We start from the raw sequence: 93988 nt of genomic DNA on the forward strand, positions 1-93988 counted from the left end.
GGTACTACGTCATCTTCAACGAGGAGCTGGCGAAGGCCGGCATCCACGGGCCGGGCTTCGCCGTCCACAACGACATCAACGGCGGCTACCTGCGCCAGCTCTGCACGGACGAGCAGCGGCAGCGGTGGTTCCCCGGCTACTGCTCCGGTGAGATCATCACCGCGATCGCGATGACCGAGCCCGCCGCCGGGTCCGACCTGCAGGGCATCAAGACCACCGCCGTCAAGGACGGCGACGACTACGTCCTCAACGGGTCGAAGACGTTCATCTCCAACGGCATCCTCGCCGACCTCGTCATCGTCGTCGCGAAGACCGACCCGGCCGCCGGGGCGAAGGGCGTCAGCCTCCTCGTCGTCGAGCGCGGCATGGCGGGCTTCGAGCGCGGCCGCAACCTCGACAAGGTCGGCATGCACGCGCAGGACACCGCCGAGCTGTTCTTCGACAACGTCCGCGTCCCGAAGGCGAACCTCCTCGGCGAGGAGGGCATGGGCTTCATCTACCTGATGACCAACCTCGCCCGGGAGCGGCTGTCCATCGGCGCGACCGCGATGGCCGCCGCCGAGGACGCCTTCGAGCAGACCCTCGAGTACTGCAAGACCCGCGAGGCGTTCGGCCGCCCGATCGGCAAGTTCCAGCACAACCGCTTCACGCTCGCCGAGATGAAGACGGAGCTGACGATCGCCCGCTCCTTCACCGACGAGTGCATCCTCAAGGAGAGCAAGGGCGAGCTGACCGCCGACGAGGCCGCCATGCTCAAGTGGTGGAACACCGAGCTGCTCAAGCGGGTCGTCGACCGCTGCGTCCAGCTCCACGGCGGGTACGGGTACATGACCGAGTACCCGATCGCGAAGGCGTACCAGGACGTCCGCATCCAGACGATCTTCGGCGGCACCACCGAGATCATGAAGGAGATCATCGGGCGCGGCCTCGGCGTCTGACCGGCGGCCGGCCCGGCTCAGCCCAGCGGGGGCACCACCGCTTCGATGAGGTGCGGGCCCGGTTCGGCGAGCGCCTTGCCGAACTGGGCCGCGAACTCCTCGGCCGTGTGCGCGCGCGACGCCGGGACGCCCATCCCGGACGCCAGCGCGACGAAGTCGAGCGCGGGCCGCGACAGGTCGACCATGTCGCGGGTGATGGTGCCCTCCTCCGGCGGGGCCGGGACGGCGCCGACCCGCGTCGTCTCCATCGACAGGATCGCGTAGGCGCCGTTGTTGAACACGACGGTCGTGACGTCGAGGCCCTCCCTGGCCTGCGTCCACAGCGCCGACAGCGTGTACATGGCGCTTCCGTCGGCCTCCAGGCAGACGACCGGGCGGTCCGGGCAGGCGATCGCGGCGCCGGTCGCGACCGGCAGGCCCTGCCCGATCGCGCCGCCGGTCAGCGACAGCCAGTCGTGCGGCGGCGCGCCCGCCGTCGCGCCGGGCAGCCACAGCCCGGACGTGTTCGCCTCGTCCGACACGATCGCGCCCTCGGGCAGCAGCGCGCCGATGACGGCGGCGGCGGTCTCCCCGGTCAGCGCCCCCGACGGCAGCTCCGGCCGCGCCGCGACCTGCACGGCCGGGCGCGCCTCCTTCGCGATCGCGTCGGCGAGCCCGGTGAGCGCCCCGGTCGCGTCGGCGCCGAGGTCGTGCACCTGGCAGCCGTCCGGCACCAGGTCGCCGGGAAGGTCGGGGTAGGCGAAGAACGTCACGGGACGGCGCGCGCCCGCGAGCACGATGTGCCGGACGCCCGCCAGCTGCGCCGCCGCCATCTCGCCCAGGTAGGCCAGCCGCTCCACCGCCGTGACGCCGGCGCCGCGCTCCAGCCGCGCCGGGAACGTCTCGCACATCACCCGCGCCCCGGTCGCCGCCGCGATGCGCCCGGCGGCCTCCAGCCCGTCGCGCCGGGCCGCGTCCCCGCCGATCAGCAGGACGCACGGCTCGCCGCCGGTCAGCGCGGCCGCCGCCCGGTCCACCGTGCCGCCCGGCACCGGCTCCGGGGGAGGGGCGGGGGACGCCGCCGCCGTGGCGCCGCCGTCCGACCAGGCGACGTCGGACGGCACGATCAGCGTGGCGACGCCGCCCGCCCGCGCCGCCGTGACCGCCTCGGCCGCGGCCTTCCCGGCCTCCGCCGCGCTCACCGGCCGCCCCAGCCAGGCCGACACCGACCCGGCCACGGCCGCGATGTCGGACTGGAGCGGCGCGTCGTACTGCTGGTGGCCGGTGGCGTGGTCGCCGATGATGTTGACGATCGGCGTTCCGGCGCGCCGCGCGTTGTGCAGGTTGGCGAGCCCGTTGCCGAGCCCCGGCCCGAGGTGCAGCAGCACGGCGGCCGGGTCGGCGGCCATCCGCCCGTACCCGTCGGCGGCGCCCGTCGCGACGCCCTCGAACAGGCACAGCACGCCCCGGGCGCGCGGCTCGGCGTCCAGCGCCGCGACGAGGTGCAGCTCGGACGTTCCCGGATTCGCGAACCAGACGCCGACACCGGCGTCCGCCAGTGTGCCCACCATGGCCTGCGCGCCGTTCATACGCCCCTCCTAAGAGTCAGCCGAACAGGACACCCGGATTGAGTATCCCGTCCGGATCGAAGGATCTCTTGATCCGCCGCATCAGGTCCACCTTCGCCGGATCCTCCAGGGCGCGGAAGTGGCGGATCTTCTCGCGGCCGATGCCGTGCTCCCCGCTGATCGTCCCACCGAGGTCGGCGGCTGCCGCGAGCAACTCGTCCATGACCTGCGTCAGCGCCTCCTCGTCCGGCTGGAACACCGACAGGTGGACGTTGCCGTCGCCCGCGTGCCCGCAGCCGCCGATCAGCGCGCCGTGGCGCCCGGCGATGGCGGGGACGGCCTCGAAGAACCGGGCGAGCGCGGCGCGCGGCACGACGGCGTCCACGATCGCGTTGGCGCCGGCGTTCCGCGCCGCCCAGAACGCCTTCTCGCGAGCCGTGACCAGCTTCTTGAGGGGCTCGCCGCGCAGGACGTAGGCGTCGGCGGCGCCCAGCGCGGCCAGCTCCTCCCCGAGCGTCTGGACGTCCTCGTCCAGCCGCTCCGCCGACCGGTTCTCCAGCACGACCAGCAGGTAGGCGCCGGCGGCGGCGCGGACGCTCTCCGGCACCCCGAGGTCCAGCCCGGCGTTCTGCGTGATCGCCGCCATCGCGATGAGGTCCACGTACTCCAGCACGAGCGGGTCGAGGCCGCCGCCGGTCAGCCGGGGCACGGCCGCGGTGACCGACTCGGTGCCGGGGAACGGCGCGAGCACCCCGGCACGGTGCGGCAGCCGGGGCCGCAGCCGCAGCGTCACCTCCGTGACGAGGGCCAGGGTGCCCTCCGACCCCACGATGAGCTGCGTCAGGTCGTAGCCGGTGGACGTCTTCACGTACCGGCCGCCCGTCCGGATCACCTCGCCGGTGGGGAGCACCGCCTCCAGGCCGAGGACGTGGTGCCGGGTCACGCCCTCCTTCACCGCGTGCATGCCGCCCGCGTTCGTCGCGACCGTCCCGCCGATGCTGGCGCCGCCCTCGCCGGGGAAGATCGGGTAGACGAGGCCCTCGGCGGCGGTCGCCTCGTCGAGTTCGGCGAGGGTGACGCCGGGCTGAACCACCGCGACCTGCCCGCCGGTGTCGATCTCCAGGATGCGGTTCATCCGCTCGAACGACACGACCAGCCCGCCGGGACGCGGCACGGCGGCGCCCGACAGGCCCGTCCCGGAGCCGCGCGCCGTGACCGGGAGCCGGTGCGCGGTGGCGACCCGCAGCACCGCCGCGACCTGCGCGGCGTCCGCCGGCCGCACCAGCCAGTCGGGCGGCACCGGGGCGACGCCCAGCGACTCGTCCCGCCCGTAGTCCAGGGGCACCGCCTCGCCCGACAGGACATGCTCGTCGCCGACCGCCTCGCTCAGCGCCGTCCGGACATCCGCCATGCTTCCCTCCCACCGGGAAAGGTTCCGGCGCTCACCTCGCGGAAACCTCGCGGCTGCCAGGTTTGCCGCGTGAACGCACTTGACGAAACGGTCGTACGGCTCGGCTCCGTGCGCAAGGCATTCGGTGGGGTCGCCGCGCTGGACGGGGTGGACCTGGAGATCGGCGCGGGCGAGTCCGTCGCGGTGATGGGGCCGTCCGGCAGCGGCAAGTCGACGCTGCTCAACATGGTCGCGGGCCTGGACCGCCCGACGTCCGGGACGGTGGAGGTGAACGGCGAGGACCTCACCGGGATGGGCGAGGCCGCGCTGGCGCGGTACCGGCGCCGCCGGATCGGGATGGTCTTCCAGTTCTTCAACCTGCTCGACGACCTGCCCGTGCTGGAGAACGTCGCGCTGGCCGGGCGGCTCGCGGGCGTCCCCGGCCGCAAGGCGCGGGCGCGGGCGGTGGAACTGCTGGACGAACTCGGCATCGCCGCCCGCCGGGACGCCTACCCGGCGGTGCTGAGCGGCGGGGAGCGGCAGCGCGTCGGCGTGGCGCGCGCGCTGATGAACCGTCCCGCGCTTCTGCTCGCGGACGAGCCGACCGGCGCCCTCGACAGCGGCACCGGCGAGCAGGTCGCGGGCCTGCTCCTCGACCTCAACCGGCGCGGCCAGACGCTGCTGCTGGTCACCCACGACGAGGCGCTCGCGACCCGCTGCGCGACCCGGCTGGTGGAGTTCCGGGACGGCCGGATCGTCCGCGAGGCCGCGCTGGAGAGGAGCGAGCCGTGGGCCGCCCGCTGAGCGCCGTGTGGGCGGCGTCGCGCGCGGGGGTGCGGCGCCGCCGGGTGCAGGCGGTCAGCATCGCGGTCGTCGTCGCGCTGTCCACGGCGACGCTCGTGTTCGGGCTCGGCCTGCTCAGTGCGTCGAACTCGCTGTTCGCCGACGCGTTCGCGCAGGCGCGCGGCGCGCACGCGGCCGTGACCTATGACGCCGGAGCGGTGACCGCCGACCGGGTCGCGGCGACCGCGCGGGCGTCCGGGGTCGCCGCTGCGGCCGGCCCGTTCCGGACGGCCGTGCTGCCGCCGGGGCCGGGGACGGGCCCGCGGCGCGTCGGCGGCGACGGCCTCCTCGTCGCGGGCCGCGCCGACCCCGGCGGCCCGGTGGACAAGCTGACGATCACCTCGGGACGGTGGGTCCGCGCCCCCGGCGAGATCGTGCTGCGGGGTGGGCCGGGAGGCCCCGTGAGGCTCGGCGGCACCGTCGCGTCGCCGGGGCTGCCGCCGCTCAAGATCGTGGGCTTCGCCAGGTCGGTGACGGGCGGGGCGGACGGCTGGGTGACGCCCGCCCAGATCAGCGCCCTCCGCCCGGACGGCCTGCAGATGCTCTACCGGTTCGACCGCGCGGGCGACGCGTCCGAGCTCCGGCAGAGCCTGGCCACGGCGACGGCCGGGCTGACGATGCGGGACCATGCGTCCTACCTGGAGACCGAGAAGGCGTTCGAGGAGGACTTCAACGAGCTGATCCCGTTCATCACGGTCTTCGGGGCGCTCGCCATGGCCGTCGCGGTGTTCATCATCGGCAACGTGGTCAGCGGCGCGGTCGTCGCGGGCTTCCGGCGCATCGGCGTGCTGAAGGCGATCGGCTTCACCCCGGCGCAGGTGGTCGGCGTGTACCTCGGGATGATCGCGCCGCCCGCGCTGCTCGGCTGCGCGGCGGGCCTGGCGGCCGGGCACCTGCTCGCCGCGCGGGTCGCGGGCGACCTGGCCGCCGGGTTCGAGCTGCCGTCCGCGGGCGGCACCGGCCTCCTGCTGGACGTCCTGGCGGGCGGTTGCGTCCTCGCGCTCGTCGCCCTGGCCGCGCTCGTCCCCGCGCTGCGGGCCGGTCGGCTCCCGGCGGCTCAGGCGATCAGCGCCGGGACCGTGTCGCGCGGCGGACGGGGCCGGCGGGCGCAGCGGTGGCTGGCCCGCACCCGGCTGCCCGTCCCGGTCGGCCTCGGGCTGAGCCTGCCCGTCGCCCGGCCCGCCAGGTCGGCGCTCACCCTCGCGGGCCTCTGCCTCGGCGTGACGGCGGTGACCATGGGGTTCGGCCTCCACCAGACGGTCTCGATGATCCTCACGGCGGACACCGAGGGGCACACGTCCGTCAACGTGGGCGTCGACCCGCACCACCAGGGATCGGCGAACCTGTCCCAGGTGCAGGTGACGGCGCTGCTGAAGGCGCAGCCGGGCACCGCCCACGTGATGTCGTTCCGTCCGCAGCCCGTGAGGGTCGCCGGGCTCCCGTCGGGGCTGGTCGCCGAGACCTACAGCGGCGACTACCGCCCGTTCCTCGGCGACAGTCTCGTCCGCGGGCGCTGGTTCACGGGACGCGGCGAGCTGGTGGTGACGGAGGCGTTCCTGCGGCTCCACGACCTGGACGTGGGCGACACCCTCACCCTCCAGGCGGACGGTACGAAGGCCGCCGTGCGCATCGTCGGCTCCTTCGCGCACTCCGACACCACCCGGCTGATGCTCGACGCCGCGAGCCTCCCGAACGTCCGGGAGGGGCCCGAACCGCGCCCGTACGCGGTGATCGTGACGCCGGGGACGGACCCGGCCGCCTACGCCGAGCGCATCAACACGGCCGGGGCCTCCAGCGGCCTGTTCGCCGAGCCCACCGAGCCCGACCTCGGCGGCCGCGCGGTCTTCGACGGCCTGTTCGTGCTGTTCTCGCTGATCATCTGCACGGCGGCGGCGCTGGGCGTCCTCAACAGCGTGCTGCTGAACGCCCGGGAACGGAGCCGGGATCTGGGCGTCCTGAAGGCCGTGGGGATGGCGCCGCGGCAGGTCGTCCTCATGATGGTGACGTCCATGGCCGCGCTGGGGGTCGTCGCGGGCGCGCTCGGGGCCCCGCTGGGCGTCCTGGCCCACCACGGTGTCGTCATGCTCACCGGAGAGATGCTCAGCAGCGGGATGGCGGCGGCGTGGATCCACGTCTACGGCTGGACGCTGCTGCTGCCGCCGGCCTGCGCCGGGGTGCTCGCCGCCGTCCTCGGCGCGTGGGCGCCCGCCGGGCGGGCCGCCGCGACCCGCACCGCCACCGTGCTCCGCAGCGAGTGATCAGGAGGCGGTCAGGAGGGGCTCAGGAGGGGAAGGCGACGGCCACGGTCAGCCCGCCGTCCGGGTTGGCCGTGGCCGTCACCGTCCCGCCGTGGGCCTGGACGATGGCGGCGACGATCGACAGCCCGAGCCCTGCGCCGCCGTCCGAGCCCGTCCGCTCGCCGACCAGCCGCCGGAACGGCTCGAACAGCCCGTCCACCTCGTCCGGCGGGACGTGCGGCCCGGTGTTCGCGACGGTCAGCTCCCCGTCGCGCAGCTCCACCCGGACGGTCCCGCCGCGATGGTTGTGGCGGATCGCGTTCTGCACCAGGTTGGCGACCATGCGGGCGAGCAGCACCTCGTCCCCGGCGACGGTGACGGGCAGCGTGTCGGCGGTGACGGTGACCCCGGCGCGCTCGGCGGACGCGAGGTTCTCCCCGGCGACCTGCCCGGCGACCGCCGCCAGATCGACCGGGTCGCGCCGGTCGAGCCCGCGCTCGCCCTGCGCCAGGACGAGCAGCCCCTCGATCAGCCGCTCCGACCGCCGCGTGTTGCGCAGCATCTCCGCCCGCACCACGGCGAGCCGCTCCGGCGACGGGTCGGCCAGCCCCACCTCGATCGCGGTCCGCTGGACGGCGAGCGGCGTGCGCAGCTCGTGCGAGACGTTGGCGACGAACCGGCGCTGGCTGTCGGCCGCCCGCTCCAGCCGGTCGAGCATCGCGTCGAAGGTGTCGGCGAGCTGCCTCAGCTCGTCGCGCGGACCGTCCAGCGCGATCCGCTCGTGCAGGGTGGACAGCGACAGCCGGCGCGCGGTGCCGGTGATGCGGTGCAGCGGCCGCAGCAGCCGCCCGGTGAGCCACCACGACACCGCGAACGCCAGCACCACGATCACCGCGATGGCGGTCAGGATGACGAGCTGCTGCGACCCGACCAGGCTCTCCTGGAACTGCTCCTGCCCGATGACCCGCTTCCGGCCGTCGACCGGACCGCGCACCTCTCCGGACGCGATCGGATCGGCCGGGAACGGGACGTCCTGCACCCGGTCGTTCACGATCCGCGTCTGGATCCACAGCACCGCGCCCAGCACGCCCAGCGTGATGACGGTGAAGAGCCCGCCGTACAGGAGCGTCATCCGCGCCCGGACGGTCATCGGCCGCACAGCCGGTACCCGCTTCCCGGCACGGTCACGATGACGGGCGGCCCGCCGAGCTTGGCGCGCAGCTTGCTCATCGTCACCTTCACCACCGTCGTGAACGGGTCGGTGTGCTCGTCCCAGGCCCGCTCCAGCAGAGCCTCCGTGCTGACGACCGTGCCGCGCGCCTGCATCAGCACCTCCAGCACCGCGTACTCCTTGCGGGACAGCGGCACCGGGCGCCCGTCCCGGAACACCTCCCGGCGCGCCGTGTCCAGGGTGATCCCGGCGTGCTCCAGCACCGGCGGCAGCGGCGGGGCGTTCCGCCGCGCGAGCGCCTTGACCCGCGCCGCCAGCTCGTCGAACGCGAACGGCTTGGCGAGGTAGTCGTCGGCCCCGAGGTTCAGCCCGTCGACCCGCTCGTGCACCGCGCCCGACGCCGTCAGCATCAGGATGCGGACGGCCGCGCCCCGCTGCGCCAGCTCACGGCAGATCTCGTCGCCGTGGACGCGCGGCAGGTCGCGGTCGAGGACGAGCACGTCGTAGTCGTTGACCGCGAGCCGCTCCAGGGCCCCGTCCCCGTCGTAGGCGACGTCGACGGCCATCGCCCGCTTCCGCAGCCCCTCGGCGACCAGATCGGCCAGGAACCGCTCGTCCTCGGCCACGAGAATCCGCATCGTCCCATTCCCGCAGACCCCCGATAAGGCCGCGGTTAACGTCCGGACGGCTCGGGCGGTTCGGACGGCTAGGTCGTCTCGGGCGCCTCCGTCGTCAGGGACACGAGGAGGTCGTTGAGGCGGCCGACGAACGCGCCCGGCTCGTCGATGCGGGCGCCGCAGGTGAGGACGGCCTGGTCGAACAGGAGGTGCGCCCAGTCGGCCAGGCGCGGGTCGTCCTGCCCGCCGTTGAGCCGCTCGACCAGCGGATGCCGCGGGTTGATCTCCAGGACCGGCCGGCTCGGCAGGCCCGACCCGCGCATCCGCTGCGCGAGGGTGAAGTCGTTCTCCGGCCCGTCCCCGACGATGCAGGCGGGGGAGGTGGTGAGGCGGCTGGTCACGCGCACGTCCACGGCCCTGCCGTCCAGGTGCTCCTTGAGCTTGCCGAGGAGGTCGGCGTAGTCGGCTCCGGCCTGCTCGGCGGCCTCCTTGTCGGCCTCGTCCTCCAGGCCGCCGAAGTCGGGCGCGCCCTGCGCGACCGACTGCAGCCGCTTCCCGTCGAACTCCGGCAGGGCGGTGACCACGAAGGTGTCCACGGCGTCGTCCAGCAGCAGCACCTCGATGCCCTTCTCCCGGAACGCCTCCAGGTGCGGGCTGGACGCGGCGTCCGACATGCCGGGGGCCAGCAGGTAGTAGATCTTGTCCTGGCCGTCCTTCATGCGGGACGTGTAGTCGGCGAGCGAGACGCCGTCGCCGCCGGTGGTGGTGGTGAACCGCAGGAGCGCCGCGATGTCGTCCCGGTGGGCGGGGTCCTCGGGGATCCCCTCCTTCAGGGTGGCGCCGAACTCCTTCCAGAAGGCCGCGTACTTCTCGGGCTCGCCGTCGGCCATGTCCTTGAGCAGCCGGAGCACCCGCTTGACCGCGCTCGACCGGATGTGGTCCATGGCCTGGCCGCCCTGGAGGATCTCCCGGGAGACGTTCAGCGGCAGGTCGGCGGAGTCGATGACGCCGCGCACGAACCGCAGGTACCGCGGCATCAGCCGGTCGGTGTCCTCCAGGATGAAGACGCGCTGCACGTGGAGCCGCACGCCCTGGATCGCCTGCGCGAGCCACAGGTCGTACGGGGCCTGCGACGGGACGAACAGCAGCAGCGTGTACTCGAACCGCCCCTCGACCTTCGCGTGGACGTACGCGAGCGGGTCGGCGAAATCGTTCGTGAGCTGGCGGTAGAAGTCGTTGTAGTCCTGCTGCTTCAGCTCGCTTTTCGGACGCGCCCACAGGGCCGTGGCCTGGTTGACCGGGGTGTCGTCGTCGCCCAGCAGGATCGGGCGGCCGATGTGGTCGGAGTACCGCTTGATGATGGAACGCAGCCGGTACTCGCTGAGCAGCTCGTCCTCGCCCTCGCGCAGGTGCAGGACGATCGTCGTGCCGCGCTCGGCGCGCTCCACGGGCTCCAGCGTGTACCCGCCCTTGCCCTCCGACGACCAGCGCACGCCCTCCGCCGCCGGCAGCCCGGCGCGGCGGGTCGTCAGCGTCACCCGGTCCGCGACGATGAACGCGGCGTAGAAGCCGACGCCGAACTGCCCGATCAGCGCCGTGTCGCCGCGCCCGTCGCCGCTGCGCGCGCGGAGGAACTCCGCGGTGCCGGACCGGGCGATCGTGCCGATGTTGTCGATGACCTCCTGCCGGCTCATCCCGATGCCGTCGTCGGCGACGGTGATCGTGCGGGCGTCCTTGTCGAAGGAGACCCGGATCCGCGGCTCGCCGTCCGCTTCCGGCCCGTCCGGTTCCGTCTCGGCGGTCTCCGGGTGTGCGTACCGCTCGATCCGGAACCGGTCGATCGCGTCGGACGCATTGGAGATCAGCTCGCGGAGGAATATCTCCTTGTCGCTGTAGAGCGAATTGGCCATCAGATCGAGGATCTGGGCCGCCTCGGCCTGGAAGCCGAACGTCTCCTCCGCCGGCAGAGTCACCGTTTCCCTCCTGGTCAACGCCTTTCGGACAACCCATCAGAATAGGAATGCCGCCCGACCCGGTCAACCATTCCGCCGGAGCGTCACCCGAAGATCGCGGCGGGGTCGCCGCGGTACCAGGTGTTGTCGATGCGCATCCGCCGCACGACCCAGCGCCGCCCGTCCCGGACCAGTTCGACGTCGTAGGGGTTCTTCAGGAGGGCGAACGTGGAGTGGTCCGCGCTGAGCAGGTGCTGCGCCTCCACCAGGGCGGTGAGCCGCGCGGTGTCGCCGTCTACGGCGATGCGCGGGTTGGTGACCTGGTGGGTGGTGTCCACCCGGCCGGTGAACGAGTCGAGGATGGTGGTGACGATCGTGTCCCGTCCCACCATCAGCGGCGGGTTCCCGCCCCAGCGGGCCGCCGCCGGACGGAAGTCGAGTTCGGCGTCGGCGGCGAAGGCGGAGGCGAACAGCGCGGCGTCCTTGAGGTCCTGGCCGAGGGCGAACCGGTAGAGCGCGTCCACGATCTCGGTCCGGTCCCGCAGCTCCCGCACCACGGCGTCGGTGTCGCCGTCCGCGGCCGCCATCGCCTGCTGGTCGATCACGTACATGTCTGCTCCCGTGCACGTCAGAGGAAGGAACCTCTCCACTCTTCGCGGGGCCGGACGGCCGATCAACGCGGCCCTGTGCAACGATCGTGAAGCGTGAATTAACGATGAGGAGGGGCCGCATGCTGGAGCGGCACGAGATCGAGTCCTTCCTCACCCTCGCCGAGGAACTGCACTTCGGCCGGACGGCCGGACGGCTGCGCGTCTCCACCTCCCGGATCAGCCAGACGATCGCCAAGCTGGAGCGCCGCGCCGGGGTGGCGCTGTTCGACCGCACGAGCCGCCGCGTCGAGCTGACCCCGGCGGGACGGCGGCTGTACGACGACCTGCGCCCCGCCTGGGAGCGGGTCACCGCCGCGTTCGAGGAGGTCATGGAGACCGGGCGCGGGCTGACCGGTCTGCTCCACGCGGCCTTCACCGACGCCGCGGGCGGGCAACTGCTGGCCGGGGCCGCCGAGCTCTTCCGCCGCCGCCTGCCCGGCACCGACGTCCGGCTCCGCGAAGCGCGGCCCGGCGACCTCGTGCCCTGGCTGCGCGACGGTGAGATCGACATCGGCCTCGGGTGCCTCCCCGTCGACGAGCCCGGCATCGCCGCCGGTCCCGTGCTGGTGTCGGAGGCGCGGATGCTCGCCGTCCCCGCCGGGCACCCCTTCGCGCGCCGGACGTCGGTCTCCGTGGAGGATCTGGCCCGGGTCGCCGTCCTGCGGTACCCCGACACCGTGTCCGCGTCCCTCCGCCATGACCGCAGCCCGGCCGCCACGCCGTCCGGGCGTCCGATCGTGCCCGGCCCGGCGGTCGCGACGTTCGGCGAGATGCTCGCCCTCATCGGCGCGGGCGCGGGCGTCTTCCCGGTCGGCGCGCACGTCAGGCGCTACCACGCCCGCCCCGACATCGCCTACGTCCCCTTCGACGACGCCCCGCCCATCGACTGGGGCCTGCTGTGGCGGACCGGCGGCGAGACCGCCCGCGTCCGCGCCTTCGCCGAGGCCGCCCAAGACCTCCTTGACTGACGCACGCAAGAATGGCCCGGTACGACATCTCCGGCGGCGAGGAGAACGCGAGATGAGAATCGTCGTTGACGACCTGACCGGGCCGCGGGTCGCGGAGTTCCTGGCCGAGCACCTCCGCGAGATGCGGGCCGTCACGCCGCCGGAGAGCGTCCACGCCCTCGACCTCGAAGCGCTGCGCAAGCCCGACGTCACCTTCTGGACGGCGCTGGACGGCGACGCCGTCGTGGGCTGCGGCGCGCTCAAGAGCCTGGACGTCTCCCACGCCGAACTGAAGTCGATGCGCACGTCGGCGGCGCGCAAGCGGAGCGGCATCGCGTCCGGGCTGCTCGCGCACATCATCGCCGAGGCCGAGCGGAGGGGCTTCACCCGGCTGAGCCTGGAGACCGGCGCGGACGAGTTCTTCCTCCCCGCGCGCAGGCTCTACGAGAAGTTCGGCTTCGCCTACTGCGAGCCCTTCGCCGACTACCGCCCCGACCCGAACAGCGTCTTCATGACCAAAGCGCTCGGCTACTGATCCAGCTCAAGGGAGATGTGCGGGGCGAGCGCGCGGAGGAAGTCGGCGGCGTCGAACATCTCCCCGGCGGAGGCGACGCCGGTGGTCCGGGTCCGCCCGGTGAGGACTCGCGCGACCGCCTCCACCGCCAGCGGCGCGGTGACGGCGTAGATGTCGCGGCCCGTCGCCACGGCGCGCCGCTCACGGCCGCCGGAGCGCACGACCACGTCGACGAGGAACGTCTGCGCCGACCGCCCGTTCTCGTCGGCCGCGACGGGCGCCGGGGTGTCGGGGTTCGCCATGTCCCGCGCCGCCTCGACCGTCATGTAGGTGGTCACCTCGGGGATCGCCAGGTGGCTGGGGACGGTCACGACGTCGGCCATCGTGAACTCCCCGATGACGTCCCGGGGCCCCATCGGCGCGGGGAACGCCCACTCCAGCGCGGGCGGGTCGTCGCGGCGGTACTCCAGCCGCCCGTTCGCGTAGCGGACGCGCCGGCCGTCCCGCCGCGCGTGCGAGACCGCGCCCGCCGCGCGCGTCCCGGCGGTCGGGTGCCAGCCGCTCAGCCCGTAGGCGACGTGCGCCTCGTCGGCCGCCGTCCAGTCGCCCATGGCGGCGGTGGCGAGCAGGTCGCCGAGGCCGCCGTAGAAGGCCATCGCGGGGACGACCACGGCTCCGGCCACGCGGGCGCGGTCGGCGAACCGGGCGAACGTGTCGGCGTTGGCCTCGATCTCGGCCGCGACGTCCACGTACGGGATCCCGGCGCGCAGGGCCGCCTCGATCACCGGGGCGGCCGTCACGGCGAACGGGCCGGCGCAGTTGACCACGGCCGCCACGCCGGCGAGCGCGCGGTCGAGCGCGCCCGGGTCGTCCACCGACGCGGGACGCGCCTCCAGGCCGGTCTCGGCCGCCGCCTTCTCCAGCTTGCCCGCGTCGCGGCCGGACAGGACCGGGACGAACCCGCGCTCCCGCAGCTCCGCCACCACGAACCGCCCGGTGTGCCCGTAAGCGCCGTACACCGCCACCAGCTGCCCCGATCCCATGGGGTCTCCTTCGTCCTCGTCCCGGTCTGTCGGAACCATCCTGGCGAGGACGGTCATCCGACTGTGAGTGTCTGGAACGCCATGACCCGTACAATTCCGGACATGAGATCGGTCGCGCTGGCCGTCACCGACGGCATGCTGCACTTCGAGCTGTCGCTGGCGCACGAGGTGTTCGCCGCCGCCCCCGCCGGCGTCACCGTCCCCTGGTACGACCTGACCGTCTGCGGCTCCGGCGCCGTCCGGGTCGGACGGTTCCGGCTGGAGCCCGACCACGGCCTCGACCGGCTCCGGCACGCCGACACCGTGATCGTCCCGGGCTGGGCGGACACCGACGTCGAGCCGCCCGCCGACCTCGTCGACGCGGTGCGCGCGGCCCACGAGGCGGGCGCGCGCGTCGCCTCGCTGTGCACGGGCGCGTTCGTGCTGGCCGCCGCCGGACTGCTGGACGGCAGGCGCGCGACCACCCACTGGGCGCACACCGCCGACCTCGCCGCCCGCCACCCCCGGGTGGACGTGGACCCGGACGTCCTCTACGTCGACAACGGCACCGTGCTCACCTCGGCGGGCAAGGCCGCCGCGATGGACCTGTGCCTGCACCTCGTCCGCCTCGACCACGGCTCCGCGATCGCGAACACGGTCGCCCGCCGCCTGGTCGTCCCGCCGCACCGCGACGGCGGCCAGGCCCAGTTCGTCACCACCCCTGTGCCCGCCCCGGACGACCACCCGCTCGCCGCCCTGTTCCCCTGGGCGCTCGAACGCCTCGACCAGCCGCTCACCGTCGAGGACCTGGCCCGCCAGGCGCGGATGAGCGCCCGCCACCTGACCCGCCACTTCCGCGCCGTCACCGGTACCACGCCGCTGCAATGGCTGCTCACCCAGCGGATCCGGCACGCCCAGGAGTTGCTGGAGACCACCGACGACGGCATCGACGCCATCGCCGCGTCCACCGGCATGGGCACCGCAACCACCCTGCGCCGCAACTTCAACCGCACCGTGGGCGTCCCGCCGGACACCTACCGCCGCACCTTCCGCGCACGGACCGGGGGTCTCACGCCCGCGACGTGAGACCCCGCCGCCCGTCGATCAGGCGAAGCCGCGCTCCGCGTACGGGGTCTCGCCGCTGAGGCTCTCGCCGTCGAACGTCACCGTCGGCATGGCCAGCTCCATCGGCAGGGAGGCGTTCAGGTCGAACGCGTCGGGCGCGTGCAGGTCCGCCACGAACGCGTCGATCTTCGCCTCCGTCACCGACGACATCAGGAAGATGTGCGCGAGATGGCGCGGGTCCCGATCGGTGGGCCGCATCCGCATGGTGACGGTCGACAGCGACCACTTGGCCACCAGCGCCGGGTTCGGGCGGCGGAACCGCACCGTGATCGCCAGCGGCGTGCGGGCGATCCAGAGGGCGCCGGGCCCGAACTCGGGCTCCAGCCGGTGCTCCAGCCGCCTGAGCTTCTCGACCAGGTAGGACGCCAACCGCTGCGCGTGCATGCTGAGCGCGATCTGCCGGTCGTCGGGGTGCTGGGCGATGTGGTCCCACAGCACGATGGGGGACAGGCCGTTGCGGGACCCGGCGAACGTGGTGTCCAGCGAGCCGATGTACTCCGGGTCGTCCGGCGGCTGCATCTGGTACTTGATCTTGGTCATCAGCGCCCCGCACGGCCACGGCGCGCCCATCCACTTGTGCCCGCTGACCACGATGGACGACACCATGTCCACCGCCTCGTTCGAGCCCGGGGCCGTGGACGTCAGCCCGAAGTCGAACTCGGGGACGGGCACCTCCGGCACGTACTCGTAGCGCGGATCGTGCGCGGCCTTGGCCAGGAACGGCACGTACGCGGCGCCCAGGGCACCGTCCACATGGATCCAGAACCCGCGCCGGACGTCATGGTCGTCCTCCCCGTAGGGCACCCGGCGCTTCAGCAGCCCGTACTCGGCGAAGATCGGCAGCAGCTTGTCGCAGACGGCCCGCACGTCGTCGTAGGCGCCCTTGAACGTGCTGCCGAAGTTCAGGCTGACGATGCACGGATGCCCCTTGGACGCGAAGAACCGGACGAGTTGCGCCAGCTTGTCGACGTCCACCGACCCGGGCCCGAACGACGGGAACTGCTCGTCGGGCTTCCCGTCGGACGGCAGCGCGGACGGCACCTCGTCCGGCCAGGGGCCGCCGAGCGGGCAGTCGTCGGGATACTTCGCGCGCCCCATCTCGCTGAACGTCGGCAGGTCCAGCACCCGGACGGCCTTGGCGAACGAGTAGTGCGTGTCCTCCGAATAGAAGATCACCGGCGAGTACGCGTTCGGGTTCTCCGGCGCCTCGGACGGCGTGGTGTACCGCACCGCGGTCTGCTTGCCGGCGCCCTCGCCCTCACCGAGCAGCCGCTTGCCGGAGAGGTAGTCGCGGGCGTTCCACAGGGCGTACATGTTGCCCTCGGTGGAGCCCATGCTCAGGACGTATCCCCAGCACGAGTCCTTGTCCCGCGGGTCGTAGGGCTTGCCGTGCCACAGCCGCGCGAGGTACGACAGCACCGCCTGCTCGACGACCTTGGAGTTGACCTTGTAGCCGCTCTCCTGGAACGGGTCGCCGATGTTGTTGATGTGGCTGGTGAGGAACTGCCCGATGTCCCGCTGGTAGGCGTCCATGTCCTCGGTGACCTGGTAGCCGAGCATCCGGTCGCGGCGGTCCGCGAGGTAGGCGGCGAGGCGGCGCAGCACGGTGTCCCGCCGGTCCGGCGGCACCCCGCGCCCGTCCAGGACGAAGTCACTCGGATCGGGCGCGAACGGCGGCGGCGCCCCCCACACCTGCTGGCCGGGCCTGGCCCCGTCCTGCCAGGCGCGCTCGGTGTACTCGACGGCCTGGCGGCCCATGGTCTGCGTCATGCGGGTCCCTCCCGGACGTTCGGTGACGGAGCGTGACCGCCCGGGAGTCAGGCTTTCCCGCCACCGCGCCGCCCGGCCAGCCCCGGACAACGATCATTGGCTCTGCCGAATCGCAGAATCTCCACCGCATTGACCCTGCTCAGAGGGCGTTTGCCCGAAGGAAGCGCACCACTTGCCCCCGCCTCAGACGAGCGCGCCGACGCCCTCGTACTCGGCCCGCAGCGCCCGCCCGGCCGTCTCGTATTCGAGCAGCAGCAGCCCCTTGGCCGTCGCCTCATGCCGGACGAGCCGCAGCCCGGCCGGATCCCCGGAACCACTCAGCAGCCGCCGCCCGGCCCGCAACACCGTGGGCGCCACAACGAGCCGCAACGTGTCGACCAGGCCGGCCTCCAGGAGAGCGTCCGCGAGACGTCCGCTCCCGTGGACCTGCAGCTCCCGCCCCGGCCGCGCCTTGAGCTCCGCGACCGCCTCACCGGCGTCACCCTTCAGCACCGTCGCAGGGCCCCAGCTCCCCTCGGTCAGCGTGTTCGACACGACATACTTCGGCAGCGCGTTCATCCGCTCGGCGAACGGGTCGTCCGGGTCGGTGATCCGCGGCCAGTCCCGCGCGAACGCCTCGTAGGTGCGCCGCCCGAGGAGCAGCCCGTCCGCGAGGTCGAGCCAATCGGACGCGCGCCGGACGAACGTCCCGTCCATGTGCGGGACGAGCCACCCGCCACGGGCGAACCCGCCGCTGGTGTCCTCGTCCGGCGACCCGGGCCCCTGGTAGACCCCGTCGAGCGTGACGAACTCGGTGACAGTGACCTTCACGACCCCTCCACCAGTGCGGCGAGCTGCCCGGCGACCGTCCCCCACCCGTCGGCGAAGCCGAGCTTGTCGTGCCGGGCTCGGGCGTCGGGGTCCCCGTGGCGGACGAGCATCCGGTAATCCGTCCCGTCCGGATGGTCGTCCAGCGTGATCGTCGCCGTCATCGCGACCGGCGCCGGCCGCGCGGGCCGCCACGTGCTGTCGATCGCGTTCGTGAACACGATCCGCCGCTGCTCCTCGACGTCGAGGAAGCAGGCATCGAGGTGCGGCCCGAACTCGCCCCCGTCGCTCAACCGGGTGACGAACGCCCCGCCGGCCCGCAGCTCGAGCCGCTCCACCCGGCACCGGCTGGGAGCAGGAACCCACCACTGCTCAAGCCGCGCCGGATCCGTCCATGCGCTCCACACGACCGCGCGCGGCGCCCGGATGACCCGCTCCAACGCAAGATCAAGGTCAGGGTTCATTGCTCCTCCACATCAGTGACGAACTGTTCGAGGCGGTCGGTGCGCTCCTCCCAGATCCGGCGCTGCTCCGCGAGCCACTCGTCCAGCAGGACGAGCCGCTCCCGGTTGAGCGTGCACGTGCGCACCCGCCCGGCCTTGGCCGTCCGGATGAGCCCGCTCGCTTCGAGCGTCCGCACGTGCTTCATGAACGACGGCAGCGTCATCGGAAACTCGCGCGCGAGATCCCCGACGCTCACCGGCCCACCCCCGAGCCGCCGCACCACGGCCCGCCGCGTCGGATCGGCGAGCGCCACGAACACCCCGTCCAACTCCGCCGAATACTGTGCCATACGGCTAAGTATTACCAGCGGCCAACAGTTAGCGCAAGGGCTAACTATCGAGGCGCATCAGGGTGGCTGCCAGGGGCGATCATCCACCGCTCCGGCGGCTCGAACGCCCTGCGCCGTCCGAGTCAGGCGGAGGCGCAGGTGATGCAGGTGCGGGCGGCGGGGCGCGCGGCCAGGCGGTCCGCTCCGATCGGGCCGCCGCAGCGCTCGCAGGCGCCGTAAGTACCGTCGCGGAGCCGGTCAAGCGCGCTCTCAATGTCGGCCAGCTGTGCCTCTGCCCTGCTCAGGGACGACTCGATCCGGGAGCGTTCGAAGGCGATGGTGGCGCCCTCGGGGTCGTGCTCGTCGTCCACCCCGGTCTGCGCCGACGCCTCGACGACGCCGTCCCAGTCGACGCGCAGCGACGCCATGAGCTTCAGGAGTGCGTCGCGATCCGCGATCAGCCGTTCTTCCGCCGTGGTCATCCCTCCTCAACGCCCGCCGCGCCGCGCCCCATTCCGGGACGGCGGCGGACCGGCCCGGCGGCCGGGAGGGATGAAACGGGTGCTCGTCTACATAGAGGCGGACATATGGGGTAGGCGCGGAGCGAAGCGCTATTGGGGGAGGAAACATGGCTGCTCAAGAGACAGGCCACGTCACCGGGACCAAGGACAAGGACTACAACATCACTTGGTTCGTGGAGCAGTGCCTGAGCAACGCCCTCAGGCTGGACACCTACATCGAGGACGCCGAGCGCGACGGCGACGTCGAGCTGGCGGACTTCTTCCGGCGGGCGCAGGGCGAGAGCCGCAAGGGCGCCGAGCAGGGCAAGGAGATGCTCAAGCAGCGGCTCTGACGCGGCACCGCACCCCGCCCGGGCGATCACCGCCCGGGCGGGCTGCCGCATGCCGACCGCCTGGTCCCCAGAGCGATCAGGAGTAACAGCGCATCCGGCCGAGTTGACCGGTCATACGCCCGGTGGCCGGGCGCACTCGAAAACGATGGTGGCGCCGGCCGGACCGTGCCCGCCCTCCGGCGCCGTCTCGGCAGGAGCCGTCACCGTGGAATGTGCGCTGCAGCGGGCCGGCATGACGTGGCGGTGGTTAAATGCCTGGGCACTATTACCCTATTTCGGTTGACTGATATGCCGGAAACGAACCCGGCTTAGTGGACACATCAAATGGTGAGTGCTAGTTTGACCAATCAATTCACAGGGGGTGGTCTCACCTTGACTGAAATGGGGGCTCTGTGGCGGGGGAGAGGAATCGCCTCGACGAGTTGCTCAATCGCGATGTGCCACACGCGCCGACCTCTGCGGAGGACTTGAGCGCGCGTCTCAAGAGGAGCCCTTCCGGGACGAATACCGCGCTGCCCGCCGAGCAGGGGGACGACTCCGGTGATGATGATCGCCCAGGTGGAGAGGCCGGGACCGCGGCGGTGCGAGAAGCCGAACCGGTGACCGCACCTGAACCTGTCCGGCCGACGGTCATGGCTGCGGGTGAGTCCAAGGACGACGACGTCTTCGCCGGCCTGGAGCAGGTCATCGGCGAACTCGGAGAGGCGGCGGCCGGGCTGGCGCCCGCGATGGACGATTCGCTGGAAGCCACGGGTACCGACCACACCGGCACCATCGAAGTCACGATGGCCGGTCATGGGCGGGTGACCGGCTTCCGTCTCACCAGGAAGTGGCAGGCCGCCTTGGCCGCCGAGATGTTCGATTCGGCGGTTCTGGAGGCGGTTTCGGACGCGATGCTGGCTAGGATGGCGCGCGGTCTGGACGATGCGGAAAAGGCGGAGCCCGCCGCCGGGCGTCGGCCTCCCGGCCTCGAGACGCCGTTCGGCTCGTGGGTACCTCCGTCCGGCATCGACCCCGATTCCGCGCTGCGACAGATCAACGGCCTCCTTGAGGAATCCAGCAGAAGACTGGTGGAGTTGGAAGAGGCCCTGGCCCGCCCGCGAGAGGACGTGACCGTCCAGAGTGCGAATCACCGCGTGACCCTGAGTGTCAGGGACGGGATGGTCACGGGGGTCGCGACCCAGAAGAGCTGGCTGCTGAAAGCCGACCCCGGTCGGCTCTGTACGGAATTCACCACGGCCTTCCAGGCGGTCAACGACCTCGCCGATTCCGAGCGCCGGGACCGGGGCGCGCCGTCGGCGGGCGGAGAGGACGGCGCGGGGTCCGTCCTCCGCGAACTCGAGGACCTCCTCCGGAGCTTCGGCCTTCCTGGACTTCGGGAGATGACATGAGCGAACTGGAAGTGGCCCTCAAGCATCTGCACAAGGATGCCGATAACTGGCGCAACGCCGCCAAGGTGATGGAGAAGGCCGCGCGGGACGTCGCCGCGATGAAGGACCTGGCCTCGGGATTCGGGTACCTGGGCAAGAAAGCGGAATGTGACACCACATATGCGACGCTGAACCAGACCCTCGTGAACGTCGGCGGGCAGGCCGGCAAGGTCTTCCAGGAGATCGCTCACAAACTCGACACGGTGGGCCGAGCGTACGAGCACGCCGAGGAGATGAACGTGGCGGACGTCAAGAAGATCCGGCAGGGGTGGCATATCTGACATGACCGAGTTCGCAGCGACGATGTCGCACATCAACCAGCAGACCCAGAAAGTGACCGAGAAGCTGAACGAGCTGGTCGCCAATGTCAACCGGGTCCTCGCCAAGCTTCCGTCCTTCATCTCCGATCGTGTCGTTCCGCTGATGGACAAATTGCGGGACGCTGTCGTCAAGATGTGGAACGAGTTCGCGAAGTTCGTGGCGGAGCCGGGGGACTGGGGAAAGCTGGCCGACGCGGCGAAGAAGTTCAGTGACAATGTCCAGGGGCCGGTGAGCTCACAGGCGGGCTACTTCCAAGAGAGCTATTCGAAGGTGGACGACTACTGGGAGGGCGACGCCGCGAAGGCGTACAAGAAGGTGCTCAAGCCGGACGCGCCGCAGAGCGGCGCGACGGAGCAGTACGCGGACACGGCGAAGGCCGTCAGCGATGCCCTCAATCTGTGCAGGTGGACGCTCGTGGGGTTCTGGGGCGCCGTCGGCCTCGCCTACGCGGCGCTGATCTACAAGCTGATCGAGTCCTGTGTCGCCGCCGCCACCGGGGCGGGCATACTCCCGGCACTCGGTAATGCGGCGCTCTCGATCGGGGTGTTCGCCGGTGCGGTCGCCGCGGCCGGCTGGGGCGCCGTGCAGGTGATGGGAGGCGCGTCGAGCACCTTCCGCACGGAGAACAACGGGAACAACAAGTGGCCGGGCGGGCAGTGGCCTCCGTCCGGTGTCGTGACCGGTTAGGCGCCGTGTTCTCTCTTTCGCGGGGTGCGGTTCAGCGGGATCCGAGGAATCGCCGCAGGTTCATGTGGATCCAGTTCTTCCGGTACGTGACGTTCGCCGGTATTTCGGCGGCGGTCGGGCTGGTCGGTGCGCTGGACGGCGACGTTCCGGTGGTCTTCGCGCCGTTTTTTGTCGCGGTCGGTACGGCTTTCGTCAATTCGGCCATTCTTGCGCTGGCGACGGCAGCGGCGCTCAGCGGACGGTGGCCCAGCGGGGCGCGGCGCGCCGCGTTCGGGGTGTGGGCCGCCGGGATCATCGGAACACTCGCCGCCGTGATCCTCGTCCTAGGGGACGAGCACGGGCCCTCAGTTCCGCTGATCGCGCTGCTCGCGGTCCCGTTCCTGCTCGTCGCGAAGCCGTCGCGGCACATGCTGCTCGACCCGGCTCCGCGCGGAGGGGCGCCGGCGGACGGCCGTCGCCCGGCCGGAACGCCGTGATCTGCCCCTGAACCGGCCGTCAGGCCACTCGGGTTCGCCGGGCTCGCCATGAAACGGCTGGTGGTTCCACATAGAGGACGGATGCCGGGGGAGTAGTAGCCCTGTGACAGGGGGAGTTACGGGCGCACTCCGTGGTCGCGCAGGGGGCCGACGGTCAGGGCGGTGGCGCGGCATCTGGTCACGACCTCGGGCAGGGCGGCCAGGGTCGCCTTCCAGGCGCCGGGGGCCGAGGTGACGTCGCTGTCGTGCAGGAGGAGGGTCGCTCCGCCTTCGAGGCCCGGTGCCAGGGTGCGCAAGACGGACTCGGGGGTCGCGGACGCCGTCCAGTCCTTGCCCCAGGCCGTCCACAGGACGGGACGCAGGCCGTTGCGGCGGGCCGCGAAGAGGGCCTCCGTGCTCAGGGCGCCGTACGGCGGCCGGTACCAGGACGGGGTGACGCCGCAGACGTCCTCGACCAGGTGGACGGTGTCGCGGATGCCCGCGGACGTGCGGCCGGGGCGGGCCGTGAGGGTGTTGTCGTGGTGCCAGCCGTGGACGGCGATCTCGTGCCCGTCCGCGACGATGCGGCGGCCGAGGGACGGGGCGCGCCGCAGCATCGCGCCGAGGACGAAGAACGTCGCGTGGCAGCCGAGGCGGGCCAGCTCGTCCAGGAAGAGGGGCGTGGAGCCGGGGTCGGGGCCGTCGTCGAGGGTGAGGGCGACGTGGCGGGGGCCGCCGCGGCCGGCGACGCGGGGCGTGAGCCGCCGCACCGGGGGGAGCCAGGTCGCCGCGGGCAGGGCGTGACCCAGCAGGGCGGCGGTCAGGACGGCGGGCACGCGGCGGGACATGAGATCAGTTTCACCGGGGGGAGTTCAATTAATGGGCAAACGACTCTTAATTCTGACAGCGGGCATGGGGGCCGGGCATGACGCGGTCGCCGCGGAGCTGGCCCGGCGGATGGCGGCGCAGGGGGTGGAGGCGTCCGTCCTGGACGTCCTCGACCTGGTCCCGCTGCGGCTCGGGAAGGGCCTCCGGCACATGTACGAGGGCATGGTCCGGTCGGCGCCGTGGCTGTACGAGGGCATCTACCGGGCGTTCTTCGTGTCCCGGCGCCCGCCGCCCGCGTCCCCGCTGACGGCGCTGATCGCGCGGCGGCTGGACGCGCGGCTCCGGGAGCTGCCGCCGGACGCGGTCGTGTCGACGTTCCACGTCGCGGCGCAGGCGGCCGGGCGGCTGCGGGAGACCGGGCGGCTGGAGGTGCCGTCGCTGGTGCTGGTCACCGACTTCGCCGTCCACCGGATGTGGCTGCATCCGGGCAACGACCGGTACCTGTGCCCGGACGAGGGGTCCGCGCAGGCGGTGGCGGAGCGGACGGGCCGCCCGGCGACCCGGTGCGCGCCCGTGGTGCGGCCCGCGTTCCGCCGCAGGCGAGCGGCGTCGGGCCTGCTGCGGGACGAGGTCGGGGCCCGGCCGGACGACCGGATCGTGCTGATCTCGGCGGGCGCCTGGGGCGTCGGGCGGGTGGTGGAGACGGCGCAGCACCTCGCCGCGTCCGGCCGGTACGTGCCGGTGGTGCTGTGCGGCCGGAACGAGCGGCTGCGCGAGCGCGTCTACGGGCCCGCGCTCGGCTGGCGGGACGACCTGCCGGAGCTGATGGCGGGCGCCTACGCGCTGATCGACAACGCGGCGGGGCTGACCTGCCGGGAGGCGTTCGCGTGCGGGCTGCCGGTGATCTCCTACCGGCCGATCCCCGGGCACGGCCGGGACGGCGCGGCGGCGATGGCGCGCGCCGGGCTGAGCCGCTATGCGCGCACGCCCGGCGAGCTGGTCGGGGAGCTCGACCGGCTCAAGGACGACGCGGAGCGCCGGGCCCGGGCGCGGACGGCGGCCGGCCTGCTGCGGGCCGCCCCCGCGGAGCGGGTCATCCAGACGGCGCTCGGCTGACGTCGTGCTCCTCGTGCAGCAGCGGGGATCGGGCGATGCCGATGCTGCCGAGGAGGAGCAGCGCCATGCCGGCCGCCTCCAGCAGGACCCACGGCCCGCCGCGGACGTCCTCGCCGAACAGGTAGACCCCGAGGATGATGCTGGCGACGGGGTCGGAGATGGTCAGGGCGGGCTGGACCGCGACGAGGCTGCCGCTCTGCAGCGCGTTCTGGAGCAGGAAGAGGCTGGCGAGGCCGGCGAGGGCCATGGCGTAGAGCTGCCAGGACGTGACGACGGCGCGGAGCCCGCGCTCGAAGTCGCGCGTGGCGGTGTTCATGAACGCGGCCGTCAGCGCGAAGCCGATCGAGGTCGTGACGCCGAGCAGCACGGCGCGGACCGGCCCCCGGATGAGCCGGGACAGCGTGACGAGCGCGGCGACGCAGCCGACCGTGCCGGTCGTCGCGATGATCCAGGCGGAGCCGCTCGGCAGGTGGTAGTCCTCGTCGGGGGAGAGCGCGAACAGCAGCACGGCCAGCCCGACGCTGAGCAGGACGACGGCCGTCCACGGCACGCGGGTCAGCCCGCGCGGCGGCAGCAACGCGATGAGGATCATGGTGAACGGCAGTTCGACGGCCAGCAGCGGCTGGACGAGCGACAGCCCCGCGATGGACAGCGCCGCCGCCTGCAGCACGAACGCGGCGATGAGGGCGCCGATGCCGCCGAGCCACATCGGGCTGCGCAGCAGGTCGAGGATGAGCGCGAACTTGAAGGCGTCCGCCTCGGGCGCCGCCTTGGCCACCCGGCGCTGGAGGACGGACGCGAGGGCGTTGGAGGCTCCGGCGAGCAGCGCGAGGACGACGGGGATCACTGGCACTCCACCCCGTCAGGCGGCGCCGCGGCGCGTTCGCCGGGTTTGCCGAGGTACGGGGACTGGCCGAGGACGACGATGCCCGCGACCATCGCCGCGAGCCCGAGCGACTCCAGGGCGAGGTCGGAGACCTCCAGCCGGACCCGCTCCCCGAAGATCACGATGCTCAGCGCGATGCCGGTGAGCGGCTCCGCCGCCGTCGTCGCGGGCAGCGAGATCCGCAGCGGCGCCGCGTCGAACGCGCTCTGCGCGAACAGCAGCCCGAGCGCCCCGATGAACACCAGCCCGTACGGCTGCCAGGTCACGAAGATGCGGCCGAAGCCCTCGTCGGAGACCAGCAGGACGCTGCGGGTCAGGGTGTCCTGGAGGCCGTAGAGTAGCCCGGCGCCGCAGGCCAGCAGCATCGCGCGGACGCGCAGGTCCCGGTGCAGGCCGCCGAACGCGCACAGGGCGACGAGGGCGAGCACGGCCCCGCCCGCGAGCCAGCGCGGCGAGTGCACGCCCGGCAGGGCCCCGCCGTGCGGCACGCCGATGCCGAGGAACAGTGCGACGCCGCCGGTCAGCAGCAGCGACCCCAGCCACTCGTTGCGGCCGAGCCGCTCCCGGTAGATGACGTGCGCGGCGAACAGCGCGAAGATCAGGTTGACGGTGAGCACCGGGGTGACCTCGGCGACGTCGGCGATGTTCAGCGCGAACGCGAAGATGATCTGGCCGACGATCATCGAGGCGATGCCGGTCAGCCACAGCCGGCTGCGCACGAGGTCCAGCAGCAGCCGCGGATGCAGGATCTCCTCCAGCGGTTCCCGGAACGCCGCGTGCTGCTGCGCCACGAACCCGAGCCCGATGAAGGCCGCCGCCACGACGGCGATGGCCATGCCGAGAATGCTCATCCGCGTCCACGATCTCCCCCGAGCGACCCGTCCGGATCCGGCCTCTCACCTTCCACGAACCGACTGGACGGTACGTAAGACGGGGGTCCGCCGGCGGAGCACCCTGCGCATCCGAGCCCTCACCGCCCTCGTCGCGACCGTCTCGCCTCGGTGGTCCCGCTGAGCCCGGCCCAGGTCGGCCGCACCCCCGATGATCAGCCGTTACCCGGTTACGCGATCGACAATCCGACGCCGCCGCCGGTCCAAGTGCACGGGAAGCCGACGCGGGTGCTGCAGGGCGGCGCGTGCCGGTTCGGCGCCTGCGCGGCCGGGGCCGGGGCGCGGGGGCTGACCCCGTCTGCTCCTGAGCGGCCCTGGAGATGACTGTCCGGCCACACGCGCCCGTGGCCGGATCTCGCTAGCGCGTCGTCACAGGTCGGTGGCGATGATCTTCTCGATGTTGCGCTCGGCGAGCGCGGTGATGGTCACGAACGGGTTGACGCTGGTGTTGCCGGGGATCAGCGACCCGTCGATGGCGTAGAGGCCGGAGTAGCCGCGCAGCCGGCCGTAGTTGTCGGTGGCCTTGTTCAGCACGGCGCCGCCGAGCGGGTGGTAGGTGAGGTGGTCGCCCCAGATCTTGTAGGCGCCGAAGAGGTCGGTCCGGTAGATCGTCCCCTCCTTCTTGTTGATCTTGTCGAAGATCGACTTGGCCATGTCGATGCTGGTCTGCTTCCAGCCGGTCTGCCAGTTCAGGTCCACCCGGCCCGCCGCCGCGTTCCAGGAGAACTCGGCCCGGTGCGGGGTGTTGGTGATCGACAGGTAGAACGAGGCCCAGGTCTCGATGCCGGTGGGCAGCGGCGCGACCTCGGCGAACGCGCCGCCGGCGTCCCAGTTGTCGATCCCGCCGGTCGGGATGGACGACTGGAGGCTGCCGGTCGGGTCCCAGAGGTGGTTGGCGCGGCCGCACATGACGTTGCCGTTGTCGCCCCAGCCCTTGCCGACCTCGCCGTTCAGCGCCGGCAGCGCGCCGGTCGCCTTCAGCTTGACCAGCAGCTTGCTGGTGCCGACGCTGCCGGCCGCGAAGAACACCCGGTCGGCCTTCACCGTCTTGGTGCCCGTGACGGCGCCGGTCGTGTCGATCTGCTCGATGGCGACGGTGTAGCCGCCGCCGGACGCGGGCGACACCGACGTCACCCGGTGCTGCGGTGAGATGGAGACGCGGCCGGTGGCCTTGGCCTGCGCCAGGTAGGTCTGCTGCAGGGACTTCTTGCCGGCGTTGTTGCCGTAGAGGATCTCCGCCGCCAGCGCCGACTTCGGCACCGCGCCCGCGGCCTCCTGCTTCATGTAGTTGAAGTCGTACACGTTCGGGACGTAGACGAACTCGAACCCCGAGCGCTCGGCGTGCTTCCGCCCGACCCGCGCGTACTGGTAGCAGTCGGTGCTGTCGAACCAGGCGCGGTCGATGTTGTTGACGCCGAGCCCGGCGTTGGCGCGCGGGTAGTACACCTCGTACATCTCGTCGGCGTTCACGGAGGGGAGGACGCCGCTGAACCGCGAGCGCCTCGGCGTCACCGCCATCCCGCCGTTGACGAGCGAGCCGCCGCCGACGCCCCGTCCCTGGTAGACGGTGATGCCGGCGAACTCCTCGGCGTCCAGGATCCCGGTGTAGCGGGGGACGTCCTTGTCGATCGGGAAGCCGAGGAAGTTGCTGAGCGGCTGCTTGGTGCGCGTCCGCAGCCAGAACGACCGGTAGTCGGGGGACCGGGTGTTGGCGAAGATCTTGCCGTCCGAGCCGGGGGTGTCCCAGGCCATCCCCATCTCGACCATGTGCACGTCGACGCCCGCCTGGGCGAGCCGCAGCGCGGCGACGGAGCCGCCGTAGCCGGTGCCGATGATCAGGACCGGGACGTGCGCGCCGTCGCCGATCGGGCCGGCCGCCGAGGCGGTGGACGCAGCGGTGCCGCCCATCAGCCCCAGCCCCAGAATGGAACCGGTTCCAACAAGGAACCCGCGGCGGGAAACGCCGCAGAGACTCCCGTTGGGCATGATGGAATCGGTCATGTGACCTCCCTCACTGTCGCTGAGATTGGAACAGGTTCTATATCGACCGGCGAGGGAAGTCACTAGCTACGCAAAAGTAACTTACGAACCATCACGCACACGTGTTGCCAGGTCACAGCCAGTTAACCAAGTGCTTGCTTGGCAACGGACCCGGGCTTTGTTACATTCCGCCCATGATCTCCGCGATCGTCTGGGGCACCGGCAACGTGGGGCGGCTCGCCCTGCGCGCCGTCGACGCCCATCCGGCGCTGACACTCACCGGCGTGATCGTCCACGACCAGGGCAAGGCCGGACGGGACGCGGGCGACCTCGCCGGCCTCGGCCGCGAGCTCGGCGTCGCGGCGACCACCGACATCGACGCCGTCCTCGCCGCCCGGCCGCAGGCCGTCGTCTACGCGGCGTCCGGCGACATCCGCCCGGACGACGCGCTCGCCGACATCCTGCGGGCGATCCGCGCCGGCGCCGTCGTCGTCACCCCCGCGCTGTACGCCCTCTACGACCAGAGCAACGCGCCCGCCGAAATGCGCGAAGCGGTGCTCGACGCCATCGCCGAGGGCGGCGGCTCGCTGTTCGTCTCCGGCGTCGACCCGGGCTGGGGCAACGACGTCCTGCCGCTGATGATCAGCGGCCTGGGCGGCGTCATCGACGTCGTCCGCTGCCAGGAGATCTTCGACTACTCCACCTACGACCAGCCCGACTCCGTCCGGTACCTGGTCGGCATGGGCCAGCCCATGGACTACGAGCCGCCCATGCTGGCGGCGACCGTCCCGACCATGGTGTGGGGCGGGCAGGTCAGGTTGATGGCGCGCGCGCTCGGCGTCGAGTTGGACGAGGTCCGCGAGACCCTGGACCGGCGTCCGCTGGACGAGACCATCACCACCGCGTCCATGGGCGACTTCGAGAAGGGCACGCAGGGCGCGGTCCGGTTCGAGGTGCAGGGCATCGTGGGGGGCGAGCCCCGCATCATCGTGGAGCACGTCACCCGCATCCACCCGTCGTGCGCGCCCGACTGGCCCATGCCGCCGGACGGCGACGGCGCCCACCGCGTCATCATCGAGGGCAACCCGCGCATCGAGGTCACGGTCGAGGCCACCGACGAGCACGGCAACCGCGCCGCCGGCGGCAACGCGACCGCGGTCGGGCGGCTCGTCAGCGCGATCGACTGGCTGGTGGACGCCGAACCCGGACTCTACGACGCGCTCGACGTCCCGCTGCGCCCCGCGGCGGGCAGGCTCGGAGGCACCCGCGCATGAACCTCGACGTCCCCGACGGCAAGGACCCGATCCAGTACGCGTGGGGCGAGCTGGTGCCCGGCATCGGCCCCGCCGCGTCCCGGCTGTCGCTCGCGGTGTACGAGCACACCACCCTCGGGCTCCGCGAGTTCGAGGCGGCCCGGCTGCGCGTCGCGCAGCTCAACGGGTGCCTGTTCTGCCTCGACTGGCGGACCGAGCGGGACGGCCAGAAGGTCGAGGAGGAGTTCGCGGACGCGGTCACCGACTGGCGCACCACCGACGCCTTCGACGACCGGACGCGCCTCGCCGCCGAGTACGCCGAGCGCTACGTCCTCGACCACCACGGCCTGGACGAGGAGTTCTGGGAGCGCATGACCGCGCACTACGACCAGCGCGAGATCGTCGAGCTGAGCATGTGCATCGGCTCGTGGCTCGCGTTCGGCCGCCTCAACCACGTGCTCGGCCTGGACGCCATGTGCGTCCTGCCCAAGCCCTGAGACCCGGGCGGGCCCGGGGTCACCCCTACCCCGGGCCCTGGTCCGCGGACGGTCCGGCTCAAGCGGCGGCGGACGGCGTGTAGTGCGCGGCCTCGTCGCCTTCGACGCGGTAGCTCTCCCGCCCGTCCACGCCGACCGGGACGTCGCCGGCGGCGGTGACGCGGTGCAGCAGCCGCGGCAGGTCGCCGTAGTCGTCGGACGCGTAGTGCTGCGTGATCCGGTTGTCGAACACGATGAGGTCGCCGGGGGCCCACGCCCAGCGCAGGATGTTCTCCGGCCGGGTCACGTACCGCTGGAAGAGGTCGAGGAGCGTGCGGCCCTCGCGCGGCGGCAGCCCGACGACGCTCTGCGCGAACCCGCCGATGAACAGGTTCCGCTCGCCCGATTCGGGGTGGACGCGGACGACGGGGTGCGCGGTCTTCCACGTCCGTGACACGAACGCCTTCCGGTGCTCGGCCGACTTCTCCGGGTCGGCGCCGCTGTTCGGCGGCTTCACGTAGTCGTAGTCGTTGGTGTGCACGGCCCAGAGCCGGTCGGCCAGCAGGCGCAGCTCCTCCGGCAGGTCCCGGTACGCGGCGCCGGTGTTGGCGATCAGCGTGTTCCCGCCGAAGGGCGGGATGACGAGGCTGCGCAGGGTGCTGATCTTCGGCGGCGTCTGGACGAACGTGACGTCGGTGTGCCAGTGGTTCGCCCGCCCCGACTCGCTGTCCACCGGCAGGATCTCGCGGTGCCCGTCGGCCGCCGGGACGGTCGGGTGCGCGCCGGTGAGCGGCCCGAAGCGGGCGGCGAAGGCGATCTGGTCGTCGTCGGTCAGGTCCTGGCCGCGAAAGCCCAGCACCTTGTGCTCCAGCAGGGCCTCCTGGATCTCGCGGAACAGCGCGCCGGTCAGCTCGCGGACGTCGACGCCGACGACCTCGGCGCCGATGCGGCCGCCGATCTTGCGGATGTCGAACTCGGACATTGCCCACCTCCTGGGGGACGGACGGTCAACGGAGCGGCGGTCCGGGGGTCGCTCCGGGGGTGCTCCGGAGCGGTGCCGTGCGGACCCGCCGATCGGTAGCGAAACACGGCCCCGCGCAAAAAGCAACTATTCCGATTGACTTAGTAGGAAATCGAGGTCATAGTCACGGTGTGTCCTCCATCGCCTCCCCACGCCCGTACCCCGACCCCACGAGAAGACGGCTCCTGTCCGCGCTCGCGGTCGCGGCGGCCGCCGTGCCGCTCACCGCGTCCTGCGGCCGCGCGCTCGGCGGCGGTGCCGAACGCACCGGCATCCTGCGCTACCAGGGCTGGACCGGACAGGTGATCCTCCCCGAACTCGCCGCCGACCTCGGCTACCTCGGCGAGGTGAAGCTGGAGTGGATCGGCAACACCATCAGCGGCCCGCAGGACGTGCAGAGCGCCGCCACCGGCCAGGTCGCGTTCGGCGGCGCCTTCAACGGCGCCTCGGTCAAGCTGCAGGAGTCCGGCGCGCCGCTCACGTCCGTCATCGGCTACTACGGCACCGACCGCAAGACCTACAACGGCTTCTTCGTCCTGGACGGCAGCCCGATCCGCGGGCCGCGCGACCTCATCGGCACGAAGGTCGGCATGAACACCCTCGGCGGCCACGCCCAGGCCGTCCTCGACCTCTACCTGCGGCGCAACGGGGTCGCCCCCGCCGACGTCCGGAAGGTCGAGGCGCTGGCGGTCCCGCCGGTCTCCCTGGAGCAGGCGCTGCGCCAGGGGCAGATCGACGTCGCCGCGCTCAGCGGCATCTTCCAGGACAAGGCCCTCGCCGCCGGCGGCGTCCGCGCGGTGTTCAGCGACTACGACTTCCTCGGCCCGTTCACCGCCGGGTCCTACGTGTTCCGCGACGACTTCATCGAGCGCAACCCCGACACCGTCCGGGCCTTCACCGCCGGGGTCGCCCGCGCGATCGAGTGGACCCGGACGGCGCCGCGCGCGGAGGTCATCGCCCGGCAGACGCGCATCCTCACCGCGCGCGGCCGCAACGAGAACGCCGACGCCCTCAAGTACTGGAAGTCGCTCGGCGTCGCCGGGCGGGGCGGCCTGATGAGCGACCGGGAGTTCTCGGTCTGGAGCCGCTGGCTGAAGGACGTCGGCCAGATCCGCGAGGTCGGTGTCCCGCCCCGCGACCTCTACACCAACGAGTTCAACCCGTACGCGAACGGAGGCGTCCCCCGATGACCGGGCCCGCGACCAAGATCAGCCTCTCCGGGGTCGGGAAGACCTTCCCGGTCCGCGGCGGCGGCGCGTTCACCGCGCTCGACGGCGTCGACCTCGACGTCGCCGAGGGCGAGTTCCTCGTCGTGGTCGGGCCGTCCGGCTGCGGCAAGTCCACCCTCCTCGACCTGATCGGCGGCCTGGCCCGGCCCACCGCCGGGCGCGTCGCGATCGACGGCGCCGAGGTGACCGGGCCCGCCCTGGACCGGGCCGTCGTCTTCCAGCAGTACGCCCTGTTCCCGTGGCGGACGGCGCTGCGCAACGTCGAGTTCGGGCTGGAGGCCAAGGGGCTGCGCCGCCGCGAGCGCGCCGACATCGCCCGCCGCCACCTCGACCTCGTCGGCCTGTCCGGCTTCGAGGACCGCTACCCGCACGAGCTGTCCGGCGGCATGAAGCAGCGCGTCGCGATCGCCCGCAGCCTCGCCTACGACCCGGAGGTGCTGCTCATGGACGAGCCGTTCGCCGCGCTCGACGCCCAGACCCGCGACTCCCTCCAGGACGAGCTGCTGCGCATCTGGAAGGCCACCGGCAAGACCGTCGTGTTCATCACCCACGGCATCGACGAGGCCGTCTACCTCGGCGGGCGCGTCGCGGTGCTGACCTCGCGGCCCGGCCGGGTGAAGGAGGTCGTCGACATCGACCTCGGCCCCCGCGACGCCCACGAGGACCTGCGCTCCAGCCCCGAGTTCGCCGCGCACCGGCACCGCGTCTGGTCGCTGCTGAAGGACGAGGTGCGGGCGGCGCAGGCCCCGGCCGTCCCGGCGCCGCGTGAGGAGGCCCGCCGTGGCTAGCACCGTCGAGGCCCCCGTCCTCACCGCCGGGCCCGAGGCGCCGGCGCCCCCGCCGCGCCGCACCGGCCGCCGCGCCACCGCGCTCGCGGGCACCGCCCTGCGCCGCTCGGTCGCCGTCATCGCGTTCTTCGCCGTCTGGGAGCTGGCGCCCCGCGCCCAGCTCGTCGACCCGGTCTTCCTGCCGCCGGTGTCGGACGTCCTCCCGGCGCTGTGGGACCTCGCCCGCAGCGGCCAGCTGTGGAGCAACACCGAGGCCAGCCTCGTCCGCGCCCTCGCGGGCTTCGGGCTGTCGATCGCCGTCGGAGTGCCGCTCGGGCTGCTGATCGGCTGGTACCGGCCGGTCGCGGAGCTGCTGAACCCGCTGCTGGAGCTGTTCCGCAACACCGCCGCGATCGCGCTGCTGCCGGTCTTCATCCTCGTCCTCGGCATCGGCGAGACCTCGAAGATCGCGATCGTGCTGTACGCGTGCACGTGGCCGATCCTGCTCAACACGATCAGCGCGGTCCGCACGGTCGACGCGACGCTCGTCAAGTCGGCGCGGTCGCTCGGGCTGCCCGCCGCCCGGATCTTCCAGAAGGTCGTGCTGCCCGCCGCGGTGCCGTCGGTGTTCACCGGCATCCGGCTGGCCGGCGGGATCTCGGTGCTCGTGATGATCGTCGCGGAGATGGTCGGCGCCAAGGAGGGCCTCGGCTTCCTGATCGGCTCCGCCCAGCAGAACTTCGCGATCCCCGACATGTACGCCGGGATCCTCACCATCTCGGCGCTCGGGCTGGTGTTCAACTACCTGCTCGTGCTGATCGAGCGCCGGTTCACCCGGTGGCGCACCGACGCGCGCTGACCTCACGGCCCCCGTCAGGTGAGCGGCATCCGGCCGGCGTCGGGCGCGCGGATCAGGAAGGTGCCCGCCAGCACCACCAGCCCCGACGCCGTCAGCACGAACTGGCCCGGCGCCAGGCCGAGCGGTGTCGCGCCGGCCTCCTTCAGGAGGTCGGCCGCGACGCCCGACACCAGCGCCGCCAGCGCCAGCCCGAACCGCAGCACGGCGTGGAACGCGGTCAGCGCCAGGTTGCGCTCCACGCCGCTCAGCTGCTCCTGGAGGAACGTGATGCCGCCGACCAGGGCGCTCGTCGCGGCGGCGCCGAACACCACCGCCCCGATGTAGGACCACCAGATCGACCCCAGCGCGCCCATCGACGCGATCACCAGGCCCTGCGCGGCCGTCCCCAGCTTGATCTGCGTCATCAGGCTGCCCGCCTTGCGGTGGACCAGCAGCAGGCCCGTGATCGCGCCCACCCCGAACAGCACCACCAGCGCCCCGAACCCCACCGGGCCCGCGTCCAGCACGTTCTTGACGAACACCACGCCCAGCGAGAACAGCGCGCCCAGCCCGAGCGCCACCACCGCCACCCCCGGCATGACGCCGCGCACCACCGGCAGCCGCAGCGACCGGAAGAAACCGCCCTGCGCCTCCCGCTCGGTGTGCTCCATCCGCCGCCGCTCCGCCGGGCCCGGACCGAGATCGGGGATCGAGCGGATCGCGAAGTACGACACCACGTACGTCGCCGCGTTCAGCCAGAACACCACCACGTACCGCCAGTGGCCCTCCCAGCCCGCCAGGTTCGACAGCCACAGCAGCAGCCCGAACGCGCCCGCGCCCACCGGGATCATCCCGTAGGACGTCGCCATCGTGATGCCGTTGGCCATCTCCAGCGTGCCGGTGTCGTGCTCGTCCTCCTCGTCCCCGATCAGGAAGGGGATCGCCGCGTCCCGGGCCGGCAGGAACACCAGCCCCACCACCTCGATCACGAACGCCCAGAAGTACACCCACACCAGCCACGGCACGATCGGCAGCGCCAGCGCCATGCCCGTCCGGATCATGTCCGACCACAGCATCACGCTGCGCCGCCGCCACCGCGTCACCACCCGCGCCGCCACCGGCGCGCCCACCGCGGACGGCAGCAGCCGCAGCACCAGCACCCCGCCCACCGCCGTCGTGGAGCCGCTCAGCTCCAGGACGAAGTACATCAGCGCCAGCGTGCCCATCCAGTCGCCGAAGGAGGAGACCGTCTGCCCGACGATGAGCCGCCGGAAGTCCCGGCGGCTCAGCTGCTCCTTGAGTCCCATGCGGGCTCCATCCCCGGTACCTCCGGCCGCGACGGCGCATCCAGGCGGGACGGGCCCGACAGCAGGCCGGCGAGCCGGGCGGCGGCGGTGTCCCAGCTCCAGGTGTCGCACGTCCACCGGCGCCCCGCCGCGCCCATCGCGGCGGCCCGCTCCGGCGACGCCAGCAGCCGGTGCAGGGCCAGGGCCAGCTCGTCCGGGCCGGTGGCGTCGATCAGCACCCCCGTCCGGCCGTCGATCAGCGACGCGCAACTGCCACCCGACCGGCCCACCACCACCGGCAGCCCCGCCGCGGACGCCTCCAGCACCGACAGCCCCAGCCCCTCCGTCTGCAACCCCCGCCGGTCATCGCGGCACGGCAGCGTGAACACGTCGGCGGCGGCGTAGTAGCGCGGCAGGTCCGCCGCCGAGACGAGACCCGCCAGCGTGATCGTCCCCGGCGCGTGCCGGTCCGCCATCTCGGCGAGCCTGCGGCGCATCGGGCCGTCCCCGACGATGACGAGCCGCGCGTCCGGGCGCCGCCGCACCACGTCCGGCCACGCGCGGATCAGCATGTCGTGGCCCTTGCGCCGGACGAGCCGCCCCACACTGAGCACCACCGGGCCGTCGCCGAGCCCGTGCCGCCGCCGGACCGCCGCCCCGTCCAGACCCGGCCGGAACCGCACCGTGTCGACCGCCCCCGCGAGCCGGACCAGCCGCGTCCGGTCACCGACCGCGTCCGCCAGCTCCGGCAGGGTCTCCTCGCACAGGTGGGTCAGCACGTCGAACGACCGCGCCGCCGCCCGCAGCGCCGCCCGCGTCGGCGGCGCCCGGAACCAGCCGAGCTCCTGCCCGTGCGCCGAGCCGACCAGCCACCGCACCCCCGCCGCCCGCACCAGCGGCGCGTACATCCCGAACGGCGCCGCCGCCGTGATCCACCCCGCCCGCACCCGGTGCCGCGCGACGATCCGGCGCAGCCCCCGGAACAGCAGGTACCCGTGCCGCCGCACCACCGGGAACCCCAGCCCCGCGTCGAACTCCGCCGCCCCCGCCCGCGCCGGCGCCACCACGACCAGCCGCTCCGCGGGCAGCCGCCGCACCAGCTCCCACGTGAACGTCTGCACCCCACCCGGTTCCGGGGGGAAATGCCCGGTCAGCACGAGGATCCGCGGTATCTCCATGCGCACACGGATTCCCGCACAGCCGCGCCCCAACCAACCGGCGACCCACCGGTCACTGGACGATGACGGCGTCCTTCGGAGCGTCCTTGTCCTCCGTCCAGCCGTCGTGGCCGGCGTCGGACCGCCATTGCTTGCCCGCGTAGCGGACCTCCGTGAGGCCGTACGCCTGCGCGTGGGCGACGGCCCAGCTCGCGACCGCCCAGCCCTCGCGCGGCGTCGCCGCCTTCACCGCGTTCCACGAGTCGGGGTCGGACTTCGCGCCCTGCGTCAGCGGGCTCGGGCCCGCGACCTTGAGGCGGCTGCCGAACGCGCGGCGCATCTCCCGGATCGCCGCCGGGCGCCGCGACTCCGTCTTCTTGTCGGGCGGGAACCAGCACCGCGCCGTGGCGGGCTCCCGGCCGGTGAACGCCGCCGCGAGCAGCTTGCCGTCCGGCTCGTGCTGGGCGTAGGCGGTGCCGTCCGCGCTGCGCTGCACCAGCTGCGCGGCGTCGTGCAGGTCGCGGTCGAGGTAGTCCTTGACCTTCACCAGGGCGTCGAAGAACTTGCTCGTGGACTGGACGGGGTCGCGGAGCTTGTCCGGGGTGCCCCAGCCCTGCGAGGGGCGCTGCTGGAACATGCCCACCGAGTCGCGGTCGCCGCCCGGCAGGTTCCGGATGTGCGACTCCTGGATCGCCGTCGCGTACGCGATCACCACGGCGCGCTCGGGCAGCCGCTTGCGGAAGGCCACCGCCGAGATCGTCGCCGCGTTGGCCGCCTGCTCGAGATCGAGCGGCATCGAGCCCTGCGTCGTCCGGACCTCGCAGCCCGTCCCGTGCAGGTACGGGCGCGCGCGGTCGAACAGCACGAACCCGCCGACGGCCAGCAGCATGACCCCGATGGCCAGGCCCACGGCCCAGCGCAGGCCGCGGCGGCCCCCGCCACCGTCCGCGCCCTCCTCGGGACGCTCCTTCAACCTCGCCCAAACAGCCACGCGAAGAAGGTACCGGGAGTTGGGTCCCAGTAAGCTCATGAGGCATGACCGAAACGTTCACCAGCCCGATCTCCGGCGGCATCGACGAGCTGTGGGAGCGGCGCGCCGACCTCACCCCGGACGACGCCGACGCGCGCGCCGCCATCGTGGCCGCCGTCGACCAGATCGACACGGGCGAGGCCCGCGTCGCCCGCATCGACCCCGCGACCGACGAGGTGCTCGTCGACGAGCGGGCCAAGCGGGCGATCCTGCTGAGCTTCAAGGTGCTCGGCATGGCGCGGGCCCAGGTGGGCGACTTCCGCTACCACGACCGCATCCCGCTGAAGAGCCGGCTCGACGGCGTCCGCGTCGTTCCCGGCGCCATCGCCCGCTGGGGCGCCTACCTCGCGCCCGGCGTGGTGCTGATGCCGTCGTTCACCAACATCGGCGCCTACGTCGACTCCGGCACCATGGTCGACACCTGGGCCACCGTGGGCTCCTGCGCGCAGATCGGCAAGAACGTCCACCTGTCGGGCGGCGTCGGCATCGGCGGCGTCCTGGAGCCCCCGAACGCCAAGCCCGTGATCATCGAGGACGAGGCCATGATCGGCAGCCGCTCGATGATCGTCGAGGGTGCCCGGGTCGGGAAGGGCGCCGTGGTCGGCTCCGGCACGAACCTGTCCGCGTCCATGCCGGTGATCGACGTCGAGACCGGCGAGGAGATCAGCCGCGGCCGCATCCCCGACTGGTGTGTGGCCGTGGGCGGCACCCGCTACAAGGAGTTCAAGGGCGGCACCTTCGGCCTCCCGGCCGTGCTCATCCTCAAGCGCCTAGAGGAAGGCCAGCGCCACGACAAGGCGTCCCTCAACGACATCCTCCGCGACCACGGAATCAACACCTGACACGGCCGTCCCTCAGCCGATCGGAGTCTCGGTGATTTTCAGGGGCCGGTGGGTGAGGACGGCGGTGGAGGCGGCGTAGCCGGGGCCTGGGGTCAGGTCGGCCATGCGGACGGGAGAGACCGCCGCGTCGCCCTGCCAGGCCAGGACCTCCGGGGGATCGTCGGGGGCGGAGAGGTGGATGTCGGTCATGGGGGCGGCCAGGCCGTGGCCCGTGGCCTTCAGGAGGGCCTCCTTGCGGGACCAGTAGGCGTGGAAGCCGCGCTTGCGGTCGGCCATCGCCGCCAGGACGGCGCGCTCGGGGGCCGCGAGGACCATCTCGGCGAGGCGGTCGACGTCGCGGTCGCTCTCGCGCTCCACGTCCACGCCCACCTCGGCGCCCTCCGCGAGGACGAGGACGACGCGGTCGCCGGAGTGGGAGAGGGAGAAGTCGAGGCCGCTGCCGGGCAGGCGGGGCTTGCCGTGCCCGGCGCCGCAGTGCGGGCAGTCGGTGGTGAAGCGGATGGTCTCCGGGGCCAGGCCGGTCGCCTCGGCGAGGGCCGTGCGGGCGAGGAAGCGGCCGGTGACGAAACGGGCCTTGTCCTCCGGGCGCAGGAAGCGGTCGTAGCGGTCGCGTTCGCCGTCGTCGAGCAGGGCGCGCATGGGGGGCTCGTCGACGGGGGCCGCCCAGCGGACGGCGCACTCCAGCATCTCCACAAACGTGATGATAGGACTTGAACATGGGGCTGGATCTCTTCTCGGACGTGGCCGAGCTGACGGCGGCGCTCGTCGACATCGAGTCGGTGAGCGGCGGGGAAGGGCCGCTCGCCGACGCCGTCGAGGAGGCGCTGCGGGCGCTCCCGCACCTGGCGGTGGAGCGGGCGGGCCACAACGTCGTCGCCCGCACCGAGCTGGGGCGCGGTGAGCGGGTCGTGCTGGCCGGGCACCTCGACACCGTCCCGCTGAACGGCAACCTGCCGTCGCGGGTGGAGGGCGACCGGCTCTACGGGTGCGGCACCACGGACATGAAGAGCGGCGTCGCGGTCGCGCTGCGGCTCGCCGCGACCGTTCCCGAGCCGAACCGCGACATCACCTACGTCTTCTACGAGTGCGAGGAGATCGAGGCCGAGCGCAACGGGCTGCGGAAGCTCGCGGCGTCGCGTCCGGAGCTGCTCGCGGGCGACTTCGCGGTGCTGATGGAGCCGACGGGCGGCCAGATCGAGGGCGGCTGCCAGGGCACGATGCGGGTCGAGGTCGCGGCGCAGGGGGAGCGGGCGCACAGCGCCAGGGCCTGGATGGGGTCGAACGCCATTCACTCCGCCGGGCGGATCCTCGACGTGCTCCGCGCCTATGAGCCGACGCGTCCGGTTGTGGACGGCCTCGAATACCGCGAGGGCCTGAACGCCGTGTTCATTTCCGGCGGCGTCGCCGGAAACGTTATTCCGGACGAATGCGTCGTCACCGTGAATTATCGCTTCGCCCCTGACAAGTCTGTGGCCGACGCGGAGGCGTACCTTCGGGAAATCTTCGCGGGCTTCGAGGTGACGGTCACCGACGCCGCGTCCGCCGCCCGGCCTGGGCTGACGCACCCGGCCGCGGCCGCGTTCGTCGCCGCCGCCGGGGCGGAAGTCCGCGCGAAACTGGGCTGGACGGACGTCGCCCGATTCGCCGAACTGGGCATCCCCGCCGTCAACTACGGGCCCGGCGAGCCGACCCTCGCCCACACCAAGGACGAGTACGTCGAGATGCCCCTCATCGCCGAGTGCGAGCAACGTATGCGCATGTGGTTGGCCGGTCGCACTAACGTGGCTTCATGACTTTGAATGCGGAATCCCCCTCGCGGCGACAGGGGCCGGCCATGCTGCGCGGGCGGGCGGTCCCGAAGACGACCACCGACCAGCGGCTGCTCGACGGCCGCGGCCCGGCCGACTGGGTGCACGCCGACCCGTGGCGCGTGCTGCGCATCCAGGCGGAGTTCGTCGAGGGCTTCGGGCTGCTCGCCGAGCTGCCGAAGGCGGTCAGCGTGTTCGGCAGCGCCCGCACCAAGCCCGGCTCGGCGGAGTACGAGCTCGCCGTCGACATCGGCGCCCGGCTGCACGCGGCCGGCTACGCCGTCGTCACCGGGGGCGGCCCGGGGATCATGGAGGCGGCCAACAAGGGCTGCGACGAGAGCGGCGGCCTGTCGGTCGGCCTCGGCATCGAGCTGCCGTTCGAGCAGCGGCTCAACGACCACGTCGACATCGGCATCGAGTTCCGCTACTTCTTCGTCCGCAAGACGATGTTCGTGAAGTACTCGCAGGCGTTCGTGGTGCTGCCGGGCGGCTTCGGCACCCTGGACGAGCTGTTCGAGGCGATCACCCTCGTCCAGACCAGGAAGATCACCCGCTTCCCGATCGTGCTCGTGGGGACGCAGTTCTGGGGCGGGCTGCTCGACTGGGTGAAGCAGTCCATGCTGCCCAGCGGCAAGATCTCCCCGCAGGACATCGACCTGATCCACCTCACCGACGACCCGGAGGAGGTCGTCCGGATCATCGTCGAGGGGCACACGCGCGCCGAGCAGGAGATCATCGAGGCCCGCGCACAGGCGGAGGCCGGGCAGACCGCCGCCGAGTGACCCCGGGGGCCGGGGGAATCGACGCGCCCGTACGGGGAAGGGCGCCCTCATGGCGCTGGACGTGATCACGACGCTGGAGCAGCTGGCCGCGCTGCTGGAGGACCGTCCGTCCCTGTACGTGCGCTGGTCGGCGGACCCGGAGGCCGACGAGTCCCGCCCGCACAGCGCGGACGGGCTGACCGGCGCGGAGCTGCCGGGCCTGTCCGCCAACCCGCTGGCCGTCGAGGAGTGGTGGGGGGACCGGTCCACGGTCCTGTGGGTGGCGCGGCGCCTGCACGACTACTCCCATCTGGAGCGGGCCCGCGCCCGCGGCGCCCGGCCGTGGGTGCTGGAGGGCGAGGAGGCGGGCCGCGGCCCCGACAACGAGCCCGTCGTGGCCCGTCCCGCCGCCGTCGCGCTGATCGACAAGCGCGTCCTCGACGAGGCCGAGAGCCTCCTGAAACGCGACGCGAACACCGACTGGGGCCCCCTCGACCGCGAGGGCGGCTGACCGGCTCTGGGCCGGACGTGCGGACCCGGACCGGCGCGGCCGGTGTGAGGGGCCGCGGGGCGGGTAGGGCGGCGCTGACATCACGGAAGGGGGACCGGTGATGAGCGAGCGGACGCCGAACGGAGGGGCCGGCGACGCGGCCCGGGGGCCCGAGGCGCAGGCGGGCGGTGCCCAGGAGGCGCCGGTGGGCCGGGAAGTGCATCCGGAGGAGTTCCGGCCCGATTCCACCGAGGGCCGCGGCGGGCGGCCGGAGGATCTCAGCCCGGACGACTTCGAATAAGCGCGGCGGTGTACCGAGGGTGTCCGCCCCGCGCGGAAACAGGCGCATCGAAAGAAGCGAGCACCCTCGAACGCACTTTTCGTCAGTACGTCGAATCCAGGTCGTGCGGCGGAAGGGGAGCGGGGAGCCACTGGGGCGGCCGGTCGAGCGGACTGCTGTGCGCAGGCGGCCGGTTCCGTGCCGTTACCGGGTGCAGGTCGAGGTTCGGGGATAAGGCGGACACGACCGCCGCCGGCAGCATGGTGGTGGCGGCCGGCGCCGCCCCGGAGAATCCGGTCGTGCTCTTGGCCGCATGGCCGTACAGCAGTGTGCAGATGCTCAGCAGCGGAATGGCGGATAGTTCCATGAGCCGGGTCGCCGGGCGGCGTCTTTTGGCGCCCTCCCGGAGCATTCGGGCCGCGCGCGACACCTGTCCGCGGCGCAGATCGCGGTTGATGACGATGACGGTCCGGCCGCTCTGCTCGCGCAGGTAGCCCAGCAGCCGGCTCGGCATCCAGGCCCGCGCGAACGGCCCGATCCGGCCACGCGGCAGGGCCGCGGTCTGCAGGTGCCGCCACACTTCGCCGGCCGCGTCGAGTTCCTCGTCCTTTCCGGCTTTGCCGCCGCTGATCAGAATGAGCGTCGGTTTTTCCGGCAGCAGCGATACGGTGAGGCACTCCCACCCCCGGGCGGACCGGAACGCCCGTTCGAGATCGAGCGGCGGGTTCCACTGCTGCGCCACGGCAAGCTGAGTACGCAGTTTCTCATTCTCGCGGGTCAGACGTTCGATGGTCTCTTTGAGGCGGCGTTCATCAGGGGAATCCATGACGTCTCCCGATCGCGTATCCGCGTCGTTCCGCGCCTCCGGGGCAGCACGATCGCGCAGACAGAAAAACTGGGTAGCAGATGCGCCTGCTACCCAGTTACCGACACTATATGTTGTCGGCTTTCCGCTGACGACCCTGCTGTTCGTCGAGAGGTCGGGGCACCGGTCGTCGCCGCTTGAGCAGGACGCCGGTCACGGCGGCCCATTTGTCCTCGTCGTCGGCGAGGGATTCCGGGGCGTCCCAGATGAACCGCAGGAAGGGGTCCCCCACCACTTCCTCGGGATAGTTTCCGTCATGGGAATGCTCGGCGGCCGGCGCGGCGGCCGCGGTCGCGGTGTCCAGGCGGACGGGCTCGCCGCCGTCCAGGATCGCGCGGAAGCTGCCGCGGCGCCAGCCGAGGCGGTCCTCCAGGGGGATGATGACGCGGTCGGTGTAGTCCCGGCCGCGGCCGGTCTCGATCTTGTTCACCACGGACAGCGAGGGGCCGCCCTCGGCGGCGAGGCTCGCCTGGGAGCCGAAGCCGAGTTCGATCCGCCGCTGCCGGACGATCTGCCCCAGCCGCCGCCAGGCCGCCGGCGGGTGGCCGGGCACGTCCTCGTCGCGTCCGTCCGACTCGTTCAAGGGAACAGGCTCCTTCTCGTGTCGCGGGGTGACGGCCTGACACGGTGCGTAAGTGTAGCGGAGCAAAACGGACTTTGACGAGTCGTAACGCGTTTTGGCCGGTCGCCATCGGATCCATGCACAACCCAAGGCATCGAGCACCACATGAGATGGTTAAAACGCGTCTTGATGCTGCACGACGCACTGAGATGCGTTACGCTTCCGGGCATGTCAAGATCTCCAGGCAGCGAGATTCCCGTGGAGCGCCTTCTGTACACGCCGCAGGAGGCCGCAGAGATCACGTCGTTCACCCGTGACTGGCTCGTCCGGGCGGCGAGCCGGGGAGAGATTCCGCATCGCCGCTACGGCAAGCGCCTGTTCCGGTTCGCGCACGAGGACCTCGAAGCGATCAAGGACATGGGCGCCTGCCCGGTCGAGCCCGCCGAACAGTGGGACCGGGCGAACTGAGCCCCTCGGGCGCCGCGAGCCCGGACACCGTGCCGCGGGCCCTGAACACCGCCCCGCAAGAAGGAACGTCACCATGAGCACCGCACCACCGCCCTCTCCTCGTGCCCGCACCGGCCCGGCCGGGGGTACCCGATGAACTGGCTCAGCCAGGGCACCATCGACGACCTGGCCGCGTCCGTCGCCGAGCACGAGGCCGCCGTAGAACGGGCCCACGACCAACTCGAGAACCACCGCAAGGCCGCCTTCCAGGTCATGGAGGTCCTGCACCGCCACCAGGGCCTGGCCGCCGAGGCGAAGTTCCTCCTGACGATCGCCCACGGCGCCGCGCCCATCCCGTCCCCCGGTGAGATCCGCGAGGTCGCCGGGGCGGACGAGGGGCTCGGCCTGGCGATCGGCAGCATCCGCATGGCGCTGCCGCCGGACGCGTCCCCCGTGCAGTACGGCCACCTGGCCGAGTCGATGCGCGCGCTGTACGCCGCCGCGCACGTCGTCGCCCTGCACGCGGACGAGCGCGCGCGCACCTCCGGGCCCCCGCCGCCCCGCCTCGCGCCGGAAGGGGAGGCGCCGGCCGCCGTGCCCCGCGCCCTGGCGCCCCTGCTGGGCCGCCAGGTCCGCGTGGACAACGCCGACGGCACCCGCGACATCGGCCTGCTCGGCTCCGTCGAAGGGGGGCAGCTCACCCTCCTGGACGAGGACGGCGTCCCCGTCGCGTGGCCGCTGCTGGACGAGGTCCTCGCGGTCCGGGCCTGGCCGCCCCTCGACGCGGCCGCCGGCCACGAGCCCAACGAGCGGGAGCACGGCGAGCCGGAGCGCGACCCGGACGAGGAGCCCGCCGACGCCCTCGGCGCGTCCGCCGGTCCGCCGTCCTGATCCCGGCGCTGACGCCGGACAGGACCGCTCTTCGAATCTCATCCGAACACCGCTCGCTGGCCGAAGCCTGCTACGACCTGGCCGAACGCTGGGATGCGCTGCCGCGCGACAGCTCCGGCGCGCACGCCGAGCAGCTCCGCCGCGTCGTCCGGCTGTACGGCCGGGCCCCGCGCTGAGGCGCCACTGACCACGTCGTCCCCCGGTTCTGGGGGGAGGGGGACGACCTTCGAGGGCGGGTCTCGAATGGGGGAGGAGATCCGCCGCCGCCGGCGGCCGCGCCCATCGCCCAGGCGTGGCCGCCGGCCTTTCCAGGGCCCGTCGCGGGGGCGGGGCCCCGGCCCTCCCGAGGCCGCCCTCCGGCGAGCCCGCAGAACCGGGCGCAACCCTCTGACCGTGCCTTCCCCCCCCCGGCACGGTCGATCCGACCTCCATGGAGTGAGCCATGACCCTGCACGAGCCCGAGATCGCCTCCCTGCTCCGGCTGGAGGCGCCCGACGCGTCCCGCGGGGCGGACGCCGCGCCGCCGCCGTTCCCGGGCCGCCCGCGGGTGTGGACGGACCTGGCGCTGATCGTGTGCGTCATCGCGCTGGCGCTGCTCGGCGCGATCGTGATCGGCGTCGAGATGTCCCGGCTGGCCGCGGCGCCGGCGCCCTGCCTCGCGCCGCGCTGACCTCCGCAGTGAGTTCGCAGTGAGAAAGACGAACGGTGGGTTTCCGATGAATCAGGACGTGATGGGGACGACCGCGGCGGCGTCGGAGTACGCCGCGCCGGCCCAGGGGGCGCCGTGGCCGCAGCGGGGGTTCGGCGGCAGGCACCGCCGGCCGCGGCGCACCATCGTCCAGCTGGTCAAGGGCATGCCGCCGTTCCCGCGCCGGACGCTGAAGTACGCCGGCCCGGGGACGCCGATCATGCACGGCATGGACGTCGAGCAGTGGCAGCGGCAGGCGTGCAAGAGGGGGTACACGCTGCGCGTCGACGGCTGGTACGGGCCGCGGTCGAGCAAGGTCGCCACGTCCCTGCAGCGCCGCGCCGGGCTGGCCGGCGACGGGGAGGTCGACGCCTGGACGTGGGCGGCGACCTGGGACTGAACCGGGGCCGACGCGTCCGCCCGTTTTGGCCCTCCCTTCCGCGGTAGTAGACGCTCGTGGACACAGAGGGGCGCGCGGCCGACGCGGTGGTGGAGGACGTCGCCGTCCACGCGTTCGAGGTGCCGGTGGACGGCCCGGACGGGCTGGAGGAGGACGGCACCCTCCGCTGGGACTCGACGACCCTCGTCCTGGTCGAGGCGCGGTCCGGCGGGCGCACCGGGATCGGCTACACCTACGGGGACGTCTCGGTCGCCGCGTTCGTCCGGTCGAAGCTGGCGCCCGCCGTGCGGGACGCGAGCGCGCTCGACCCGCCCGCCGCCTGGGAGCGCATGTTCGCCGGGATCCGCAACGCCGGACGCCCCGGCGTGGGCGCCATGGCGGTGTCCGCCGTCGACATCGCGCTGTGGGACCTGAAGGCGCGGCTGCTCGGCGTCCCGCTGGTCACGGCGCTGCCCGCGTTCCACGACCGGGTGCCCGTCTACGGCAGTGGAGGGTTCACGAACTACTCCCTGGACCGCCTCACCACCCAGCTCGGGGGCTGGGTGGAGCAGGGCATCCCCAGGGTGAAGCTGAAGACCTCCCGGCGCCCGGCGGACGACCCGCGCCGGCTCACCGCCGTCCGCGAGGCGATCGGCACCGGCGCGGAGCTGTTCGCCGACGCCAACGGCGCGCTGACCCGCAAGGAGGCGCTGTACTGGGCGCACCGGCTCGCCGCGGAGTGGGACGTCCGCTGGTTCGAGGAGCCGGTGCCGTCCGACGACACCGCCGGGCTGCGGCTGGTGCGCGAGCGGGGCCCCGGCCGGACCGAGATCGCCGCCGGCGAGTACGGGTTCGTGCTGAAGGACTTCGCCGACCTGCTCGCGGGCCCCGCGGTGGACTGCCTGCAGGCCGACGTCACCCGCTGCGGCGGCGTCACCGGCGTCCTCCAGGTCGCCGGGCTCGCGGCGGCGCACCAGATCGACCTGTCCGCGCACTGCGCGCCCGCGGTGTCCGCGCACGCGTTCTGCGCGGTGCGGCGGCTCCGCCACCTGGAGTACTTCCACGACCACGTCCGCGTAGAGCACCTGCTCTTCGACGGGAACCTCGGCCCGGTGGACGGCGCGCTCCGCCCGGACACCGGCCGTCCCGGACTGGGCTTGGAGGTCAGGTGGGACGACGCGGAACCGTACCGCGTGTACGGCTCCCGCCCGGCCTGATGGCAACCGACGATTGGGGACGAGGGACATGGCGAGGACGCACGTGGCCGAGACGCGCGAGGTGCCGGCGAGGACGGCCCCGACGGTGCCCGGTCCGCCGCGCGGGCGGCAGGTGGTCGAGGTCGGGCGGCTGGCCCGCGCGCTGCGGAAGGCGGTCGAGGGGGAGGTCCGCTTCGACGCCGGGTCGCGGGCCATGTACGCCAACGACGCGTCGAACTTCCGGCAGGTGCCGATCGGCGTGGTCGTTCCGCGGACGGCGGCGGACGTGGTCGCCGTGCACCGCGTCTGCAAGGAGTACGGCGCGCCGGTGCTGAACCGGGGCGGCGGGACGAGCCTGTCCGGCGAGACCGTCAACTACGCGGTCGTCATCGACCATTCCAAGTACCTGACGCGCATCGGCGAGCTCGATGTGGAGAACCGGCGGGTCACCTGCGAGCCCGGGGTCATCAACGAGGAGCTGAACCGGCACACCGGCAAGGAGAACCTGGTGTTCGGGCCGGACCCGTCGTCGCACTCGCGGTGCGTGATCGGCGGCAACATCGGCAACAACTCGTGCGGGATCCACTCCGTCCAGTCGCAGCTGTACGGGCCGGGGCCGCGCACGTCCGACAACGTCCACGCCCTGGAGGTCGTCACCTACGGCGGGGACCGGTTCTGGGTCGGCGTGGACGAGGAGAAGGACCTCGACCGCATCATCGCGGCGGGCGGCCGCAAGGGCGAGATCTACGCGGCGCTGCGCGACCTGCGGGACCGGTACGCCGACGCGATCCAGGCGGGGTTCCCGTCCGTGGCGGAGATGCCGCGCCGCGTGTCGGGGTTCAACCTGGACGAGCTGCTCCCGGAGAAGGGGTTCAACGTCGCCCGCGCCCTGTGCGGCACCGAGGGCACCTGCGCGACCGCGCTCCAGGCGGTGCTGCTGCTCACCCCGGCCCTGCTCAAGCGGACGCTCGTCGTGGTCGAGTACGGCGACATCGCCGACGCCGCCGAGCACACCCAGGAGATCGTCGAGAGGTTCCGGCCGATCGGGCTGGAGGCGCTCGACGACCAGCTCATCGAGGACCAGCGGCTCCAGGGCAAGAACCTCGCCGACATCGACGAGCTGCCCCTCAAGGACGGCGGCGCGTGGCTGCTGGTCCAGCTCGGCGCCGACACCGAGGAGGAGTCGGTCGCGCAGGCGCGGCGGCTCACCGACTGGCTGACCGGTGAGAAGGGCTGCGACCCGCGGCGGATCGTCACGTCCAAGAGCAGGCAGGAGGGCGGGACGAGCGGGAAGCTGTGGGCGATCCGCGAGGCCGGGCTCGGCTCGACCGCGTTCCCGCCGGGCAAGGACCACTGGCCCGGCTGGGAGGACTCGGCCGTCCCGCCGCCCCGGACGGGGGAGTACGTGCGCGCGCTGCGCCGGGTGATGGCCAAGCACGGCATAGACGGCGCGATGTACGGGCACTTCGCGCAGGGCTGCATCCACTCCCGGATGAGCTTCGACCTGCGCAGCGCCGAGGGCATCGCCCGCTACCGCCGGTTCATGGAGGACGCCGCCGACCTCGTCGTGTCGTTCGGCGGGTCGCTGTCCGGCGAGCACGGGGACGGCCAGCAGCGCGGCGAGCTGCTCGAACGCCAGTACGGCCCGGAGTTGATGCGCGCGATGCGGGAGTTCAAGCGCATCTGGGACCCGGCCGGCAAGATGAACCCCGGCAAGGTCGTCGACGCCTACCGGCTCGACGAGGACCTGCGGCTCGGCACCGGCTACAACCCGCCGCGCCCCGAGGTGAAGTTCGCCTACGAGCAGGACGGCGGCGACTTCGCGCACGCCGCGCTGCGCTGCATCGGGGTCGGCGAGTGCCGCGTCCCGCGCGCCGAGAACACGATGTGCCCGAGCTACCAGGTGACCCGCGAGGAGAAGCACACCACGCGCGGCCGGGCCCGGCTGCTGTTCGAGATGCTGCAGGGCGAGGTCATCACGGACGGCTGGCAGTCCAAGGAGGTCGCCGAGTCGCTCGACCTGTGCCTGGCCTGCAAGGGCTGCACCAACGACTGCCCGGTCAACGTCGACATCCCGACCTACAAGTCCGAGTTCCTGTACCACCACTACAAGTCGGCGCGGCGGTGGCGCCCGCGGTACGCGTACGCGTTCGGGTTCATCGACCAGGCGGCGCGGCTCGCGTCCCGTATGCCTGAGGCGGTGAACGCCGTCACGCACACCCCCGGCCTGGCCCGGCTCGCGAAACTCGTCGCGGGCATCGACCGCAGGAGGCCGCTGCCGACGTTCGCGCCGATGACGCTCCAGCGGTGGTTCCGCGAGCGCGGCGGCACGGCCAACCCGCACGGGCGCCCGGTCGTGCTGTTCCCCGACACGTTCAACAACCACTTCCACACCGATGTCGGCGTCGCCTGCGTCGAGGCGATCGAGGCCGCGGGCTGGAAGGTCGTCATGCCGGAGACGCACGTGTGCTGCGGCCGGCCGCTCTACGACTACGGCTTCCTCGACATGGCCGAGCGCTACCTGCACAACGTGCTGGACGTCCTGCGCCCGTACGTCCGGGCGGGGACGCCCGTCGTCGGCATGGAGCCGAGCTGCCTCGCCGTCTTCAAGGACGAGCTGACCAAGCTCCTCCCGCACGACGACGACGCGGCGCGGCTGGCGGCGAACGCGCACCACTTCGCGGAGTTCTTCCAGGCGTACGAGATCCGCCCGCCGCGGCTGCGCGGCGGCGGCAAGGCGCTGCTGTGGGGGCACTGCCACCACCGCGCCACAGGCGGCGTCGAGCCGGAGCAGGCGCTGCTCGAACAGATGGGGCTGGAGACCGAGAGCCTCAAGGGCGGCTGCTGCGGCCTCGCCGGCTCGTGGGGGTTCGAGAAGGGCAAGTACGACATCTCGATGGACTGCGGAGAGCAGGCGCTCCTGCCCGCCGTCCGTGACGCGGACGACACCACCTGCATCGTCGCCGACGGCTTCTCCTGCAAGACCCAGATCGAGCATGCCAAGACCGGGCGGCGCGCGCTGCACGTCGCTCAGCTCATGCAGCTCGCCAGGGAGAGCGACGCCCCGCTCAGCGGCAAGCCGGAGAAGGCGCGGCGCGCGCGCAGACCGGCTCCGCCCGCGTCCCGTCGCCTCGCCCGCACCGCTGCCGTCGTCGCGGCGGGAGCGGTGACGGCCGCCGGGATCGGCCTGGCACTGCGGACGGGATGCGAACGCCCGGCGAAAACGTGACCTTGCCCGGCGGCTGATTTCCGGAGCGCGGGAAGTGTCCCCTCTGGAGGTGGAGCGTGGACAGGAACGTGAAGGCCGGGGCCTGCGCGCTGGCCATGGCGGGGACGCTGGCGCTCGGCGGCTGCAGCGGAGGGGACGGCGGCGGCGACGGCAACGCCGCCACGCCGGCGGCGCAGACGTCGGCGCCGGTCGCCGATTCGGCGACGGGGCTGGAGCAGCAGTACGAGCGGGTCGTGGACGCGGTGCTGCCGTCCGTGGTGAAGATCCAGACCGATCAGGGGGAGGGCTCCGGCGTCGTCTACGACGGGCAGGGCCACATCGTCACGAACGCGCACGTGGTCGCCGGGGCGAAGAAGATCCAGGTGACGGCCGCCAGCGGCGGCGCGACGCTGGACGCCGACCTCGTCGGCGCGTTCGCGGCGGACGACCTGGCCGTCGTCAGGGCCAAGGGCGGGAACCTCAAGCCGGCGTCGTGGGGCGAGTCGGGCAAGGCGCGGGTCGGGCAGATCGTCCTCGCCATGGGGAACCCGCTCGGCCTCGCCGGGAGCGTGACGAACGGGATCGTGTCCGCGCTGCACCGGACGGTGTCCACCAAGGGGGAGGGCGCCTTCCAGGGGTCGACGATCGCCGACGCGATCCAGACCAGCGCGGCGATCAACCCGGGCAACAGCGGCGGCGCGCTGGTCACGCTGAGCGGGCAGGTCATCGGCGTGCCCACGGCCGCCGCGACGGACCCGTCGGTGGGCGCGGCGGCGGCCGGGATCGGCTTCGCGACGCCGAGCGACACCGTGAAGCGGATCGTCCCGCAGCTGATCCAGAGCGGGAAGGTGTCGAACTCGGGGCGGGCCGCGCTCGGCGTGACCGTCCGCACGATCGTCGACCCGCAGAGCGGCGAGCGGACGGCGGTCGCCGTGGTGGACGTCCAGCGCGGCGGCGGCGCGGCGAAGGCGGGCATCAAGCCGGGCGATCTGATCCTGTCGGTGAACGGCACCGCGACGCCCGACCAGACGGCGCTGTCGTCGGTGCTCGCGAACCTCAAGCCGGGCGACACGGCCAAGGTCGAGGTGCAGCAGGCGGACGGGTCGAAGAGGACCGTCCAGGTGACGCTCGGGGAGCTGCCCGGCGGCGGGTGATCCCCGGCGGCCGTCCCCTTGACGGTGGCCTGTACGGGAGTACAGTGTACATCCGTACAGGCCACTGAACATTTGTACAGGGGGTGGGGATGACGGCCGAGCGAGCCGACGACCTGACCGGACGCGCCCGCATCCGGGACGCCGCGCTGCTGGAGTTCGCCGAGCACGGCACGAAGGGCGCGACGATCCGCGGCATCGCCAAGGCCGCCGGCGTCTCGCCGGCCCTGGTGCAGCACCACTTCGGGACGAAGGAGGCGCTGCGCCGGGAGTGCGACGAGTACGCGCTCGCGGCCGTCCGCGAGATCAAGGAGGAGGCGCTGCGCGGGGGGATCGGCGACCCCGGCTTCCTGATGCTCGCCATGCGCACGGCCCTGCCCATCCAGCGCTACTTCGCCCGGGCCCTGACCGACGGATCGCCGGCCGCGGTCGCGCTGTACGACGACACCGTCGCCTACACCGAGGAGGTCCTCGCGCAGGGCAGGCCGGGGCTGGCCGTGCCCAAGACCGACGACCTGCACGCCTACGCCGCCGTCATGACGACGATGACGTTCGGCCTGATGGTCCTGCACGAACACATCTCCCGGAGCCTCGGCGGCAACACGCTCACGGCCGAGGGCTACCCCCGGATGGCGCTCGCCATGATGGACCTCTTCGACGACCGGCTCCTGGAGCCGGAGCTGGTCGAGCAGGCGCGCGTCTCCCTGAAATCCATGCTCGCCGCCGGCGGGCAGCCTCCCGACAAGGAGAACCGGTGACCGCGAACACGCCCCCGATTGCCGTATCCGGCCTGGTCAAGAGCTTCGGCCGGACGCGCGCGCTGGACGGTCTCGACCTGACCGTCCGCCCCGGCGAGGTGCACGGCTTCCTCGGTCCGAACGGCGCGGGGAAGTCGACCACCATCAGGGTCCTGCTCGGCCTGCTGCGCGCCGACGCCGGCACCGTCCGGCTGCTCGGCGGCGACCCGTGGCGGGACGCGACGCAGCTGCACCGCCGTCTCGCCTACGTGCCCGGCGACGTGACGCTGTGGCCGAACCTGTCCGGCGGCGAGGTCATCGACCTGCTCGGCCGGATGCGCGGCGGCACCGACCCGCGCCGCAAGGCCGAACTGCTCGACCGGTTCGAGCTGGACCCGCGCAAGAAGGGCCGCGCCTACTCCAAGGGCAACCGGCAGAAGGTCGGCCTCGTCGCGGCGCTCGCGTCCGACGCCGAGCTGCTGCTGCTGGACGAGCCGACCTCCGGCCTCGACCCCCTCATGGAGGAGGTCTTCCAGGAGTGCGTCCGCGAGGAGCGGCGCGCGGGCCGGACCGTCCTGCTGTCCAGCCACATCCTGTCCGAGGTCGAGGCGCTCTGCGACCGCGTGACGATCATCCGGAACGGCACCGCGGTGGAGACCGGCACCCTGGACGAGCTGCGGCACCTGACCCGCACCTCGATCCACGCGGAGCTGGCCGCGCCGCTGGACGGCCAGCCGCTGCCCGGCGCCCACGACCTCCAGGCCGACGGCACCACGATCAAGTTCGAGGTGGACACCCCGCAGCTCGACGCCGCGCTCCGCGCGCTCACCGAGATCGGCGTCCGCAGCCTGGTCAGCCGTCCGCCGACGCTGGAGGAGCTGTTCCTGCGGCACTACAAGGACGAGTTGCAGGAGGCGGGGCTGTGACCGCGCTGACCGGGACCTGGGGGCTGATGCGGCTCATCCTGCGCCGCGACCGGTTCCTGCTGCCCGCCTGGGTGCTCTGGATCGCCGTCATCCCGCTCGGCTTCGTCGGGGCCACCGACGCCCTCTACCCCGAGGCCGCCGACCGGCTCCAGTACGCGCACACCACCGGGACCAACCCGACGTTCCTCGCCCTCTACGGGCCGATGTACGGCACCGACCTCGGCAGCATCATCGCGCAGCGGTCCGGGTTCGTCCCGGTGGTGATCGGGCTGATCAGCGCGCTCACCGTCGTCCGGCACACCCGCACCGAGGAGGAGGCGGGCCGCCGCGAACTGCTCGGCGCCACCGTCACCGGGCGCGGCGCCGGGCTGGCCGCCGCGCTGCTGGTGACGATGGCGGCGAACCTCGTCCTCGGCGCCCTTCTCGCCGCCGGGCTCACCGCGCAGGGCCTGCCCGCCGCCGGGTCGCTGGCCTTCGGCCTGCAGATGGCCGCCGCCGGCTGCGTCTTCGCGGCCGTCGCGGGCGTCACCGCGCAGCTCAGCGAGAGCGCGGGCGCCGCCCGCGGGACGGCGCTCGCCGCGCTCGGCGGCGCGTTCGCGGTCCGGATGGCCGCCGACGTCGGCGGCGCGGGCAACTCGCTGACCTGGCTCGGCTGGCTGTCCCCGCTCGGCTGGATCAACCGCGTCCGCGCCTACGGCGAGGAGCGCTGGTGGACGCTCGCGCTCGCCGTCGTGCTCGCCGCGCTGCTGGTCGCCGCCGCCGGGGCGCTGTCGGCGCGCCGGGACGTCGGCGCGGGCGTGCTGCCGCCGCGGCTCGGCAGGCCCGACGCCACGGCGCGGCTGTCGGGGCCGGTCGGCCTCGCCTGGCGGCTGCAGAGCCGCGCCCTGTACGGCTGGCTCGCCGGCTTCCTCGCGCTCGGCATCGTCTACGGCGCCGTCGCGGGCGGGGTGCGGGAGATGGTGGACGACAACCCCGACCTCGCGGAGATCTTCACCCGGCTCGGCGGCAAGAGCGGGATCACCGACGCCTACTTCGCGTCCGTCATGGGCATGCTCGGCCTGTTCGCCGCCGCCTACGCGGTGTCGGCCACGCTGCGGCTGCGCACCGAGGAGAGCGGGCAGCGCGCCGAACCGCTGCTCGCCACCGGGACGGGACGGCTGCGCTGGGCGGCGAGCCACCTGCTGTTCACGCTGCTCGGCCCGGTCGCCGCGATGGTCGTCGCCGGGCTGGCCGCCGGGGTGGCGCACGGCCTGGACAGCGGCGACCTGGGCCGGGAGGTGCCGCGGGTGCTCGGCGCCGCGCTGGCGCAGCTGCCCGCCGTCTGGCTGATCGCCGCGATCGCGCTCGCGCTGTTCGGGCTGGTCCCCGGCCTGACGGCGGGCGGCGCCTGGACCGCCGTCGCCGTGTGCGCGATGGTGACGCTCTTCGGCGCCGCGCTCGACCTCGACCAGTGGGCCCTGGACGTCTCGCCGTTCACCCACATCCCGAAGCTCCCCGGAGCGTCGTTCGAGGCCGCGCCGATGCTCTGGCTCCTCGCGCTCACCGCCGTGCTGGCGGCGGCGGGCCTGGCCGGGTTCCGCCGCCGGGACCTCGCCACGCGCTGAGCCGTCACCGCGCCGGCGTGGTCGCCGGGCCTTACCATGGCCCGGTGACTACGCCGAAACCCCTCGCCGTCTGCGTGTTCTGCTCGTCCAGCGGGAAGATCGACCGCCGCTACACCGACCTCGCCGCCGAGGCCGGCGCCGAGCTGGCCCGGCGCGGCCACAGCCTGGTCAGCGGCGGCGCCCAGGTGTCGTGCATGGGAGCCGTCGCCCGCGCCGCGCGGGCCGGCGGCGCCCGGACCGTCGGGGTGATCCCCGAGGGCCTGGTCAGCGTCGAGATCTCCGACGAGGACAACGACGAGCTGATCGTCACGCCGGACATGCGTACCCGCAAGGGCGAGATGGACCGGCGCAGCGACGCGTTCCTCATCCTGCCCGGCGGCATCGGCACGCTGGAGGAGCTGTTCGAGGTGTGGACGGCCCGGGTCCTCGCGATGCACGAGAAGCCCGTCGTCATCCTCGACCCGACCGGCGTGTACGAGCCGCTGCGCGAGCTGATGAAGGGCCTCACCGAGCAGGGCTTCGCCCGCCCCAAGATCTGGGACGCCATCGGCTGGACGGCCACCGTCCCCGAGGCGTTCGACCTCCTGGAGCGGACGCAGCCCCGCATCGGCTTCTCGCCGGAGGACTACGCCGAGACCCAGCTCTAGTCATCGCGGGGGCACGCCCCCGCACCCCCGGGTAAGGGCTCTCAGTCGTGCTTGCGGCCCGGCATGTTCTCGTACATCTCGGTGAGCTTCTGCCGGAAGCCGCGGGCGGCCATCCCGATCTTCTGCGGGTCCTTGAGGCCGGCCTTGAAGGTCTTCTTCGCCTGGTCCTTCATGATGTGCGGCGGGATCGGGGCGATCTCGTCGTCCACCACGAACTCCAGCACCACGGGCCGGTCGCTGGCGAGCGCCTCCTTCCAGGCGTCGGTGACCTTCTTGGGCTTGTCGCAGTAGACGCCCTTGAGCCCGCACAGCTCGGCGTACTTGGCGTACGGGAAGTCCGGGATGCTCTGCGAGCCCTCGTACTTGGGGTCGCCGCCCATCGCGCGCTGCTCCCAGGTGACCTGGTTGAGGTCCTGGTTGTTGAACACGGCGAAGACGAGCGGCGGGGAGCCGCCGAGGCGTTCGGCGTACCGCTTGACGGTGAGCATCTCGTTCATGCCGTTCATCTGGAACGCGCCGTCCCCGACGAAGCAGATCACCGGGCGGTCCGGGTAGGCGAACTTGGCCGCGATCGCGTACGGGACGCCGGGCCCCATCGTGGCGAGCGTGCCCGACAGCGACGCCTGCATCCCGTCGCGGAGCTTGATGTGCCGCGCCCACCAGTTGGTCGCCGACCCCGAGTCGGCGGTGAGGATCGCGCCGTCCGGCAGCAGCGGCGACACCTCGTGCGCCACCGCCTGCGGATTGACCTTGCCCTCGAAGCTCTGCCCGGCGCGCTTGGCCATCACCTTGTCCCAGGCGCGGACGTTCTCCTCGATCTGGTCGCGCCAGGACCGGTCCTTCTTGCGCTCCAGCAGCGGGATCAGCTCGCGCAGGGTCTCCTTGGCGTCCCCGACGACGTGCGCGTCCATCGGGTAGCGGATGCCGATCATGCGGCCGTCGATGTCGATCTCGACGCCCTTGCAGCTGCCCTCGTCCGGCAGCCACTCCGCGTACGGGAAGCTCGTGCCGATCATGAACAGGGTGTCGCAGTTCATGATCATTTCATCGCTGGCCTTGGAGCCGAGCAGGCCGATCGGCCCGGTGACGAACGGCAGGTCGTCCGGCACCACCTCGCGGCCGAGCAGCGCCTTGGCGATGCCGGCGCCGAGCAGTTCGGCCGTCTCGACCAGCTCCGCCCGCGCGCCCGCCGCGCCCTGCCCGACGAGCATCGCGACCTTCTCGCCCTCGTTGAGGATCTGCGCCGCCTTGTGCAGCTCCTCCTTGTTCGGCAGGATCCGCGGCTTGCTCCACCCCACGCTGGAGTACACCGAGCCGTGCTCCTTCGGCGGCGACGGCACCGCCTCCGACTCCTGGACGTCCTCCGGGACGATGATCGTGGCGACGCTCCGCGTCGTCAGCGCCGTCTTGAACGCGCGGTCGATGACGTGGCGCATCTGGCCCGGCGCCATGACGATCTGGCAGAACTCCGACACGTCGGAGAACAGGTTCTCCAGGTTCACCTCCTGCTGGTAGTGGGTGCCCTGGGAGAGCCGCTTCTGCTGCCCGACGATCGCGACGACCGGCTGGTGGTCCAGCTTGGCGTCGTACAGCCCGTTCAGCAGGTGGATCGCGCCCGGACCGGACGTCGCCGCGCAGACGCCGACCTCGCCGGTGAACTTGGCGTGCGCGCACGCCATGAACGCGGCCATCTCCTCGTGCCGCGTCTGGATGAACTCGGGATGCCCCTCGGCGCGGTCGAACGCGCCGAGCAGCCCGTTGATGCCGTCGCCCGGGTACCCGTAGACCCGCTCCACGCCCCACTCGGTCAGCCGGTGGAGGACGTAGTCGGCCACTTGCTCCGCCATGCCTGTCTCCTCTCGCTCGTCGTGCCCCGTCGGCGCCGCCGCGCGCCGGTCAGCGCCGCAGCAGCCGCGCCGCGCCGACGGCCGCGCCCGCGGCGGCTCCCGCCGTCGCGGCCCCCACCAGGTACTTGTGCTGCCCCGCCCACAGCTGCGGGCTCGTCCCGTGCGCCCGCTCGTCGAAGCGGCCGTGGGCGCCGCGGTCCGTGCCGGGCGCGTCGTCGGCGGGCTCCCACAGGTTCGCGGGGCGGTCCGGCCGGACGTCCTGCTCCGTCTGCTGGGAGGCGAAGCCGGTCCGCGCGAGGTAGCGGTCCACCAGGCCGGCCGCGACGCGGTTGGCGAGGATCGTGGCGACCGCGCTCGCGCCGACCCAGTACTCGCGGCGCGCGGGATGCTCGGCGGCGTACAGCAGCGCCTTCGCCGGGATCTCCGGCTGGTAGACCGGCGGGACCGGCTGCGGGCGCTTCGGCAGCCGGGACAGCACCCAGTCGAACTGCGGGGTGTTCACCCCCGGCAGCTGCACCATCGTCACCTTCACGCCGCTGCCCTCGTGCATCAGCTCCGTCCGCAGCGACTCGTGGAACCCCTTGATGGCGTGCTTGGCGCCGCAGTAGGCGCTCTGCAGCGGGATCCCCCGGTAGGCCATCGCCGACCCGCACTGGACGATCACCCCGCGGTCGCGCGGCATCATCCGCTCCAGCGCCGCCCGGGTGCCGTTGACGTAGCCGAGGTAGGTGACCTCGGTGGTGCGCTCGAACTCCGCCGGCGCGATCTCCCAGAACGGCGCGAGCACCGAGGAGAACGCGACGTTCACCCACACGTCGATCGGGCCGAGCTCCTTCTCGGTCCGCGCCGCGGCCTCCGCGACGCGGTCGCGGTCGGCCATGTCCACGGCGATCGGGAGCGGGTGCCCGCCGGCCGCCGCCACATCGGCGGCGGCACCGTCCAGCCCCTGCTCGCCGCGCGCCAGCAGGGCGATCCGCGCGCCGCGCCGGGCGAACTCCCGTGCGGTGGCGCGGCCGATCCCGCCGGTGGCGCCGGTGAGCACGACGACGCTGTCCTTGCCGATCTTCTGCTTCATCTCATCCCCATGCGGGCGCTTTGTCCGGGCACAGAGACCCACTGCCCGTGACATGGGGTCTGTAACGCGGGGCCGCTGACGCGGGCCCGTGGCGCAGGCCGATTGGCGCGGACCCGGGGCGCGGGCGGCCGGGCGGCGGGGCCGCACTCGGATACCGTCGAGGTGTGCGCGCCCGCGAACTCGCCCTCGAGTACCCGACCGTGACCCCGGACGACTCCGCGATGGACGCCGCCCGGCTCCTGGCGGCCCGGGGGCTGCCGGGCCTGGTCGTGGTGGACGGGCGGCGCCGCGCGGTCGCGGTGCTCCCCGGCTCCCGGCTGGTGCGCCAGATCGTCCCGCCGCACGTCCGGGACGACCCCGCCCTCGCCCGCGTCTACGACGAGCCGCACGCCGACCGGCTCTGCGCCAGGCTCGCCGGCCGCACGGTCGCCGACCTCCTGGAGGGCGGCCGGGCGCCGCTGCCCGTCGTCGATCCCGGCGCCACCGTGATGGAGATCGCGAGCGTCATGGCGGACGCCCGCAGCCCGGTGGTGGCGGTCGCGGACGACGAGCGGCACCCCGAGCGGGGCGCCGTGATCGGCGTCATCACCGCCGCCCACCTGCTGGAACGCATCCTCCCCGCGGCCGGGGACGGCTGACCCGCCCGCCGCCCGGCCCCTCCCGCACCCGTCCCGCCGCGCGGTCCCGCCGCGCCGCCGGCCGGACTGTCAGGTAGCGATGACTTCAGGTCAGAACGTCTAGATGTAAGAACAAAGTATTGACTGACGTTCCGGCGCGGGCTACAAATGTGCCTCAAGCCACACGAAGATGACGAGCGGATGAACGGACGGTGTCCACCACCGGTCGCTCCGGTGAACTCGCCATCAGACCGAACGGGCCAGTGGGAGGCACCATGCGGGTCGGACTGTTGGGCGCGGGGCGGATCGGGGCGTGGCACGCCCGGTTCCTGGGCGGGCACCCCCAGGTGGGCGCCCTGCTGATCGGCGACGCCGACGTCCGCCGGGCCGAGGCGCTCGCGGGCCCGATCGGCGCCCGCGCCGGCGACCCGGACGCGGTGCTCGGCGCCGGGCTCGACGCCGTCGTCATCGCCACCCCCACGGCCACCCACGCCGAGCTGCTCGGCCGCGCCTGCGACGCGGGCGTCCCCGCGTTCTGCGAGAAGCCCGTCGCGCCCGACCTGCGCACCACGCTGCAGGTCCGCGACCGCGCCGCCAAGGCCGGCGTCCCGGTGCACATCGGCTTCCAGCGCCGCTTCGACGCCGGCTACGCGGCGGCGCGGCGGGCCGTCCTCGACGGCCGGCTCGGCGCGCTGCACCGCGTCCACCTCGTCACCGCGGACCCGGCGCCGCCGCCCGCCGAGTACGTCCGCTCGTCCGGCGGGATCTTCCGCGACTGCCACATCCACGACTTCGACATCCTGCGCTGGGTCACCGGCCGCGAGGTCGAGTCCGTGACCGCCGCCGGCGCCAACCGCGGCGACTCCTACTTCGCGGCGGCCGGCGACGTCGACACCAGCGCCGCCGTCCTCGCCCTGGACGACGGGACGATCGCCACCCTCCAGGGCTCCCGCTACAACGGCGCCGGCTACGACGTCCGGATGGAGCTGGCCGGCACCGCCGCCACCTGGGTGGTCGGGCTGGACGAGCGCGCCCCGCTCCGGTCGGCCGAACCCGGCGTCGACTGGCCCTCCGGGGACCCGTGGACCGACTTCCAGGAGCGCTTCGACCCCGCCTACGCGAACGAGATTGGAACGTTCCTAGAAGTGGCCAAGGGCAACGTGCCGAGCCCCTGCACGGTGGACGAGGCACTGGAGGCGTTCCTCGTCGCCGAGGCCGCCACGCTGTCGCTGCGGGAGGGCCGCCGGGTCGCGCTGGCGGAGCTGCGATGATCTGGGCGATGGCGTTCGCCGCGGTGGCGCTGGCCTTCGTCTGGGTCACCGGCGTCAACGACGGCGCGGCCCTGCTCGGGCTGAGCGGGCGCTACCCCCGCTCGTCCGGGCCGCTGCTGATGGCGCTGGTGCTGCTGCCGCTCGTGCTCGTCCCGCAGCTGACCGTCGCCGTCGCGCGGACGTTCACCGAGGGGCTGACCGACCTCGGCGACCGGCGCGGCGCGCTCGCCTTCCTGCTCGGCGTGACCGTCGCGCTCGCCGTCGTCACCGCGCTGACCCGGCGCGGCCTGCCGACCAGCCTGACCCTCGCGATCGTCGGCGGCATCGGCGGCGCCGGCCTCGGCATGGGCCTGGACGTCTCCTGGGGCGGCCTCGGCCTGGTGTTACTCGTCGGCGCCGCCGCGCCGCTCGTCGGGACGACCGTCGGCTACGGCCTCGGGCTCGCCTCCCGCCGCATCCCGTCCTTCGCCGGCATGCCCGGCGCCGTGCGGACCGCCCACGTGCTCGCCTACAGCGCCCAGTGCGCCGCCTACGCCGCCAACGACGGGCAGAAGATGCTCGCCGTCGTCAGCGTGGCGCGGCACGTGGTATCCACCCGGCGGCTCGGCGCGATCGGGCCCGTCCAGCCCACCCCGTTCGTGCTCCTCGCGATCGGCGTGGTGTTCTGCGCCGGCGCGCTCAGCGCCGTCCACCGGGTGGGGGACCGGCTCGGCCGCGGGCTCGTGCTGGCCCGGCCGCTGCACGTCGTGTCCACCGAGGCGGCCGCGGCCGCGTCCGTCGCGGCCAGCTCGCTCGCGGGCGCCCCGGTCAGCATGACGCAGTCGGTCACCGCCGGGGTCGTCGGCGTCGCCGCCAGCGAGGGCGCCGCGCGGGTGCGCTGGCAGAACGTCCTCGGCATCGGCGCCGCCTGGCTGCTCACCCTCCCGCTCGCGTTCGCCGGCGGCGCGCTCTGCGGCCTCGCGGTGAGGGCGCTGTGAGCGCCGCCGTCCGGCCCGTCCGCCGGTTCCGGCTCGTCTGGGACGACCTGCGCGGCCGCTCCGGCGACCGGGTGATCGGGCAGGTCGCCCGGCAGGTCCGCGCCGCCCGCGACGGCGCCGAGCTGGCCCGCGAGATGGCCGCCGGCCGGGTGCCCTCGGCGGACGCCCGCGCCCGGATGGCCGAGATCGAGCACGCCGGCGACGCCGAGCGGGCCGCGCTCGCCGCGATGCTGCGCGGCGTCCTCGCCACCCCCATCGACCGGGAGGACCTCTACCGGCTCTCCCGCTCCGCCGACGACGTCCTGGACAACCTCCGCGACTTCGTCCGCGAGGCCGACCTGTTCGGGCCGCCCGGACTCGGCTTCGCCGTCCCGCCGCTGGACGCGGTGCTGGAGGGGCTGACCGCCCTCGACGCCGCCGTCCGGAAGGTCCTCGCCGAGCCCGCCGCGGTCACCATCGCGGCGCTGGGCGCGCGCAAGGCCGGCAACCGCGTCCGCGAGTACCGGCAGGCCGCGCTCGCGCGGCTGTTCGCCGGGCCGCTCGACATCGACGTGCTGCGCAGCCGGGAGCTGCTCGACCGGCTCGACGCGGTCGGGCGGCGGCTCGGCGAGGCGGCCGACGCCCTGTCGGACGCGATGCTCAAACGCAGTCACTGACCCTCTCATCCACCCCCATCGAGCCGCAGGTCCGGGGCCCGCCGGCGAAGCGCAAGGAGAGAACCGACCATGATCCGCACCATCCCGAGAGGGCGCCGGGGCCGTACCGGCGCCGCCGTGCTGGCCGCGCTCGCCACCGCGGCGCTCAGCGCGTGCGCCCCGTCCAGCGGCGGCGAGGCGGGGGCGGGCGACCCGCTGCCGACCGTCACCGTCGAGGACGCCGCGTCGTTCGACCTGAACGCGCTCGTCGAGGCGGCGAAGAAGGAGGGCGGCCTCCTCGCCTACGACGGCAGCGGCGACGTGAAGGACATGGCGGCGGCGTTCGAGAAGAAGTACGGGATCAAGGCCGAGGGCGTGAAGTCCAAGGCCGCCGCCACCGCCGAGAAGATGACCCGCGAGGCGCAGGCCAAGAACGTCACCATCGACGTCAGCCTGTTCGAGGACGGCCCCATGCTGGTCGGGCAGCTCCTCCCGCAGAAGATCGTCAAGACCTGGATCCCGCCGGACCTTGCCGGGAGCATCGCGGAGAAGAACCGCAACCCGCTGATGATGATCTCCAAGGCGTACGTGTTCGCCTACAACCCCAAGCTCAACCCGAACGGCTGCCCGGTCAAGAACATGTGGCAGCTCACCGAGCCGGAGTGGAAGGGCAAGGTGATGCTGCAGGACCCGCTGGGCAAGGAGGTCTTCACCCAGTGGTTCACGCAGATGTCGGAGCAGGGCTCGGACAAGCTCGCCGCCGCCTACGAGCAGCTCGGCAAGGGCAAGCTCAAGCTCGATGAGAAGGACCCCGCGTACGAGTGGGTGAAGCGGTTCGCCAAGAACGACCCCGTCCTCACCACCGAGGACGAGGACGTCGCAACCGCCGTCGGCGCCCCCAACCAGACCCGCACCACGATCGGGCTGTTCTCCATCGCCAAGTTCCGCGACCTGGAGGACAAGAAGTTCAACATGAAGGTCTGCGAGGGCCTGGCCCCGTGGACCGGCTTCGCCTACCCGAAGTTCGCCACGATCGCGACCGGCTCCAAGCACCCGAACGCCGCCAAGCTCTTCGTCCACTTCGCGATGGAGAAGGAGGGCTTCGACCTCGAAGCCCACTCCGGCGGCGTGTCCGGCAACGACAAGGTCGGCGTGAGCCCGCACAACCCGCCCGGCCTCACCGACTGGAACACGCAGCTGTACTGGTTCTCCTCGGACCAGCTGCTCGCCGACTTCCGCGCCCGCCAGGACATCAAGGACTTCTGGCGCGTCAACCACTCCTGAGCCGAGCCTGAGCGGAGCGAAGGCTCGGCTCAGGACCGTGCTCGGGGCCTGGGGGTCGTCCCCCAGATGAACACACCCGTCCGGCGGGCCGCTCGGCGCGGCCCGCCGGGGCCCTCACCCCCCGGAGGAACTGCCCATGGCGGTCGCCGCCCCCGCACGGCCGGCGTCTCGCGGCCGGCGCGTGCTGTACCGGTCGCGCGTGCTCCTGCGTGACCCCACCGTGCTGCTCGGCCTCGCGCTGAGCGCCGTCCTGCTCTACCTCGTCATCGCCCCGCTCGTCTCCGTCATCTCGGACGCGGCCCGCGTCCAGTACGGCGACGAGGCCCGCTCCGGCCAGGAGTCCGGCTCGTGGACGGGCTACTACCTGTGGCGGGTGTTCCGCTCGCCCGTCAGTCGGCTGCTGTTCTGGGAGCCGCTCCTCCACACCGTGACGGTCGCGCTCGGCGTCATCGCGTTCGCCCTCGTCGTCGGCGGATCGATGGCGTGGCTGGTGACCCGCACCAACGTCCCGGGGCGCAAGTTCCTGGCCGGCGCGCTCGTCGTCCCGTACATGCTGCCGTCCTGGACGTTCGCGCTGGCCTGGCTGTCGCTGTTCAAGAACGAGCGGTCCGGCGGGCAGGTCGGCTACCTGCAGGGCGCCGGCATCAGCACCCCCGACTGGCTCGCCTACGGGCCGCTGCCGATCATCGTCACGCTCGGGCTGCACTACTACCCGTTCGTGCTGCTGCTGTTCGGCAACGCGCTGCGCCGCATCGACTCGCAGCTGGAGGACTCGGCCCGCATCCTCGGCGCCGGCGGCCGGACGGTCGTCCGCCGCATCACGCTGCCGCTGATGCTGCCCGCGCTGTCGTCGGCGGTGCTGCTCGTCCTCGGCCGCGTCCTCGGCACGTTCGGCACCCCCTACATCCTCGGGCTGCCGAGCGACTACAACGTGCTGTCCACCGGCCTCTACCACGCGATCCGCGACCGCAGCACCGGCGTCGCCTCGACGCTCGCCGGCGTCATCGTGCTGATCGGCGTGCTCGTCGTGGTCGTCGACACCCGGCTCGTGCGGGAGCAGCGCCGGTTCGTCACGGTCGGCGGCAAGGGCGCCATGGACCGCCGCAGCGACCTGCGCCGCTGGCGCTGGCCCGCGTTCGGGCTCGGCATGACGGTGTTCGCCGCGAGCGTCGTCGTCCCCGTGCTGACGCTGCTGCTGTCGACCGTCACCAAGACGCCGGGCGTGTTCAGCGCCGACAACTTCACGCTCAAGTACTGGTTCGGTTCGAAGATCGAGGGCGCCGTCGGGTTCCCGCACGGCGTGCTGCGCGGCTCCGAGCTGTGGGAGGCGGCCTGGAACAGCCTCCGCATCGTCGGGGTCGCCGCGCTGGTGTGCGGGTTCCTCGGGCTGCTGATCGGCTACGTGGTGGTGCGCGGCGCCGGGAGCCGGGTCTCCACGTTCCTGCGGCAGGTGTCGTTCCTGCCGTACCTGGTGCCGGGCATCGCGTTCGCCGCCGCGTGCCTGTCGCTGTTCGCCGTCCAGCGCGGCCCGGTCCCGGCTCTGTACGGGACGATCACGCTGCTCGTCCTGGTGATGGTGGTGACGCACCTGCCGTACTCGTCCCGGTCGGGGATCTCGGCGATGATGCAGCTCGGCCGGGAACCGGAGGAGGCCGCGCAGATCAGCGGGGCCCGCTGGGTCACCCGGATGACGCGGATCATCATGCCGATCCAGCGGGGCGCGCTCGTCACCGGCGTGGTGCTGCCGTTCATCTCGGGGCTGAAGGAGCTCAGCATCGTCATCATGCTGACCACCGCCGGCACCCAGCTGCTGACCACCCTGTCCATCGGGCTCGTCGAGTACGGCTACACCCAGCTCGCCAACGGCGTCGTGCTCATCATCGCCCTGCTCTCGTTCACCATGACCTACCTGGCCCAGCGGCTCACCAAGAGCAGCCTGGCCTCGGGCATCGGAGGTTGATCAATGCCGGCCATCACCCTCAGCGGAGTGGTCAAGACCTATCCCGGCGGCACCCGCCCGGCGGTGAAGGACCTGGACCTCACCATCCCGGACGGCTCGTTCACCTGCCTGCTCGGCCCGTCCGGCTGCGGCAAGACCACCACCCTGCGCATGATCGCCGGGCTGGAGCAGCCGACCCTGGGCGAGATCGCCGTGGGCGACCGCGTCCTGGACTCGGTGGAGCGCGGCGTGTACGTCCCGCCGGAGAAGCGCGACATGGGGCTCGTCTTCCAGAACTACGCGCTCTGGCCGCACCTCACCGTGCGCGGCAACACCGAGTTCGGGCTGCGGATGCGCAAGGTCCCGGCCGAGCAGCGCAAGGCCCGCGCCAAGGAGGCCCTGGAGAAGGTCCACGTCGCCGACTGCATGGACCGGTACCCGTCGCAGCTGTCCGGTGGCCAGCAGCAGCGCGTCGCGCTGGCCCGCATGCTCGCCGTCGACCCCGACGTCCTGCTGCTGGACGAGCCGCTGTCCAACCTGGACGCCCGGCTCCGCCTGGAGATGCGGACCGAGCTGAAGCGCATCCACGACGAGACCGGCGCGACCGTCGTCTTCGTCACGCATGATCAGATGGAGGCCATGACGATGGCCACGCACATCGCGGTCATGTCGGAGGGAGAGCTGCAGCAGGTGGCACCGCCGATGGAGATGTACGAGCGACCCGGCAACCGGTTCGTCGCAGAATTCGTAGGAAGTCCGCCCATGAACATCGTTCCGATCGGGGCCGAGCCGGAGGGGCTCGCCGGGTCGCTGCTCCGGTTCGCGGAGAAGCGCGGCATCGGGTCGCCGGGCTGCGTCGGCGTCCGGCCGGAGGCGCTCCGCCTCGTCCGGTCGAAGGACGGCGTCCCGGACACCGCCTGGTCGGACGAGGCCGTCGTCGAGGCCGTCCTGCCGACCGGCGCGAGCTGGACGGTGCAGCTCCGCGTCCTCGACACCGAGCTGTTCGCCGTCACCCACGAGGACCCGGAGGCCGGCCCCGGCGACCGGCTGACCTGCTGGACGCGGCCCGGCCGCCTGCACCTGTTCGCCGAGGACGGCGCCCGCATGGCCGCCTGGGACGACGCGACCGCCCCCGTCGAGAAGGCGGTGCCGTGAACGCGCCGATGCGCAGGCCCCGGGCCCTCCTGCTGGACTTCGGCGGGGTGCTGGTCGAGACGTCCCGCCGCGAGGGCTGGTCGGCGGCGCTGGCGAAGGAGGTGCACGCCGCCCTCGTACGCGCCGGCTGCGGCGACCTCGACGTCACCGCCGTCGAGACCGACATCAAGGCGGGCGTCGCGGCCGACAAGTGCTGGAAGGACGCGATGTCCCGGCTCTACGCGCCGGCCGAGATGACCCACGCCGGGTTCTGGGGCGACTACGTCGCCGCGGACTGGCCCGCGCCGGCCCGGCAGCTGGTCGTCACGCACGCGACGCCGCTGTGCCAGCGGATGGGGGAGCTGCGGCAGGAGCGGCGCATCAGGCCGGGCATCCCCGAACTGCTGGACGCCGCCGCGGACCACGGCATCCCGTGCGCCGTCGTCAGCAACTCGCTGTCGGCCGCCGTCCACCGGAACTTCACCGCCGCGACGGGCCTGGCGGAGAAGCTGGCGCTGGAGGTCTACAGCGACGAGGCCGGCGTGCGCAAACCCAACCCGGAGATGATCTGGATCGCGACCCGCGCGCTCGGCGTCGAGCCGGGCGACGCCTGGTACGCGGGCGACAACTTCGACCGCGACGTGCTCTGCGGGCATCGCGCCGGCGTCGGCGGGAACGTGCTGATGGTCGCCGGCGGGACCTACGACGTGCCGTACGAGGTCCGCTGCCGCCCCGACGCGGTCGTGGACGACGGGCACGGGCTGCTCGAACTGCTCACCAACGCAATGGAAGGAGACGCATGAGGGTCGATGTGCCCGCCTCGCGGGAACTGGCCGGGATCGCCGAGCTCGCCGCTCGGGCCACGGGGGACCGGCTGCGGGCGGCGTTCCGCTCGCGTCCCGAGGTCGACACCAAGCGCGACATGCACGACCCCGTCACCGAGCACGACCGCGCGGCGGAGGAGACCATCCGGGAGGTGCTCGCCAAGGAGACTCCCGGCAGCGTCGTCGTCGGCGAGGAGGGCGGTGCGCAGGGCGAGCAGGGGGTCCAGGGCGCGGACGGCGACATCCGCTGGTACGTCGACCCGATCGACGGCACCGCGAACTTCGCCGTCGGCCTGCCGTTCTTCTGCGTGTCCATCGGCGCGGTCGCGGGCGGCGAGGTCGTCGCGGGCGCGGTGTACGACCCGGTCCGCGACGAGATGTTCAGCGCCTCGCTCGGCGGCGCGACCTGCGACGGCGAGCGGATCCAGAGCCGCGGCGCGGGCCGCGACGCGACCGCCGTCGTCGCCACGTCCTACCCCAACGCGCGCGAGCTGGCGGCCGACCGGGCGGAGGCGCTGCGCCGCTTCGGCCTGATGGTCGACGCGTTCGCCACGCTGCGCCGCCCCGGCAGCGCCGCGCTCACCCTCGCGCACGTCGCCGCCGGCTGGACCGACGTCGCCTACGACCCGTCCATCAACGCCTGGGACGTCACCGCGGCGCTGCTGCTGGTCCGGCAGGCGGGCGGCACGTACCTGCCGCTCGGCGGCGAGCCGGGCGCCCCCGACCACGAGGCGCCCGGCTACCTGGCGCACGTCGGCGGGTTCGACCTCGCCGGGTCCGTCATGCGCGAGGTGGCGGGCCTGCCGGCGCAGGGGAGCGGGGCATGAGCACCACCGGCGTCCGCACGGTCGACTGGATCGTCACCGACCTCGACGGGACGCTCGTCGCCCGCGACAAGCAGATCGTCGCGTCGAGCCTGGCGGCGCTGCGCCGCTTCATGGACGCGGGCGGCACCGTCGTCATCGCCACCGGACGCAGCGAGGCGGCCGCCCTCCCGTACTACCGGGCACTCGGCCTCACCACCCCCGCGATCCTCTACAACGGGGCGCGCGTGGTCGACCTGAGTACCGGCACCGTCCTGTACCGGCGCTGCCTGGGCGTGGCCGCGTGGGCGAAGCTGACGATGCTGTTCGGCTCCCTCCCCGAGGGCGTGTGGCCGGTGGCGTTCAGCGGCGGCCGTGCCCACGTGGTGTCCGATTCACCGGCGCTGCGGGAGTACGCCCATCGGGACGGCATCACCCTTACCCGCATCGGCGCGTGGGGCGACCTGCCGTTCGACGACATCGTCAAGGTCATGATGATCTGCGACCGTCCCGAGCTGATGGACCCCGCCGAGGAAACGGTGTCGGTGAACGTCCCGGACGTCACCCTCGTCCGGTCGGAGAGCACCTACCTGGAGGCCCTCCCACCGGGCGCGACCAAGGGCGCGGCGCTGCGCGAGCTGGCCGCCGCGCGGGGCGTGGCCCTCGGCGACGTCGCCGCGATCGGCGACAACCCGAACGACCTGGACATGATCCAGGCCGCGGGGCTCGGCGCCGCCGTCGGGGACGGCGCCGAGCCCGTCCGCGCCGCCGCGGACATCGTGGTCGCCGCCTGCGCGGAGGGCGCGGTCGCCGACCTCGTCTCCCGCGTGCTGCCGTGATCCTGACCGTCGCCGGCTGCGCGGGGACCGTCCCGGGGCCGGACGCCGCGTGCTCCTGCTACCTGCTGGAGCACGCCGGCTTCCGGCTCCTGCTGGACGCCGGGACGGGCGCGCTCGGCCCGCTGCAGCGCTTCACCGACCCCTGCGCGATCGACGCGGTGGTGATCAGCCACCCGCACCGCGACCACTACGCGGACCTGGCGCCCCTCGCGTACGTGCGGGACCGGCGCGGGCAGCGGGCGCCGCTCCCGGTCCTGGCCCCGGCCGGAACCTCCGACCGCCTCGGCCTCTCGCCCTCCTACGCCGACGCCCTGCGCTGGTTGGAGCCCGTGTCGGGCCCGATGAGCCTCGGGCCGTTCACGGTGGAGACCGCCTCTGTGCGGCACTCGGTCCCGGCACTGGCCGTCCGCGTGACGGCCGGCTCGCGCGTTCTCACCTACTCCGGCGACTCGGGCGAATGCCCGGAACTACTGGAGCTGGCGCGCGGTAGCGACGTCCTGCTCTGCGAGGCGGCCGCGTCCGTGGAGACCCCCGGCGCCGCCGAGGCGCACCTGACCCCCGCCCAGGCGGGCGACTTGGCGAAACAGGCGGACGCGGGGCATCTCGTCCTCACCCATCTGCGCCCCTGGGCCGACCCGCACGCCGCGCTGGCCGAGGCGAGGCAGGTCTACGACGGCCCGCTCACGCTGGCGGCCACCGGGCTGCGCCTCATCGCCTGACCGGGGCGGTGGTGGCGCGCTCGTCCAGGCGAGGGGGGACGGTCACGCGTCGCGGCTCCGCCGATACGCCGTCGCGGATCCGGTCCAGCAGCGCCGCCATGGCGAGGCGGCCGAGTTCGGCGGCGGGGGCGGCGACCGTGGTGACCTGGGCGCTCAGCGCGCCGGGCGGGTCGCCGTGGACGACCAGCGACACGTCTTCGGGGACGCGCCTCCCCGCCCGCAGCAGGGCGGTCAGCGCCGCCGTGCCCGTCGTGTCGCTGAGCGCGAGCACGGCCGTGGCGGACGCCGGCAGTTCGTCCGCACCGGCCACGGTCGTCAGGCCGGCGGCCTCGCAGGCGCGGCGGAGCGAGGAGGGGCGCGGACCCGCGTCCAGGCAGGCGATTACGCGGTGCCCGAGGGCCTTCAGCTGCTCGACGGCGCGCGCCACCGCCGCCGCGTCGTCGCCCGTCACGCAATCGACGCGGCCCGAGCGGACGGACCGCCCGACCACCGCGACCGGGCAGCCCGCGGCGGCGCGGTCGATGCCGGCGGCGGGGACGCGCGGGCCCACCAGGACCACGCCGTCCGGGCGCAGGTCGAGCAGGTCGTCCAGGGCGGCCGACTCGCGGGCGGGACGGCCGCGCCCCGTGGACACCAGCAGCCGGACGTCGCCGCGCGGCGCCTCGTCGGCGAGCCCGTCGTGGACCGCCGCGCACCACGGGTCGTGCAGGTCGGCGAGGAGGACCCCGACGATGCCGGTCCGCCCCGCGGCGAGGCCGCGGGCCATCATGTTCGGCCGGTAGCCGAGCTCGCGGGCCGCTTCGAGGACCGCCTCCCGGCGCTCCCTGCCGACCTTGGGGGAGCCGCGCATCACCAGGGACACCAGCGCGCGGGACACCCCCGCGCGCGCGGCGACGTCCTCCAGGGTCGGATGGGCCATGTCGTGATCTCCGTAGATGGGGCGAGCCGCCGCCATGGGGGGCATGGCGGCGACTCGCGTCCGGTGCGGTCGTGTCGGGTCAGGTCAGGTCAGGTCAGGTCAGTCGCGGGGGTCCCAGTCGCCCGGGGTGATGTCCAGGTCGAGGGGCTCGGCGACATCCTTCCAGTCGACGAACTTGAAGTTGGTGTTCTCGCGGACCTCGCCGTTGCCGTCCACCGCGTCGGGGGTGTTGACGCCGTCGTGGACGACCAGGAGGCCGTTGCGGAAGCCGCCGATCGGGGCGCTGGTGACCATCGCGCCGTCGCAGACCTCGGAGCCGTCCACGGTGGTGCCGGGGGCGACGCGGAACCGGCCGATGTAGTCGTCCGGGTCCTCGCGGTCGTAGACGACGAAGGTGTTGTCGCCCTGGCTGGAGGCGATGAGGTAGCCCTCGCCGTCGTCCTGCCGGTAGATCGACAGGCCCTCGGCGTCGGCGGTGAGGTGGGTGCCGCCCACGCCCGGGTCGGGGCCGCTCGGGTCGCACTCCTCGGTCTCGGGGTTGTAGGTGGCGGGGACGCCGAACTCCTTGACCTTGTCGATGAGCTGCGGCCCGCCGCCGTCCATCGGGATGCGCCAGATTCCGACGTCCTCCTGCGCGGCGTACAGCGCGTCGTTCTCGGGGTCGGCGACCATGCCCTCGACCTGGGGGCCCTCGCCCGGGTCCTCGCAGGGCGTCCAGGTGCCGCCGGGCACCGGGAACGAGGTGGGCAGGTCCAGGTCGCGGACGTGCCGGTAGCTGATCTTGCCGGCGGCGGTGACCTGGAGGCGGACGAGGCCGAGCCGCGAGGTGTGCCGGCGGCTCAGCGCGACGTAGCCGCCGCCCCGGGAGTCGCTCCAGGACGCGAGCCCGTAGGCCGTCGCCTGGTCGTTGACCTCGTCGAGGGAGGTGGAGAAGACGAACGGCGCCGACGGGTCGGTGACGTCGGTCAGCGGCGCCTGGTGCCGGACGGCCGCCCGCGGGTCGATCGCGTAGGTGCGGACGGTGTCGCGGCCGCGGTCGGAGACGACCGCGAGGTCGACCTTCCGGCCGCCGAGCTGGAAGCCGTAGATCAGGTCGACGTTGTTGAACCGGCCCGGCTCGTCGCCGGGGCGCGGCGGGGTGGGGGCGGCGATCCGCTGCATCTCCCGGCCTGCGGCGTCGTAGACGACGAGGCCGCCCTCCTTGAGGGTCGCGACGACGAGGTCGCCGGCGCGGTCGCTCGGGTGGCTCCAGATCGCCGGGTCGTCGGCGTTGGCGTTGCCGCCCGCCTCGTCGTCGTAGTTCGGCGGGGTCTCCAGCGCCGCGCGGACCTGGGCGAGCTCGTCGCCGTCGGCGGCGGCCGGGGCGGCCGACAGCACGGCGGCGGCGAGCGCCGCGGTGGTGGCGGCGGCCGCGAGCCGGACGCCCTTGGGGGTGGGTCTCAGGTGCATCGGGTTCCTCCTGATGCGGGAAGGGGGGATGCCTGCACCGTAAGTGTTAGAGCGCTCTAATTCAATAGAGCGCTCTAATTGATCAAGAGGAGTTCGCCCGGCGTTCGGCGGGCCGCCGCCCGGCGGCTACCGCTCCACGAGGGTGAGCGCGAACGAGTAGCGGTCCGCGCGGTACACGTGGCAGCCGTACTCGACCGCGACGCCCTTGTCGTCGTAGGCGGTGCGGTTCATGGTCAGCAGCGGGACGCCGCGCCGCTCGTCCAGCAGCCGGGCCTCGGCCGCCGTCGCGCCGCGCGCGCCGATGGTCTGGTTCGCGATGCGCAGGTTGATGCCGGTCGCGCGGAGCAGCTCGTACAGGCCGTGCTCGGCGAGGTCGGCCTCGGTCACCTTCATCAGGTCGACGGGCAGGTAGTTGGTGAGCAGCGCGAGCGGCTCCTCGCCGGTGCAGCGGATGCGGCGCATCCGGACGACCTCCGCGCCGGGCGGGACGCCGAGCTCCTTGGCCACCTTGTCGTCGGCGGGGACGGGCCCGAGCTCCAGCACGCGGGTGCGCGGCTCCCGGCCGGCCGCCGCCAGGTCGTCGTGCAGGCTGGTCAGCTCGATCGGGCGGCGGATCTCCGACCGCACGACCTGCGTGCCGACGCCCCGCTTGCGCACGAGGAGCCCCCGGTCCACCAGGTGCTGGATGGCCTGCCGGACGGTCGGGCGGGACAGCCCGCAGCGGTCGGCCAGCTCGACCTCGTTCTCCAGCCGGGTGCCGGGGGCCAGCTCGCCGGCCCGGATCGCCGCCTCCAGCTGCTGGGCGAGCTGGTAGTACAGCGGCACGGGGCTGCTGCGGTCCACGGTCACGCGCGGTCGGTACACCCATCGTCTCCTCTCGTGCGGGACGATCGTACCTCGTTCCGTGTGTTTAACTTATTACCTCATAATGTCCTAACAAACTATTGACATCGCCTCCTGACCTTCAGCAGACTCGGCGGGGCCGGTGCCACGACCGGCCGGAGCACGTTCCCGGAGAGATGGTGAGCTGATGATCAAGGATCGTGTCGCGGGAGCCCCGATCTCGTGGGGGGTGTGCGAGGTGCCCGGCTGGGGCCACCAGCTGGCGCCCGCGCGGGTGCTGGCGGAGATGCGCGACCTCGGGCTGGCCGCCGCCGAGTTCGGTCCGGACGGCTTCCTGCCGGCCGGGGCCGCCGAGCGCGCGGCGCTGCTCGCCGGGTACGGGCTGCGCCCGGTGGGCGGGTTCGCGCCGGTCGTGCTGCACGACCCGGACCGCGACCCGCTGCCGGAGGTGCGGAGGGTCCTGTCCGGATTTGGGATGGAACGCTCCAATGAGCGGCTCACGCTGGTGCTGGCGGCCGTGACCGGCCTGGACGGCTACGACGAGCGCCCCGCGCTCGACGCCGCCGGCTGGGCGGCGCTGCTCGGCAACCTCGACCGGATCGACGCGGTCGCCGCCGACGCCGGCGTCCGCGCGGTGCTGCACCCGCACGTCGGGACGATGGTGGAGCGGTCCGACGAGGTCGACCGCGTCCTCGCCGGCTCGGCGATCCCGCTCTGCCTCGACACCGGCCACCTGCTCATCGGCGGCACCGACCCCGGCGAGCTCGCCGCGCGCGCCCCCCGCCGGATCGCGCACGTCCACCTCAAGGACGTCGACGCCGCGCTCGCCGCCGCCGTCCGGACCGGCGCGACCTCCTACACCGACGCCGTCCGCGCCGGCGTCTACCGCCAGCTCGGCGCGGGCGACATCGACATCGCCGGCATCGTCCTCTCCCTCGAAGGCGCCGGGTACGACGGCTGGTACGTCCTCGAACAGGACATGATCATCGACGCGGAGCCCGCGCCCGGCGCCGGCCCCGCCGAAGACGTCCGCGCCTGCGTCGACTTCCTCGCCGGGATCCCCGCATGACCGGATTCGACGTCATCACCATGGGCCGCGTCGGCGTCGACCTCTACCCGCTCCAGACCGGCGCCCGGCTGGACGAGGTCGAGACGTTCGCCCGCTTCCTCGGCGGCAGCGCCACCAACGTCGCGGTCGCCGCCGCCCGGCACGGCCGCCGCGCCGCCGTGATCACCCGCACCGGCGCCGACCCGTTCGGCCGGTTCGTCCGCCGCGCCCTCGCCGAGTACGGGGTGGACGCCCGGTACGTCGCCGACGTCCCCGGCCTGCCGACGCCCGTCACCTTCTGCGAGCTGTTCCCGCCCGACGACTTCCCGCTGTACTTCTACCGCGTCCCGAAAGCCCCCGACCTGGAGATCCGCGCGGACGAGCTGGACCGTCCCGCGATCGAGGCCGCCGGAGTGCTGTGGACGACGGTGACCGGGCTGTGCGCCGAACCGTCCCGCACGGCGACGCTCGCCGCGCTGGGCCTGCGCCGCCGCGCCGACCTCACCGTCCTCGACCTCGACTACCGCCCCGTGTTCTGGGAGTCGCCGGCGGAGGCGCGGCGTTGGGCGGGGGAGGCCCTCGAACACGCCACGGTCGCGGTCGGCAACCTCGCCGAGTGCGAGATGGCCGTGGGGGAGGGCGACCCGGAGCGGGCCGCCCGCGCGCTGCTCGACCGGGGCGTGCGCCTCGCGGTCGTCAAGCGCGGCCCCGACGGCGTCCTCGCCGTCGCGGCCGGCGGCGAGACCGCCGCGGCGCCCGCGCTGCCGGTCGAGGTCGTCAACGGCCTCGGCGCCGGGGACGCGTTCGGCGGCGCCCTCTGCCACGGGCTGCTCGCCGGCTGGGACCTCGCGCGCGTGCTCGCGTTCGCCAACCGGGCCGGCGCGATCGTCGCGTCCCGGCTCGCCTGCTCGGCCGCCATGCCGACGACCGCCGAGGTCGCCGGGTCCGCGGAGCCGGCGGTGGCCCCGTGACCCTCGACACCGAGTCCCCGGCCGGAGCGCGGGCCGGGCGGATCGCGGCGCTCGCCGAGACCCGCGCCGTCCGCCCCGAGGCCGTCGCCGAGGCCGCCGCCCGCCGCACCCGGCGCCCCGCGCTGCTCGGCGCCACCGGGCGGCTGATGCTGATCGCCGCCGACCACCCGGCGCGCGGCGCGCTCGCCGCCGGCGGCGACCCGCTCGCCATGGCCGACCGCGGCGAGCTGCTCGACCGGCTGTGCACGGCGCTGGAGCGCCCCGGCGTGGACGGCGTGCTCGCCACCCCCGACGTCGCCGAGGACCTGCTGCTCCTCGGCGCCCTGGACGGCAAGGTCGTGATCGGCTCGATGAACCGGGGCGGGCTCGCCGGCTCCGCGTTCGAGATCGACGACCGGTTCACCGCCTACAGCGCCGACGGGATCGCCGCGTCCCGGTTCGACGGCGGCAAGGTGCTGCTGCGGGTGGACGACGACGACCCGGCGACCCCGCGCACCCTGGAGAGCTGCGCCCGCGCGGTGTCGGCGCTCGCCGGGCACGGGCTGATGGCGATGGTGGAGCCGTTCATCGCCCGCCGGGTGGACGGCCGCGTCCGCAACGACCTCAGCCCCGAGGCGATGATCCGGGCGATCGCGATCGGGTCCGGGCTCGGCACGACCTCCGCGCGCACCTGGCTGAAGGTCCCGGTCGTCCCGGACATGGAGCGCGTCATGGCCGCCTCCACGCTGCCCGCGCTGCTGCTGGGCGGCGAGGTGTCCGCCGACCCGCGCGCCGCCCGCGACGGCTGGCGCCGCGCGATGCGGCTGCCGACCGTGCGGGGCCTGGTCGTCGGCCGCTCCCTTCTTTACCCTGCCGACGGCGATGTGGCCGGAGCCGTGGACGCAGCAGTGGAGGTCATATGAGCACGAGACTCACCGTGGGCCAGGCGGTCATCCGCTTCCTGGCGGCGCAGTACAGCGAGCGGGACGGCGAAGAGCGGCGCTTCTTCGCCGGATGCTTCGGGATCTTCGGGCACGGCAACGTCGCCGGGCTCGGCCAGGCGCTGCTGGAGCACGCCGACGACTTCCCGTACTACATGGCCCGCAACGAGCAGGCGATGGTGCACACGGCGTCCGGCTACGCCCGGATGAACGACCGGCTGTCCACGTTCGCCTGCACGACGTCCATCGGGCCCGGCGCGACCAACATGGTCACCGGTGCCGCGCTGGCGACCATCAACCGGCTGCCGGTGCTGCTTCTGCCCGGCGACATCTTCGCGACCCGTGCCGCCAACCCCGTCCTACAGGAGTTGGAGGACGCGCGGTCCTACGACGTGTCGGTCAACGACTGCTTCAAGCCGGTGTCGAAGTACTGGGACCGCGTCAACCGTCCCGAGCAGCTCCCCAGCGCGCTGCTGGCGGCGATGCGCGTCCTCACCGACCCGGCCGAGACCGGCGCCGTCACGCTCGCGCTGCCGCAGGACGTCCAGGCGGAGGCGTACGACTGGCCGGACGAGCTGTTCGACCGCCGAGTGTGGCGCATCCCGCGCCCCGTCCCCGAACCGGCCGCGATCGAGGAGGCGGCGGCCGTCCTCCGGTCGGCGGAGCGTCCGCTCATCGTCGCGGGCGGCGGCGTGATCTACTCGCGGGCCACCGACGAACTGCGCGCCTTCGCCGAGCGCACCGGCATTCCGGTAGCGGAGACGCAGGCGGGCAAGGGCGCCCTGCCGTGGGACCACGAGTGCTCGGTCGGTGCGATCGGCGCGACCGGCACCACGGCCGCGAACGCCCTCGCCCGCGAAGCCGATGTCGTCGTCGGCATCGGCACCCGCTACAGCGACTTCACCACCGCCTCGCACAGCCTGTTCGCCGACCCGGGCGTCCGGTTCGTCAACATCAACGTCGCCCGACCCGACGCCCTCAAGCTCGCCGGGACGGCGGTCGCCGCCGACGCCGGGGAGGCGCTCCGGGCCCTCGGCGCCGCGCTCGGCGGCCACTCCGTCCCGGACGCGTACCGCGCGAAGACCCGGGAGCTCGCCGGGCGGTGGAACGCCGTCGTCGACGGGGCGTACGGCGCGCGCGGCGACGGGCTCCCCGCGCAGGCCGCGGTCATCGGGGTCGTCAACGAGCTGTCCGGCCCCCGCGACGTCGTCGTCTGCGCGGCCGGGTCCATGCCCGGCGACCTGCACAAACTGTGGCGGACGCGGGACCCCAAGGGCTACCACGTCGAGTACGGCTACTCCTGCATGGGCTACGAGATCGCCGGCGGCCTCGGGGTGAAGATCGCCGCTCCCGACCGCGAGGTGTTCGTCCTCGTCGGCGACGGCTCGTACCTGATGATGGCGCAGGAGCTGGCCACGGCCGTCGCCGAGGGCGTCAAGCTCGTCGTCGTCCTCATCGAGAACCGCGGCTACGCCTCCATCGGGAACCTGTCCGAGAGCGTCGGCGCCGAGCGGTTCGGCACCCGCTACCGGGCCCGCACCGGCACCGGGCTGGACGGAGACGTCCTGCCCGTCGACCTCGCCGCGAACGCCGCCAGCCTCGGCGCGGACGTGCTCCGCGCCGAGGGCCTCGACGGGTTCCGGGACGCGCTCCGCGCGGCGGTCGCCTCGCCGCGCACCACCGTCGTCCACGTCGAGACCGACCCGCTCGCCCCCGCCCCCGACAGCGAGGCGTGGTGGGACGTCCCCGTCGCCGAGGTCTCCGCGCTGGAGTCCACCGCGCGGGCCCGCGCCCGCTACGACGACGACAAGAAGACCCAGCGCCACCACCTCTGAAACCCCTGAAAGGAACCCCCATGCGCTCGATTCAGCACCGGATCGGCGGTGTCCCGGTCGGCGGGAGCACCGCGGCGCCCGTGCACGACCCCGCGACCGGGCAGCAGACCGGAGAGGTCGTGCTGGGCCGCCGGGCCGAGGTGGACGCCGCCGTCGGCGCCGCCGCCCGCGCCTTCGCGACGTGGCGGGAGGTGTCCCTCACCCGGCGGGCGCGGATCATGTTCGCGCTGCGCGACCTGCTGGAGCGGCACGAGGACGAGCTGGCCCGGCTGATCACGGCCGAGCACGGCAAGGTGCTGGACGACGCCCGCGGCGAGGTCGTGCGGGGCCGCGAGGTCGTCGAGTTCGCGTGCGGGATCCCGCAGCTGCTCAAGGGCGAGTACTCCGACCAGGTGTCGACCGGCGTGGACGCGTTCTCGTTCCGGGAGCCGCTCGGCGTGTGCGCGGGCATCGTCCCGTTCAACTTCCCGGTCATGGTGCCGCTGTGGATGCACCCGATCGCGATCGCCTGCGGGAACGCGTTCGTGCTGAAGCCGAGCGAGCGCGTCCCGTCCGCGTCGAACCTGGTCGCCGAGCTGTACGCCGAGGCGGGCCTGCCGGACGGGGTGTTCAACGTGCTGCACGGCGACGCCGAGACCGCCGACGCGCTCCTCGCGCACCCGGGCGTCGCGGCGGTGTCGTTCGTCGGTTCCACGCCCGTCGCCCGGCACGTGCACGAGGCGGCGAGCGCCGCCGGCAAGCGCGTGCAGGCCCTCGGCGGCGCCAAGAACCACGCGGTCGTCCTGCCCGACGCCGACCTCGACCTCGCCGCCGACCAGATCACCGCGGCGGCCTACGGATCCGCCGGGCAGCGCTGCATGGCGATCTCGGTCGCGGTCGCCGTCGGGGACGCCGCCGACCCGCTGATCGAGCGGCTCGCCGACCGGGCCCGCGCGATCACGGTCGGGCCGGGCGCCGACCCGGCCAGCGAGATGGGCCCGCTGATCAGCGCGGCGGCGCGGGAGCGGGTCGGCGGGCGCGTCGCGGACGCCGAGCGCGCCGGCGCCAAGCTCGTCGTCGACGGCCGCGACCTGCCCGGCCCCGGCTTCTTCGTCGGCCCCTGCCTGCTGGACGGCGTCACCACCGACATGCCCGCCTACACCGAGGAGATCTTCGGGCCGGTGCTGGCCGTGCTGCGCGCCGAGACTCTGGACGAGGCGGTCGCCCTGGTCAACGCCAACCCCTACGGCAACGGCACGGCCGTGTTCACCTCGTCCGGCGCGGCGGCGCGGCGGTTCCAGCGGTCGGTGCACGTCGGGATGATCGGGATCAACGTCCCCGTCCCGGTGCCGATGGCGTTCTACTCCTTCGGCGGCTGGAAGGCGTCGCTGTTCGGCGACACCCACGTCCACGGGCCCGAGGGCGTCCGGTTCTACACCCGGGCGAAGGCCGTCACGTCGCGCTGGCCGGAGCCGTCCGCGCCCTCCGGGCCGTCCGAAACCGCCTCCATGGCCTTTCCCACGGCACGCTGACCCAGAGATTGTCCTGGGGTTTTGCCAGGCGGCCGGTGCTCGTTCACCGGCGGTTCAGGGGCGGCGACCAGGCTCCCGCGTGATCCCCTTACGTGAAGGAGTCCCCCATGTCCGTGACCCGTCGCGGAGTCGTCAAGGGCGGCGCGGCCGGCGCGCTGTCCATCGCCCTCGCCGGAAGCCTGGAGGGAATCTTCCAGACCTCCGCGGGCGCCGACACCGGTGAGGCGTTCGGCTACGGCCCGCTCATCCCCGACCCCAAGGGCGTCCTGGACCTGCCCAGGGGCTTCCACTACAAGGAGCTGTCGGTGGAAGGCGACCCCATCTCCGAGGGCGTCGTCGTTCCCGGCCACCACGACGGGATGGCCACCTTCCCCGGCAGCCGGCACGGCCGCACCCGGCTGGTGCGCAACCACGAGCAGGGCACCAACGGCACCCGCGCGGTCGGCCGCCCCGAGCTGACCTACGACCCGGCCGTCAACGGCGGCACCACCACCCTGGAGGTCGACAGCCGCGGCAACCTGCTGTCGCAGTACGTCAGCCTCGCCGGGACGGCGGTCAACTGCGCCGGCGGCCGCACCCCGTGGGGCACCTGGCTGACCTGCGAGGAGACCGAGGGCGTCAAGGGCGAGACCAAGAGCCACGGCTGGGTGTTCGAGGTCGACCCGGACGGCCGCCGCACCGAGCCCGTCCCGCTGACCGGCCTCGGCCGGTTCGCGCACGAGGCCGTCGCCGTCGACCCGCACACCCTCACCGCCTACCTCACCGAGGACGCGTCCGGGCCGTTCGGGCTGTTCTACCGGTTCCGGCCCCGCGCCCACCACGGCGGCTACCACGCCTACATGCGGGGCGGGAAGCTGGAGGCGATGAACGTCCGCGGCGTCGAGGACCTGTCCCTCGTCACCGAGCCCGGCACCCGGCTGCGCGTCGAGTGGCTGGACGTCCCGGACCCGTCGGCGAAGCAGACCTCCGTCCGCAAGCAGTTCGACACGGTCACCCGGAGCCAGAAGCTCGAAGGCTGCTGGTGGGGGCACGGCAAGGCGTACTTCGTCGCCAGCTTCTCCAACACCGAGGACGGCGCCGCCGGCGACCACGCCGGGCAGGTCTGGACCTACGACCCGCGCCACAACACGATCGAGCTCCAGCTGATCTTCAAGCCGGGCGGCCGGTTCGACGGGCCCGACAACATCACCGTCTCCCCGTACGGCGGCGGCGTGATCCTGGCCGAGGACGGCGACGGCGAGCAGTACCTCGTCGGCACCACCCGCAAGAACAAGCCGTTCGCGATGGCGCGCAACGCCCTCAACGGCAGCGAGTTCACCGGCGTCACGTTCTCCCCGGACGGCCGCACCCTGTTCGCCAACCGCCAGTCGGACCCGGGCGCGACCTACGCCATCACCGGCCCCTGGCACCGCCTCCGCGGCTAGCCCGCCCGGGCCGGGGCCGCCGGGGCCGGACGGCCGAAGTCAGGCGAGGCCCCGGCGGGCCACCGCCGGAGGCCGGGTGCCCTCGATGGACGCCACCATGTCCAGCACCTGGCGCATCCCGTCCGCCTGGGACTCCGGCACCCGGAACCACACCGCACCCAGCCACGCGTAGACGGACGCCGCGGCGAGCAGCCCGGGATCGGGCTCCCGCGCGTCCGTCTCCAGCGTGACGAGCACGGCGCCCCCGGAGGCGGCGAGCCGCTCCACCCGGCTCGCGGGGGGCGCCGTACCCGCGTCCACGGCACCGTCCGGAACCGGTGCGTCCGGTGGAAGGACCATCCGCCGTTGCATGCTCATGCCGCCAAGCGTGGCACGATCGGAGTCCGGGGATCGTCCTTCACAGGGACGCAGGCAGATCGGAGCGTGATGGTCACCGTGGTGCTCGTCCTGGCCGGCCTGGCCGTGCTGGGCGCCGTCGTCGTGCTCGCCATGGGGCGGGGCGGCGAGCTAGCCGAGACCCATCCGGACTACGCGCCGCTCAGGCTGGACGTCGAGGGGCGCCCGATCCTCCCGGCCGGCGCCCGGATCAGGTTTCCCGCGACGATCTGGGGCTACCAGATGCAGGTGACGGACGAGGCCGTCCACCGCCTCACCGAGGCCCTGCGCGAGCGCGACGCGCGCGTGGCCGACCTCGAACGCCAGCTCCACGACATGCGCAGGCGCGCCGGCGACGACACACCGCCGATCGGCGCCCTGCACGGCTTGGAGGAGCCCGCCGAGCAGGTCGTGCTCCGCAAGGAGACCGCGCCCGCCGAGAAGCAGACCGCGCCGGTCGAGAAGCAGACCGTGCCCGCGGACAAGGAGACCGTGCCCGCCGAGGACGAACCGGGGGAGGAGCACCGATGAGCGAAGTCGCCGTCATTGCCGAGGCCGTGTCCGCCGCCCCGCCCGAGCGGGTCTTCGAGATCCTCACCGACTGGCCGCGGCACGCCGAGTGGATGCCGTTCACCAGCGCCGAGGGCGGCACCAAGGCCGGCGACGAGATCAGCGCGCGGACGGGCGTCGGCCCGGTCGGGTTCGTCGACACCATGGTCATCACCGACTGGCAGGACGGGCGGCGCGTCGCCGTCCGGCACACCGGCCGCGTCGTGCGCGGCGAGGCGTGGTTCAAGGTCGTCCCGGAGGGGACGGGCAGCCGCGTCGTCTGGGCGGAGCGCATCGACCTCCCGTTCGGCCCGCTGGGCCGCGCGGGCTGGCTCGTCGCCGGCCCGGTCGTGAAGGCGTTCCTGCGGCTCGGGCTCCGCCGCCTGGCCGTTCTGTCGGAGGCGTGAGGTAGAACGGGGCGCGTGAGCACCGCGATCATCGGCGAGGACGGGCGGGGACGCTGCCCGTGGGGTCTGTCGACGCCCGACTACATCGCCTACCACGACGACGAATGGGGCCGTCCCGTCCGCGACGACCAGGGTCTTTACGAGCGGCTCTGCCTGGAGGCGTTCCAGTCGGGCCTGTCGTGGCTGACGATCCTGCGCAAGCGCGAGAACTTCCGCGCCGCCTTCTGCGGCTTCGATCCGGAGAAGGTCTCCGGGTTCGGCCCGGACGACGTCGAGCGCCTGATGGGCGACGCCTCCATCGTCCGGAACCGGGCGAAGATCGAGGCGGCGGTCGGCAACGCCCGCGCCGCCCTCGACCTGCCCGGCGGCCTCGCCGCGACCGCCTGGCGGCACGCCGACCCCGCCTCCCCGGCCTACACCGACACCGCCGAGGTCCCCGCCTTCACCGACGCCTCGAAGGCCCTCTCCAAGGAGCTGAAGAAGCACGGCTTCCGCTTCGTCGGCCCCACCACCGCCTACGCCCTGATGCAGGCGTGCGGCCTGGTCGACGACCACCTCACCGGCTGCCACCGGCACGGCGCCTACCGGTAAGCCGCCGCCTACCGGTAGACCGCCGTGCCGGCGTCCGGCCCGCTACTCCGACTTCGCCGCCTCCAGCAGCGGGACCTCGGCGGCCCGCCGGGCCGGGAGCGCCGACGTCGCCAGGGCGACCGCCGCCGCGCCCGCGATGACCAGCGGGAACAGCCACCACGGCGGGTTCGGCGCCAGGAACGAGCTGCCCGTCGCGACGTACATCAGGAACACGCTGCCGAGCGCCGTCCCGATGCCGAGGAGCCCGCCGAGCAGCACGACGGTCGCGGCCTCCCAGCGGACGATCGCCCTGATCTGCGCGACCGTCGCGCCGACGGCGCCGAGCAGCCCGAACTCGCGGGTCCGCTCGCCGACGCTCATCGAGACGGTCGTCGCCATCCCGAACAGGGCGAGGACGAGCGCCATCCCGATGAACCCGTAGATGACCGTCAGCCCGCTGGTCATCGCGCCCTTGGCCAGGTTCACGTAGGCGCCCTTGCCGAGGACCTCGACGCCGGGCGTGCCGGCGAACGCGCGGGCGAGGTCCCGCTCGGAGCCGCCCCGCGCGAGGACGACCTGCGCGGGCGCGTCCGGGTCGAGCCGGTCCATGGTCGCCGCCGACACCAGCGCCTGGTCGGCGAACAGGTGCGACGGGTCGTGGTAGGCGGCCGCGACTGTCAGCGGCACGCGGCCCTGCGCCCCGCGCACGACGATCCGCTGCCCCTTCTTGATCTTCTGGCCCTTCATCACCGTGGAGGTGAGGGCGATCTCGCCGTCCCCGAGCCGGGGCAGCCGCCCGCCGAGCCTCAGCACCTCCGGCAGCGCCTTCTGGTCGGCGCCCGTCACCGCCAGGTAGACCGGCAGCGGCGGCTCCTCCGGCGACGGCCGCCGCGGCGGCGGCGAGACGAGCTTGATCTGCGACGCCGTCAGCGCGGCCGCGGCGGACACGCCGGGCACGGCCGCGGCCTTGGCCGCCGTGTCGCGGGGCAGCGGCGCCTGGCCGCCGGACGTCGCGCCGGTCGCGGCGATCGCGTGCTCGGCCCGCATCACCTGCTCGCCGGTCTCGGCGAACCGCGCGTCCACCGACAGCACGGTCAGCGCGGTCGCGCCGACCAGCGCCACGCCCAGCATCAGCGACGACGCCGCCGACGACACCCGGCGCGGGCTGCGGGTGATGGTGGCGCGGGCGAGGCGCCCGGCCTCGCCGCTGACGGCCGTGCCGATCCGGCCGACCAGGCCGCCCAGGGGGCCGACGAAGAACGGGGCGAGGACGGCGAGCGCCGCGACCGTCGTCATGCAGCCCAGCAGGACCATGACGCAGACGCCGATGGTGCGCTCCGGCCCCGGCGGCTCCTCGTACCTGATCCCGAAGACGCCGCCGAAGAAGATCCACGCGCACGCGAAGACGGCGAGCGCGCCGATCACCCGCCCCCGGCGGCGGCCGGGCGTGTCGGTGCTCGCCGCGCGCAGCGCCTGCATGGGGGAGACGCGCGCCGCGCGTCGCGCGGCCCGCCACGCCGCGAGCTGGGTGACGACGATCCCGGCCACGGCCGGCACGGCCAGCGCGATCCAGCCGAACTGCACGTCCGCGGCGGAGATGTCGAAGCCGTCGTCGGCGAACAGCCGGGTGAGCAGCGCCGACACCGGGTAGCCGAGCACCACGCCGCCCGCCGACCCGACCAGGCCGAGCGCCAGGGCCTCCCACCGGATCAGCCGCTTGATCTGGCGGGGCGTCGCGCCGATCGCGCTGAGCAGCGCCAGCCGCCGCGTCCGCTGCCGCACCAGCGTGCCGAAGGTGTTCGCCACGACGAACAGCCCGACGAACACCGCGACGGACGAGACCATGCCGATGGCGCCGCCGATCGACGCGCCCGCCGACTGCAGGTCGGCCGACTGGGCGTTCCGCACGGCCGCGGCGGTGCGGACCGTGACGTCCTGCCCGAGGGCGCGGGCCAGCTCCCCGCGCAGCTTCGCCGGCGCGACGCCCGGCGCGGCCTTCACCCACACGCCCTGCCAGGTCCCGGCCGGGAGGCCCGCCGCCGCCTGGACGGTCGCGGGCGGCGCCAGCAGCAGGTCGCCGCTCGCGACGGAGCTGTGGTCCTGCACGGTGACGATCCCGACGAGCTTCAGGGTGCGGCTCTGCTTCGGCAGCAGCACCCGGACCGGGTCGCCCACATCGAGCTTCCCGGCCCGCGCCACGTGCCGGGTCACGGCGATCTCGCCGTCCGCGGCGGGCGCCCGGCCCGACTCCAGGTGGTACGGGTTGAGGCGCTCGTCGGACGTCCACGGCCGCAGCGTCATCCCGGCCCCGGCGGGCGGCAGGATCGCCTTGCCGCCGGACCCGTGCGCGGTCACCGGGACCATCGCGTCCCCGGCGGCCGCCGCGACGCCCGGACGTCCCGAGACCGCGCTCAGCGCGACCTGGCCGTCCGGCCTCGCGTACGGGTCGTCGGTGTCCACCGACCCGCCGAGGACGAGCACGTCGGAGCGGGCGTACTCGCTGGCGTCGCTGCCCGACACCGCCTCCTGCGCCCGCAGCGTGAACTGCAGCGACCCCGCGATCAGCCCGATCGAGAACGCCGCCGCCAGCAGCGTGGCGGCCATCCGCATCCAGCCCTCGGCGAAGGAGCGGCGCGCGATCAGCCACATGGCGCTCAGCCCTCCATCCGGCGCATCACGTCGTGCACCTGGTCGATGGTGGGGGAGTGCAGCTCGCGCACGATCATGCCGTCCGCGAGGAACAGCACCCGGTCGGCGTGCGCGGCGGCCCCCGGATCGTGCGTCACCATGATCACCGTCTGGCCGTAGGCGTCCACCGCGCGGCGCAGGAACCCCAGCACCTCGGCGCCCGACCGGGAGTCGAGGTTGCCGGTCGGCTCGTCGGCGAACAGCACCTCCGGCCGGGTCAGCAGCGCCCGCGCCACCGCGACCCGCTGCTGCTGCCCGCCCGACAGCTCGCTCGGCCGGTGCGCGAGGCGGCCGCGCAGCCCCAGCGCGTCCACGATCGTGTCGAACCACTCCCGGTCGGCGCGCCGGTTCCCGAGCCGCCCGGTCAGCCGGATGTTCTCCTCCGCCGTCAGCATCGGCAGCAGGTTGAACGACTGGAACACGAACCCGAGCCGGTCGCGGCGCAGCTTCGTCAGCCGGGTCCGCGACAGCTTCGTGATGTCCACGTCGCCGATCAGCACCGCGCCGGAGGTGACCGTGTCGAGCCCGGCCAGGCAGTGCAGGAACGTCGACTTGCCGGAGCCGGACGGCCCCATGATCGCGGTGAACCGGCCGCGCGGGAACGCCGCCGAGACGCCGCGCAGCGCGGTCACCGCGTGCTCGCCCGTCCCGTAGGACTTGACGAGGTCGCGGGCCACGGCGACATGGTCGTGGAGCTGCCCGGCAGGGGGTGCGGCGGATGTCTGGGTCATGCCCTCAAGACAACCGCCGGCACCCCCTCGGGCACATTGGCGGAGCCTCCCCACTCGATGCGGGGGAAGGCCCTACCTTCAGCGGCCCTCGAACTCCGGCTGCTGCTTCTTCAGGAACGCCTCGGTCGCGTTGCGGTGGTCGGCGGTCTCGGCGCACTCGTCCTGCAGCTCCGCCTCCCGCTCCAGCGCGGACGCCAGATCGTGGGTCGCCGCGTGGTCGAGGGCCGCCTTCACCGCCCCGTAGGCGACCGTCGGCCCGGTCGCGAGCCGCCGGGCCAGCTCCACCGCCGCCGGGGCCAGCTCGTCCGCCGGGACGACCCGGTTCACCAGGCCCAGCTCCAGTGCCTGCTCGGCCTTCACCGGCTCGCCGAGCAGCAGCAGCTCGGCCGCCTTCGCGCGGCCGACGAGGCGCTGCAGCGTCCACGACATGCCGCTGTCGGGCGCCAGCCCGATCCCGGTGAACGCGGTCGCGAAGCGGGCCTTGTCGGACGCGACGACCAGGTCGCAGGCGAACGCCAGCGACGCGCCCGCGCCCGCCGCGACGCCGTTCACCGCCGCCACCACGGGCTTGCGCATCCCGGCCAGCGCCAGCACGATCGGGTTGTAGTGCTTGCGGACGGTGCCGTCCAGCCCCCGCCCCGCGGCGAGGTTGTCGGCGTGCTCCCGCAGATCCTGCCCCGCGCAGAAGGCCCGTCCCGCGCCGGTGAGCACCACCGCGCGGGCCGCCTGGTCGGCGGCGGCGCGCACCACCGTCGCGCGCAGCAGCTCCTTCATCTCGGCCGTCAGCGAGTTCATCCCGTCGGGGCGGTTGAGTGTGATCGTCCCCACACCGTCGGTCACGTCGTACAGCACGGTCTCAGACATCGGCGTCCTCCCGGTTCTCCCGCAGATCTTCCCATCTTCCGATCTGGAGGCTGATCGTTACCACTTCGCGCCCGGAAGACGAGATAATGGACCACTACTGATGACGCGGATGCGACACGCGGCCACGCGGCCAACGGTGTGCGAGGCCGCGGCCCTGACGCAGGAAGGGGAAGCACGCATGGCGGCGATGAAGCCGCGGACGGGAGACGGTCCGCTCGAAGTGACCAAGGAGGGACGCGGAATCGTCATGCGGGTCCCCCTCGAAGGCGGGGGCCGCCTCGTGGTCGAGCTCTCCGCCGACGAGGCCAAGGAGCTCGGCGAGGCGCTCAAGGGCGTCGTGGGCTGACGGCACACCGCTCCCGGCCTTTCTGGTGACGGTCCCGGCGACGCCGCCGGGGCCCTTGCCATTTCCGCACGCGAACGTCCAGATCAGGGGGGACCAGCACCATGCCCATCGAGACCCGCGTCCAGGGCGCCGGCGGCACCGTGTCGCGGACGGCGGCCGACCTCGGCGCCGAGGTGGTGGCGGTACCGGTCCTGAAGGGCCCCGTCGCGCCCGCGGCGGAGGTCGCCGGGTCGCTGCCCTTCACGCTGGACGAGCTGCTCGCGCTGCACCGGGCCAAGGGCGAGCCGGGCGAGATCACCGCGACCCAGGTCCGCATCGGGGACCAGGTCCGGGAGCTGCTGCTGTACGGGGTGGGCGACGCGGCCCCGGCCGACCTGCGCAGGGCCGGCGCCGCGCTGGCCCGCCGCGGCAAGGGCCGCGCCGCGCTCGTCGCCGGCGTGCCGGCCGGCGACCTCGCCGCGTTCGTCGAGGGCGCGCTGCTCGCGTCCTACGAGTTCAAGATCGGCGCTCCGCCCGCCAAGAAGGCGCTCGGCACCCTCGCCGTGCTGACCGAGGCCGGGCCGGCGGCCGACGCCCCGGCGATCGAGCGCGGCACCGCGCGGGCGCGGGCGACCGCGCTGGCCCGCGACCTCGCCAACACCCCGGCCTCCGAGAAGGACCCGTCCTGGCTCGCGGCGCGGGCCGAGCAGGCCGCCGCCGAGGCGGGCCTCACCGTCCGGGTCCGCGGCGAGAAGGAGCTGGCCGAGGGCGGCTTCGGCGGGCTGCTCGCCGTCGGCTCCGGGTCCGCCCGCCCGCCCCGGCTGATCGAGCTCTCCTACGTGCCGGACGAGCCCGCCGACCGGCACGTCGTGCTCGTCGGCAAGGGCATCACGTTCGACAGCGGCGGCCTGTCGCTGAAGCCGAACGAGGGCATGAAGACGATGAAGACCGACATGGCCGGCGGCGGCGCGGTCATCGCCGTCATGAGCGCGCTGCGCGGCCTCGGCGTCCGCGCCCGCGTCACCGGCCTGGTCGCGGCGGCGGAGAACATGCCGTCCGGGTCGTCGATGCGCCCCGGCGACGTGATCACCCATTTCGGCGGCACGACCTCCGAGATGCTGAACGCCGACGCCGAGGGCCGGCTCGTCCTCGCCGACGCGCTCGCCTACGCCGACGCCGAGCTCGCCCCCGACGCCGTCGTGGACGTCGCGACCCTGACCGGCGCCGCGAAGGTCGCGCTCGGGCTGCGGCACGCGGCGCTGTTCGCCACCGACGACGACCTCGCCGCCGCGCTCACCCGGGCCGGGACGGCGGCGGGCGAGCCGCTGTGGCGGCTGCCGCTGACGGCCGACTACCGCGCCGCGATCGACTCCGACCTCGCCGACGTCGCCAACATCGGGCGCGGCGGCCACGGCGCCGGCGCCACCACCGCCGCGCTGTTCCTGCGCGAGTTCGCGGGCGAGCGCCCCTGGGCGCACCTCGACATCGCCGGCCCGGGCCGCGCCACCGCCGACGACGCCGAGATCACCCGCGGCGCGACCGGTTACGGCGTCCGGCTGCTGCTCGACTGGCTGACCGCCTGAGCGGCGGGCCGCCGGTCACTTCGTCCGGCGGTCCACCACCGGGACGCGGCGCCGCCGCCGGGCCTCCTTGACGATCTCGGGGAGCGTCGCGTCCCAGCCCGCCTCCACCGCGAAGCACCACGGCGCGGCCGCCGCCGTCGCCGGGACGTCCCGCATCGTCAGCGCCACCAGGCCCGGCCGCTCCGACGTGCGCGCCAGTTCGACCAGCTCCGCGGTCGGCAGGAACACCACGTAGTCCTGCTCGCCCCGCCGGGTGCCGGGCACGCCGCGCCGCAGCGCCGCGATCGCGGCCACCTCGTCCCACGGCAGCGACCGCCCGGCCGAGCGCGGCAGCGGCCAGCGCGCCGGGCGCCGCACCGCGTCGCCGTCCAGCTCCAGCACGGGACGGCGCGCCAGCATCGCGCCCGCCGACACGAGCAGACCCGCCCCGAACAGGGCGATCCCCGTCGCGCCGAGCACCATGAAGGTGACGCTGGCCACGCTCGTCCCGCGCACCGCGCCGCCCGTGACGAACGCCACGGACGCCGCGAACAGGATCCCGAACGCCACCAGCTGCCAGACCCCGCGCCACGTCACCCGATCGCGCACCGAGAACAGCTCGCGCGTCTCGGCGGTCTCCACGGCCTGATCGTCTGCGGCCATCGGTGTGTCCTTTCAGGGGGAGGACCAGCCTGCCGTGTCATTGTCCGGGGGCGACCCCGAGACCCCCGATGGGGGGCCGACCGCTGTGCTCCGCTGGAGCTCCGCTCCAGGCGGCGGTCAGCCGCGCTTCACCGCGCAGAGGAGGCCGTCGCCGACCGGGACCAGCAGGGGGACGAGGCGCTCGTCCTCGCGGATCATCCGGTGCACCTCGCGGATCGCCTCGGTGTCGGGGTCGCGGACGGCGGAGTCGGCGACCCGGTCGTGCCACAGCGCGTTGTCGAACGCGACCACGCCGCCGGGGCGGAGCAGGCGCAGCGCGTCCGTCAGGTACTCGGGGTACTCCCGCTTGTCGGCGTCGCAGAACACCATGTCGTAGGCGCCGTCGGTGAGCCGGGGCAGCACCTCCAGCGCCGGACCCGTGATCATCCGGGTGCGGAACCCGGACAGCCCCGCCTCACGGTAGGCGATCTTCGCCAGCCGCTGGTTCTCGGGCTCGATGTCCACGCTCGTCAGCACCGCGTCCTTGGGCATCCCGCGCATCAGCCACACGCCGGAGACGCCGCAGCCGGAGCCGACCTCGACGACCGTCCGGGCGCCGAGCAGGGTCGCGAGGAAGCGCAGCGCCGCGCCGCCGGCCGGGCCGATCGGCGCCGCGCCGACCTCCGCTCCGCGCCGCCGGGCGGCACGGAGCGGTTCGTCTTCGGGGAGGAAATCCTCCACGTAGGCCCGGGTGGCCTGAATGGCGTCGATGGCTGCCTCCTCGCGGGACCCCCGCATGCCTCATGCTGGAAAGACCATATCGTTGACAGGGAACCGACTGGAGTTTCCGCGCGTTGTAACGAGTGAAAGCAGAAGCACGCAGTAAGTCACGAGCACTCAGCAGTTGGTTCAGCAACCGCCCCAGCCCAGGCGAGACCGTGCCGTTCCAAGGCGAGAACCTTGGCTCACGAGAGAGGAACAGCCCGGCACCATGGGAGTCGCAGCACTCAGTTTCAGAAGCGCTGTGGGGGTCGGCGCCAGGCAGGGGCTTGGGACCGCCGCTCGCACTCGAGAGAACGCCCCCGAGGCCGAGTGGGCGCCGCCGTCCTGGGACGAGGTCGTCCGCGAGCACTCGGCGCGGGTCTACCGGCTCGCCTACCGGCTGACCGGCAACCAGCACGACGCCGAGGACCTCACCCAGGAGGTCTTCGTCCGCGTGTTCCGGTCGCTGTCGAACTACACGCCGGGAACGTTCGAGGGCTGGCTGCACCGCATCACCACGAACCTGTTCCTCGACATGGCGCGGCGCCGCCAGCGCATCCGCTTCGAGGGGCTCGCCGACGACGCCGCCGAGCGCCTCCAGGGCCGCGAACCGACCCCGGCGCAGGCGTTCGACGACACCAACTTCGACGCCGACGTCCAGGCCGCCCTCGACGCGCTGGCCCCCGAGTACCGCGCGGCCGTGGTGCTGTGCGACATCGAGGGGCTGTCCTACGAGGAGATCTCGGCCACGCTCGGCGTCAAGCTCGGGACCGTCCGCAGCCGCATCCACCGGGGGCGGGCGCAGCTGCGCGCCGCGCTGGAGCACCGGGCGCCGACGCGGCGCCGGCCCGGCACGCGGAACGACTACCAGGCGGCGGCCGAGGCGCGCACCGCCGTGGCCGACGCGGCGCCGGGGGGCGCGCACGCGGCGGTCGTGCAGCCACTGCCGGACGGGGCGTAAAGCCGTACTTATCGCGCGCGGGGCGGGACCGCGCGCCTGATCGAACGGAATCGACGGAGGCGGCGTGAGTTGTCTGGGGGAGCGTCTGACCGCTCTGGTCGACGAGGAGCTGGGGCATGAGGAGCGCGACCGCGTCCTCTCCCACCTCGCGGGATGCGCCCAGTGCCGGGACGAGGTCGCCGAGCTGCGCAAGGTCAAGCGGCGGCTCCGGGGGCTGTCCGCCGACCCCGCCGCGGACGGCGCCGACGACCTGCCGACCCCCGACTTCCTGAACCGGCTGCGCGCCATGCCGGCGTCCGCCGTACCGCCCGCGGGCGGCCCGCCCGCCGAACCGCCGGGGCGCCCCGCCGCCGAGGCGCCGCCCGCACGCCCCGCCCGGCCGCTGCGATCACCGGCCCGCCCGTCCAGGACGTCCCCCGCCGGGCGTCCGCGCGACACCCGCCCGCCCGGCCGCGCCACGGCCGTCCAGGTCCACCCGAGGCGCCGTTATCTGGTCGTCGGCGCCGCCACGCTCTTCCTCGGCCTGGGCACCGCCTCCTACATCGCCGGTGGCGAGCAGGACCAGCCCGCCGTCACGCCCGCGTTCGACCGGTTCGCCGTCGAGCACGCGCTGACCTCCGGCGACGCGCCGATGACCGACCCGCTCACCGACCCGGTCTACCAGGTCCAGGTCTCCCCAGGGCCGTGACCGCGCCGGCCGCGACCCGCGTCGGGGGCGGCACGGGGCGGGGCAGGCGCTGCGCCGCCCTGGCCGGCGGCCTCGCGGGGGCGCTCGCCCTCGCGGTGCTGCTGTCCGGCGACCCGGCCGCCGCGCGCCGCGTCCGCAGCGACCCCGGCGCCGTGGGGCTGCTGCGCGCCGCCGCCGACGCCGCCCGCCGCGTCCCGTACGAGGGCAGCCGCTTCCTCACCACGTGGAACCGCAGCCGGTCCGCCACGTCCCGCGTCACCGTCGCGCACCGGCCCGGCGAGGGCATCCGGTACCGGTCCGCGGACGGCGCCGGGACCGGCCACCGGCCCGAGTCCGCCGCGGGCGACAGCACCGGCTTCACCCCGGAGACCCTCGCGCTGCTCACCCGCAACTACTCGGTGGTGCGCGCGGCCGACGGGGTGGTCTGCGGCCGCCGGGCCCGCGTCGTCGAGGCCCGCCGCCCGGACGGCACCCCGGCCGGGCGCTTCTGGATCGACCGCGAGACCGGGCTGATGCTGCACCGCGAGCTGATCGACGCGACCGGGCGGCCGGTGGTCGTCACCGGGTTCACCGAGATCAGCTTCACCACGCCGCCGCCGGAGCCGCCGGTGCGGGTGACGCCCCGGGGCGGGCTGCTGCGCTTCCCCGGATCGGGCGCGGGCGACGCCGCCGGGTCCGCCGCGAACGCGTGGGGCGAGCGCCTGGACGCCACCGGGATCGCCTGGCTCCGCGACCGCGGCTGGCCCGTCCCCGCCGACCTGCCCGGCCGGCTCACCCTCTTCGACGTGCGCCGCGAGAAGGACGGCGGCTCCGTCCACCTCAGCTACTCCGACGGCCTCGCCGCCGTCTCGGTGTTCGTGCAGCGCGGCGCTCTCGAGGAGAGCGGGATGTCCGGCTGGCAGAAGACCGTCCGCCGGGGCCGGACGGTGTACCGCCGCGAGGCGCTGCGGCGCTGGGCCGTGTCCGCGGGGAAGGGGTACGTGTACACCGTGCTCACCGACGCGCCGCAGAGCACGGCGGAGGCCGTCGCCGTCAACATGCCGCGCGGCGGCCCCGACACCTTCTGGAAGCGGCTGTCGCGGGGCACCCGGCGCCTTGTTTCCGCGGCGAATCCGTTCGACTGAGCCGGGATGAGCGCGCACCTGATAGGTCTTATGCTCGCCACATGCCTTTAAGGGCAGCATGAGCACGGATGACGAGGACCATGCTCGGTAGGAGAGATGGGGATGACGGAAGACAACCGCGGGCCGGCCAGGGCGGCGGCGGAGGACGACGAGGTCGCCTCCGGCCAGGAGCCTGAGCGGCAGGAGGCGGCGGCTCCTCCCGAGACGGTGACCGACCAGGAGATCCCCCTGGAGGCGCCGGCGGACGACGCCGCGCCGGCCGACGACGCGCCGGCCGACGGCACCGGGCCCGCCCGCGAGGCCGGCACCCCGGGCGACCGGCTGGTGGCCGGGGGGTTCGCGCCCCCGGACTCGCTCGGCGCCCCGCCGGACACCAGCGAGGACGTGCTCTCCAACGGCGGGCCGGCCGGCATGGCGCCGCAGGAGGTGCCGCTGCAGGACGTCCCGCCGCGGGACATGCCGCAGCCCCCGCCGCCCGTCGCGCTCGACAAGCCCCCCGTAGAGGACGACCGCCCGCGGCCCGGGTTCGTCCCGCACAACCAGGACCCGCGCGCCGCGCAGGGCGGCCCGTACGGCGGCTGGCCGCAGCAGTCCCACCAGGGCCCGCCGCCGCCCGCCGACGGCCGCCCGCCGCTGGCGCCGCCGCCCGCGCCGATGGGCCCGCCCCCCGGCGGCCCCGGCCCCCGCCCGATGGCGGGCTACGGGATGCCGCCCGGCGGCACCGGCCCCAACTGGGCGCCGGTGCCCGCGATGCCGCCGTCCTCGCGCGGCGGCCCCGGCCTCGGGCTGCTCGCCGTCGTCGCGCTGATCGTCGCGCTGGTGGCGGGCGCGCTCGGCGCCGGGATCGGCGTCATCGCCACCGACGACGACGGCGGCTCGGTGAGCCTCGGCGGCAGCAGCAGTAGCGACGGCAAGGTGCAGGCCCGCCCGCCGGACTCGGTCGCCGGCGTCGCGCAGCGGGTGCTGCCGAGCGTCGTGATGATCCGCGTGCGGGCCGCGCAGGGCGAGGTCGGCGGCACCGGCTTCATCGTGAACGGCGGCTACGTCGTCACCAACAACCACGTCGTCGCCGGTGCGGGCGGCGGGCAGATCCAGATCGTCTTCAACGACAAGAAGACGCTGCCCGCGACCGTCAAGGGCTCCGACCCGAGCTCGGACGTCGCCGTCCTCAAGCCGGAGGGCCAGCACTCGCTGCCGCCGCTGCCGCTCGGCGACTCCAGCAAGATCGCCGTCGGCGACCCGGTGATCGCGATCGGCTCGCCGCTCGGCCTGCAGGGCTCGGTCACCACCGGCATCGTCAGCTCGCTGAACCGGGCCGTGCCCACGCAGGGCGAGGGCGGCGGCGACGCGTCCTACCTGAACGCCATCCAGACCGACGCGGCGATCAACCCCGGCAACTCGGGCGGCCCGCTGGTCGACGGGAAGGGCCGCGTGATCGGCATCAACACCGCGATCGCGACGCTCGGCGGCCAGTCGCTCGGCGGCGAGACCCAGAGCGGCAGCATCGGCCTCGGCTTCGCGATCCCGATCAACCAGGGCAAGCGGATCGCCGAGGAGATCATCCGCACCGGCAGCGTCCGCCAGGCCAAGCTCGGCGTGTTCCCGGACCCGCGCTACCAGGACGGCGGCGCCCGGATCATGACCCAGCAGGTCAACGGGCAGGACCCGGTGGTCAAGGGCGGCCCGGCGGACAAGGCGGGGCTGAAGCCCGGCGACGTGATCACCAAGGTCGACGGCCGGCCGATCGAGGACGCCACCGACCTGATCGCGCAGATCCGCAGCCGGGCCCCCGGCGACCGGGTCACCGTCACCTACGAGCGCGCCGGCAAGGAGGCCAACGTCCAGTTGACGCTGGGTGCCGACTAGCGCGCCGCGGCACGGTCGGGAGGTCCGGTTCGTCCGGTCTCGGGATACGCTGAGGGGGCCGGTCCGCGCGGACCGGCCCCTGACGGCTTGTGGAGGACGGGTTGTTCGACGTCGGACTCGGTGAGATGGCGGTGCTCGTCGTCCTCGCCCTGGTCATCTTCGGGGACAAGCTGCCGCAGGTCGCCGGGCAGGCCGGCCGCATGCTCCGGCAGTTCCGGCAGATGGCCGACAGCGCCAAGGCCGACCTGCAGGAGGGGCTCGGGCCGGAGTTCAAGGACTTCGACATCAACGACCTGAACCCGAAGACGTTCGTCCGCAAGCACCTCTTCGAGGACGAGGACGGCACCCCGACCGCGAACGGCACCGGCCTCTTCGACGATGACGCCCCGTCCTACGCCACGACGACGGGCGCCCTCCCAGCAGGCGAACGTCCCCCCTTCGACAACGAAGCGACTTAGCCCAGGGGGGCGACCCCCTGGAACCCCCGTCAGCGGGCGAGAGGCTGTGTTTGCCCAGGGGGGCGACCCCCTGGAACCCCCGTCAGCGGGCGAGAGGCTGTGTTTGCCCAGGGGGGCGACCCCCTGGAACCCCCGTTACGGGCGAGAGGCTGTTTCCCCGATCCGCTGGCGCGTCTCGGCGAAACAGCCTCTCGCCCGGCGGGGCGGGGGGGGGGGGGGGGGGGGGGGGGCGGCGCCGCGCGCCC

General features: G+C 73.4%; 94 protein-coding genes and 1 pseudogene (1 of these 95 running past the window's edge). 61 read left to right on the forward strand and 34 right to left on the reverse strand.

The genetic code is table 11. From position 1 onward, the window contains the following. Positions 1-938, forward strand: the 3' portion of a protein-coding gene (locus ACGFI1_RS08370) for an acyl-CoA dehydrogenase family protein (RefSeq protein ID WP_364546945.1). 205 nt of this gene lie to the left of the window's left edge; the window shows 938 of its 1143 coding nt (coding positions 206-1143); its start codon lies off the left edge, out of view; its stop codon occupies positions 936-938. Positions 939-955: 17 nt separating this feature from the next. Here ACGFI1_RS08370 and ACGFI1_RS08375 read toward each other — a convergent pair whose 3' ends face one another. Beyond that, positions 956-2506 (reverse strand): acetolactate synthase large subunit, encoded by a 1551-nt coding sequence (locus tag ACGFI1_RS08375; RefSeq protein ID WP_392784128.1) that lies wholly within the window; start codon positions 2504-2506, stop codon positions 956-958. Positions 2507-2522: 16 nt separating this feature from the next. Then, complete coding sequence (locus ACGFI1_RS08380; protein WP_392784130.1) at positions 2523-3896, reverse strand: FAD-binding oxidoreductase; 1374 nt, start codon at positions 3894-3896, stop codon at positions 2523-2525. Between the two features lie 69 nt (positions 3897-3965). Here ACGFI1_RS08380 and ACGFI1_RS08385 point away from each other — a divergent pair, with 69 nt between their 5' ends. After that, positions 3966-4679, forward strand: a complete 714-nt coding sequence (locus ACGFI1_RS08385) for an ABC transporter ATP-binding protein (protein WP_364546936.1) — start codon at positions 3966-3968, stop codon at positions 4677-4679. Next, positions 4664-6976 (forward strand): ABC transporter permease, encoded by a 2313-nt coding sequence (locus tag ACGFI1_RS08390; protein WP_392784132.1) that lies wholly within the window; start codon positions 4664-4666, stop codon positions 6974-6976. Before ACGFI1_RS08385 ends, ACGFI1_RS08390 begins: the two co-directional genes overlap by 16 nt. A 22-nt stretch (positions 6977-6998) precedes the next feature. Here ACGFI1_RS08390 and ACGFI1_RS08395 read toward each other — a convergent pair whose 3' ends face one another. The 4 genes from ACGFI1_RS08395 to ACGFI1_RS08410 form a co-directional block, all read right to left on the reverse strand. Beyond that, positions 6999-8105 (reverse strand): sensor histidine kinase, encoded by a 1107-nt coding sequence (locus tag ACGFI1_RS08395; RefSeq protein ID WP_386872554.1) that lies wholly within the window; start codon positions 8103-8105, stop codon positions 6999-7001. Then, complete coding sequence (locus ACGFI1_RS08400) at positions 8102-8764, reverse strand: response regulator transcription factor (protein WP_386872552.1); 663 nt, start codon at positions 8762-8764, stop codon at positions 8102-8104. The genes ACGFI1_RS08395 and ACGFI1_RS08400 overlap by 4 nt, the downstream gene beginning before the upstream one ends. A gap of 68 nt (positions 8765-8832) precedes the next feature. After that, entirely contained in the window at positions 8833-10716 is a 1884-nt protein-coding gene (htpG, locus tag ACGFI1_RS08405; protein ID WP_392784135.1) for a molecular chaperone HtpG, read from the reverse strand. Positions 10717-10799: 83 nt separating this feature from the next. Continuing rightward, on the reverse strand, positions 10800-11306 hold the full coding sequence (locus ACGFI1_RS08410) for a nuclear transport factor 2 family protein (RefSeq protein WP_392784137.1): 507 nt from the start codon (positions 11304-11306) through the stop codon (positions 10800-10802). A gap of 119 nt (positions 11307-11425) precedes the next feature. Here ACGFI1_RS08410 and ACGFI1_RS08415 point away from each other — a divergent pair, with 119 nt between their 5' ends. Together ACGFI1_RS08415 and ACGFI1_RS08420 are read left to right on the forward strand one after the other, a co-directional pair. Beyond that, complete coding sequence (locus ACGFI1_RS08415) at positions 11426-12313, forward strand: LysR family transcriptional regulator (protein WP_392784139.1); 888 nt, start codon at positions 11426-11428, stop codon at positions 12311-12313. 52 nt (positions 12314-12365) lie between these two features. Further along, complete coding sequence (locus ACGFI1_RS08420; protein WP_386872544.1) at positions 12366-12827, forward strand: GNAT family N-acetyltransferase; 462 nt, start codon at positions 12366-12368, stop codon at positions 12825-12827. Here ACGFI1_RS08420 and ACGFI1_RS08425 read toward each other — a convergent pair. Further along, complete coding sequence (locus tag ACGFI1_RS08425; RefSeq protein WP_392784141.1) at positions 12821-13849, reverse strand: saccharopine dehydrogenase family protein; 1029 nt, start codon at positions 13847-13849, stop codon at positions 12821-12823. The two genes, ACGFI1_RS08420 and ACGFI1_RS08425, sit on opposite strands and share 7 nt — an antisense overlap. 102 nt (positions 13850-13951) lie before the next feature. Between ACGFI1_RS08425 and ACGFI1_RS08430 the strand changes: the two genes are divergently transcribed. Continuing rightward, positions 13952-14914, forward strand: a complete 963-nt coding sequence (locus ACGFI1_RS08430) for a helix-turn-helix domain-containing protein (RefSeq protein ID WP_392732872.1) — start codon at positions 13952-13954, stop codon at positions 14912-14914. An 18-nt stretch (positions 14915-14932) separates the two neighbouring features. Here the strand turns inward: ACGFI1_RS08430 and ACGFI1_RS08435 are convergent, their stop codons facing one another. The 5 genes from ACGFI1_RS08435 to ACGFI1_RS08455 form a co-directional block, all read right to left on the reverse strand. Further along, on the reverse strand, positions 14933-16723 hold the full coding sequence (locus ACGFI1_RS08435) for a hypothetical protein (protein WP_392784142.1): 1791 nt from the start codon (positions 16721-16723) through the stop codon (positions 14933-14935). Between the two features lie 183 nt (positions 16724-16906). Next, the gene (locus ACGFI1_RS08440) at positions 16907-17533 is read right to left on the reverse strand and encodes a dihydrofolate reductase family protein (protein ID WP_392784143.1); all 627 of its coding nucleotides are present in this window, start codon (positions 17531-17533) and stop codon (positions 16907-16909) included. Beyond that, on the reverse strand, positions 17530-17994 hold the full coding sequence (locus ACGFI1_RS08445; protein WP_138642169.1) for an SRPBCC domain-containing protein: 465 nt from the start codon (positions 17992-17994) through the stop codon (positions 17530-17532). Before ACGFI1_RS08445 ends, ACGFI1_RS08440 begins: the two co-directional genes overlap by 4 nt. Further along, positions 17991-18323: an ArsR/SmtB family transcription factor gene (locus tag ACGFI1_RS08450; RefSeq protein ID WP_364546902.1), complete on the reverse strand. Its 333-nt coding sequence runs from the start codon at positions 18321-18323 to the stop codon at positions 17991-17993. Before ACGFI1_RS08450 ends, ACGFI1_RS08445 begins: the two co-directional genes overlap by 4 nt. Before the next feature lie 122 nt (positions 18324-18445). Beyond that, complete coding sequence (locus tag ACGFI1_RS08455) at positions 18446-18784, reverse strand: TraR/DksA family transcriptional regulator (protein ID WP_392784145.1); 339 nt, start codon at positions 18782-18784, stop codon at positions 18446-18448. Between the two features lie 146 nt (positions 18785-18930). Between ACGFI1_RS08455 and ACGFI1_RS08460 the strand changes: the two genes are divergently transcribed. The 5 genes from ACGFI1_RS08460 to ACGFI1_RS08480 all read left to right on the forward strand — a co-directional run bounded on the left by ACGFI1_RS08460 (position 18931) and on the right by ACGFI1_RS08480 (position 22069). Next, positions 18931-19155: a hypothetical protein gene (locus ACGFI1_RS08460; protein ID WP_138642277.1), complete on the forward strand. Its 225-nt coding sequence runs from the start codon at positions 18931-18933 to the stop codon at positions 19153-19155. Between the two features lie 392 nt (positions 19156-19547). Then, entirely contained in the window at positions 19548-20546 is a 999-nt protein-coding gene (locus tag ACGFI1_RS08465) for a hypothetical protein (RefSeq protein ID WP_392784147.1), read from the forward strand. Then, complete coding sequence (locus tag ACGFI1_RS08470) at positions 20543-20866, forward strand: hypothetical protein (protein ID WP_176195407.1); 324 nt, start codon at positions 20543-20545, stop codon at positions 20864-20866. Before ACGFI1_RS08465 ends, ACGFI1_RS08470 begins: the two co-directional genes overlap by 4 nt. 1 nt (position 20867) lies before the next feature. Then, positions 20868-21593 carry a hypothetical protein gene (locus ACGFI1_RS08475; RefSeq protein ID WP_386872527.1) on the forward strand — a complete coding sequence of 242 codons (726 nt, stop codon included), beginning with the start codon at positions 20868-20870 and terminating at the stop codon, positions 21591-21593. An 86-nt stretch (positions 21594-21679) separates the two neighbouring features. After that, positions 21680-22069, forward strand: coding sequence for a hypothetical protein (locus ACGFI1_RS08480; protein ID WP_392784150.1), 390 nt, complete (start codon positions 21680-21682; stop codon positions 22067-22069). 116 nt (positions 22070-22185) lie between these two features. Here the strand turns inward: ACGFI1_RS08480 and ACGFI1_RS08485 are convergent, their stop codons facing one another. Continuing rightward, positions 22186-22896, reverse strand: a complete 711-nt coding sequence (locus ACGFI1_RS08485; protein ID WP_301175029.1) for a polysaccharide deacetylase family protein — start codon at positions 22894-22896, stop codon at positions 22186-22188. A 64-nt stretch (positions 22897-22960) separates the two neighbouring features. Between ACGFI1_RS08485 and ACGFI1_RS08490 the strand changes: the two genes are divergently transcribed. Further along, positions 22961-23992: an MGDG synthase family glycosyltransferase gene (locus ACGFI1_RS08490; protein WP_392784152.1), complete on the forward strand. Its 1032-nt coding sequence runs from the start codon at positions 22961-22963 to the stop codon at positions 23990-23992. Here ACGFI1_RS08490 and ACGFI1_RS08495 read toward each other — a convergent pair. The 3 genes from ACGFI1_RS08495 to ACGFI1_RS08505 all read right to left on the reverse strand — a co-directional run bounded on the left by ACGFI1_RS08495 (position 23970) and on the right by ACGFI1_RS08505 (position 27769). Beyond that, positions 23970-24839 carry a DMT family transporter gene (locus ACGFI1_RS08495; RefSeq protein WP_386872522.1) on the reverse strand — a complete coding sequence of 290 codons (870 nt, stop codon included), beginning with the start codon at positions 24837-24839 and terminating at the stop codon, positions 23970-23972. The two genes, ACGFI1_RS08490 and ACGFI1_RS08495, sit on opposite strands and share 23 nt — an antisense overlap. After that, positions 24836-25729 carry a DMT family transporter gene (locus tag ACGFI1_RS08500; protein WP_138640232.1) on the reverse strand — a complete coding sequence of 298 codons (894 nt, stop codon included), beginning with the start codon at positions 25727-25729 and terminating at the stop codon, positions 24836-24838. The genes ACGFI1_RS08495 and ACGFI1_RS08500 overlap by 4 nt, the downstream gene beginning before the upstream one ends. 408 nt (positions 25730-26137) lie before the next feature. Beyond that, positions 26138-27769, reverse strand: a complete 1632-nt coding sequence (locus tag ACGFI1_RS08505) for a GMC oxidoreductase (protein ID WP_392784154.1) — start codon at positions 27767-27769, stop codon at positions 26138-26140. A 173-nt stretch (positions 27770-27942) separates the two neighbouring features. On the opposite strand from ACGFI1_RS08505, the gene ACGFI1_RS08510 reads away from it, so the two are divergent. Together ACGFI1_RS08510 and ACGFI1_RS08515 are read left to right on the forward strand one after the other, a co-directional pair. Then, on the forward strand, positions 27943-29022 hold the full coding sequence (locus ACGFI1_RS08510) for an NAD(P)H-dependent amine dehydrogenase family protein (protein ID WP_392784156.1): 1080 nt from the start codon (positions 27943-27945) through the stop codon (positions 29020-29022). Next, complete coding sequence (locus ACGFI1_RS08515; protein ID WP_138640229.1) at positions 29019-29498, forward strand: carboxymuconolactone decarboxylase family protein; 480 nt, start codon at positions 29019-29021, stop codon at positions 29496-29498. Before ACGFI1_RS08510 ends, ACGFI1_RS08515 begins: the two co-directional genes overlap by 4 nt. A 58-nt stretch (positions 29499-29556) precedes the next feature. Here ACGFI1_RS08515 and ACGFI1_RS08520 read toward each other — a convergent pair whose 3' ends face one another. Continuing rightward, positions 29557-30459 carry a TauD/TfdA dioxygenase family protein gene (locus ACGFI1_RS08520; RefSeq protein ID WP_138640228.1) on the reverse strand — a complete coding sequence of 301 codons (903 nt, stop codon included), beginning with the start codon at positions 30457-30459 and terminating at the stop codon, positions 29557-29559. A gap of 170 nt (positions 30460-30629) precedes the next feature. Between ACGFI1_RS08520 and ACGFI1_RS08525 the strand changes: the two genes are divergently transcribed. Genes ACGFI1_RS08525 through ACGFI1_RS08535 form a run of 3 tightly spaced genes read left to right on the forward strand, consistent with a single transcriptional unit; the run spans position 30630 to position 33353 of the window. Continuing rightward, positions 30630-31688, forward strand: coding sequence for an ABC transporter substrate-binding protein (locus ACGFI1_RS08525; protein WP_392784158.1), 1059 nt, complete (start codon positions 30630-30632; stop codon positions 31686-31688). Next, positions 31685-32515, forward strand: coding sequence for an ABC transporter ATP-binding protein (locus tag ACGFI1_RS08530; RefSeq protein WP_392732861.1), 831 nt, complete (start codon positions 31685-31687; stop codon positions 32513-32515). The genes ACGFI1_RS08525 and ACGFI1_RS08530 overlap by 4 nt, the downstream gene beginning before the upstream one ends. After that, positions 32508-33353 carry an ABC transporter permease gene (locus tag ACGFI1_RS08535; RefSeq protein ID WP_138640225.1) on the forward strand — a complete coding sequence of 282 codons (846 nt, stop codon included), beginning with the start codon at positions 32508-32510 and terminating at the stop codon, positions 33351-33353. The genes ACGFI1_RS08530 and ACGFI1_RS08535 overlap by 8 nt, the downstream gene beginning before the upstream one ends. A gap of 14 nt (positions 33354-33367) precedes the next feature. On the opposite strand, the gene ACGFI1_RS08540 is transcribed toward ACGFI1_RS08535, so the two are convergent. The 3 genes from ACGFI1_RS08540 to ACGFI1_RS08550 are packed head-to-tail and all read right to left on the reverse strand — an operon-like array spanning position 33368 to position 36766. Then, on the reverse strand, positions 33368-34639 hold the full coding sequence (locus tag ACGFI1_RS08540; RefSeq protein ID WP_392784160.1) for an MFS transporter: 1272 nt from the start codon (positions 34637-34639) through the stop codon (positions 33368-33370). Further along, complete coding sequence (locus tag ACGFI1_RS08545; protein ID WP_387072361.1) at positions 34618-35796, reverse strand: glycosyltransferase family 4 protein; 1179 nt, start codon at positions 35794-35796, stop codon at positions 34618-34620. Before ACGFI1_RS08545 ends, ACGFI1_RS08540 begins: the two co-directional genes overlap by 22 nt. A gap of 52 nt (positions 35797-35848) precedes the next feature. Next, positions 35849-36766, reverse strand: coding sequence for a hypothetical protein (locus tag ACGFI1_RS08550; protein ID WP_392784162.1), 918 nt, complete (start codon positions 36764-36766; stop codon positions 35849-35851). Between the two features lie 44 nt (positions 36767-36810). Here ACGFI1_RS08550 and ACGFI1_RS08555 point away from each other — a divergent pair, with 44 nt between their 5' ends. Next, positions 36811-37647, forward strand: a complete 837-nt coding sequence (locus ACGFI1_RS08555; protein ID WP_176195425.1) for a 2,3,4,5-tetrahydropyridine-2,6-dicarboxylate N-succinyltransferase — start codon at positions 36811-36813, stop codon at positions 37645-37647. A gap of 12 nt (positions 37648-37659) precedes the next feature. On the opposite strand, the gene ACGFI1_RS08560 is transcribed toward ACGFI1_RS08555, so the two are convergent. Then, positions 37660-38334 (reverse strand): 4'-phosphopantetheinyl transferase family protein, encoded by a 675-nt coding sequence (locus ACGFI1_RS08560; protein WP_392784567.1) that lies wholly within the window; start codon positions 38332-38334, stop codon positions 37660-37662. Between the two features lie 29 nt (positions 38335-38363). Here ACGFI1_RS08560 and dapE point away from each other — a divergent pair, with 29 nt between their 5' ends. From dapE to ACGFI1_RS08580, 4 genes are all read left to right on the forward strand, one after another. Beyond that, positions 38364-39440: a succinyl-diaminopimelate desuccinylase gene (gene dapE / locus ACGFI1_RS08565; RefSeq protein ID WP_392784164.1), complete on the forward strand. Its 1077-nt coding sequence runs from the start codon at positions 38364-38366 to the stop codon at positions 39438-39440. Further along, positions 39437-40237, forward strand: coding sequence for an LOG family protein (locus tag ACGFI1_RS08570; RefSeq protein ID WP_392784166.1), 801 nt, complete (start codon positions 39437-39439; stop codon positions 40235-40237). The genes dapE and ACGFI1_RS08570 overlap by 4 nt, the downstream gene beginning before the upstream one ends. Positions 40238-40286: 49 nt before the next feature. After that, a complete protein-coding gene (locus tag ACGFI1_RS08575) occupies positions 40287-40727 on the forward strand; it encodes a DUF6098 family protein (RefSeq protein WP_301175017.1) in 441 nt (146 codons plus the stop codon). Positions 40728-40827: 100 nt separating this feature from the next. Further along, positions 40828-41007 (forward strand): hypothetical protein, encoded by a 180-nt coding sequence (locus tag ACGFI1_RS08580; protein WP_392784169.1) that lies wholly within the window; start codon positions 40828-40830, stop codon positions 41005-41007. Between the two features lie 82 nt (positions 41008-41089). On the opposite strand, the gene ACGFI1_RS08585 is transcribed toward ACGFI1_RS08580, so the two are convergent. Beyond that, positions 41090-41812, reverse strand: coding sequence for a hypothetical protein (locus tag ACGFI1_RS08585; RefSeq protein WP_392784171.1), 723 nt, complete (start codon positions 41810-41812; stop codon positions 41090-41092). 106 nt (positions 41813-41918) lie between these two features. Then, on the reverse strand, positions 41919-42434 hold the full coding sequence (locus ACGFI1_RS08590; RefSeq protein WP_386872494.1) for a helix-turn-helix domain-containing protein: 516 nt from the start codon (positions 42432-42434) through the stop codon (positions 41919-41921). Positions 42435-42641: 207 nt separating this feature from the next. On the opposite strand from ACGFI1_RS08590, the gene ACGFI1_RS08595 reads away from it, so the two are divergent. The 12 genes and pseudogenes from ACGFI1_RS08595 to ACGFI1_RS08645 all read left to right on the forward strand — a co-directional run bounded on the left by ACGFI1_RS08595 (position 42642) and on the right by ACGFI1_RS08645 (position 54287). Further along, the gene (locus ACGFI1_RS08595) at positions 42642-42881 is read left to right on the forward strand and encodes a helix-turn-helix domain-containing protein (protein WP_179271444.1); all 240 of its coding nucleotides are present in this window, start codon (positions 42642-42644) and stop codon (positions 42879-42881) included. A gap of 132 nt (positions 42882-43013) precedes the next feature. Next, positions 43014-43751 (forward strand): hypothetical protein, encoded by a 738-nt coding sequence (locus ACGFI1_RS08600; protein ID WP_386872492.1) that lies wholly within the window; start codon positions 43014-43016, stop codon positions 43749-43751. A 442-nt stretch (positions 43752-44193) separates the two neighbouring features. Further along, a complete protein-coding gene (locus ACGFI1_RS08605; RefSeq protein WP_138639663.1) occupies positions 44194-44421 on the forward strand; it encodes a hypothetical protein in 228 nt (75 codons plus the stop codon). Between the two features lie 46 nt (positions 44422-44467). Then, entirely contained in the window at positions 44468-44839 is a 372-nt protein-coding gene (locus ACGFI1_RS08610) for a peptidoglycan-binding domain-containing protein (RefSeq protein ID WP_386872491.1), read from the forward strand. Positions 44840-44895: 56 nt separating this feature from the next. Beyond that, a complete protein-coding gene (locus ACGFI1_RS08615) occupies positions 44896-46035 on the forward strand; it encodes an enolase C-terminal domain-like protein (protein WP_392784174.1) in 1140 nt (379 codons plus the stop codon). 28 nt (positions 46036-46063) lie between these two features. Then, on the forward strand, positions 46064-49243 hold the full coding sequence (locus ACGFI1_RS08620) for an FAD-binding and (Fe-S)-binding domain-containing protein (protein WP_392784176.1): 3180 nt from the start codon (positions 46064-46066) through the stop codon (positions 49241-49243). 56 nt (positions 49244-49299) lie between these two features. Continuing rightward, complete coding sequence (locus tag ACGFI1_RS08625) at positions 49300-50376, forward strand: S1C family serine protease (protein ID WP_386872485.1); 1077 nt, start codon at positions 49300-49302, stop codon at positions 50374-50376. An 89-nt stretch (positions 50377-50465) separates the two neighbouring features. After that, positions 50466-51131 (forward strand): TetR/AcrR family transcriptional regulator, encoded by a 666-nt coding sequence (locus tag ACGFI1_RS08630; protein WP_138639666.1) that lies wholly within the window; start codon positions 50466-50468, stop codon positions 51129-51131. A gap of 77 nt (positions 51132-51208) precedes the next feature. After that, a pseudogene (locus ACGFI1_RS44355) lies at positions 51209-51553 on the forward strand (ATP-binding cassette domain-containing protein); the annotation flags it as partial. A 33-nt stretch (positions 51554-51586) separates the two neighbouring features. Beyond that, positions 51587-52036 (forward strand): hypothetical protein, encoded by a 450-nt coding sequence (locus ACGFI1_RS44360; RefSeq protein WP_449201963.1) that lies wholly within the window; start codon positions 51587-51589, stop codon positions 52034-52036. Further along, positions 52033-53640 carry an ABC transporter permease gene (locus ACGFI1_RS08640; RefSeq protein WP_392784181.1) on the forward strand — a complete coding sequence of 536 codons (1608 nt, stop codon included), beginning with the start codon at positions 52033-52035 and terminating at the stop codon, positions 53638-53640. The genes ACGFI1_RS44360 and ACGFI1_RS08640 overlap by 4 nt, the downstream gene beginning before the upstream one ends. 44 nt (positions 53641-53684) lie before the next feature. Then, positions 53685-54287, forward strand: a complete 603-nt coding sequence (locus ACGFI1_RS08645) for an LOG family protein (protein ID WP_392784183.1) — start codon at positions 53685-53687, stop codon at positions 54285-54287. Between the two features lie 41 nt (positions 54288-54328). On the opposite strand, the gene ACGFI1_RS08650 is transcribed toward ACGFI1_RS08645, so the two are convergent. Beyond that, the gene (locus tag ACGFI1_RS08650; protein ID WP_392784185.1) at positions 54329-56134 is read right to left on the reverse strand and encodes a thiamine pyrophosphate-requiring protein; all 1806 of its coding nucleotides are present in this window, start codon (positions 56132-56134) and stop codon (positions 54329-54331) included. 49 nt (positions 56135-56183) lie between these two features. After that, positions 56184-57209, reverse strand: coding sequence for an SDR family oxidoreductase (locus ACGFI1_RS08655; RefSeq protein ID WP_138639670.1), 1026 nt, complete (start codon positions 57207-57209; stop codon positions 56184-56186). 164 nt (positions 57210-57373) lie between these two features. Between ACGFI1_RS08655 and ACGFI1_RS08660 the strand changes: the two genes are divergently transcribed. From ACGFI1_RS08660 to ACGFI1_RS08710, 11 genes are all read left to right on the forward strand, one after another. Then, entirely contained in the window at positions 57374-57847 is a 474-nt protein-coding gene (locus ACGFI1_RS08660; protein WP_386872474.1) for a CBS domain-containing protein, read from the forward strand. A gap of 254 nt (positions 57848-58101) precedes the next feature. Then, the gene (locus ACGFI1_RS08665; protein ID WP_386872472.1) at positions 58102-59097 is read left to right on the forward strand and encodes a Gfo/Idh/MocA family protein; all 996 of its coding nucleotides are present in this window, start codon (positions 58102-58104) and stop codon (positions 59095-59097) included. Further along, positions 59094-60074, forward strand: a complete 981-nt coding sequence (locus ACGFI1_RS08670) for an inorganic phosphate transporter (RefSeq protein WP_138639978.1) — start codon at positions 59094-59096, stop codon at positions 60072-60074. The genes ACGFI1_RS08665 and ACGFI1_RS08670 overlap by 4 nt, the downstream gene beginning before the upstream one ends. Then, on the forward strand, positions 60071-60730 hold the full coding sequence (locus ACGFI1_RS08675; RefSeq protein WP_386872468.1) for a DUF47 domain-containing protein: 660 nt from the start codon (positions 60071-60073) through the stop codon (positions 60728-60730). The genes ACGFI1_RS08670 and ACGFI1_RS08675 overlap by 4 nt, the downstream gene beginning before the upstream one ends. A gap of 69 nt (positions 60731-60799) precedes the next feature. Continuing rightward, positions 60800-61993, forward strand: a complete 1194-nt coding sequence (locus ACGFI1_RS08680; protein ID WP_138639980.1) for an ABC transporter substrate-binding protein — start codon at positions 60800-60802, stop codon at positions 61991-61993. Between the two features lie 199 nt (positions 61994-62192). Then, a complete protein-coding gene (locus ACGFI1_RS08685; protein WP_240808341.1) occupies positions 62193-63953 on the forward strand; it encodes an ABC transporter permease in 1761 nt (586 codons plus the stop codon). Between the two features lie 3 nt (positions 63954-63956). Next, a complete protein-coding gene (locus tag ACGFI1_RS08690) occupies positions 63957-65087 on the forward strand; it encodes an ABC transporter ATP-binding protein (RefSeq protein WP_387072399.1) in 1131 nt (376 codons plus the stop codon). Continuing rightward, entirely contained in the window at positions 65084-65869 is a 786-nt protein-coding gene (locus ACGFI1_RS08695) for an HAD family hydrolase (protein ID WP_240808342.1), read from the forward strand. The genes ACGFI1_RS08690 and ACGFI1_RS08695 overlap by 4 nt, the downstream gene beginning before the upstream one ends. Further along, positions 65866-66717: an inositol monophosphatase family protein gene (locus ACGFI1_RS08700; protein ID WP_138639983.1), complete on the forward strand. Its 852-nt coding sequence runs from the start codon at positions 65866-65868 to the stop codon at positions 66715-66717. Before ACGFI1_RS08695 ends, ACGFI1_RS08700 begins: the two co-directional genes overlap by 4 nt. Beyond that, entirely contained in the window at positions 66714-67532 is an 819-nt protein-coding gene (locus ACGFI1_RS08705; protein ID WP_301175001.1) for a Cof-type HAD-IIB family hydrolase, read from the forward strand. The genes ACGFI1_RS08700 and ACGFI1_RS08705 overlap by 4 nt, the downstream gene beginning before the upstream one ends. Beyond that, positions 67529-68251 (forward strand): MBL fold metallo-hydrolase, encoded by a 723-nt coding sequence (locus ACGFI1_RS08710; RefSeq protein WP_392784189.1) that lies wholly within the window; start codon positions 67529-67531, stop codon positions 68249-68251. The genes ACGFI1_RS08705 and ACGFI1_RS08710 overlap by 4 nt, the downstream gene beginning before the upstream one ends. Here ACGFI1_RS08710 and ACGFI1_RS08715 read toward each other — a convergent pair. The 3 genes from ACGFI1_RS08715 to ACGFI1_RS08725 all read right to left on the reverse strand — a co-directional run bounded on the left by ACGFI1_RS08715 (position 68241) and on the right by ACGFI1_RS08725 (position 71483). Next, complete coding sequence (locus ACGFI1_RS08715; protein ID WP_392784191.1) at positions 68241-69170, reverse strand: LacI family DNA-binding transcriptional regulator; 930 nt, start codon at positions 69168-69170, stop codon at positions 68241-68243. The two genes, ACGFI1_RS08710 and ACGFI1_RS08715, sit on opposite strands and share 11 nt — an antisense overlap. Positions 69171-69269: 99 nt before the next feature. Further along, the gene (locus ACGFI1_RS08720; protein WP_387072410.1) at positions 69270-70619 is read right to left on the reverse strand and encodes a phytase; all 1350 of its coding nucleotides are present in this window, start codon (positions 70617-70619) and stop codon (positions 69270-69272) included. A gap of 126 nt (positions 70620-70745) precedes the next feature. Then, the gene (locus ACGFI1_RS08725; protein WP_138641638.1) at positions 70746-71483 is read right to left on the reverse strand and encodes a GntR family transcriptional regulator; all 738 of its coding nucleotides are present in this window, start codon (positions 71481-71483) and stop codon (positions 70746-70748) included. A gap of 166 nt (positions 71484-71649) precedes the next feature. On the opposite strand from ACGFI1_RS08725, the gene ACGFI1_RS08730 reads away from it, so the two are divergent. From ACGFI1_RS08730 to ACGFI1_RS08755, 6 genes are all read left to right on the forward strand, one after another. Further along, the gene (locus tag ACGFI1_RS08730) at positions 71650-72531 is read left to right on the forward strand and encodes a TIM barrel protein (RefSeq protein ID WP_392784193.1); all 882 of its coding nucleotides are present in this window, start codon (positions 71650-71652) and stop codon (positions 72529-72531) included. After that, positions 72528-73481 (forward strand): 5-dehydro-2-deoxygluconokinase, encoded by a 954-nt coding sequence (gene iolC, locus ACGFI1_RS08735; RefSeq protein WP_138641640.1) that lies wholly within the window; start codon positions 72528-72530, stop codon positions 73479-73481. The genes ACGFI1_RS08730 and iolC overlap by 4 nt, the downstream gene beginning before the upstream one ends. Further along, the gene (locus ACGFI1_RS08740; protein WP_240808558.1) at positions 73478-74383 is read left to right on the forward strand and encodes a Cgl0159 family (beta/alpha)8-fold protein; all 906 of its coding nucleotides are present in this window, start codon (positions 73478-73480) and stop codon (positions 74381-74383) included. Before iolC ends, ACGFI1_RS08740 begins: the two co-directional genes overlap by 4 nt. Beyond that, on the forward strand, positions 74380-76236 hold the full coding sequence (gene iolD / locus ACGFI1_RS08745; protein WP_392784196.1) for a 3D-(3,5/4)-trihydroxycyclohexane-1,2-dione acylhydrolase (decyclizing): 1857 nt from the start codon (positions 74380-74382) through the stop codon (positions 76234-76236). Before ACGFI1_RS08740 ends, iolD begins: the two co-directional genes overlap by 4 nt. 20 nt (positions 76237-76256) lie before the next feature. Continuing rightward, complete coding sequence (locus ACGFI1_RS08750) at positions 76257-77747, forward strand: CoA-acylating methylmalonate-semialdehyde dehydrogenase (RefSeq protein WP_392784198.1); 1491 nt, start codon at positions 76257-76259, stop codon at positions 77745-77747. Positions 77748-77854: 107 nt separating this feature from the next. Then, positions 77855-79171 carry an alkaline phosphatase PhoX gene (locus ACGFI1_RS08755; RefSeq protein WP_387072423.1) on the forward strand — a complete coding sequence of 439 codons (1317 nt, stop codon included), beginning with the start codon at positions 77855-77857 and terminating at the stop codon, positions 79169-79171. Positions 79172-79210: 39 nt separating this feature from the next. Here the strand turns inward: ACGFI1_RS08755 and ACGFI1_RS08760 are convergent, their stop codons facing one another. Beyond that, the gene (locus tag ACGFI1_RS08760; RefSeq protein WP_301174992.1) at positions 79211-79528 is read right to left on the reverse strand and encodes a hypothetical protein; all 318 of its coding nucleotides are present in this window, start codon (positions 79526-79528) and stop codon (positions 79211-79213) included. Between the two features lie 66 nt (positions 79529-79594). Between ACGFI1_RS08760 and ACGFI1_RS08765 the strand changes: the two genes are divergently transcribed. From ACGFI1_RS08765 to ACGFI1_RS08775, 3 genes are read left to right on the forward strand one after another with little or no spacing between them, the layout of a single operon-like run. Next, entirely contained in the window at positions 79595-80077 is a 483-nt protein-coding gene (locus ACGFI1_RS08765) for a hypothetical protein (RefSeq protein ID WP_392784200.1), read from the forward strand. Continuing rightward, positions 80074-80502, forward strand: a complete 429-nt coding sequence (locus ACGFI1_RS08770; RefSeq protein ID WP_138639691.1) for an SRPBCC family protein — start codon at positions 80074-80076, stop codon at positions 80500-80502. Before ACGFI1_RS08765 ends, ACGFI1_RS08770 begins: the two co-directional genes overlap by 4 nt. A gap of 15 nt (positions 80503-80517) precedes the next feature. After that, complete coding sequence (locus ACGFI1_RS08775) at positions 80518-81093, forward strand: DNA-3-methyladenine glycosylase I (RefSeq protein WP_392784202.1); 576 nt, start codon at positions 80518-80520, stop codon at positions 81091-81093. A gap of 42 nt (positions 81094-81135) precedes the next feature. On the opposite strand, the gene ACGFI1_RS08780 is transcribed toward ACGFI1_RS08775, so the two are convergent. The 3 genes from ACGFI1_RS08780 to ACGFI1_RS08790 form a co-directional block, all read right to left on the reverse strand. After that, positions 81136-83721, reverse strand: a complete 2586-nt coding sequence (locus ACGFI1_RS08780; RefSeq protein WP_386872441.1) for an FtsX-like permease family protein — start codon at positions 83719-83721, stop codon at positions 81136-81138. A 5-nt stretch (positions 83722-83726) separates the two neighbouring features. After that, positions 83727-84491 carry an ABC transporter ATP-binding protein gene (locus ACGFI1_RS08785; protein WP_138639694.1) on the reverse strand — a complete coding sequence of 255 codons (765 nt, stop codon included), beginning with the start codon at positions 84489-84491 and terminating at the stop codon, positions 83727-83729. A gap of 78 nt (positions 84492-84569) precedes the next feature. Beyond that, positions 84570-85355, reverse strand: a complete 786-nt coding sequence (locus tag ACGFI1_RS08790) for an enoyl-CoA hydratase-related protein (protein WP_392732830.1) — start codon at positions 85353-85355, stop codon at positions 84570-84572. 178 nt (positions 85356-85533) lie between these two features. Here ACGFI1_RS08790 and ACGFI1_RS08795 point away from each other — a divergent pair, with 178 nt between their 5' ends. Both ACGFI1_RS08795 and ACGFI1_RS08800 read left to right on the forward strand, forming a co-directional pair. Next, a complete protein-coding gene (locus ACGFI1_RS08795; RefSeq protein ID WP_083946426.1) occupies positions 85534-85701 on the forward strand; it encodes a DUF3117 domain-containing protein in 168 nt (55 codons plus the stop codon). A 101-nt stretch (positions 85702-85802) separates the two neighbouring features. Beyond that, a complete protein-coding gene (locus ACGFI1_RS08800) occupies positions 85803-87263 on the forward strand; it encodes a leucyl aminopeptidase family protein (protein WP_392784205.1) in 1461 nt (486 codons plus the stop codon). A gap of 15 nt (positions 87264-87278) precedes the next feature. Here the strand turns inward: ACGFI1_RS08800 and ACGFI1_RS08805 are convergent, their stop codons facing one another. Both ACGFI1_RS08805 and ACGFI1_RS08810 read right to left on the reverse strand, forming a co-directional pair. After that, positions 87279-87905, reverse strand: a complete 627-nt coding sequence (locus ACGFI1_RS08805) for a hypothetical protein (RefSeq protein WP_386872431.1) — start codon at positions 87903-87905, stop codon at positions 87279-87281. A gap of 117 nt (positions 87906-88022) precedes the next feature. After that, positions 88023-88682 carry an O-methyltransferase gene (locus ACGFI1_RS08810; protein WP_138639698.1) on the reverse strand — a complete coding sequence of 220 codons (660 nt, stop codon included), beginning with the start codon at positions 88680-88682 and terminating at the stop codon, positions 88023-88025. Between the two features lie 193 nt (positions 88683-88875). On the opposite strand from ACGFI1_RS08810, the gene sigE reads away from it, so the two are divergent. From sigE to ACGFI1_RS08835, 5 genes are all read left to right on the forward strand, one after another. Next, complete coding sequence (gene sigE / locus ACGFI1_RS08815; protein WP_386872427.1) at positions 88876-89607, forward strand: RNA polymerase sigma factor SigE; 732 nt, start codon at positions 88876-88878, stop codon at positions 89605-89607. Between the two features lie 64 nt (positions 89608-89671). After that, positions 89672-90295: an anti-sigma factor family protein gene (locus tag ACGFI1_RS08820; RefSeq protein WP_301174985.1), complete on the forward strand. Its 624-nt coding sequence runs from the start codon at positions 89672-89674 to the stop codon at positions 90293-90295. Beyond that, on the forward strand, positions 90292-91419 hold the full coding sequence (locus ACGFI1_RS08825) for a sigma-E factor regulatory protein RseB domain-containing protein (RefSeq protein WP_392784208.1): 1128 nt from the start codon (positions 90292-90294) through the stop codon (positions 91417-91419). The genes ACGFI1_RS08820 and ACGFI1_RS08825 overlap by 4 nt, the downstream gene beginning before the upstream one ends. Positions 91420-91521: 102 nt before the next feature. Then, positions 91522-93285 carry a S1C family serine protease gene (locus ACGFI1_RS08830; protein WP_387072444.1) on the forward strand — a complete coding sequence of 588 codons (1764 nt, stop codon included), beginning with the start codon at positions 91522-91524 and terminating at the stop codon, positions 93283-93285. A 101-nt stretch (positions 93286-93386) separates the two neighbouring features. Next, positions 93387-93743, forward strand: a complete 357-nt coding sequence (locus tag ACGFI1_RS08835) for a sec-independent translocase (RefSeq protein ID WP_301177407.1) — start codon at positions 93387-93389, stop codon at positions 93741-93743. Positions 93744-93988: the final 245 nt, after the last annotated feature.

It is taken from the genome of Actinomadura geliboluensis (assembly GCF_043197915.1).
Classification (GTDB): Bacteria; Actinomycetota; Actinomycetes; order Streptosporangiales; family Streptosporangiaceae; genus Spirillospora; species Spirillospora geliboluensis.

What these genes read in the sequence shown, in the direction of transcription:
- ACGFI1_RS08375 (WP_392784128.1), bottom strand. Translation starts at nt 2,506, where the DNA reads ATGAACGGCGCGCAGGCCATGGTGGGCACACTGGCGGACGCCGGTGTC.
- ACGFI1_RS08380 (WP_392784130.1), bottom strand. Translation starts at nt 3,896, where the DNA reads ATGGCGGATGTCCGGACGGCGCTGAGCGAGGCGGTCGGCGACGAGCAT.
- ACGFI1_RS08395 (WP_386872554.1), bottom strand. Translation starts at nt 8,105, where the DNA reads ATGACCGTCCGGGCGCGGATGACGCTCCTGTACGGCGGGCTCTTCACC.
- ACGFI1_RS08400 (WP_386872552.1), bottom strand. Translation starts at nt 8,764, where the DNA reads ATGCGGATTCTCGTGGCCGAGGACGAGCGGTTCCTGGCCGATCTGGTC.
- ACGFI1_RS08410 (WP_392784137.1), bottom strand. Translation starts at nt 11,306, where the DNA reads ATGTACGTGATCGACCAGCAGGCGATGGCGGCCGCGGACGGCGACACC.
- ACGFI1_RS08415 (WP_392784139.1), top strand. Translation starts at nt 11,426, where the DNA reads ATGCTGGAGCGGCACGAGATCGAGTCCTTCCTCACCCTCGCCGAGGAA.
- ACGFI1_RS08420 (WP_386872544.1), top strand. Translation starts at nt 12,366, where the DNA reads ATGAGAATCGTCGTTGACGACCTGACCGGGCCGCGGGTCGCGGAGTTC.
- ACGFI1_RS08425 (WP_392784141.1), bottom strand. Translation starts at nt 13,849, where the DNA reads ATGGGATCGGGGCAGCTGGTGGCGGTGTACGGCGCTTACGGGCACACC.
- ACGFI1_RS08430 (WP_392732872.1), top strand. Translation starts at nt 13,952, where the DNA reads ATGAGATCGGTCGCGCTGGCCGTCACCGACGGCATGCTGCACTTCGAG.
- ACGFI1_RS08435 (WP_392784142.1), bottom strand. Translation starts at nt 16,723, where the DNA reads ATGACGCAGACCATGGGCCGCCAGGCCGTCGAGTACACCGAGCGCGCC.
- ACGFI1_RS08445 (WP_138642169.1), bottom strand. Translation starts at nt 17,994, where the DNA reads ATGAACCCTGACCTTGATCTTGCGTTGGAGCGGGTCATCCGGGCGCCG.
- ACGFI1_RS08450 (WP_364546902.1), bottom strand. Translation starts at nt 18,323, where the DNA reads ATGGCACAGTATTCGGCGGAGTTGGACGGGGTGTTCGTGGCGCTCGCC.
- ACGFI1_RS08455 (WP_392784145.1), bottom strand. Translation starts at nt 18,784, where the DNA reads ATGACCACGGCGGAAGAACGGCTGATCGCGGATCGCGACGCACTCCTG.
- ACGFI1_RS08460 (WP_138642277.1), top strand. Translation starts at nt 18,931, where the DNA reads ATGGCTGCTCAAGAGACAGGCCACGTCACCGGGACCAAGGACAAGGAC.
- ACGFI1_RS08470 (WP_176195407.1), top strand. Translation starts at nt 20,543, where the DNA reads ATGAGCGAACTGGAAGTGGCCCTCAAGCATCTGCACAAGGATGCCGAT.
- ACGFI1_RS08475 (WP_386872527.1), top strand. Translation starts at nt 20,868, where the DNA reads ATGACCGAGTTCGCAGCGACGATGTCGCACATCAACCAGCAGACCCAG.
- ACGFI1_RS08485 (WP_301175029.1), bottom strand. Translation starts at nt 22,896, where the DNA reads ATGTCCCGCCGCGTGCCCGCCGTCCTGACCGCCGCCCTGCTGGGTCAC.
- ACGFI1_RS08490 (WP_392784152.1), top strand. Translation starts at nt 22,961, where the DNA reads ATGGGGGCCGGGCATGACGCGGTCGCCGCGGAGCTGGCCCGGCGGATG.
- ACGFI1_RS08500 (WP_138640232.1), bottom strand. Translation starts at nt 25,729, where the DNA reads ATGAGCATTCTCGGCATGGCCATCGCCGTCGTGGCGGCGGCCTTCATC.
- ACGFI1_RS08505 (WP_392784154.1), bottom strand. Translation starts at nt 27,769, where the DNA reads ATGACCGATTCCATCATGCCCAACGGGAGTCTCTGCGGCGTTTCCCGC.
- ACGFI1_RS08510 (WP_392784156.1), top strand. Translation starts at nt 27,943, where the DNA reads ATGATCTCCGCGATCGTCTGGGGCACCGGCAACGTGGGGCGGCTCGCC.
- ACGFI1_RS08515 (WP_138640229.1), top strand. Translation starts at nt 29,019, where the DNA reads ATGAACCTCGACGTCCCCGACGGCAAGGACCCGATCCAGTACGCGTGG.
- ACGFI1_RS08520 (WP_138640228.1), bottom strand. Translation starts at nt 30,459, where the DNA reads ATGTCCGAGTTCGACATCCGCAAGATCGGCGGCCGCATCGGCGCCGAG.
- ACGFI1_RS08530 (WP_392732861.1), top strand. Translation starts at nt 31,685, where the DNA reads ATGACCGGGCCCGCGACCAAGATCAGCCTCTCCGGGGTCGGGAAGACC.
- ACGFI1_RS08540 (WP_392784160.1), bottom strand. Translation starts at nt 34,639, where the DNA reads ATGGGACTCAAGGAGCAGCTGAGCCGCCGGGACTTCCGGCGGCTCATC.
- ACGFI1_RS08545 (WP_387072361.1), bottom strand. Translation starts at nt 35,796, where the DNA reads ATGGAGATACCGCGGATCCTCGTGCTGACCGGGCATTTCCCCCCGGAA.
- ACGFI1_RS08555 (WP_176195425.1), top strand. Translation starts at nt 36,811, where the DNA reads ATGACCGAAACGTTCACCAGCCCGATCTCCGGCGGCATCGACGAGCTG.
- ACGFI1_RS08560 (WP_392784567.1), bottom strand. Translation starts at nt 38,334, where the DNA reads ATGCTGGAGTGCGCCGTCCGCTGGGCGGCCCCCGTCGACGAGCCCCCC.
- dapE (WP_392784164.1), top strand. Translation starts at nt 38,364, where the DNA reads ATGGGGCTGGATCTCTTCTCGGACGTGGCCGAGCTGACGGCGGCGCTC.
- ACGFI1_RS08570 (WP_392784166.1), top strand. Translation starts at nt 39,437, where the DNA reads ATGACTTTGAATGCGGAATCCCCCTCGCGGCGACAGGGGCCGGCCATG.
- ACGFI1_RS08575 (WP_301175017.1), top strand. Translation starts at nt 40,287, where the DNA reads ATGGCGCTGGACGTGATCACGACGCTGGAGCAGCTGGCCGCGCTGCTG.
- ACGFI1_RS08580 (WP_392784169.1), top strand. Translation starts at nt 40,828, where the DNA reads ATGAGCGAGCGGACGCCGAACGGAGGGGCCGGCGACGCGGCCCGGGGG.
- ACGFI1_RS08585 (WP_392784171.1), bottom strand. Translation starts at nt 41,812, where the DNA reads ATGGATTCCCCTGATGAACGCCGCCTCAAAGAGACCATCGAACGTCTG.
- ACGFI1_RS08595 (WP_179271444.1), top strand. Translation starts at nt 42,642, where the DNA reads ATGTCAAGATCTCCAGGCAGCGAGATTCCCGTGGAGCGCCTTCTGTAC.
- ACGFI1_RS08600 (WP_386872492.1), top strand. Translation starts at nt 43,014, where the DNA reads ATGAACTGGCTCAGCCAGGGCACCATCGACGACCTGGCCGCGTCCGTC.
- ACGFI1_RS08605 (WP_138639663.1), top strand. Translation starts at nt 44,194, where the DNA reads ATGACCCTGCACGAGCCCGAGATCGCCTCCCTGCTCCGGCTGGAGGCG.
- ACGFI1_RS08610 (WP_386872491.1), top strand. Translation starts at nt 44,468, where the DNA reads ATGAATCAGGACGTGATGGGGACGACCGCGGCGGCGTCGGAGTACGCC.
- ACGFI1_RS08620 (WP_392784176.1), top strand. Translation starts at nt 46,064, where the DNA reads ATGGCGAGGACGCACGTGGCCGAGACGCGCGAGGTGCCGGCGAGGACG.
- ACGFI1_RS08630 (WP_138639666.1), top strand. Translation starts at nt 50,466, where the DNA reads ATGACGGCCGAGCGAGCCGACGACCTGACCGGACGCGCCCGCATCCGG.
- ACGFI1_RS08650 (WP_392784185.1), bottom strand. Translation starts at nt 56,134, where the DNA reads ATGGCGGAGCAAGTGGCCGACTACGTCCTCCACCGGCTGACCGAGTGG.
- ACGFI1_RS08655 (WP_138639670.1), bottom strand. Translation starts at nt 57,209, where the DNA reads ATGAAGCAGAAGATCGGCAAGGACAGCGTCGTCGTGCTCACCGGCGCC.
- ACGFI1_RS08665 (WP_386872472.1), top strand. Translation starts at nt 58,102, where the DNA reads ATGCGGGTCGGACTGTTGGGCGCGGGGCGGATCGGGGCGTGGCACGCC.
- ACGFI1_RS08670 (WP_138639978.1), top strand. Translation starts at nt 59,094, where the DNA reads ATGATCTGGGCGATGGCGTTCGCCGCGGTGGCGCTGGCCTTCGTCTGG.
- ACGFI1_RS08680 (WP_138639980.1), top strand. Translation starts at nt 60,800, where the DNA reads ATGATCCGCACCATCCCGAGAGGGCGCCGGGGCCGTACCGGCGCCGCC.
- ACGFI1_RS08690 (WP_387072399.1), top strand. Translation starts at nt 63,957, where the DNA reads ATGCCGGCCATCACCCTCAGCGGAGTGGTCAAGACCTATCCCGGCGGC.
- ACGFI1_RS08700 (WP_138639983.1), top strand. Translation starts at nt 65,866, where the DNA reads ATGAGGGTCGATGTGCCCGCCTCGCGGGAACTGGCCGGGATCGCCGAG.
- ACGFI1_RS08705 (WP_301175001.1), top strand. Translation starts at nt 66,714, where the DNA reads ATGAGCACCACCGGCGTCCGCACGGTCGACTGGATCGTCACCGACCTC.
- ACGFI1_RS08715 (WP_392784191.1), bottom strand. Translation starts at nt 69,170, where the DNA reads ATGGCCCATCCGACCCTGGAGGACGTCGCCGCGCGCGCGGGGGTGTCC.
- ACGFI1_RS08720 (WP_387072410.1), bottom strand. Translation starts at nt 70,619, where the DNA reads ATGCACCTGAGACCCACCCCCAAGGGCGTCCGGCTCGCGGCCGCCGCC.
- ACGFI1_RS08730 (WP_392784193.1), top strand. Translation starts at nt 71,650, where the DNA reads ATGATCAAGGATCGTGTCGCGGGAGCCCCGATCTCGTGGGGGGTGTGC.
- iolC (WP_138641640.1), top strand. Translation starts at nt 72,528, where the DNA reads ATGACCGGATTCGACGTCATCACCATGGGCCGCGTCGGCGTCGACCTC.
- iolD (WP_392784196.1), top strand. Translation starts at nt 74,380, where the DNA reads ATGAGCACGAGACTCACCGTGGGCCAGGCGGTCATCCGCTTCCTGGCG.
- ACGFI1_RS08750 (WP_392784198.1), top strand. Translation starts at nt 76,257, where the DNA reads ATGCGCTCGATTCAGCACCGGATCGGCGGTGTCCCGGTCGGCGGGAGC.
- ACGFI1_RS08755 (WP_387072423.1), top strand. Translation starts at nt 77,855, where the DNA reads ATGTCCGTGACCCGTCGCGGAGTCGTCAAGGGCGGCGCGGCCGGCGCG.
- ACGFI1_RS08760 (WP_301174992.1), bottom strand. Translation starts at nt 79,528, where the DNA reads ATGAGCATGCAACGGCGGATGGTCCTTCCACCGGACGCACCGGTTCCG.
- ACGFI1_RS08770 (WP_138639691.1), top strand. Translation starts at nt 80,074, where the DNA reads ATGAGCGAAGTCGCCGTCATTGCCGAGGCCGTGTCCGCCGCCCCGCCC.
- ACGFI1_RS08780 (WP_386872441.1), bottom strand. Translation starts at nt 83,721, where the DNA reads ATGTGGCTGATCGCGCGCCGCTCCTTCGCCGAGGGCTGGATGCGGATG.
- ACGFI1_RS08785 (WP_138639694.1), bottom strand. Translation starts at nt 84,491, where the DNA reads ATGACCCAGACATCCGCCGCACCCCCTGCCGGGCAGCTCCACGACCAT.
- ACGFI1_RS08790 (WP_392732830.1), bottom strand. Translation starts at nt 85,355, where the DNA reads ATGTCTGAGACCGTGCTGTACGACGTGACCGACGGTGTGGGGACGATC.
- ACGFI1_RS08795 (WP_083946426.1), top strand. Translation starts at nt 85,534, where the DNA reads ATGGCGGCGATGAAGCCGCGGACGGGAGACGGTCCGCTCGAAGTGACC.
- ACGFI1_RS08800 (WP_392784205.1), top strand. Translation starts at nt 85,803, where the DNA reads ATGCCCATCGAGACCCGCGTCCAGGGCGCCGGCGGCACCGTGTCGCGG.
- ACGFI1_RS08805 (WP_386872431.1), bottom strand. Translation starts at nt 87,905, where the DNA reads ATGGCCGCAGACGATCAGGCCGTGGAGACCGCCGAGACGCGCGAGCTG.
- ACGFI1_RS08810 (WP_138639698.1), bottom strand. Translation starts at nt 88,682, where the DNA reads ATGCGGGGGTCCCGCGAGGAGGCAGCCATCGACGCCATTCAGGCCACC.
- sigE (WP_386872427.1), top strand. Translation starts at nt 88,876, where the DNA reads ATGGGAGTCGCAGCACTCAGTTTCAGAAGCGCTGTGGGGGTCGGCGCC.
- ACGFI1_RS08830 (WP_387072444.1), top strand. Translation starts at nt 91,522, where the DNA reads ATGACGGAAGACAACCGCGGGCCGGCCAGGGCGGCGGCGGAGGACGAC.